At 68.9% G+C, this 115,343-nt stretch carries 93 protein-coding genes and 1 pseudogene (2 of these 94 cut by a window edge); 56 read left to right on the forward strand and 38 right to left on the reverse strand.

The annotated features are described in order from the left end of the window. The 8 genes from BN977_RS30195 to BN977_RS33000 form a co-directional block, all read left to right on the forward strand. Positions 1-72, forward strand: partial view of a hypothetical protein gene (locus tag BN977_RS30195; RefSeq protein ID WP_036403756.1) — the final stretch only. It extends 135 nt beyond the left edge of the window; the window shows 72 of its 207 coding nt (coding positions 136-207); its start codon lies off the left edge, out of view; its stop codon occupies positions 70-72. 87 nt (positions 73-159) lie between these two features. Beyond that, positions 160-1,971 (forward strand): DUF2207 domain-containing protein, encoded by a 1,812-nt coding sequence (locus tag BN977_RS30200; protein WP_036403758.1) that lies wholly within the window; start codon positions 160-162, stop codon positions 1,969-1,971. Beyond that, positions 1,965-2,501, forward strand: coding sequence for a LemA family protein (locus BN977_RS30205; RefSeq protein ID WP_036403760.1), 537 nt, complete (start codon positions 1,965-1,967; stop codon positions 2,499-2,501). The genes BN977_RS30200 and BN977_RS30205 overlap by 7 nt, the downstream gene beginning before the upstream one ends. A 19-nt stretch (positions 2,502-2,520) precedes the next feature. Next, on the forward strand, positions 2,521-3,447 hold the full coding sequence (gene fmt, locus BN977_RS30210; RefSeq protein WP_036403762.1) for a methionyl-tRNA formyltransferase: 927 nt from the start codon (positions 2,521-2,523) through the stop codon (positions 3,445-3,447). Then, positions 3,444-4,823: an RsmB/NOP family class I SAM-dependent RNA methyltransferase gene (locus tag BN977_RS30215; protein WP_036403764.1), complete on the forward strand. Its 1,380-nt coding sequence runs from the start codon at positions 3,444-3,446 to the stop codon at positions 4,821-4,823. Before fmt ends, BN977_RS30215 begins: the two co-directional genes overlap by 4 nt. A gap of 6 nt (positions 4,824-4,829) precedes the next feature. Next, a complete protein-coding gene (gene rpe, locus BN977_RS30220; protein WP_051562058.1) occupies positions 4,830-5,537 on the forward strand; it encodes a ribulose-phosphate 3-epimerase in 708 nt (235 codons plus the stop codon). After that, on the forward strand, positions 5,534-6,541 hold the full coding sequence (ribD, locus tag BN977_RS30225; RefSeq protein ID WP_036403766.1) for a bifunctional diaminohydroxyphosphoribosylaminopyrimidine deaminase/5-amino-6-(5-phosphoribosylamino)uracil reductase RibD: 1,008 nt from the start codon (positions 5,534-5,536) through the stop codon (positions 6,539-6,541). Before rpe ends, ribD begins: the two co-directional genes overlap by 4 nt. 128 nt (positions 6,542-6,669) lie before the next feature. Beyond that, complete coding sequence (locus tag BN977_RS33000; RefSeq protein WP_165576385.1) at positions 6,670-6,819, forward strand: hypothetical protein; 150 nt, start codon at positions 6,670-6,672, stop codon at positions 6,817-6,819. On the opposite strand, the gene BN977_RS30230 is transcribed toward BN977_RS33000, so the two are convergent. After that, on the reverse strand, positions 6,820-8,403 hold the full coding sequence (locus BN977_RS30230; RefSeq protein ID WP_036403768.1) for an MFS transporter: 1,584 nt from the start codon (positions 8,401-8,403) through the stop codon (positions 6,820-6,822). Next, on the reverse strand, positions 8,403-9,134 hold the full coding sequence (locus BN977_RS30235) for an LppX_LprAFG lipoprotein (RefSeq protein ID WP_036404938.1): 732 nt from the start codon (positions 9,132-9,134) through the stop codon (positions 8,403-8,405). The genes BN977_RS30230 and BN977_RS30235 overlap by 1 nt, the downstream gene beginning before the upstream one ends. A gap of 73 nt (positions 9,135-9,207) precedes the next feature. Between BN977_RS30235 and BN977_RS30240 the strand changes: the two genes are divergently transcribed. Further along, a complete protein-coding gene (locus BN977_RS30240; protein WP_036403770.1) occupies positions 9,208-9,864 on the forward strand; it encodes a riboflavin synthase in 657 nt (218 codons plus the stop codon). Between the two features lie 228 nt (positions 9,865-10,092). Here BN977_RS30240 and BN977_RS33005 read toward each other — a convergent pair whose 3' ends face one another. Further along, complete coding sequence (locus BN977_RS33005; protein ID WP_165576386.1) at positions 10,093-10,767, reverse strand: hypothetical protein; 675 nt, start codon at positions 10,765-10,767, stop codon at positions 10,093-10,095. Between BN977_RS33005 and BN977_RS30250 the strand changes: the two genes are divergently transcribed. The 4 genes from BN977_RS30250 to BN977_RS30265 all read left to right on the forward strand — a co-directional run bounded on the left by BN977_RS30250 (position 10,715) and on the right by BN977_RS30265 (position 17,228). Continuing rightward, positions 10,715-14,893: a beta strand repeat-containing protein gene (locus tag BN977_RS30250; RefSeq protein ID WP_084172725.1), complete on the forward strand. Its 4,179-nt coding sequence runs from the start codon at positions 10,715-10,717 to the stop codon at positions 14,891-14,893. The genes BN977_RS33005 and BN977_RS30250 overlap by 53 nt on opposite strands. 117 nt (positions 14,894-15,010) lie before the next feature. After that, a complete protein-coding gene (locus tag BN977_RS30255) occupies positions 15,011-16,285 on the forward strand; it encodes a bifunctional 3,4-dihydroxy-2-butanone-4-phosphate synthase/GTP cyclohydrolase II (protein ID WP_024452809.1) in 1,275 nt (424 codons plus the stop codon). Beyond that, positions 16,282-16,755, forward strand: a complete 474-nt coding sequence (ribH, locus tag BN977_RS30260) for a 6,7-dimethyl-8-ribityllumazine synthase (protein WP_036403774.1) — start codon at positions 16,282-16,284, stop codon at positions 16,753-16,755. The genes BN977_RS30255 and ribH overlap by 4 nt, the downstream gene beginning before the upstream one ends. Beyond that, the gene (locus BN977_RS30265) at positions 16,752-17,228 is read left to right on the forward strand and encodes a PH domain-containing protein (protein WP_024452807.1); all 477 of its coding nucleotides are present in this window, start codon (positions 16,752-16,754) and stop codon (positions 17,226-17,228) included. The genes ribH and BN977_RS30265 overlap by 4 nt, the downstream gene beginning before the upstream one ends. On the opposite strand, the gene BN977_RS30270 is transcribed toward BN977_RS30265, so the two are convergent. Beyond that, on the reverse strand, positions 17,203-17,694 hold the full coding sequence (locus BN977_RS30270) for a GNAT family N-acetyltransferase (protein WP_227456262.1): 492 nt from the start codon (positions 17,692-17,694) through the stop codon (positions 17,203-17,205). The two genes, BN977_RS30265 and BN977_RS30270, sit on opposite strands and share 26 nt — an antisense overlap. Positions 17,695-17,740: 46 nt before the next feature. Here BN977_RS30270 and BN977_RS30275 point away from each other — a divergent pair, with 46 nt between their 5' ends. From BN977_RS30275 to whiA, 7 genes are read left to right on the forward strand one after another with little or no spacing between them, the layout of a single operon-like run. Continuing rightward, on the forward strand, positions 17,741-18,475 hold the full coding sequence (locus BN977_RS30275) for a hypothetical protein (RefSeq protein WP_131590239.1): 735 nt from the start codon (positions 17,741-17,743) through the stop codon (positions 18,473-18,475). Further along, positions 18,472-19,791, forward strand: a complete 1,320-nt coding sequence (locus BN977_RS30280) for a MurL-like N-terminal domain-containing (protein WP_036403778.1) — start codon at positions 18,472-18,474, stop codon at positions 19,789-19,791. Before BN977_RS30275 ends, BN977_RS30280 begins: the two co-directional genes overlap by 4 nt. Beyond that, positions 19,784-21,085 (forward strand): Mur ligase family protein, encoded by a 1,302-nt coding sequence (locus BN977_RS30285; protein ID WP_036403780.1) that lies wholly within the window; start codon positions 19,784-19,786, stop codon positions 21,083-21,085. Before BN977_RS30280 ends, BN977_RS30285 begins: the two co-directional genes overlap by 8 nt. Before the next feature lie 9 nt (positions 21,086-21,094). Then, positions 21,095-23,149, forward strand: coding sequence for an excinuclease ABC subunit UvrC (gene uvrC / locus BN977_RS30290; RefSeq protein ID WP_051562060.1), 2,055 nt, complete (start codon positions 21,095-21,097; stop codon positions 23,147-23,149). Positions 23,150-23,160: 11 nt separating this feature from the next. Further along, positions 23,161-24,036: an RNase adapter RapZ gene (gene rapZ / locus BN977_RS30295; protein ID WP_024452801.1), complete on the forward strand. Its 876-nt coding sequence runs from the start codon at positions 23,161-23,163 to the stop codon at positions 24,034-24,036. Beyond that, complete coding sequence (yvcK, locus tag BN977_RS30300; protein WP_024452800.1) at positions 24,033-25,139, forward strand: uridine diphosphate-N-acetylglucosamine-binding protein YvcK; 1,107 nt, start codon at positions 24,033-24,035, stop codon at positions 25,137-25,139. The genes rapZ and yvcK overlap by 4 nt, the downstream gene beginning before the upstream one ends. Next, complete coding sequence (gene whiA, locus BN977_RS30305) at positions 25,136-26,113, forward strand: DNA-binding protein WhiA (protein WP_109762056.1); 978 nt, start codon at positions 25,136-25,138, stop codon at positions 26,111-26,113. The genes yvcK and whiA overlap by 4 nt, the downstream gene beginning before the upstream one ends. 9 nt (positions 26,114-26,122) lie before the next feature. Here whiA and BN977_RS31630 read toward each other — a convergent pair whose 3' ends face one another. Further along, a complete protein-coding gene (locus tag BN977_RS31630) occupies positions 26,123-27,631 on the reverse strand; it encodes a cellulase family glycosylhydrolase (protein WP_051562061.1) in 1,509 nt (502 codons plus the stop codon). Between the two features lie 649 nt (positions 27,632-28,280). Here BN977_RS31630 and BN977_RS30315 point away from each other — a divergent pair. From BN977_RS30315 to BN977_RS30345, 7 genes are all read left to right on the forward strand, one after another. Beyond that, positions 28,281-30,056, forward strand: coding sequence for an ABC transporter ATP-binding protein (locus tag BN977_RS30315; RefSeq protein WP_036403784.1), 1,776 nt, complete (start codon positions 28,281-28,283; stop codon positions 30,054-30,056). Further along, on the forward strand, positions 30,053-31,051 hold the full coding sequence (locus tag BN977_RS30320; RefSeq protein WP_036403786.1) for a phospholipase D-like domain-containing protein: 999 nt from the start codon (positions 30,053-30,055) through the stop codon (positions 31,049-31,051). The genes BN977_RS30315 and BN977_RS30320 overlap by 4 nt, the downstream gene beginning before the upstream one ends. Positions 31,052-31,130: 79 nt before the next feature. Next, positions 31,131-32,150 carry a type I glyceraldehyde-3-phosphate dehydrogenase gene (gap, locus tag BN977_RS30325; protein WP_024452795.1) on the forward strand — a complete coding sequence of 340 codons (1,020 nt, stop codon included), beginning with the start codon at positions 31,131-31,133 and terminating at the stop codon, positions 32,148-32,150. Between the two features lie 9 nt (positions 32,151-32,159). Beyond that, on the forward strand, positions 32,160-33,383 hold the full coding sequence (locus BN977_RS30330) for a phosphoglycerate kinase (RefSeq protein ID WP_036403788.1): 1,224 nt from the start codon (positions 32,160-32,162) through the stop codon (positions 33,381-33,383). An 8-nt stretch (positions 33,384-33,391) separates the two neighbouring features. Beyond that, complete coding sequence (gene tpiA, locus BN977_RS30335; RefSeq protein ID WP_024452793.1) at positions 33,392-34,177, forward strand: triose-phosphate isomerase; 786 nt, start codon at positions 33,392-33,394, stop codon at positions 34,175-34,177. Positions 34,178-34,302: 125 nt separating this feature from the next. Further along, the gene (locus tag BN977_RS30340) at positions 34,303-34,698 is read left to right on the forward strand and encodes a hypothetical protein (RefSeq protein ID WP_227456261.1); all 396 of its coding nucleotides are present in this window, start codon (positions 34,303-34,305) and stop codon (positions 34,696-34,698) included. Between the two features lie 185 nt (positions 34,699-34,883). Beyond that, positions 34,884-35,699, forward strand: coding sequence for a DDE-type integrase/transposase/recombinase (locus tag BN977_RS30345; protein WP_165576343.1), 816 nt, complete (start codon positions 34,884-34,886; stop codon positions 35,697-35,699). A gap of 33 nt (positions 35,700-35,732) precedes the next feature. On the opposite strand, the gene BN977_RS30350 is transcribed toward BN977_RS30345, so the two are convergent. Genes BN977_RS30350 through BN977_RS30360 form a run of 3 tightly spaced genes read right to left on the reverse strand, consistent with a single transcriptional unit; the run spans position 35,733 to position 39,372 of the window. Next, positions 35,733-36,932 carry an alpha/beta hydrolase gene (locus BN977_RS30350; RefSeq protein ID WP_036404954.1) on the reverse strand — a complete coding sequence of 400 codons (1,200 nt, stop codon included), beginning with the start codon at positions 36,930-36,932 and terminating at the stop codon, positions 35,733-35,735. Further along, positions 36,925-38,550, reverse strand: coding sequence for an acyl-CoA ligase FadD12 (gene fadD12, locus BN977_RS30355; RefSeq protein ID WP_036403790.1), 1,626 nt, complete (start codon positions 38,548-38,550; stop codon positions 36,925-36,927). The genes BN977_RS30350 and fadD12 overlap by 8 nt, the downstream gene beginning before the upstream one ends. Positions 38,551-38,562: 12 nt before the next feature. Next, the gene (locus BN977_RS30360; RefSeq protein ID WP_036403792.1) at positions 38,563-39,372 is read right to left on the reverse strand and encodes a 1-acyl-sn-glycerol-3-phosphate acyltransferase; all 810 of its coding nucleotides are present in this window, start codon (positions 39,370-39,372) and stop codon (positions 38,563-38,565) included. 132 nt (positions 39,373-39,504) lie between these two features. On the opposite strand from BN977_RS30360, the gene BN977_RS30365 reads away from it, so the two are divergent. Then, positions 39,505-40,326, forward strand: a complete 822-nt coding sequence (locus tag BN977_RS30365) for an arylamine N-acetyltransferase family protein (protein WP_036403794.1) — start codon at positions 39,505-39,507, stop codon at positions 40,324-40,326. A gap of 12 nt (positions 40,327-40,338) precedes the next feature. Here the strand turns inward: BN977_RS30365 and BN977_RS30370 are convergent, their stop codons facing one another. Together BN977_RS30370 and BN977_RS30375 are read right to left on the reverse strand one after the other, a co-directional pair. Continuing rightward, a complete protein-coding gene (locus BN977_RS30370) occupies positions 40,339-41,325 on the reverse strand; it encodes an acyl-CoA dehydrogenase family protein (RefSeq protein WP_036403796.1) in 987 nt (328 codons plus the stop codon). Beyond that, entirely contained in the window at positions 41,326-42,468 is a 1,143-nt protein-coding gene (locus BN977_RS30375; RefSeq protein WP_024450321.1) for an acyl-CoA dehydrogenase family protein, read from the reverse strand. It abuts the gene before it with no gap. A 79-nt stretch (positions 42,469-42,547) separates the two neighbouring features. On the opposite strand from BN977_RS30375, the gene BN977_RS30380 reads away from it, so the two are divergent. Then, positions 42,548-43,447, forward strand: a complete 900-nt coding sequence (locus tag BN977_RS30380; RefSeq protein WP_036403798.1) for a helix-turn-helix domain-containing protein — start codon at positions 42,548-42,550, stop codon at positions 43,445-43,447. Positions 43,448-43,452: 5 nt separating this feature from the next. After that, positions 43,453-43,977, forward strand: a complete 525-nt coding sequence (locus BN977_RS30385) for a dihydrofolate reductase family protein (protein ID WP_036403800.1) — start codon at positions 43,453-43,455, stop codon at positions 43,975-43,977. Here BN977_RS30385 and BN977_RS30390 read toward each other — a convergent pair. Both BN977_RS30390 and BN977_RS33545 read right to left on the reverse strand, forming a co-directional pair. Beyond that, positions 43,974-44,543: a TetR/AcrR family transcriptional regulator gene (locus tag BN977_RS30390; RefSeq protein ID WP_036403802.1), complete on the reverse strand. Its 570-nt coding sequence runs from the start codon at positions 44,541-44,543 to the stop codon at positions 43,974-43,976. The two genes, BN977_RS30385 and BN977_RS30390, sit on opposite strands and share 4 nt — an antisense overlap. A 29-nt stretch (positions 44,544-44,572) precedes the next feature. Beyond that, entirely contained in the window at positions 44,573-44,707 is a 135-nt protein-coding gene (locus tag BN977_RS33545) for a hypothetical protein (protein WP_268817629.1), read from the reverse strand. A gap of 212 nt (positions 44,708-44,919) precedes the next feature. Here BN977_RS33545 and BN977_RS30395 point away from each other — a divergent pair, with 212 nt between their 5' ends. The 5 genes from BN977_RS30395 (at position 44,920) to BN977_RS30415 (ending at position 50,016) form a co-directional block, all read left to right on the forward strand. Further along, positions 44,920-46,752 carry an acyl-CoA dehydrogenase gene (locus BN977_RS30395; protein WP_036403804.1) on the forward strand — a complete coding sequence of 611 codons (1,833 nt, stop codon included), beginning with the start codon at positions 44,920-44,922 and terminating at the stop codon, positions 46,750-46,752. A gap of 171 nt (positions 46,753-46,923) precedes the next feature. Continuing rightward, the gene (locus tag BN977_RS30400) at positions 46,924-47,187 is read left to right on the forward strand and encodes a hypothetical protein (protein ID WP_165576387.1); all 264 of its coding nucleotides are present in this window, start codon (positions 46,924-46,926) and stop codon (positions 47,185-47,187) included. A gap of 9 nt (positions 47,188-47,196) precedes the next feature. After that, positions 47,197-48,879: a TNT domain-containing protein gene (locus BN977_RS30405; RefSeq protein ID WP_051562062.1), complete on the forward strand. Its 1,683-nt coding sequence runs from the start codon at positions 47,197-47,199 to the stop codon at positions 48,877-48,879. Further along, positions 48,879-49,352 carry an Imm61 family immunity protein gene (locus BN977_RS33415; RefSeq protein ID WP_234709693.1) on the forward strand — a complete coding sequence of 158 codons (474 nt, stop codon included), beginning with the start codon at positions 48,879-48,881 and terminating at the stop codon, positions 49,350-49,352. Before BN977_RS30405 ends, BN977_RS33415 begins: the two co-directional genes overlap by 1 nt. Positions 49,353-49,410: 58 nt before the next feature. Next, positions 49,411-50,016 carry a hypothetical protein gene (locus tag BN977_RS30415; RefSeq protein WP_036403808.1) on the forward strand — a complete coding sequence of 202 codons (606 nt, stop codon included), beginning with the start codon at positions 49,411-49,413 and terminating at the stop codon, positions 50,014-50,016. A 14-nt stretch (positions 50,017-50,030) separates the two neighbouring features. Here BN977_RS30415 and BN977_RS30420 read toward each other — a convergent pair whose 3' ends face one another. Both BN977_RS30420 and BN977_RS30425 read right to left on the reverse strand, forming a co-directional pair. Then, positions 50,031-51,524, reverse strand: coding sequence for an aldehyde dehydrogenase (locus tag BN977_RS30420; RefSeq protein WP_024450315.1), 1,494 nt, complete (start codon positions 51,522-51,524; stop codon positions 50,031-50,033). A 55-nt stretch (positions 51,525-51,579) separates the two neighbouring features. Beyond that, a complete protein-coding gene (locus BN977_RS30425; protein WP_024450314.1) occupies positions 51,580-52,344 on the reverse strand; it encodes a class I SAM-dependent methyltransferase in 765 nt (254 codons plus the stop codon). A 33-nt stretch (positions 52,345-52,377) separates the two neighbouring features. On the opposite strand from BN977_RS30425, the gene BN977_RS30430 reads away from it, so the two are divergent. After that, positions 52,378-53,541, forward strand: coding sequence for a glycosyltransferase family 4 protein (locus tag BN977_RS30430; RefSeq protein ID WP_024450313.1), 1,164 nt, complete (start codon positions 52,378-52,380; stop codon positions 53,539-53,541). A 5-nt stretch (positions 53,542-53,546) separates the two neighbouring features. Here BN977_RS30430 and BN977_RS30435 read toward each other — a convergent pair whose 3' ends face one another. From BN977_RS30435 to BN977_RS30445, 3 genes are read right to left on the reverse strand one after another with little or no spacing between them, the layout of a single operon-like run. Continuing rightward, entirely contained in the window at positions 53,547-53,831 is a 285-nt protein-coding gene (locus BN977_RS30435) for a hypothetical protein (protein ID WP_036403810.1), read from the reverse strand. A gap of 40 nt (positions 53,832-53,871) precedes the next feature. After that, a complete protein-coding gene (locus BN977_RS30440; protein WP_191262648.1) occupies positions 53,872-55,476 on the reverse strand; it encodes an MmpA family trehalose lipid delivery protein in 1,605 nt (534 codons plus the stop codon). Positions 55,477-55,493: 17 nt separating this feature from the next. Next, on the reverse strand, positions 55,494-56,705 hold the full coding sequence (locus BN977_RS30445) for a cell envelope lipid trafficking protein PgfA (protein ID WP_036403812.1): 1,212 nt from the start codon (positions 56,703-56,705) through the stop codon (positions 55,494-55,496). 126 nt (positions 56,706-56,831) lie between these two features. On the opposite strand from BN977_RS30445, the gene BN977_RS30450 reads away from it, so the two are divergent. From BN977_RS30450 to BN977_RS30460, 3 genes are read left to right on the forward strand one after another with little or no spacing between them, the layout of a single operon-like run. Then, complete coding sequence (locus BN977_RS30450; protein ID WP_036403814.1) at positions 56,832-58,001, forward strand: acyltransferase family protein; 1,170 nt, start codon at positions 56,832-56,834, stop codon at positions 57,999-58,001. Between the two features lie 46 nt (positions 58,002-58,047). Then, positions 58,048-58,944, forward strand: coding sequence for a metal-dependent hydrolase (locus BN977_RS30455; protein ID WP_024450308.1), 897 nt, complete (start codon positions 58,048-58,050; stop codon positions 58,942-58,944). Further along, entirely contained in the window at positions 58,941-60,008 is a 1,068-nt protein-coding gene (locus tag BN977_RS30460) for a PDR/VanB family oxidoreductase (RefSeq protein ID WP_051562063.1), read from the forward strand. Before BN977_RS30455 ends, BN977_RS30460 begins: the two co-directional genes overlap by 4 nt. On the opposite strand, the gene BN977_RS30465 is transcribed toward BN977_RS30460, so the two are convergent. Together BN977_RS30465 and BN977_RS32140 are read right to left on the reverse strand one after the other, a co-directional pair. Further along, the gene (locus tag BN977_RS30465) at positions 59,945-64,144 is read right to left on the reverse strand and encodes an alpha-(1->3)-arabinofuranosyltransferase (RefSeq protein WP_191262652.1); all 4,200 of its coding nucleotides are present in this window, start codon (positions 64,142-64,144) and stop codon (positions 59,945-59,947) included. The genes BN977_RS30460 and BN977_RS30465 overlap by 64 nt on opposite strands. A 76-nt stretch (positions 64,145-64,220) precedes the next feature. Further along, positions 64,221-64,394 carry a DUF2613 domain-containing protein gene (locus BN977_RS32140; RefSeq protein ID WP_064961435.1) on the reverse strand — a complete coding sequence of 58 codons (174 nt, stop codon included), beginning with the start codon at positions 64,392-64,394 and terminating at the stop codon, positions 64,221-64,223. Between the two features lie 30 nt (positions 64,395-64,424). On the opposite strand from BN977_RS32140, the gene BN977_RS30470 reads away from it, so the two are divergent. The 3 genes from BN977_RS30470 to BN977_RS30480 are packed head-to-tail and all read left to right on the forward strand — an operon-like array spanning position 64,425 to position 66,926. Beyond that, positions 64,425-64,715, forward strand: a complete 291-nt coding sequence (locus tag BN977_RS30470) for a hypothetical protein (protein WP_036403816.1) — start codon at positions 64,425-64,427, stop codon at positions 64,713-64,715. Between the two features lie 44 nt (positions 64,716-64,759). Continuing rightward, positions 64,760-65,902 (forward strand): glycoside hydrolase family 3 N-terminal domain-containing protein, encoded by a 1,143-nt coding sequence (locus BN977_RS30475; RefSeq protein ID WP_036403818.1) that lies wholly within the window; start codon positions 64,760-64,762, stop codon positions 65,900-65,902. A 10-nt stretch (positions 65,903-65,912) separates the two neighbouring features. Continuing rightward, on the forward strand, positions 65,913-66,926 hold the full coding sequence (locus BN977_RS30480) for an alcohol dehydrogenase catalytic domain-containing protein (RefSeq protein ID WP_036403820.1): 1,014 nt from the start codon (positions 65,913-65,915) through the stop codon (positions 66,924-66,926). Between the two features lie 6 nt (positions 66,927-66,932). Here the strand turns inward: BN977_RS30480 and BN977_RS30485 are convergent, their stop codons facing one another. Genes BN977_RS30485 through BN977_RS30505 form a run of 5 tightly spaced genes read right to left on the reverse strand, consistent with a single transcriptional unit; the run spans position 66,933 to position 73,641 of the window. Further along, positions 66,933-68,384 carry an aminotransferase class I/II-fold pyridoxal phosphate-dependent enzyme gene (locus BN977_RS30485; RefSeq protein WP_036403822.1) on the reverse strand — a complete coding sequence of 484 codons (1,452 nt, stop codon included), beginning with the start codon at positions 68,382-68,384 and terminating at the stop codon, positions 66,933-66,935. Further along, positions 68,381-69,547 (reverse strand): amidohydrolase family protein, encoded by a 1,167-nt coding sequence (locus tag BN977_RS30490; RefSeq protein ID WP_036403824.1) that lies wholly within the window; start codon positions 69,545-69,547, stop codon positions 68,381-68,383. Before BN977_RS30490 ends, BN977_RS30485 begins: the two co-directional genes overlap by 4 nt. Next, positions 69,534-70,823 carry an aspartate aminotransferase family protein gene (locus BN977_RS30495; RefSeq protein WP_036403826.1) on the reverse strand — a complete coding sequence of 430 codons (1,290 nt, stop codon included), beginning with the start codon at positions 70,821-70,823 and terminating at the stop codon, positions 69,534-69,536. Before BN977_RS30495 ends, BN977_RS30490 begins: the two co-directional genes overlap by 14 nt. Then, a complete protein-coding gene (locus BN977_RS30500) occupies positions 70,820-72,301 on the reverse strand; it encodes an APC family permease (protein WP_036403828.1) in 1,482 nt (493 codons plus the stop codon). Before BN977_RS30500 ends, BN977_RS30495 begins: the two co-directional genes overlap by 4 nt. A 23-nt stretch (positions 72,302-72,324) precedes the next feature. Next, positions 72,325-73,641: a type I glutamate--ammonia ligase gene (locus BN977_RS30505; RefSeq protein WP_036403830.1), complete on the reverse strand. Its 1,317-nt coding sequence runs from the start codon at positions 73,639-73,641 to the stop codon at positions 72,325-72,327. A 124-nt stretch (positions 73,642-73,765) separates the two neighbouring features. Here BN977_RS30505 and BN977_RS30510 point away from each other — a divergent pair, with 124 nt between their 5' ends. Genes BN977_RS30510 through BN977_RS30520 form a run of 3 tightly spaced genes read left to right on the forward strand, consistent with a single transcriptional unit; the run spans position 73,766 to position 76,069 of the window. Next, positions 73,766-74,557, forward strand: coding sequence for a class II glutamine amidotransferase (locus BN977_RS30510; RefSeq protein ID WP_036403832.1), 792 nt, complete (start codon positions 73,766-73,768; stop codon positions 74,555-74,557). A 5-nt stretch (positions 74,558-74,562) separates the two neighbouring features. After that, complete coding sequence (locus BN977_RS30515; RefSeq protein WP_234709694.1) at positions 74,563-75,429, forward strand: MurR/RpiR family transcriptional regulator; 867 nt, start codon at positions 74,563-74,565, stop codon at positions 75,427-75,429. 37 nt (positions 75,430-75,466) lie between these two features. Then, the gene (locus tag BN977_RS30520; RefSeq protein ID WP_036403834.1) at positions 75,467-76,069 is read left to right on the forward strand and encodes a TetR/AcrR family transcriptional regulator; all 603 of its coding nucleotides are present in this window, start codon (positions 75,467-75,469) and stop codon (positions 76,067-76,069) included. A gap of 20 nt (positions 76,070-76,089) precedes the next feature. Here BN977_RS30520 and BN977_RS30525 read toward each other — a convergent pair whose 3' ends face one another. Next, positions 76,090-76,935 carry a MaoC/PaaZ C-terminal domain-containing protein gene (locus BN977_RS30525; RefSeq protein WP_024450294.1) on the reverse strand — a complete coding sequence of 282 codons (846 nt, stop codon included), beginning with the start codon at positions 76,933-76,935 and terminating at the stop codon, positions 76,090-76,092. Between the two features lie 4 nt (positions 76,936-76,939). Beyond that, positions 76,940-78,292, reverse strand: coding sequence for a 3-oxoacyl-ACP reductase (locus BN977_RS30530; protein WP_024450293.1), 1,353 nt, complete (start codon positions 78,290-78,292; stop codon positions 76,940-76,942). A gap of 46 nt (positions 78,293-78,338) precedes the next feature. On the opposite strand from BN977_RS30530, the gene BN977_RS30535 reads away from it, so the two are divergent. Then, positions 78,339-79,637: an acetyl-CoA C-acetyltransferase gene (locus tag BN977_RS30535; RefSeq protein ID WP_024450292.1), complete on the forward strand. Its 1,299-nt coding sequence runs from the start codon at positions 78,339-78,341 to the stop codon at positions 79,635-79,637. Here the strand turns inward: BN977_RS30535 and BN977_RS30540 are convergent. Then, positions 79,634-80,302 (reverse strand): RsiV family protein, encoded by a 669-nt coding sequence (locus tag BN977_RS30540; protein WP_036403836.1) that lies wholly within the window; start codon positions 80,300-80,302, stop codon positions 79,634-79,636. The two genes, BN977_RS30535 and BN977_RS30540, sit on opposite strands and share 4 nt — an antisense overlap. Positions 80,303-80,498: 196 nt before the next feature. Then, complete coding sequence (locus BN977_RS30545) at positions 80,499-81,620, reverse strand: TDT family transporter (RefSeq protein ID WP_036403838.1); 1,122 nt, start codon at positions 81,618-81,620, stop codon at positions 80,499-80,501. A 26-nt stretch (positions 81,621-81,646) separates the two neighbouring features. On the opposite strand from BN977_RS30545, the gene BN977_RS30550 reads away from it, so the two are divergent. Both BN977_RS30550 and BN977_RS30555 read left to right on the forward strand, forming a co-directional pair. Further along, entirely contained in the window at positions 81,647-82,555 is a 909-nt protein-coding gene (locus BN977_RS30550; protein WP_036403839.1) for a TIGR03564 family F420-dependent LLM class oxidoreductase, read from the forward strand. A gap of 220 nt (positions 82,556-82,775) precedes the next feature. Beyond that, complete coding sequence (locus BN977_RS30555; protein WP_036404976.1) at positions 82,776-83,111, forward strand: helix-turn-helix domain-containing protein; 336 nt, start codon at positions 82,776-82,778, stop codon at positions 83,109-83,111. Here the strand turns inward: BN977_RS30555 and BN977_RS30560 are convergent. Continuing rightward, entirely contained in the window at positions 83,108-83,701 is a 594-nt protein-coding gene (locus BN977_RS30560; protein ID WP_024450287.1) for a ClpP family protease, read from the reverse strand. The two genes, BN977_RS30555 and BN977_RS30560, sit on opposite strands and share 4 nt — an antisense overlap. Positions 83,702-83,729: 28 nt before the next feature. Next, on the reverse strand, positions 83,730-84,329 hold the full coding sequence (locus BN977_RS30565) for a ClpP family protease (RefSeq protein ID WP_024450286.1): 600 nt from the start codon (positions 84,327-84,329) through the stop codon (positions 83,730-83,732). 212 nt (positions 84,330-84,541) lie between these two features. Here BN977_RS30565 and BN977_RS30570 point away from each other — a divergent pair, with 212 nt between their 5' ends. Next, the gene (locus tag BN977_RS30570) at positions 84,542-85,396 is read left to right on the forward strand and encodes an endonuclease domain-containing protein (RefSeq protein WP_036403841.1); all 855 of its coding nucleotides are present in this window, start codon (positions 84,542-84,544) and stop codon (positions 85,394-85,396) included. A gap of 98 nt (positions 85,397-85,494) precedes the next feature. Here BN977_RS30570 and BN977_RS30575 read toward each other — a convergent pair whose 3' ends face one another. After that, a complete protein-coding gene (locus tag BN977_RS30575) occupies positions 85,495-87,330 on the reverse strand; it encodes an acyl-CoA dehydrogenase (protein WP_024450284.1) in 1,836 nt (611 codons plus the stop codon). A 258-nt stretch (positions 87,331-87,588) separates the two neighbouring features. On the opposite strand from BN977_RS30575, the gene BN977_RS30580 reads away from it, so the two are divergent. Then, entirely contained in the window at positions 87,589-88,668 is a 1,080-nt protein-coding gene (locus tag BN977_RS30580) for an NAD(P)H-dependent amine dehydrogenase family protein (protein WP_036403843.1), read from the forward strand. 1 nt (position 88,669) lies between these two features. Here BN977_RS30580 and BN977_RS30585 read toward each other — a convergent pair. Continuing rightward, positions 88,670-99,546: pseudogene (locus BN977_RS30585) on the reverse strand (type I polyketide synthase). A gap of 364 nt (positions 99,547-99,910) precedes the next feature. Here BN977_RS30585 and BN977_RS30590 point away from each other — a divergent pair. The 3 genes from BN977_RS30590 (at position 99,911) to pe (ending at position 105,532) form a co-directional block, all read left to right on the forward strand. Then, positions 99,911-101,332, forward strand: coding sequence for a condensation domain-containing protein (locus BN977_RS30590; RefSeq protein WP_036403845.1), 1,422 nt, complete (start codon positions 99,911-99,913; stop codon positions 101,330-101,332). Positions 101,333-101,426: 94 nt separating this feature from the next. Beyond that, positions 101,427-104,405 (forward strand): MMPL/RND family transporter, encoded by a 2,979-nt coding sequence (locus BN977_RS30595; protein WP_036403847.1) that lies wholly within the window; start codon positions 101,427-101,429, stop codon positions 104,403-104,405. Then, positions 104,402-105,532 (forward strand): acyltransferase PE, encoded by a 1,131-nt coding sequence (gene pe, locus BN977_RS30600; RefSeq protein ID WP_036403849.1) that lies wholly within the window; start codon positions 104,402-104,404, stop codon positions 105,530-105,532. Before BN977_RS30595 ends, pe begins: the two co-directional genes overlap by 4 nt. Here pe and BN977_RS30605 read toward each other — a convergent pair. The 3 genes from BN977_RS30605 to BN977_RS30615 are packed head-to-tail and all read right to left on the reverse strand — an operon-like array spanning position 105,529 to position 108,463. Then, a complete protein-coding gene (locus BN977_RS30605; protein WP_036403851.1) occupies positions 105,529-107,250 on the reverse strand; it encodes an AMP-binding protein in 1,722 nt (573 codons plus the stop codon). The two genes, pe and BN977_RS30605, sit on opposite strands and share 4 nt — an antisense overlap. A 51-nt stretch (positions 107,251-107,301) precedes the next feature. Next, entirely contained in the window at positions 107,302-107,934 is a 633-nt protein-coding gene (locus tag BN977_RS30610; RefSeq protein WP_036403853.1) for a GAP family protein, read from the reverse strand. Between the two features lie 7 nt (positions 107,935-107,941). Further along, positions 107,942-108,463 carry an arsenate reductase/protein-tyrosine-phosphatase family protein gene (locus BN977_RS30615; RefSeq protein ID WP_036404979.1) on the reverse strand — a complete coding sequence of 174 codons (522 nt, stop codon included), beginning with the start codon at positions 108,461-108,463 and terminating at the stop codon, positions 107,942-107,944. Between the two features lie 363 nt (positions 108,464-108,826). On the opposite strand from BN977_RS30615, the gene BN977_RS30620 reads away from it, so the two are divergent. The 3 genes from BN977_RS30620 (at position 108,827) to BN977_RS30630 (ending at position 113,199) form a co-directional block, all read left to right on the forward strand. After that, entirely contained in the window at positions 108,827-110,269 is a 1,443-nt protein-coding gene (locus BN977_RS30620; protein ID WP_036403855.1) for a tyrosine-protein kinase domain-containing protein, read from the forward strand. 139 nt (positions 110,270-110,408) lie between these two features. Next, a complete protein-coding gene (locus BN977_RS30625; protein WP_036403858.1) occupies positions 110,409-112,097 on the forward strand; it encodes a heparinase II/III family protein in 1,689 nt (562 codons plus the stop codon). Between the two features lie 55 nt (positions 112,098-112,152). Then, entirely contained in the window at positions 112,153-113,199 is a 1,047-nt protein-coding gene (locus BN977_RS30630) for a heparin lyase I family protein (RefSeq protein ID WP_036403860.1), read from the forward strand. 20 nt (positions 113,200-113,219) lie between these two features. Here BN977_RS30630 and BN977_RS30635 read toward each other — a convergent pair whose 3' ends face one another. The 3 genes in view from BN977_RS30635 to BN977_RS33010 are tightly spaced (at most 52 nt apart) and all read right to left on the reverse strand, a layout consistent with a single transcriptional unit that may run on beyond the window. Beyond that, positions 113,220-113,960: an SGNH/GDSL hydrolase family protein gene (locus BN977_RS30635; RefSeq protein WP_084172727.1), complete on the reverse strand. Its 741-nt coding sequence runs from the start codon at positions 113,958-113,960 to the stop codon at positions 113,220-113,222. 52 nt (positions 113,961-114,012) lie between these two features. Further along, positions 114,013-115,119, reverse strand: coding sequence for an acyltransferase family protein (locus BN977_RS30640; RefSeq protein ID WP_024450271.1), 1,107 nt, complete (start codon positions 115,117-115,119; stop codon positions 114,013-114,015). Continuing rightward, positions 115,116-115,343, reverse strand: partial view of a hypothetical protein gene (locus tag BN977_RS33010; protein WP_165576388.1) — the end only. 1,056 nt of this gene lie beyond the right edge of the window; the window shows 228 of its 1,284 coding nt (coding positions 1,057-1,284); the start codon falls outside the window, past its right edge; it ends in the stop codon at positions 115,116-115,118. The genes BN977_RS30640 and BN977_RS33010 overlap by 4 nt, the downstream gene beginning before the upstream one ends.

A 115,343-nucleotide genomic window follows, 5' to 3' on the forward strand; every position in this document is an offset into this window, starting at 1 on the left:
GTGCCGACCTATCACGTCGACAACCAGGACGAGGTCGACACCTCCGGTGGATTCGTCGACCGGGCGTTCTGACCGGGCCAGGCCGGGTGCCAGGCCGTGTATGGGCAAAACGGCGCGTTGCACATAAGGTAGTGCACAGCCGGCGCACAGGAGGTGAGGATGGGACGACTGATCCGGTGGTCGATCCTGTTGGTACTCATCGCTTTTGGTTTCCTGTGGCCCGTGGTTTTCAGCGGCGGCTCCGGATCGGGCGACCCGGTCGACGACCCGGTACGGATCACCGATTACACCGCCTCCTACACCGTCGACGCCGGTGGGCGCCTGGACGCGGTGGAAACCATCACCGGTGAGTTCCCCGAGGACCGGCACGGCATCTTCCGGTACTGGGACGTGGCCAACCCGAACAGCCCGCACGTGCGCCAGACGCCGAGGATCGACGCCATCGCGATGGACGGCCGACCGGCGCCCTACCAGATGCTGTGGGAGCGCGGTGAACGGTTCCGGGTCGCCAAGATCGGCTCCGCGGACGTCACCCTGGACGAGGGCACCCACGTCTTCGAGATCCGCTATCACATCGACGGCGTCCTGGACTCGGGAAAGGTGGGCGCGGACAAGCGGTTCGCGTCGAGCACCGGCGGTCGCCACGCCCCCACGGCCTTCTACTGGAACGTCATCGCGCCGTCCTGGAACAACGTCATCGACCGGGTGAACATCACCGTGACGCTGCCCGCGAAGGTGGTCGGTGCGCAGTGCTCGGTCGGTTTCGGCGCAGGCCGGGGCTGCACCGATCTGGCGGTGCGCGGTGACACGGTGACGTTCCTGGCGAGCGGTCTGCAGCCGCGCACCCCGGTCACCCTGCGTGCCGGCATCGACATGCCCACCCCGGCCCGCACCGAAGTGCCGTGGCCGTTCCCGTTCGACCGGATCCTGGGGCAGTCGGTGACCCAGGTGGTGGTGCTGCTCGGGTTGTCGGTGCTGGCCGGTCTGGGTGCGGTGCTGGCCTACCGCACCACCGTGGAACCGTCGCCGGGTTTCCCGCTGCAGTACGCGCCGCCGCCCGGGTTGGGGCCCGTCCAGTGCGAGTACATCCGCACCGAGTCGATGCCCAAGGACGGGCTGACCGCGACGCTGTTCCACCTCGCCGAGCGCAAACTCGTCGAGCTGCGGCAGGTGAACGACAAGCAGTGGAACATCCGCGGTATCGCCGCCCCCGGCGCCTGGGCCGACGTCGACTATCCGAGCGCTGCGGTCGGCGGGGCGCTGAAGGTGATCGGCCAGGGCACCGAGTTCGAGGCCAAGAAGACCGTGACGGCCGGTAAGAAACTCAACAAGGCCAAGACCGATCTGACCGCGGCCGTCCAGGACTGGGCGGTCAAGGACGGGCTGCTGGTCAAACGGCGCAAAGAGCTGTGGGTACGCACGGCCAACGCGGCGGCCGCCGTGCTGATGGTGTGCGGCTTCTTCCGGTGGGGATTCCCGATCACGCTGTGGGCGTTGCCCTTTGCGGCGTTCTTCCTGTTGTCGCTGGGTTCCTGGGCCGACGGGGTCGGCACCCGGCGCACCGAGGCCGGGCGGCAATTGTGGTCGCAGGCGGGCGGCTTCCACCGGATGCTGACCACCGATTCGGCCGAGAGCCGCTTCGACTTCGCCGCCCGCAAAGATCTCTACACCGCCTACGTACCCTATGCCGTGGCCGCCGGCGCCGCGGCACTGTGGGCGCAGAAGTACCAGGCGTCCACGGGAACGGTTGCCCCGCAACCGGAGTGGTACCACTCGGCATCCGACGACTCGTCCGGCTTCACCGGTGGGTCGGGCGGGCCGAGTTTCGACAGCTTCGAATCGGCGCTGTCGTCGTCGATCGGGGCCTACACCGCATCGCAGTCGTCGTCGTCCTCGGGCAGCAGCAGTAGCAGCAGCTCCGGGGGCGGCGGGGGCGGCGGTGGCGGCGGCGGAGGAGGTGGATCATGGTGAGGTTCGTGCTGATTCTGGTGCTGCTCATCGCGGTGGCGGTGCTGATCGGATTCGTGGCCGGCTACAACAAGCTGCGCGGCGCGCAGGTGCGGGTGTCGGAGGCGCTGTCCGGGATCGACGTCGAGTTGACCCGGCGCGCCGCGCTGATCCCCGGCCTGGTGCACACCGTCGGGTCGTTCGCCGCCCACGAGAAGGCCATCCTGGATCGCGTCACCGATGCGCGGGCCCAATTGACCGCCGCGACCGGCGGGGCGTCGGTGACCCAGCGCAGCGCGGCCGAACGTGTTCTCGACGACGCCGTCGGCCGGGTGCTGGCCCTCGGCCAGAGTTATCCGCAGTTGAACTCGTCGAACAACTTCTTGGACCTGCAGCGCAACCTCGCCGACACCGAGAACAAGCTGGCCTTCGCCAGGCAGTACTACAACGACGCGGTGGCCACCCTGAACCGGCTGGTGGCCACCATGCCGTGGATGTTTGTCGCACCGCTGGCCGGGGTGACCGAGCAGGAGTTCTACCAGGCGCCGCGCTAGCGGGCCCTAGACTGTCTCGGTGCGTCTCGTCTTTGCCGGTACCCCCGAACCCGCGCTGCCCTCGTTGCGCAAGCTCATCGAGTCACCCCGTCACGAGGTGGTCGCGGTGCTGACCCGTCCCGACGCGGCGGTCGGCCGGCGCGGCACCCCGGTGCCGTCACCGGTGGCCCAATTGGCCGCCGAGCACGGCATCCCGGTGCTGCGGCCGGCCAAACCCAACAGTGCCGAATTCGTCTCGGAGCTCACCGGATTCGCGCCGGAGGCGTGCGCCGTGGTGGCCTACGGCGCACTGCTGCGCGACGAGTTGCTCGCGGTACCCACGCACGGCTGGATCAACCTGCACTTCTCCCTGCTGCCGGCCTGGCGCGGTGCGGCACCGGTGCAGGCCGCGATCGCCGCGGGCGACACCGTGACCGGCGCCACCACGTTCCAGATCGAACCGGCCCTGGATTCGGGACCGGTGTACGGGGTGGTGACCGAGACCATCCGCCCCACCGACACGGCGGGGGATCTGCTTGACCGCCTTGCCGTCTCGGGTGCGGGGCTGCTGGCGGCCACCATGGACGGTATCGCCGACGGGACACTGGTGCCGGTGCCGCAGCCCGCCGACGGGGTCACCATCGCACCCAAGATCACCGTCGAGGACGCCCGGGTGCGCTGGGAGTCGCCGGCCCAGGCGGTCGAGCGCCGGATCCGGGCCGTCACCCCGAACCCGGGGGCCTGGACCACCGTCGGCGACACCCGGCTCAAGGTCGGCCCGGTGACCGTGGACGAGGACAAACGGCTGGAGCCCGGTTGCATCGAGGTGGGGCGCCGCGACGTGTGGATCGGCAGCGCCTCACATGCCTTGCGGCTGGGCTGGATTCAGCCGCCGGGCAAGAAACCGATGGCCGCGTCCGACTGGGCGCGGGGCGCGCGGCTGGACGAGGAGGTGCGGGCACAGTGAGCCGCCACCACAATCCCCGCCAGCAGAAGGCGCCCCGGCGCAAGCCGCTGGACCCGGCCCGGCGGGCCGCCTTCGATGTGCTGCGCGCGGTCAGTGAGCGCGACGCGTACGCCAACCTGGCTCTGCCCGCCCTGCTACGCGAACGCGGCATCACCGGACGCGATGCGGCCTTCGCCACCGAGCTCGCCTACGGCACCTGCCGGACCCGCGGGCTGCTGGATGCCGTGATTGTCGCCGCGGCCGGCCGGCCGCTGGACCGGATCGACCCGGTGCTGCTGGACCTGCTGCGGCTGGGCACCTACCAACTGCTGCGCACCAGGGTGGATCCGCATGCGGCCCTGGACACCACCGTCGACCAGGCCGGCATCGAATTCGACACGGCCCGAGCGGGTTTCGTCAACGGGGTGCTGCGCACCATCTCCGAACGCGACGAAGCGTCCTGGGTGGCCGAGCTGGCCCCCGACGACCCGGTCGGCAGGGCCGCGTTCGTGCACGCCCACCCGCGGTGGGTGGCCCAGGCGTTCGTCGACGCCCTGGGCGCCGATGCCGGGGAACTGGACGAGCTGCTGGCCAGCGACGATGCCCGCCCCGTCGTGCACCTGGCGGCCCGGCCCGGCGTGCTGACCGCCGCGGAATTGGCGGAGCAGGTGGACGGCACCGTCGGCCGGTATTCGCCCTACGCGGTGTACCTGACCGGCGGCGACCCCGGCGAGCTGGCCGCGCTGCGCGAGGGCGCGGCCCAGGTCCAGGACGAGGGATCGCAGTTGGTGGCCCGGGCGCTCACGCTGGCCCCGGTCGACGGTGCCGACGGCGGCAACTGGCTGGACCTGTGTTCGGGCCCGGGTGGCAAGACCGCGCTGATCGCCGCGCTGGCGGGCGGCACGGGCGCCCGGGTCACCGCGGTCGAGCCCGCGCCACACCGTGCCGAGCTGGTGGAGCAGAACACCGCCGGGTTGGGGGTGCCGGTGTTGCGGGTGGACGGCCGCGAACCCGGCCTGGAGCCGGGCAGTTTCGACCGGGTGCTGGTCGACGCGCCGTGCACCGGCCTCGGCGCGCTGCGGCGCCGTCCCGAAGCCCGGTGGCGGCGCCAGCCCGGGGACGTGCCGGCGCTGGGCAAGCTGCAGCGCGAACTGCTGGCGTCGGCGATCAGGCTGACCCGGCCGGGGGGAGTGGTGCTGTACGCGACGTGCTCGCCGCACCTGGCCGAGACGGTGGGCGTGGTGGCCGACGCGCTGCGCCGGCAGCCCGTGCAGGCGCTGGACACGCGGCCGCTGTTCGAGGGCGTCGACCGATTGGGCGACGGGCCGTACGTGCAGTTGTGGCCGCACCGGCACGGCACCGATGCGATGTTCGCCGCCGCACTGCAAGTACGCTGACGACCCATGGCAGGTCAGTCTCCCGTCGATTCGCTCGTCCCGGCCCCGCTCATCGCCCCGTCCATTCTCTCCGCCGATTTCGCCAGGCTCGCCGACGAGGTCGCCGCGGTGCAGGGCGCGGACTGGTTGCATGTCGACGTGATGGACAACCATTTCGTGCCGAACCTGACGCTGGGCCTGCCGGTGGTGGAAAGCCTGCTCAAGGTCACCGACATCCCGATGGACTGCCATCTGATGATCGAGGACCCGGCGCGCTGGGCCCCGCCGTACGCCGAGGCGGGGGCCTACAACGTCACCTTCCACGCCGAGGCCACCGAGGACCCGATCGCGGTGGCCCGTGATATCCGGGCCGCGGGCGCCAAGGCCGGGCTGAGCGTGAAGCCGGGCACCCCGATCGACCCGTACCTGGAGATCCTGCGGGAGTTCGACACCCTGCTGGTGATGTCGGTGGAGCCGGGGTTTGGTGGGCAGAGCTTCATCCCGGAGGTGCTGGCCAAGGTCGGCATCGTCCGCCGGCTGGTGGACGCCGGAGAACTGCGGGTCGTGGTGGAGATCGACGGCGGCATCAATGCCGACACCATCGAGGCCGCGGCGGAAGCCGGCGTCGACTGTTTCGTGGCCGGTTCGGCCGTCTACAACGCCGACGATCCCGCGGAGGCGGTGCGGCGGTTGCGTGCCCAGGCGGCAGCGGCATCGGCCCATCTGACCCGATGACGTTCACGGCCGCCATGCGGCAGGCCATCGACGCGTCCGAGCGGGTGAAGGGCACGACGTACCCGAATCCGCCTGTGGGCGCGGTCATCCTGGACGCCTTCGGCCAGGTCGTCGGGGTGGGCGGCACCGAGCCGCCGGGCGGTGCGCATGCCGAGGTGGTGGCGCTGCGCCAGGCGGGGCAGCGGGCCCGCGGCGGCACCGCGGTGGTCACCCTGGAACCGTGCAACCACCACGGCCGCACCCCGCCCTGCGTGGACGGGCTGCTGGCCGCCGGTGTCACCCGGGTGGTGTACGCGGTCGGCGATCCCAATCCGGCGGCCGCCGGCGGCGCGCGGCGACTCGCCGATGCCGGCGTCGAGGTGGTGGCCGGCATCGCTGCGACGGAGGTCACATCCGGCCCGTTACGTGAGTGGTTGTACAAACAGCGCACCGGGTTGCCGTATGTCACATGGAAGTTCGCCACGAGCGTGGACGGCCGCAGTGCGGCGGCCGACGGCAGCAGCCAGTGGATCACCAGCGAGGCGGCCCGCCGTGACGTGCACCGGTTCCGTGCGGCCGTCGATGCCATCGTGGTGGGAACCGGCACGGTGTACATCGACGATCCCACGCTCACCGCGCGGCTGCCCGACGGCACGCTGGCCGCCAACCAGCCGCTGCGCGTGGTGGTCGGCGAACGGGAGATCCCGTCGGAAGCCAATGTGCTCAACGATGATTCGAACACCATGGTGATCCGCACCCGTGATCCGCGCGAGGTGATGCGGGCGCTTTCGGACCGGACGGCGGTGCTGGTGGAGGGCGGCCCGACGCTGGCCGGGGCGTTCCTGCGGGCCGGGGTGATCAACCGGATCCTGGCCTACGTGGCGCCGATTCTGCTGGGTGGCCCCATCACGGCCGTCGACGATGTCGGCGTGCTCAGCATCGCGGGCGCGCAACGCTGGCGGTTCGACGGTATCGACACCATCGGCCCGGATGTGCGGCTGAGCCTGGTGCCCAACGGTTCCTGACACCCGGCGTGCGACGCCGCGGCACCTGGAGCTCCCCACCATTTTCCTGCACGCCGGTACAATTCAAGCAAAGCGCTTTCGCAGACGAGTTGCGCAGTCAACGACGGTACCGACGAACGGATAAGCGCATGACTCTGTTACACGACTGGCTCGGGATCTCCCCGCTGACCTCGCAGACCGTCAAGTCCCTGGTGTGGGGTGTGTTGCGGGGTGGTGAACCGGCGGAGCCGCCGCGCCGCAAGCCCAAGGCCATGCGGCGCGGCGTCGAACGCTGCTAGCTACTTCGCGTGCCGCGGCGCATTCGCCACGGGTTCGGTTGCGGTCACGTCGATTTCATCGGCGTGCTCGTTGCGCCCGCTGACGAACAAGGCGCACAGGGCGCCCACCACGCACACGATCGCGGTGATCAGGAAGATGCTGGCGTACTGCATGGTGTAGGCCTGCCTGGTGGCCTCGGCCAGCCGGGCGCCCTGGGCGATCAGGATCCCGCCGGGGGTATCGGCTTTCGGTGCAGGCAGCGCTGCCAGCCGCTCCTGCAGGAACTGGTTGAACTTGTACAGGCCCCACGCGCTGAGCGCGGCGATACCGATCAGCATCCCGATCATCCGGGCGACCACCACCGCGGCCGAGGCGATGCCGTGTTCGGCCGCCGGGACCACGCGCAAGGTGGCCGAGGTCAGCGGGCCGATCACCAGGCCCAGCCCGATACCGGCCAGGGCTAGGTCGGTGCCGAAGGTCGGCAGCGCGACCACACCCAGATCGTGGTGAGCCGAAAGCACATTGGTGTCCCAGTGCGACACCAGCCAATAGGCGAACGCCGCGATCAGCAGACCCACCAGACCCACGATCCGGTCCCCGATGCGGGTGGCCACCCAGCCACCGACGAGCGCACCGATGGGCAGGGCGCCCAGGAACCACAGCAGCAGGAACACCGCTTCGTTCTGGCTCTTGCCCAGCACGCCCTGGCCGAACAGTTCGACGTTGACCAGCGTGACCATCAGGGCGGCACCGGCGCACAACGAGGCACCCAGCGCGGCCAGGAACGGTCGGAAGTGCACCCCGGCGGGCTCGATCAACCGGGTCTTGGCGAACTTCTCCCACACGAAGAAGCCGACGGCCACCACCAATGCCGCGATCAGCACCGGCGGGCCGTAGCTGGGCAACACCTGCTTGCCGTCCGGTGACTGGTTGTACATGCCCACCACGGCGAGCCCGAGTGCGACGGCCAGCAGCACCCCGCCGACCACGTCGACCTTCTCGGGCTCCTTGCTGCGATCGCGCGCCGGCAGGCTGACCTGAATCAGCACCATCGCCACGAGCACCAGCGGCACGTTGATCCAGAACACGTCGCGCCAGGTGCTGAGCGCCCACACCACGGCCAGGCCGTAGAGCGGACCCAGCACGCTGCCCAGCTCCTGGGCGGCGCCGATGCCGCCCAGCACGGTGGCGCGGTTGCGCGTCGACCAGAGATCGGCGGCCAGCGCGAGGGTGACGGGCAGCAGCGCGCCACTGGCGGTGCCCTGGATGATACGGCCGACGACCAGCATGGTCAGGTCGGTGGACAGGGCGGTGACCACCGAACCCACCGCGAAGCCCAGCAGGCTGGCCTGCAGCAGCAGCTTGCGGCCGAAGCGGTCCGAGGCCCGGCCCAGCAGCGGCATGGCCGCGATATAGCCCAGCAGGTACCCGGTGATGATCGGGGTGACCTGCTGGATCTGGTTGAGCGGGATCCCGATACCGGCCGGCGGGGCCGCCATGATGTCGCGGATCACCGCGATGACGACGTAGGTGTCCAGCGCGCCGAGCAGCACGGCAAGGCCACCCGCGCCGATGGCGAGACCGCGGTTGGTGCGGGCCGGCATCAGGCGGCGGGTTTGTCGACGGTGACGGTCTTACCCCAGTCCGACAGCGTCATCTGAATGTTCTTGCCCTGCTCGACGTCGAATTTCACCTGCTGCAGCTGGTGGTCGCCGTCCTCGCGGATCCAGGCGGTGCCGGGAATCGGACCGGTGACCTTGAGCGCCGGGGCGATCTTGTTCATGGCGTCCGCCGGCACGGTCCCGGTGATCTTGACGGCGTCGACGCCGTTGATCGACTCGCGGCCCTCGGCCTTGGGATCGGTGAAGCTGGTGAGGATGTTGGCCAGCCCGTTCTCCGGGCTCAGGATGGTGGAGATGTCGTAGATGTCGGCCGCGGGCCCGAAGTTCTCCATCGCGCCACCGGCGGTGATGGCCCCGTAGAGGTTGCCGTCGGAGACCACGAATTTCACGTCGGAGAGCTTCTGGCCGAGGAACATGATGTCGGCCTTGCCCTGCGCGGCGACCGCGGGCGTCAGCGTCATGTCGCCGGTGAGGACGGTGATCGGGAGGGCCTTGATGTCGCCGGTGGTCGTGAGGACCACGTGCGCGCTGGTCTGCTTGCGAGTGGTGTCCGCGGACTGCTTGAGCAGCGTGGCGGCGTCGGGGAGTGGCGCGTCATTGGTCTTCGGCGACGACGAGCACCCGACAAGTCCCAGCGCGGCCAGGAATACGGCCAAGAAGGGGATCAGGAAACGGAAAGAGCTTCGGACTGCACGGCGTTGGCGCGTCTGCATACCCAGCATCGTAATGGGTGAGCCTGGGCGGCCCGGTTCTACGCCGATCAGGGTCCTCACTAGCCTGATACCCATGTTCACCGGAATCGTTGAGGAACTGGGCGAGATCGTCGGAATTGACAAGCTCGATGATTCGGCCCGGCTGGTCATCAAAGGCCCGGTCGTGACGTCCGACGCGGGCCACGGTGACTCCATCGCGGTCAACGGCGTGTGCCTGACGGTGGTCGACGTGCTCGCCGACGGCGCCTTCACCGCGGATGTGATGGCCGAGACACTGAACCGGTCGAGCCTGAGCGCCATCGGGGTGGGCAGCCCCGTCAATCTCGAGCGTGCGGCGGCGGTGAACAGCAGGCTCGGCGGCCATATCGTGCAAGGCCATGTCGACGGCACCGGCCGGGTGATCTCGCGCACGCCGTCGGAGCACTGGGAGGTGGTGCGCATCGCGCTGCCCGCCGAGTTGTCCCGGTACGTGGTGGAAAAAGGCTCGATCACCGTGGACGGGATCTCGCTGACGGTGTCGGGGCTCGGGACCGGGGCGAGCGAAGCGACGGGGAATGACGCCGGGGCGAGCGAAGCGACGGGGGGTGAGACCGGTGACTGGTTCGAGGTGTCGCTCATCCCGACCACCCTCGCGCTGACCACCCTCGGCCGGGCCGCCGTCGGGACCCCGGTCAATCTCGAGGTCGATGTCATCGCCAAGTACGTGGAGCGGCTGATGTCGGCCCGTTAGGGCCATTTCATTGCTAGTTGTCCGGGTGGTGTCACTTCAGCAACAGGAACCTGTTCTAGAACCAGCCGTCTGGCCTCCGGAAAGACTCGACTCAGTTTTTTCTCAGGAAAAGCTGGCCCTCTATTGACGCACGTGTTAACTTTCGCGACAGTCAATTAAGAACCCGCTGGACATGCCGCTGCCCTGCGGCCACCCGGCTGGGGAGTCGGGAAGGAAAACCGTGGCGGCTCATCGCAAGAGTTCAGCGAAAACCCGGAAACGTGCTAGCGAGTTCGCAGTCGCTGCATTCCTGGGGTTGTCGGTCGCGGCCGCGCCCGCCATCGCGGCGGCGGACACCGGCGACAACACGCCGAACGGCGATGCCTCACCGGGGTCATCCGGCAGCACCGGCGGGACCACGGGCACCGGTAGCGGCACCGGCACTGCGGGAGCGGGGACAAGTACCACCGGCACTGCCGGCTCCACCACCGGCACCAGCACCGAGACCTCGGGTTCGACCGGTGGTGGCACCACCGGGACCGGATCGGGCCAGACCGGTTCCACCACGCACGAGACGAGCACGTCCGGTTCCACCGGGACGACCACCACCACGAGTGTGAACGGCGGCCCCACCACGACGGTGAGCAGCTCGGGTGGCGCGCACACCGGGACGGCGGGCACGTCCGGCACCGGCACGAGCACGGGCACCGGCACGAGCACCGAAACGCCGGTTGTCGAGGAACCCGGTGCCGGGTCGACCCCGACCACCGGCTCGACCCCGAGCACCGAACCCACGCCGACCCCCACGGCCGAGCCCACGCCGACCCCGACCACCGAACCGACCCCGAGCGCCGGCGCCGAGCAGCCGGCGGTGACCGGCACCTCGTCCTCCAGCACGCCCACCGCGTCCGGGGCCAAGACCACGACGGCTGCGACGGCACCGGCACTGTTCAGCGCGTCGGCCACCACCCCGACGCCCAATGCCCTGGCCGCGGTCACCGACCTGGTGCCCAAGCCGCCGACCATCCCGGCGTTCAACCCCTTCATGGGCATCATCAACGCGATTGCCACCGGCCTGGAGAAACTGCTGCCGGCCTACGACGCCGACCCGATCCTGGCGCCCTCCCAGGTCGCCGCCGGCTGGGTGGTCGCGATCAACCAGATCCTGGCGGGCACCTACTGGAACGGCGCCCCCACGCCGTTCACGGTGCCGGTCTACATCCTGATGGTCGCGGCCTACCAGCGCTACGAGAACCTGGCCACCAACCACCTGCCGGGCGCCCCGTCCGTCGTCGCCACCGGGCCGCTGCCGGGCACCTACAAGCTCACCAGCAACGATCCCGACGGCGACCCGCTGACCTACTGGGTGGACAGCCAGCCCAGCCAGGGTGCGATCGTGATGATTCCCGACGGCTCGTTCAGCTATGTGCCCACCCTGGCCGGGCTGCGCGACGGCGCCGATGTCACCTTCACCGTGCGCATCAACGACAGCCTCGGCTTCCTCGCGCACCCGCTCACCCCGGACGGCAACGACGCGTACTACACGGTGAGCTTCCACTACGCCGGCAGCGGGCTGAACAACCTGCCCGAGTTCGACTCCGACGGCGCCCCGACCGTCGTCGCGGTCAACCAGGTCACCGGCATCGTCACCGGCACCTCACATGCCACCGATCCGGACGGCGACACCCTGACCTACTCCGGAATCGCCTTGTACGGCAACGTCGTCGTCAACTCCGACGGCTCGTTCACCTACACGCCGACCGACCTGGCCCGGCACACCGCCGCCGGAGACCTGGCCGCCTCGCTCGGGTTGAACAAGGACCTGGTGACCATCACCGTCAACGACGGCCGTGGCGGTATCGCGTTCAAATCCGTTGCGGTGGACGTGGTTCCGTCCAACGCGGGGCCGACCGTCGACAAGGTCACCGTGGGGGACCCGAATGCCCTGCTGGGCACCGTGATCGGCAAGATCACCGCGCACGACGACGACGGCGACATCATTTCCTACGGACCGGTGCTGCTCACCACGAGCAAGGGCGGCGTGGTCGCGGTCAGCCTGCTCACCGGCGACTTCACCTACACCCCGTCGCTGGCGGCGCGGCACGCCGCGGCCGCCGACGACGCCACCGACGACGACAAGTCGGACACCTTCACCGTCACCCTCACCGACGGGCACGGCGGCAGCACCCAGGTCGAGATCACCGTGGGTGTCGCCCCCGGCCTCGATCTCAACTCGGCCCCGGTCTTCACCTCCAACCCGACGGTGACCAACACCAACCCGAGCACCGGCGTGGTGACGGGAACCTTCACCGTCAAGGACGACGACGGCGACACCCTGCACTATCTCGTGACGAACCTGCTGGGCCCGCTCACCGGTTCGGTGACGCTCAACGGTGGCACCTTCACCTACACGCCCACCGCCTCGGCCCGTCACCTGGCGGCCAGCATCCCGCTCACCGACACGGTGACCATCACCGTCACCGACGGGCACGGCGGGATCACCATCAAGTCGGTGGCCGTCTCCATCCTGTCCGACAACTCGGCGCCCCAGGTCACCAATGTGCAAGTGGGCAGCCCGAATTCGCTCGGCATCGTGACCGGCAAGGTCACCGCGGGCGACCCCGACGACGGCGACATCATCAGCTACGGGCCGATCACCTTCACCACCGGCAAGGGCGGCCTGGTCACCGTCGGCGCCCTCACCGGCACCTTCAGCTACGCCCCCTCGCTGACGGCCCGGCACCTGGCCGCCTCCACCACGGCGACCGCGGACGACAAGTTGGACACCTTCACCATCACGGTGAGCGACGGCCACGGCGGCACCATCGACGTGCCCATCTCGGTGGACATCCTGGGCGCCAACACCGATCCGGCCGGCCTGCCCAGCATCAGCCTGCCCGACTCCAACGGCGTGGTGCGCGGCAGCATCATCGGCACCGACCTGGACGGCGACTCGCTGACCTACAGCCTGGTCAACGGATCCAACCCGACGGGCGCCACCACCGGCTCGTCGTACTCGGTGGGCGGCGGCATCGTACAGCTGGCGGCCGACGGCACCTACACGTTCATCCCGAAGCCGTCCACGGCGGTCATCCCGGGCCTGGACACCGACTCGTTCTACGTCACCATCACCGACGGCCACGGCGGGACCTCGACGGTGAAGGTGACCCCGCTGGCCAACCTCACCATCGGCACCTCCACCACCTCGACCGCGCCCAACGTGGAGAGCGGCAAGCTCAACGTCTCCAACGGCAACACCGGGCTGCTCACCTACAGCCTGGGTACCAACGCGGCCAAGGGCACCGTGGTGGTCAACGCCGACGGCACCTACACCTACACCCGGAACCCGGCGCTGGGTCACAACATCACGGCCGCCGACACGTTCACGGTGCTCGGCACCGATGCGAACGGCCGCACCATCACGGTGGCGACCGTCAGCGTGTCCCCGCCGCTGGTCAACACCGCGCCGTCGGCCGGAGGTGCCGGCACCACCATCTCGGACAGCAGCCTGATCGACCGCGGCATGATCGGCGGTGTCGCCGTCACCCCGGCCACCCAGACCACCACCGGCACGTTCACCACGACCGACCCCGACGGCGATCCGGTGACGTTCGCCGGCGGGATCTACACCACCACCAAGGGCGGGACCGTCACGGTCACCTCCGGCGGCGGCTTCCTGTACAGCTGGATCACCTACTCCGACGCGCACCACAAGGCCGCGGCCGACAACGCCCCGGTGTCCGACAAGTTCGACACCGTCACCATCAACGTGTCCGACGGTCAGGGCGGCACGACGGCCGTCACCTTCTCGGTGCCGATCATCGCCAGCAACGCCGGGCCGTCCTCGAACGTGTCGGTCGGGTCGGCCGACACCCTGGGTGTGGTGCGCGGGTCGGTCTCGGGGTCGGACAGCGACGGGGACTCCGTCACCTACAGCCTGGTCAACGCGGGCAATCCGGGCGGGGCCACCACCAACTCCACCTACACCACCAACGGCGGTGTGGTGCAACTGAAGCCGGACGGCACCTTCGTCTACATCCCGACCACCTCGGCGGCCGGCACCGACTCGTTCAAGGTCACCGTCTACGACGGGCACGGCGGCAGCAGCACCGCCACGGTCAGCGTCCCGATCGTGGCGCCCAGCACCACGACGCTGGGCACGGGCACCAACGTGCAGAGCGGCAAGCTGAGCATCCCGACCGCCGACGTGGGTCTGCTGACCTACGGCAAGGGCTCCGACGGCGCCAAGGGCACCGTGGTGGTCAACGCCGACGGCAGCTACACCTACACCCGCAACGCCGCGCTGGGCCACTCCACCACGCCCAACGACACCTTCACCATCACCGGCACCGACGCCAACGGCAAGACGGTGACATTCACGGTGAGCGTGGCGCCGCCGGTGGCCAACGCGGCGCCCACGGGTGGCAGCGTCACGATCACCAGTTCGTCGCTGAGCAACTACGCGCTGATCTACAACCGCCAGTCGACATCGGGCTCGATCGGTGCATCCGATGCCGACGGCGACTCGGTGACGTTCACGGCGGTATCCGATCTCGACACCACGAACGGCGGCAAGGTCACCGTCTACGCGAACGGGACGTTCTCGTACACGATCGACAAGCTGCTGGCCAGCTCCTACTACCACGACGCCGCCAAGATCGGGGCCACCGGCAACACCGTCGCCGACTCCTTCACCGTGACGATCAAGGACGCGTTCGGCGGTAGCACCGACTATGTGGTGAAGGTGCCGATCTACGCCGTGAACAGTGCGCCCAGCCAACCCAGCTCCGGCGTGTTCTGGGGACTGGGCGCCAACGACTGGACCTCGGTGTCCTCCTCGGACGGTGACAATGACTCGCTCACCTACACGATCACCAAGGCGCCCCAGCACGGCTCGGCGTCGTATGACAAGACCCTGGCAATCCTCAACACCAGCAACACCCAGTCCGGTGACACCATCACCCTCACCGTGACCGACGGCTACTACGTCGTGAACAACGGTGTGGTCACCTCGACGCCCGCCAGTGCGTCCAGGACCTACACCGTCTGATCGATCTCGGCCGCACGTAGATGCCCGCCGTCCCTGCCCGGGGACGGCGGGCATTAAACGTCGCGGTGCGGTGGTTCATACTGAGGTGGAAATGCGAACGCTAAAAGGTGGCATAAGATGACGAGGCTCGATTCCATCGAGCGGGCCGTGGCCGACATCGCGGCGGGCAAGGCCGTCGTGGTCATCGACGACGAAGACCGCGAAAACGAGGGCGATCTGATTTTCGCCGCCGAGAAGGCCACCCCCGAGCTGGTGGCCTTCATGGTGCGCTACACCTCGGGTTATCTCTGTGTGCCGCTGGACGGCGCCATCTGTGACCGCCTGGGCCTGCTGCCCATGTATGCGGTGAACCAGGACAAGCACGGCACCGCCTACACCGTCACCGTGGACGCCAAGCAGGGCGTCGGCACCGGCATTTCCGCATCGGACCGGGCCACCACCATGCGCGCGCTGGCTGACCCCGGTGCCGTCGCCGAGGACTTCACCAAGCCCGGCCACGTGGTGCCGCTGCGGGCCAAGGACGGCGGCGTGCTGCGCAGGCCCGGCCACACCGAGGCCGCGGTCGACCTGGCCCGCCTGGCCGGCCTGCAGCCGGCAGGCGCGATCTGCGAGATCGTCAGCCAGAAGGACGAGGGCGCCATGGCCCAGACCGACGAGCTGCGCATCTTCGCCGACGAACACGACCTGGCGCTCATCTCGATCGCTGACCTCATCGAGTGGCGCCGCAAGCACGAGAAGCACATCGAGCGCGTCGCCGAGGCCCGCATCCCGACCCGGCACGGCGAGTTCCGCGCCGTCGGCTACACCAGCATCTACGAGGACGTCGAGCATGTCGCCCTGGTGCGCGGCGATATCGCCGGCCCGGAATCCGACGGCCACGACGTGCTGGTCCGGGTGCACTCGGAATGCCTGACCGGGGACGTGTTCGGCTCCCGCCGGTGCGACTGCGGGCCACAGCTGGACGCGGCCATGGCCATGGTGGCGCGCGAAGGCCGCGGCATCGTGCTCTACATGCGCGGGCACGAGGGCCGCGGGATCGGCCTGCTGCACAAGCTGCAGGCCTACCAGTTGCAGGACGCCGGCGCCGACACCGTCGACGCCAACCTGGAACTGGGCCTGCCCGCCGACTCCCGCGACTACGGCATCGGCGCCCAGATCCTGGTGGACCTGGGCGTGCGGTCCATGCGGCTGCTCACCAACAACCCGGCCAAGCGGGTGGGCCTGGACGGTTACGGGCTGCACATCATCGAGCGGGTGCCGCTGCCGGTGCGCGCCAACGCGGAGAACATCCGCTACCTGATGACCAAACGCGACCGGATGGGCCACGACCTGGTGGGCCTGGAGGACTACGACGAGGTTTCCCCGCCGGGGGAGTTCGGTGGCGCCCTGTGAGCGGTCACGGCGTACCCGACCTGCCCGACATCGATGCCTCGGACGTGTCGCTGGCCATCGTGGCCAGCACCTGGCACACCACCATCTGCGATGCCCTGCTCGACGGTGCGGTACGGGCCGCCAAGCAGCTCGGGGTGACTGATCCGGCCATCGTCCGGGTGCTCGGTGCGATCGAAATCCCGGTGGTGGCACAGGCATTGGCCGCCAAATACGACGCGGTGGTCGCGCTCGGCGTGGTGATCCGTGGTGAGACACCGCATTTCGACTACGTGTGTGACGCCGTCACCCAGGGCCTGACCCGGGTGTCGCTGGACGAGTCCACCCCGGTGGCCAACGGCGTGCTGACCACCAACACCGAAGCGCAGGCGCTGGACCGGGCCGGGCTGCCGAATTCCGGTGAGGACAAGGGTGCTCAGGCGGTGGCCGCCGCCCTGTCGACGGCGGTGGTGCTCCGCGACATCCGGTCATGACGACCGGCGAGGCGTCCTGGGACCTGGACATCAAGCCGCACCTGACTCCCTACTTCGTCTACCTGGCGGCGTTCCTGATCGCCGCCGCGCACATCACCGTCGGATTCCTGCTCAAGGTCGGATCCAGCGGTGTGGTGTTCCGCACCTCCGACCAGATCGCCATGGGGGTGCTCGGCGTGGTGCTCGGCGGCCTGGTGCTGCTGTTCGCCCGGCCCCGGTTGAAGGCCGGGCCGGCCGGAATCGCCGTCCGAAACCTGCTCGGCTACAAGCTGATTCCCTGGTCGGACGTGGTGGACGTGTCGTTTCCGGGCGGTGCCCGGTGGGCCAGGGTGGACCTGGCCGACGACGAGTACACCCCGGCCATGGCGATCCAGGCGGTGGACAAGGAGCGGGCCGTCGACGCGATGGACCGGCTGCGAGCGCTGCTGGGCCGCTACCGGCCCGACCTCAACTCACGGTCAGCGACATCGTGACCTCGTCCGCGCCGCCGCCCTCGGCCGCGCAGACGACGAACCCCAAACTGTCGTAGACGGCGCGCGCACGGGCGTTGTCGACGTTGACCCGCAGCGTGACCCGCCGCACCCGCTGGGTGCGCGCCCAGCGCACCGCTTCGGCCACCAGCGTCCGGCCCAGGCCCAGCCCACGAACGGACGGGTCGAGCCACAGCGAGTACAGGTAGACGGTCTCCGAACCCTGGCGCTGCGCGGCGATCAACCCGATCGGCCGGTTGTCCACCACGATGGCGAACTGCGCATGCGCGCGCAGCCTGCGGCGCCACTGGGCGGCGGTGAAGGTGGACTCCCGCTGGAACTGGGGATCGTCGGTGCCCAGCGAGTCGGTGAGCGCACGCAGCCGAACCCCGGCGAAGGCACGCCAATCGGTCTCGGTCAACCGGGCCACCCGCGCGTCGCCCATCTCCGTGCCCGTGCCGTGCGCCATGGTGTCCAGTATCGCCGCTGCTGGCTGCGGTAGGATCGGCATGTCGATGACTACTCCCGCGTTCGTATCCACCTCGGCTGACGGCCTCTCCGGAAGCGACACACCGCTCGTCTCGGCCACCGCACTCATCGGGGGTCTCGGTACCCAGCCCACCGTCACGCTCCCGGTCGTGACCCGCCGCGAACCCGATCACGACGCCATCTGGCACTGGCTGGCCGAGCCCGCGGAGTTCTTCGGCGTCGCCATGCCCGCCGTCGACGGGTTGCGCCGAGCGATCACCGACGTCATCGACGAACTGCGGCGCACGCACGGCACCGCCACCGCGGCGCTCACCGTCCTGGTCGCGGACGTGGCCGGGGCGCCCCACTTCGTGGTCACCGGGACGCCGATCGAACCGGTCCGCGCGCGGGCGGTCGGCCTGGCCACCCGGCCCGGCGCCGCGGCGCCGCCGTACTGGCAGCGGATGGCCGCCCGCACCACCAGCCGGGCCGATGCACTGCTGACCGAACGCGAGCTGGCCGGCGCCGGCCTCGCCGACGCGGTACCGGCCGACGGGCAGCGGATCGGGGTGCCGCTGTTGGGGGCGCTGTTGTGCGAGACCGGTGCTGGTCGGATCGGGCTGGGCACCGACCGGCTGCGCTGGCTGCGCGCGGCCGGGCTGCTGGACACCGACACCGTCACCGACGACCCGGTCGACCTGGACGCCGTGCGGCGGGCGTGGTGGGTGTCGCCGGTGTTCGAGACCCATCCGGTGAGCGCGATCGGGGACCGCCGGTTATGAGCGCCTTCCGTCCCGAGACCTTCGACGCGCTGGTGATCGACGGGTACCAGTCCAGCGATGGCACGCTGAAACTGCAGTACACCCTGCGCGGCCCCGATCCGGTCAGCTTCACCGAGGTGATCGATTTCGGCGCGAGTCTGGCCGGCGCCCAGCCGCATCCGCTGTTGGCCCGGTTGCTGGCGCTCACCTGCTCGCTGAGCTACTACAAGGCCGCCGCCCCGCCGCGAATCGAAATCGCCTTTCCCACCTACGAATTCGAGAAGGTGTACCTGCGCCGGCTGGTCGAGGGTGGGTTGGGGGAGTTCGCGTACCGCAACGACCTGCCCGCCGCGCTGAGCCCGGAGGTCACCGGCCCGCAGGACGAGGTGACCGAGATCGCCACCGACACCTGGGATCCGGGCGCCACTCCGCTGGTGCCCGTCGGCGGTGGCAAGGACTCGGTGGTGAGCATCGAGGCGTTCCGCCGGCACGGGGTCAAGCCGGTGCTGTTCAGCGTCAACCGGTATGACCCGATCGACCGCTGTATCGAGGTCAGCGGACTGGACAGCGTGCACGTGCGGCGCAGCATCGACCGTCGGTTGATCGAGGCCAACGCCAACGGCGCCCACAACGGCCATGTCCCGGTGACCGCGATCAACAGTGTGATCGGCCTGATCGTGGCCGACGCCAACGGTTTCGGGCCGGTGGTGCTGTCCAACGAACGCTCGTCCAATGTGGGCAACGTCGAGTGGCTGGGCCGGGACATCAACCACCAGTGGTCCAAGAGCATCACCTACGAGACCTTGCTGCGGGACACACTGGCGCAATACGGGCTGAGCCCCGACCGGTACTTCTCGCTGCTGCGCGGGCTGTCCGAATCGCAGATCGCCGACCGGTTCGCCACCTGCACCGACTATTTCGGCGTCTTCACCAGTTGTAACCGGCTGTTCGCGCTGGATCCCGCCCGCCGTGCCACGTCGTGGTGCGGGCACTGCCCGAAATGCCAGTTCGTGTTCGTATTGCTGGCTCCCCGGCTCGGCCGCGCCCGTCTCGAAGAGATCTTCGGCACCAACCTGTTCGGTGACCCCGGCCAGCGGGACGGTATCGCCGACATCCTCGGCCTCGGTGTGCACAAACCGTTCGAGTGTGTGGGGGAGTACTACGAGGCGGCCGAGGCGATGCTGACCGTGCTGGACGACGACAGCTGGCACGGTCTGCCCCTGATCGACGAATTCGGCTCCCATCGCAGCGAATTGGAGGCTGTCGCGGCCGGGCAGGACAGCACGCCGGCCGAGCATCACATCCCGCCGCGCTACGCGAAACTGCTCGATGACTGACCTGGCGGGTCGGGTCGTCGGCATCTGGGGGCTGGGCAAGGAGGGGCTGTCGATGGCCCGCACCGCGGCCGCGCACGGCGCCCAGCGCATCGTCGCGGTCGACGACCGGGCCACCGAGTTGCCGGCCACCGACATACCGGGGATGACAGCACATTTCGGTCCCGACGCGGTGCACCTGTTGCGCGACGTCGACATCGTCTTCGTCAGCCCCGGGGTGCCGTGGCGGCATCCGGTGTTCGAGGAGTTGCGCCGCGGCGGGCCGCAGGTGTCCAGCGCCGCCGACTGGTTCCTGAGTGCGCACGGGGGGCGCACCATCGGCGTCACCGGCACCAAGGGCAAGAGCACCACCGCGGCGTTTCTGGCCCACCTGCTGACCAGCCTGGGCGCCTCCGCCGTGGTGGCGGGCAACATCGGCACGCCGCTGTCGGATTTGTCGGGGTCGGACCTGGACGCTGAGCCCGGCCGCTGGGTGGTCGCCGAACTGTCCAGCCAGCAGTGCGCGCTGCTGAGCACCTCACCGGCGGTGGCCGTGATCACCAACCTCTACCAGGACCACCTGGATTTCCACGGCGACGTCCCGAACTACTACGCGGCCAAGGCGCACATCTTCGACCACGGGGCGCGGGCGCTGATCACCACGCCGGAGGTGGTCGCGGCGCTGGACGGCATCGGGATCACCGCGCTGCCACCGGTGCTGCGGCTGGTCGACCCGGCGACCGCGCGGGCACCGGGTTCTGGCGGCGTGATGTGCTACCCGCACAACGTGGCCAACGCCGCGCTGGCCGCCCACGCCGCCGCCGAGGTGCTCGGCAGGCCGGTCACCGACGCGGAACTGGACGCGGCCGCCGCCACTTTCGCCGGACTGCCGCACCGGCTGCAGACGGTACGCACCACCGGGCCGACCCGCTGGATCGACGACACGCTGGCCACCACGGGCGAGAGCGTGGTCGCCGCGCTGCGCGCCCTGCCGGCCGGCGAGCACGTGGCGCTCATCGTCGGCGGCATGGACCGCCGGCTCGACTACCGCCCGCTCGACGACTACCTGTGCAGCGGGCAGCGCCGGGTGACGCTGATCCAGGGACCGTCCAACGGCGCGCTGATCGGGGCCCGGTTCGCCCGGTCGCATCCCGACCGCACCCACCCGGTGCAGACCCTGGAGCAGGCCGTGCGGCTGGCCGCGGGCCTGCCCGGCGTCGATGTGGTGCTGTTGTCGCCCGGCGCGGCCAGCTACGACATCTACCGCAATTACGAAGCCAAGGCCGCGGCGTTCTGCGGTTACATCGACACGCTCTAACCTGGACCCGTGCCCGATCCAGCGACGTACCGGCCTGCGCCGGGTTCCATCCCGGTGGAACCCGGTGTCTACCGTTTCCGGGATCCGCACGGCCGGGTGATCTACGTCGGCAAGGCCAAGAGCCTGCGCAGCCGGCTGAACTCCTATTTCGCCGATATCGCGGGGCTGGCGCCGCGGACCAGGCAGATGGTGATGACGGCGGGCAGCGTCGAGTGGACCGTGGTGTCCACCGAGGTCGAAGCGCTGCAGTTGGAATACAACTGGATCAAGGAGTTCGACCCGCGGTTCAACATCCGCTACCGCGACGACAAGTCGTACCCGGTGCTGGCGGTGACCCTCAACGAGGAATACCCGCGGTTGTTCGTCTACCGCGGCCCCCGCCGCAAGGGTGTGCGCTACTTCGGCCCCTACTCGCACGCCTGGGCCATCCGCGAGACCGTCGACCTGCTCACCCGGGTGTTCCCCGCGCGCACCTGCTCGGCGGGAGTGTTCAAGCGGCACAGGCAGATCGACCGGCCCTGTCTGCTGGGCTACATCGACAAGTGCTCGGCGCCGTGCATCGGCCGGGTCAGCGCCGAACAACACCGCCAGATCGTGCTGGACTTCTGCGACTTCCTGGCGGGCAAGACCGACCGGCTGGTCCGCGACATGGAGCGGCAGATGAACGCCGCGGCCGAGGAACTCGACTTCGAGCGGGCCGCGCGGCTGCGCGACGACATCGGGGCGCTCAAACGCGCGTTGGAGAAGCAGACCGTGGTTTTCGGCGACGGCACCGACGCCGACGTGGTGGCCTTCGCCGCCGACGAGCTGGAAGCAGCGGTGCAGGTGTTCCACGTCCGAGGTGGCCGGGTGCGCGGTCAGCGGGGCTGGGTGGTGGAGAAGACGGCCGAACCCGAGGCGGCCGAAAATGGCTCGGACGCCGGGCAATCGGCCGAGGCGCAGCTGGTCGAACAATTCCTCACCCAGTTCTACGGTGACCAGGCCGAACTCGGCGACGGCGCCGCCGACCAGGACGAGGCCACCAATCCGGTGCCCAAACAGGTACTGGTGCCGGTGCTTCCGGACAATGCCGACGAACTCGCCGACTGGCTGTCCGGATTGCGCGGGTCGCGGGTGTCGCTGCGGGTTCCGGTCCGCGGCGACAAGAAGGCGCTGGCCGAGACGGTGGCCCGCAATGCGAAAGAGGCACTGGCGCAGCACAAACTCAAGCGTGCCGGTGACTTCAACGCGAGATCCGAAGCGCTACAGAGCATCCAGGATGCGCTGGCGCTCAACGACGCTCCGCTGCGCATCGAATGCGTGGACATCAGCCACGTGCAGGGCACCGATGTGGTCGCCTCGATGGTGGTGTTCGAGGACGGGCTGCCGCGCAAGTCCGATTACCGGCATTACGCCATCCGGGAGGCCGCCGGCGGCGGCCGCTCCGACGACGTGGCCTCCATCGCCGAGGTGACCAGGCGCCGGTTCGCCCGGCACATCGCCGACGCCGAGCGGCCGATGGTGGCCGAGGGCCGGTCACGGCGCTTCGCCTACCCGCCGAACCTGTACGTCGTCGACGGCGGCGCACCGCAGGTGAACGCCGCCGCCACCGTGCTCGACGAACTGGGCATCACCGACGTCGCGGTGATCGGTCTGGCCAAACGGCTGGAAGAGGTGTGGGTGCCTTATGAAGCGGATCCGGTGATCTTCCCGCGCAACAGCGAGGGCCTGTACCTGCTGCAGCGCGTCCGTGACGAAGCCCACCGATTCGCCATCACCTATCACCGCAGCAAGCGTTCCAAGCGGATGACGGCCTCGGCGCTGGATTCGGTCCCCGGACTGGGGGAGCACCGGCGCAAGGCCCTGGTCACCCATTTCGGATCGGTGTCCCGGCTGTCGGCGGCCAGCATCGAGGAGATCACCGCCGTGCGCGGCATCGGAGTGGCGACCGCGCGGGCGGTGCTGGAGGCACTGGGCGCCACCGGAGGCGACGCGGGCGCTGCCGATTCGGGCGCGGCAGCCGCCGTTATCGACAATGATCGACACCACCAAGATCAACCCAGTAACCAACAGGCATCGGGGTGACAGACCAACATATGAGTGACGAATCTGGTATCGAGGTTGTCCTCGTGACGGGACTCTCCGGCGCGGGACGCGGTACCACCGCCAAGGTGCTCGAAGACCTGGGTTGGTATGTGGCCGACAACCTGCCGCCGGAACTGATCGCCAGAATGGTCGACCTCGGGTTGGACGCCGGATCTCGGATCACCCGGCTGGCCGTCGTGATGGACGTGCGGTCCAAGGGATTCACCGGCGATCTGGACTCGGTGCGCACCGAACTCGGAACCAGGGGCATCCGACCGCGGGTGCTGTTCATGGAGGCCTCCGACGAGACGCTGGTCCGCCGCTACGAACAGAACCGGCGCAGTCATCCCCTGCAGGGCAATCAGACGTTGGCCGAAGGCATCACCGCCGAACGGGCCATGCTCGCGCCGGTGCGCGCGGCCGCCGACCTGGTGATCGACACCTCCACCCTGGCGGTGCCGGCGTTGCGGGAGAGCATAGAACGCGCCTTCGGCGGCGAGACCGTCGCGCACACCAACATCACCGTCGAATCGTTCGGCTACAAGTACGGTCTGCCGATGGACGCCGACACCGTGATGGACGTGCGGTTCATCCCCAACCCGCACTGGGTCGACGAGCTGCGTCCGCACACCGGCCAGCATCCGGCGGTGCGGGACTACGTGCTGGGCCAGAAGGGCGCCGCGGAGTTCCTCGACACCTACCATCGGCTGCTTGAGGTGGTGATCGACGGTTATCGCCGGGAGGGGAAGCGGTATATGACGGTGGCCATCGGCTGCACGGGTGGCAAGCACCGCAGCGTGGCGATCGCCGAGGCGCTGGCCGGCCGGCTGCAGGGCGGCGACCAGTTGACGGTGCGGGTGCTGCACCGCGATCTGGGGCGCGAATGACGGACCCGCACGCGACCAGCGACGTCCCGCACGGGAGGCGGCCGGCCGACCCCCGGGTGGTTGCCCTCGGCGGCGGGCACGGCCTGTACGCCACCCTGTCGGCGGCCCGCCGGCTCACCCCGCACGTGACCGCCGTGGTCACCGTCGCCGACGACGGCGGCTCCTCGGGGCGGCTGCGCAGCGAGCTGGACGTCGTGCCACCCGGAGATCTGCGAATGGCGTTGGCCGCGTTGGCCTCTGACACTCCGCACGGCAGACTGTGGGCCACGATCATCCAGCACCGGTTCGGGGGCAGCGGGGCGCTGGCCGGGCATCCGATCGGCAATCTGATCCTGGCCGGGCTCAACGAGGTGCTGACCGACCCGGTGGCGGCGCTCGACGAACTCGGCAAGATCCTGGGCCTCAAGGGCCGGGTACTACCGATGTGCCCGATCGCGCTGCAGATCGAGGCCGACGTGGCCGGTCTGGAGACCGACCCGCGGATGTTCCGGGTGATCCGCGGCCAGGTGGCGGTGGCCACCACCGTCGGTAAGGTGCGCCGGGTCCGGCTGCTGCCGGGTGATCCGCCGGCCACCCGACAGGCGGTGGACGCAATCATGGCCGCCGACCTCGTGGTGCTCGGTCCCGGCTCCTGGTTCACCAGCGTGATCCCGCATGTGTTGGTGCCGCAGCTGGCGGCCGCCCTGCAGGCCACCACCGCCCGGCGGGCCCTGGTGCTCAACTTGGCCGCGGAGCCGGGCGAGACGGCCGGGTTCTCGGCCGAGCGGCACATCCACGTGCTGGCTCAGCACGCTCCCGGCTTCACCGTCGACGACATCATCGTGGACTCGGCGCGGGTGCCCAGCGACCGGGAGCGCGAGCAGCTGATGCGCACGGCGACGATCATCGGCGCGAAGGTGGAGTTTGCTGACGTGTCCCGGCCTGGTACACAGTTACATGATCCATCGATGCTGGCCGCCGCACTGGAGCGGGTCCGGCTGAGGGGCAGGGCATCACGTCCGGATGACAGCGATTCCACCGCTCCCACCCCGGCCCGGCCGGTCGAGGGAGTACACGGGCAATCGACGGTGAACGTATCGAGGGGTGACGAGTCGTGGCGATGACCGCTGAGGTGAAGGACGAACTGAGCCGGCTGGTCGTGAACTCGGTCAGTGCCCGCCGGGCCGAGGTGTCCTCGCTGCTGCGCTTCGCCGGTGGGCTGCACATCGTCGGCGGCCGGGTGGTGGTGGAGGCCGAGGTGGACCTGGGCATCATCGCGCGGCGGTTACGCAAGGACATCTTCGACCTGTACGGGTACAACGCGGTGGTGCATGTGTTGTCCGCCAGCGGCATCCGCAAGAGCACCCGCTACGTGGTGCGGGTGGCCAAGGACGGTGAGGCGCTGGCCCGGCAGACCGGCCTGCTCGACCTACGGGGCCGTCCCGTGCGCGGGCTGCCCGCCCAGGTGGTCGGCGGCAGCATCAACGACGCCGAAGCAGCTTGGCGGGGTGCGTTTCTGGCGCACGGTTCGCTGACCGAGCCGGGCCGCTCGTCGGCCCTCGAGGTGAGCTGCCCCGGCCCGGAGGCCGCCCTGGCCCTCGTCGGCGCGGCGCGCCGGCTCGGGGTCAGTGCCAAAGCCCGTGAGGTCCGCGGCAGCGACCGGGTGGTGGTCCGCGACGGTGAGGCGATCGGTGCCCTGCTCACCCGGATGGGTGCCCAGGACACCCGGCTGACGTGGGAGGAACGCCGGATGCGGCGCGAGGTGCGCGCGACGGCGAACCGGCTGGCCAATTTCGACGATGCCAACCTGCGCCGCTCGGCGCGGGCGGCGGTGGCGGCGGCCGCGCGGGTGGAGCGGGCCCTGGACATCCTCGGTGAGTCGGTGCCCGACCATCTGGCCCAGGCGGGCCGGTTGCGGGTGGAGCACCGGCAGGCCTCGCTGGAAGAACTGGGCCGGCTGGCCGAGCCGCCGATGACAAAGGACGCGGTGGCCGGCCGGATCCGCCGGTTGCTCTCGATGGCCGATCGCAAGGCCAAGCAGGAGGGCATCCCCGATACCGAGTCGGCCGTCACCCCGGACCTGCTCGACGACGCCTGAGCCCGCGCGTCAGGCGGCCTGGCGGTGCCGGTGCGCGGCGTGCCGCGACGCTGATCGTCCTGTCGAGGTGTCCTGTCGCACAACATGTTTCGCGGTGATGGCGGCGACGGTGGCCCCTGCGGGAACGGCATGTGTGGTCTTGACAGCGGCCACCTCGGCGGTCGGGCCGGCCTCGGCCGAAGCCGCGGTGACTTTGCGTGCGGTGGGCAGGGAGGTGAGCGCGTTGCGCACCGCGGTCACCATGCCGGTGGCGAGCCGGCGCACCGCCGTGATGGCGCCGCGGACCAGTGTGGTGATCCCGACGACGACGGAGTGCACCGCCTGGGCCACCGCGGCCGCCAGCCGGCCAAGGACCTGAGCCGGCGTGGACACCCCGGTGGTGACCGGATGCGCGGCGATCCAGGCCTTGATGACCGCCACTGCCTGTTTGGCGGCCCAGGTGTCGGTGAAGACGCCCAGGTTGTCCTCGGCCGTGCTCGACCCGGTTGCGGTGTCGATCAAGGAGTAGATGAACGACGGTCCGGCCCCCGACAGGGTCGCCCATGTCGTCAGGAAGTCCTGGATGTAGGCGGCCTGGTTCGCCTCGCCCGCCTGCGTGGACGGTTCACCGTACTCGGTGGCCCAGATCAGTTTGGCCGCATCCCCATTCGCTTCCATCACCGCGCGCATCTGCTCGAGTTGCTGCAGGGCGGAGTTGACGAAGGTCGCGCCCGCGGAGAACAGGCTGGTGTAGTTGTACGGGTGGAACGCCAGAGCGTCGAAGTAGCCGGCCGCGCCGTCGGCGTACATCTCGGTGAGGAAGGTGACCGGGTCGACGGTCGCGGTGCCGATGCTGATGCCCGCCCCGAGCACACCGCCGACCACCGTCGCCTTCGGGTCGACCGCCTTGATCGCGGTATACGCCGCCTTGAGCAGCGCGGTGTAGGCGGCCGCGTCCGGGGTCGGGTACCACCCGGTGAAGCCGTTGGGCTCGTTCCATATCTCGTACGCCGCGATCTTCGCCTCACCATTGTTGGCGGCCGTCCCGTAGCGCGATGCGACCGCCGCGACGAAGGAGGCGTAATCCGATGCCGCGCGGGGTGCGCCGTCGGCCACCAGGCCACCGTAGGGCGACGCCCACGTCGGGGTGCTGGTGATGGCCGCATCGACGGCGATGCCGTAGGAGGCCGCCGTGTTCAGCAGCTGGTCGGCCTGAGCCCAGTTGTAGGTGCCGTCGGCGGGTTCCATTGCACGCCAGGGCAGGAACACCCGGATCTGGGTCACACCCATCGACTGCAGTTGCTGCATCGCGGTGTCGAGGTCGGCCTGGCTCATGAAGTAGAGGCTGGAGTCGGCCATGCCCACCGTCGTCGAGGAGGTGTCGATCGACGCGGTCAGCTCGACCGGCTCGGCGACCGCCGTCGGGTGGACAGGCCCGGGGACGGCGAATCCCGCCGAGGTGGCCAGCACGGCCGTCGCCAGCAGCGGAACGGTCATGGTGTGCAGCACGGACGTGATGTGGTGGCGGTTCAGCGGCATGTCCCACTCCCGGCGCTCAAGTGCCTCCCAGCTGGAGTCAGAGGACTTTAACGCACCGATTCGGCGATCAACCGACGACGATTTTCAGGTAGCCCCGGTGAATTGACAGCAACGGCAATTTCGGACCGGCGTAGTGCGCCATTCGTGCAATGGTCGCAAATTGCCGCTGGGTGACACCGCGGAGTCTGCGCAATTCTTCATGACATCGGAATACTCTCTCGCACAGAGTGTTTCGTTCCAGCCCGGAATGGTCGACGGACCGCCGGAATGCAATGACAGCCAACAGATGAGGCGGGTAATCCGGCACGCCCGCAACTGCATTGCCTTGACCGCCAGCGATTTCGCTGCGCGGACGACAAACGTGCCGGCACGGTGAATTCGTGCACCGGTTCGCCGCCGGCCGGGAACTGCGTTTTCCGACCGGGACGACCGGTGTCGGCAATGCCCTCGGCCGGCGCGCACCGGCTGTCCGCGCGACCAGCGAATCGTGGGAAAAGGCACAGGTGTTGCGCAGCACGCCGCGGCGTTCCCGCCATGATCGGACGCTCGCTCGCATGTCACTCCCGCGTCAACCTGACGTTGTACTGTGTGGCGACAAACTTCGACGTCAACCCAACCAGGGTCATCCCACACAGAGGCGGCGGTCGCGATGAGGCTGATCCTTGAGTTGATCCGCCCCTACCGGTGGTTGGTCGCCGGCATCTTCGGGGTGCTGCTGATCCAGATCGCGATGGGCCTGGCCGCGCCGTGGCCGTTGAAGGTGGTGCTCGACAGCGTCGTCGGCGACCACCCGCTGCCGGGCTGGTTGCACGGGCTGTTGCAGCCGATGCTCGGCGGCGAGGGCCGGATGCACATCGCCGGGCTGGCGGCGATCATGGTCATCGTCATCGCGGTGATCGCCGCCCTGGCCACCTACGCCGCGAACTACCTGACCGAGACGGTTGGCCAGCGCATCGGCAACGACCTGCGGACCCGGGCATATCACCATCTGCAGCAGCTCTCGCTGAACTACTTCGACACCCATCGCGTCGGGCCGATCCTGAGCACCCTCACCGACGACGTCGACACCATCCAGGATTTCGCGTCGGCCTCCACACTCGGTATCGCGACCGATCTGCTGACCATCTTCGGCATGTTGGTCGTGATGCTGTGGCTGCAGTGGGATTTCACCCTCGTCGCGCTCGCGGTGGCGCCGCTGCTGCTGCTGTTCGTCTCCCGCATTCGCAAGGCCGTCAAGGCGGCCACCCACGAGGTGCGCCGCCGGGAATCCGACATCGTCGCGGTCGCCGAGGAAGGGCTGCAGTCCATCCGGGTGGTCAAGGCGTTCGACCGGGAGGACCTCCAGGAACGCCAACTCGCCCTGGCCGGCCAGCAGGCGGTGGACGCGGCACTGAACGCACGGCGGGTGAAATCGGTGGTGTCGCCGATCGTCGCCGTCGTGGTCGCCGCCTGCACCGCGCTGGTCTTGTGGCGCGGCTCGGCGCTCATCCTCGCCGGGGCGATGACGGCGGGCACCCTGACCGTCTTCATCTCCTATCTGGTGTCGTTCTTCAAACCGGTTCAAGACCTGGCCAAGCTCACCAACACCATCGCCATGGCCTCGGTCGGGGTGGACCGGGTCAACGAACTGCTGACCGCCCAGACCTCGGTCGAGGAGAAGCCGGACGCCGTCGAACCGGCCCGGATCAAGGGCGCCATCGCCTTCGAGCGGGTGGCGTTCAGCTACAACGCGGAAACACCGGTGCTGCGTGATGTCACCTTCGAGGTGGCGCCGGGCCAGCTGGTGGGCGTCGTCGGGCATACCGGCAGCGGAAAATCCAGCCTGGTCAGCCTGATTCCCCGGTTCTACGACCCGAGCGTGGGCACCGTCCGGATCGACGGTGTCGACCTGCGCGACTACAAACTGCACGAGTTGCGCCGCCAGATCGCCTACGTGCTGCAGGACACCGTGCTCTTCCGCGGCACCATCCGCGACAACATCGCCTTCGGCAGGCCCGACGCCGACCACGACGAGATCGTCGAGGTGGCCAAACTGGCCAACGCCCACGAGTTCATCTCCGAGATGCCGCAGGGCTACGACAGTGCGGTCGGCGATCGCGGGCTCACCCTGTCCGGCGGGCAGCGCCAGCGCATCGGCATCGCCCGCGCCCTGATCCGGGACAGCCCCATCCTGATCCTCGACGAACCCACCGCCGCGCTGGACGCGGAATCCGAGCGCCTGGTGATGTCGGCCCTGCAACGGCTGATGGCCGACCGCACCGTCATCACGATCGCCCACCGGCTGTCCACCATCCGCGACGCGGACAAGATCGTCGTGCTCGAGGAGGGCCGCGTCGTCGAGGAGGGCACCCACAACGAGCTGCTGACCGCGGGCGGCAGATACGCCGACCTGCACCGCATCCAATACGAGGACCAGACACCGTGACGCGTTCGTTGATCATCCTGCCCGACGACTCCGCGCAGCCGGTGCTCGACGCCATCCATGCGTCCACCCGTTCGGTGCGCATCAAGATGTTCGCCTTCAGTCATCGGCCGCTGCTGGACGCGGTGGTGGCGGCCCACCGGCGCGGCGTCGACGTCAAGGTCATGCTCAACCCGGAACGGCGCGACGGCGAGACCGACAACGACGTCGCCCGGGAGATGTTGCAGCGGTTCGGCATCGAGGTGCGGGAGAGCAATCCCGCCTTCGACCTGACGCACGAGAAGTCGATGGTGGTCGACGACGAGCACGCCTTCGTCGAATCGCTGAACTGGACCGAGGAGAACTTCACCCTCACCCGCGACTACGCCGTCGTCACGCCCAGCGCCTACGAGGTCGCCGAGATCATCGACTGCTTCGAGGCCGACTGGGCACGGCAAGACTTCGATCCCGGCACCGGCGCCCACCTGATCTGGTGCCCGTCCAACGGACGGCACCGGATCGCCGACTTCATCGACAGTGCCAAGCACACCTTGTTCCTGCAGAACGAGCGCTACCAGGACCCGGTGATCATCGAACGGCTGGTGCGGGCGGCCCGTCGCGGCGTCAAGGTGCACGTGATGGCCCGCGCCGCGCACCACCTCAAGGACGGGAAGCTGGTCGAAGGCGTCAGCGGCATGCGCATCCTCGACGACGTCGGCATCAAGATCCACCGGCTCAAGCACATGAAACTGCACGCCAAGATGATCCTGGCCGATCACGAACGGGCCGTCGTCGGCTCGATCAACTTCTCCCCGGGCAGTTTCGACCACCGCCGGGAACTGGCCATCGAGGTCACCGATCACGAGATCACCAAGCGGCTCAACGAGGTGGCTCACCATGATTGGAAGCACTCCGCGCCGATGGACCTGTCCGATGCCGGTTTGATCGCCGACCTGACCGGCCGGGGGCGTGACGCACACGACATCGACCAGCTCGCCCTGCACGACCCGGACGCCTGACCAGCCCGCACGCGACGAAAGCCACACCACTAGGCTGACGTGCGAGCAGTGCACCGCCGACTAGTCAAGGAGACAACACGTGACCATCCGGGTAGGCGTCAACGGATTCGGCCGCATCGGGCGCAACTTCTTCCGCGCGCTGGACGCGCAGAAGGCCGCCGGTAAGAACACCGACATCGAGATCGTGGCCGTCAACGACCTGACCTCGACCGCCACGCTGGCGCACCTGCTGAAGTTCGACTCGATCCTGGGCCGGCTGCCCTATGAGGTGAGCGTCGACGGCGACAGCATCGTGGTCGGCGACCAGAAGATCAAGGCGCTGGCGGTCAAGGAAGGACCCGCCGCCCTGCCGTGGGGGGATCTCGGCGTCGACGTCGTGGTCGAGTCCACCGGCATCTTCACCAAGCGCGACAAGGCCCAGGGCCACCTGGACGCGGGTGCGAAGAAGGTCATCATCTCGGCACCGGCCACCGATGAGGACATCACCATCGTGCTGGGCGTCAACGACGACAAGTACGACGGCAGCCAGAACATCATCTCCAATGCCTCGTGCACCACGAACTGCCTGGGCCCGCTGGCCAAGGTGCTCAACGACGAGTTCGGCATCGTCAAGGGCCTGATGACCACCATCCACGCCTACACCCAGGACCAGAACCTGCAGGACGGCCCGCACAGCGACCTGCGCCGCGCCCGGGCCGCCGCGATCAACATCGTGCCGACCTCGACCGGTGCGGCCAAGGCCATCGGCCTGGTGCTCCCGGAGCTCAAGGGCAAGCTGGACGGCTACGCGCTGCGGGTGCCGATCCCCACCGGCTCGGTGACCGACCTGACCGCCGAGGTGTCCAAGACCGGAACCGTCGAGGAGATCAACGCCGCGTTCAAGGCCGCCGCCGAGGGGCCGCTGGCGGGCATCCTGAAGTACTACGACGCCCCGATCGTCTCCAGCGATATCGTCACCGACCCGCACAGCTCGCTGTTCGACTCGGGCCTGACCAAGGTGATCGACAACCAGGTCAAGGTCGTGTCCTGGTACGACAACGAGTGGGGCTACTCCAACCGCCTCGCCGATCTGGTCGCGCTGGTCGGCAAGTCGCTGTAGTTCGCGATCATGGCGATCAAATCACTGTCTGACCTGCTCGCCGAAGGTGTTGAAGGTCGGGGCGTGCTGGTGCGCTCCGACCTGAACGTCCCCCTCGACGACAGCGGGAACATCACCGACCCGGGCCGCATCATCGCCTCGGTCCCGACGCTGAAGGCGCTGGCCGAGGCCGGGGCCAAGGTCGTGGTGACCGCGCACCTGGGCCGCCCCAAGGGCGAGCCCGACCCGAAGTTCTCGCTGGCCCCGGTCGCCGCGGCGCTGGGGGAGCGGCTGGGCAGGCACGTCCAGCTGGCCGGCGACGTGGTCGGCACCGACGCGTTGGCGCGCGCCGAGGGCCTGACCGACGGGGACGTGCTGCTGCTGGAGAACATCCGCTTCGACCCGCGCGAGACCAGCAAGGACGACGCCGAGCGGCTCGGGTTGGCCAAGGCGCTGGCCGGGCTGGTCGAGGGCGCCGACGGGTCGCCTGGTGCGTTCGTCTCCGACGGGTTCGGGGTGGTGCACCGCAAGCAGGCCTCGGTGTACGACGTGGCCACCCTGCTGCCGCATTACGCGGGCACGCTGGTGGCCGCGGAGGTCAAGGTGCTGGAGCAGCTGACCACCGCCGGCGAGCGGCCGTACGCGGTGGTGCTCGGCGGGTCGAAGGTGTCCGACAAGCTGGCCGTCATCGAGAATCTCGCCACCAAGGCCGACAGCCTGATCATCGGCGGCGGCATGTGCTTCACCTTCCTTGCCGCGCAAGGGGTTTCGGTGGGCACCTCGCTGCTGCAGGAGGAGATGATCGACACCTGTAAGAAGCTGCTGGAAACCTACGGTGACGTGATCCACCTGCCGGTGGACATCGTGGTGGCCGACAAGTTCGCCGCCGACGCGGCGGCCGAGACGGTGGCCGCCGACCAGATCCCCGCCGGCAAGATGGGCCTGGACATCGGGCCGGGGTCGGTGAAGCGGTTCACCGCGCTGCTGTCCAACGCCAAGACGGTGTTCTGGAACGGCCCGATGGGCGTGTTCGAGTTCCCGGCCTTCGCCGCGGGCACCAAGGGCGTGGCCGAGGCGATCATCGGGGCCACCGAAAAGGGCGCGTTCAGCGTCGTCGGCGGCGGCGACTCGGCGGCCGCGGTCCGGTTGCTCGGGTTGCCCGAGGACGGCTTCTCGCACATCTCCACCGGCGGCGGCGCGTCGCTGGAATACCTCGAGGGCAAAACCCTGCCCGGCATCGACGTTCTGGACTAAGGACATACATGGCCCGTAAGCCGCTCATCGCCGGCAACTGGAAGATGAACCTCAACCATTTCGAGGCCATCGCGCTGGTGCAGAAGATCGCATTTGCCTTGCCGGACAAGTACTTCGACAAGGTCGATGTCACCGTCATCCCGCCCTTCACCGATCTGCGCAGCGTGCAGACCCTGGTGGACGGGGACAAGCTGCGCCTGACCTACGGCGCCCAGGACGTGTCCCAGCACGATTCCGGCGCGTACACCGGTGAGATCAGCGGTGCCTTCCTGGCCAAACTGGGCTGCACCTTCGCCGTCGTCGGCCATTCGGAGCGCCGCACCTACCACGCCGAGAGCGACGAACTGGTGGCCGCCAAGGCCAAGGCCGCGCTCAAGCACGGGCTCACCCCGATCGTGTGCATCGGCGAGGGACTGGACATCCGCGAGACCGGTGAGCACGTCGCCTACAACGTGAACCAGCTCAAGGGTTCGCTGGCCGGGCTGTCCGCCGAGCAGATCGGCCAGGTGGTGATCGCCTACGAGCCGGTGTGGGCGATCGGCACCGGCCGGGTGGCCAGTGCGGCCGACGCCCAGGAGGTCTGCAAGGCCATCCGCGACGAGCTGGTGACGCTGGCGTCGCCGGACGTCGCCGCCTCGGTGCGGGTGCTCTACGGCGGTTCGGTGAACGCCAAGAACGTCGGCGAGATCGTGGCCCAGCCCGACGTGGACGGTGCCCTGGTCGGCGGCGCCTCGCTGGACGGGGAGCAGTTCGCCACCCTGTCCGCGATCGCGGCCGGCGGCCCCCTGCCCTGACCCTGGAGTGATTTCGGCGCGGTTATCCGTGCTGGCCCTCTTTGCCAGGCTGGTTGTGAGTCAGTTTCGCAACCAGCCTGGAGGGGTGTGTGTCGATTAGTCCGGGGTTCACGACTGAGGAGATCGTGGAGTTTGTCGCCGAGTATCACCGGCAGCCGTGGGGGCAGAAGGGCTCTTGGCTTGCCGAGAAGGGCTTTTCCAGTGACCGGATGAGGCGGTGGCAGTCGGCTCTTTTTGATGGTGATCTCGACCGGGGCTTGATTCCGCGAGAGGGTGGTCCCAGGACTGCTCAAGGGAAACGGATCTCGATGGCCAAACAGCGTGACGCGCGGATCGCCCGCGACGAAGCCGAGATCGCACGCCTGCACGCTCGGGTGCGCGAACTCGAAGCGAGCAACGACGCGTTGGGAAAAGCTATCGGGCTCTTGCACGAGATGAACGTGCCCGAGCCCGACGCTACCCCGACGATCACCGATCTCGACGATTCCTCGACCTGGAGAACCGACTCGTCGTCGAGCTGACCGCGGCGTTGGGGTCCCAGCGTCAGGCGTTGACGATGATCGAGTTGTCCCGGTCTAGCTGGTACTACCGATCGCACCCGCGCAGCAGGGTCTGCGATCCGGTGCCGCAGAAGGATCGGGGGTACCCCTCACGCATCGGTTCCGCTGAGCGCGCGAGGATCGAAAGCGAGATCCTGGCTGGCTGGATGGCTGGGGTCTCGGTCGATCACGCCTTCGCCACGGCGTGGGATGCCGGGGTGCTACTGGCCTCGCGGCGATCGTGGTGGCGCATTGCGGCGGCGATCAACGATCAAAGTGCACGTCCGCTCGCGCCGACCCGCAGGAAGAACACCACACCCCGTCCGGTGCCGGTGCTCAAAGCAACTGGTCCCCAACAGGTTTGGAGTTGGGACATCACCGACCTGCGTACCCCGTGGCGAGGTGTGGCGTTCAAGGCGTACTCGATCATCGACATCTACTCCCGCAAGATCGTGGGCTGGCGGGTCGAGGAACGTGAATGCGATGACCTGGCCGTGGACATGTTCGAGGCGGCGTTCGCCGATCACGGACTGCCCGCTGTGGTGCACGCCGATTCCGGGCCGGCGATGCGTTCGAGCGCACTCAAGGACCTGCTGGCCGACCTCGGCGTCGGACAGACCCACAACCGGCCCCACGTGAGTAACGACAACCCGTTCTCCGAATCGGAGTTCCGGACCATGAAGTACCGGCCCAACTACCCCGGTGTCTTCGATCATCTCGATGCCGCCCGAGCCTGGGTGAGCGCCTATATCGGCTGGTACAACACCCACCACCGCCACAGTGGCATCGCGCTATTCACTCCCGACCAGGTGCACAGCGGAGCGTGGACCCGGCAATGGGAACGCCGCGATCACGCTCTCCAGACCTACTACAACACCCATCCCGAACGGTTCCGAAACCGCCCGCACACCAAGACGCCCAACCTCGTCGTTGGGATCAACCTGCCCGCCGAAAACGAGCACAACCGACTCCACGCAGCTTGACAACGCCCGTGGGCGCGGCCAACCGCGCCGAAATCACTCGGGCCGGGTGGCCCGCGCCCAGTCCAGGAACCGCTCCACGGCCGATGCGGTGTAGTGCCCGCGCGCCGATCCGAAGATGTCGAACGCGTGCTGTGCGTAGGGAATCTCGGCGTAGATCACCGGCGCCCGCGACACCGCACGCAACTTCTCGACGAACTCGCGCGCCTCCTCCACCGGGATCAGTGTGTCGTGGGTGCCGTGCAGGACGAAGAACGGCGGGGCGTCCGGGCCGACATGTGTGATCGGAGAGGCGTCGAGATAGAGCTGTCGGTTGTCGGTGAACGGCAGCTTGACGATCAGCCGTTCCAGCACCGACCCGAATTGCCGGCGCTCCGGGAAGCCGTCGGTGATCCAGTCGTAGCGCCCGTAGATGGGCACGGCACCGGCCACCGAGGTGTCGGCATCCTCGAAGCCCGGCTGGTACGCGGGCACATTGGGGGTCAGCGCGGCCAGTGAGCTCAGGTGCCCGCCCGCCGAACCGCCGGTGATGTACACGGCGTCCGGATCACCGCCGTAGGCGCCGATATTGGCCTTCACCCACGCCAGTGCGCGTTTGACGTCGACGATGTGCGCCGGCCACGCGTGTTTTGGGCTGATCCGATAGCCGATGGACACGCAGATCCAGCCGTGGTCGGCCAGCTGGGACATCAGCGGATAGGCCTGCGGCCGGTTCATCCCGATCATCCAGGCCCCGCCGGGGACCTGCAGCAGCACCGGCGCTTTGGCGTCCTTGGGAAGGTCCGGACGCACCCAGATGTCGGCGACGTTGGAGCGGTAGGGGCCGTAGCGCACCGTCTTCTCCACGAACCTGCGCCGGGTCCGCCCGGTGGCCCACACCCCACCCGGTCGCGGCGGCACCGGAGGGAACTCCGGGCCGAGCACCTCGCTGAGAGGCTCTTCGAAATACGGCCGCGATGTCACCCCGCGGCGATGCACAACCAGCAGCAGTACCCAGGAAACGGCCTTGAGCAGCAACGAGATCCGGCCCGAGGGCGATCGGTACTCGCCGCGCAGCGCGCGCCGCAGCGCCCCGAGCGCCGACCCGGCGATCACCAGGGGAGCGTTCTCCGAGGTCGGCCACCCGAATGCGAACACCCCGATCGCCGGGTAACCACGGCGGGTCAGCGGGGTGAAGGCGTTGGTGGCGTTGATCAATTCGGCGACGGCGCCGAGCAGGGGGCGGCGGTTACCCACCGGCACGCTCCTGGAGTTCACGGCGCACGATCTTGCCGGTGCTGTTGCGCGGCAATTCGTCGAGCAGCGTGATCTCCCGCGGCACCTTGTAGTTGGCCAGGTTGTCGCGCACGTATTGCTTCAGATCGTCGGCCGTGACGCGGTTGTCCCCGGACGGCACCACGAAGGCGGCCAGCCGCTGGCCGAACTGTTCGTCGTCCACCCCGATCACGGCCGCCTCGGCGACGTCGGGATGCGCAACCAGCATCTTCTCCACCTCGATCGGATACACGTTCTCCCCGCCGGACACGATCATCTCGTCATCGCGGCCCACCACGAACAACCGGCCCGCGCCGTCCAGATACCCGATGTCGCCGGAGTTCATGTATCCGTCGTGAAAAGCCTTGGTGCTCCCGGAGGTGTAGCCGTCGAACTGGGTCGAATTGCGCACGTAGATGGTGCCCACCTCGCCGGTCGGCAGCTCGTGCAGATCGGCGTCCAGGATGCGGATCTCGGTGCCCTCGGCCGGTTTACCCGCGGTGTCCGGGGCGGCGCGCAGGTCGGCCGGCGTGGCGGTGGCGATCATGCCGGCCTCGGTGGCGTTGTAGTTGTTGTAGATCACGTCGCCGAACTGATCCATGAACTTGATGACGACGTCGGGGCGCATCCGGGAACCCGACGCCGCGGCGAACCGCAGGGTGCGCCCGCTGTAGCGGTTGCGGATCTCGTCGGGCAGTTCGACGATGCGGTCGAACATCACCGGCACCACGCACAATCCGGTGGCCCGGTGGGTGTCGACCAGGGCGAGGGTGGCCTCCGGGTCGAACTTGCGCCGGGTGACGATGGTGCAGGCCATCGACGCCGCGAACGCCAGTTGGGAGAAGCCCCAGGCGTGGAACATCGGCGCGACGATGACGACGGTCTCCTCGGTGCGCCACGGCGTGCGATCCAGGATGGCCTTGAGCACCTCCGGTCCGCCGCCGGAATGCTTGGCGCCCTTCGGACTTCCGGTGGTGCCCGAGGTCAGCAGGATGACCTTGCTCTTCGCCTTGGCGCGCACCGGGGTCTTGCCCGCGTGGTCGCGGATCAGCTTCTCGACGGTGAGATCGGGTTCGGCGGTGTCGGTCCAGGCGATCACCCGGGTGACCTCCGGGGCGTGGGCCAGAGCCCGGTCCACGGTCGCGCTGAACTCCTCGTCGTAGATGACGGCGGCATCCCTGTTTGCCGTCTCACGGCCGAGAACGTCGGCCATGGCCGGACCGGCGAACGAGGTGTTCAGCAACAACACGTCGGCGCCGATCCGGGTGGCGGCGATCAGCGACTCGACGAAGCCACGATGGTTGCGGGCCATGATGCCGACCACCTCGGGGGCGCCGATGGCTTGCAGGCCGGCGGCCAAAGCGTCTGCACGCCGGTCGATTTCACGCCAGGTGAGCGACCCCAGTTCGTCGATCAAGCCGAGCCGGTCCGGGCAGCGCTGCGCGGCCGCGGCGAATCCCGAGGTGATGCTCATGTTCTCGCGGGCCATGGCCGCGGCTATGCGCAGATACTTGTCCGGACGCAGCGGGGCGATCACACCGGCCCGTGTCATCGTGCTCAGCAGCCCGACGGTGCCGGCGACCGGATCGAGGAGGCCCATACCGGTTGCCCTCTAACCGATCACCGGCAGGCGGCGCTCGGCGGCCAGCCCGTCCAGCGCGCGTTGCATCACGTGGCGGACGTGGGCGTCCACCTCGTCGATGTCCGGGTTCTCGCCGAACTCCTTGTCGATGTGCACCGGTGGCAGCACCTGCATGACGATCTTGGAAGGCAGCGGCACGTTCAGCGGCAGCACCGCCGACAGACCGAACGGGAAGCCGAAAGACAGCGGGACCACCTTGGCGCGGGCCAGTCGGGCGATGGGGCCCAGCGCCTTGGCTATCCCGGCGCCGCGGGTCAGGTACAGCTGCGTCTCCTGGCCGCCGATGCCGACCATCGGCACGATCGGGACGCCGGCGTTGATGGCGGCCCGCACGTAGCCCTGCCTGCCGTCGAAGTCGATCTTGTTCGCCGCGGCGGTCGGGCGGTAGACGTCGTAGTCCCCGCCGGGAAACACCACCACGACACCGCCGGAGCGCAGCGCCTCATCGGCGTTCTCGTGGCTGGCCAGGATGAAGCCGGTCTTCTTGAAGAAGTCGGCGGTGGGCCCGATCATCAGCATCGCGTGGCTCAGCGTGTACACCGGCCGGCCGTAGCCGAACCGCTCGTAGAAGTCCGCCGCGAAGACGGGCACATCCATGGGGAACAGGCCGCCCGAGTGGTTGGACACCACCAGCGCGCCACCCTCGGGGAAGTTCTCCAGGCCGCGCACCTCGGAGCGGTGGTAAGCCTTCAGGAACGGCCGCAGCCAGCCCATCACCTTCTCGGTGAGGCCCGGATCGAACTTGGTGATCTCGGTGGGGTTGATATCCGTCGAGCTCATGGGGATCCTCCGCCGCTGCTGGCCGAAATTAGAACGTGTTCTAGTTTTGCACGAACGTGTGGGCAGGTCAAAAGCCCGCGGTGCGGGTCACCCGGTTCGGCTACCCGCGTCGCCACGTACCACCATAGAGAGGTGAGCGTGGACACCACCGGCTACTTCGCCCGAATCAACCTCGCCGAGCCTGCCGCTCCGACGCTGGATGCACTGCGCGACATCGTGGCCGCGCACAACCGGTCCATCCCGTTCGAGAACCTGGACCCGTTGATGGGCATACCGGTGCACGACCTCAGCGCCGGGGCGCTCACGGCCAAGCTGGTGCACCGCCGCCGTGGCGGCTACTGCTACGAGAACAACGGCCTGCTGGCCTACGTGCTGGAGGACCTCGGTTACGGGGTGGACCGGCTGGCCGGCCGGGTGGTGTGGATGCGCCCGCCGGATGCGCCGCTGACCGGGCTCACCCACAACGTACTCGCGGTGACGGTGCCGGGGGAGGGGGACCGCTTCCTGGTGGACGTCGGCTTCGGTGGGCAGACGCTGTCCTCGCCGATCCGGCTGGTCGCCGGCCCCGTGCAGCAGACCCGTCACGAGCCGTACCAGTTGGTGGAGCACCCCGAGGGATTGCAGTTGCAGACCCAGATCCGCGGCGAGTGGTCGCCGCTGTACCAATTCGGTCTGCGCCCGCAACCGCTGATCGACCTGACGATCGGCAGCTGGTACTCGTCGACCTATCCGAGCGCCGTGTTCGTCGTCGGGCTGTCCGCGGCGTTGGTCACCGACACCGCGCGGTGGAATCTGCGCGGCCGAAACCTGGCCATCCACCAAGGCGGTGACACCGAGAAGATCCGGCTGGGCTCCGCCGCCGCTGTGCTCGAGCAGCTCACCGGCCGGTTCGGGATCGACCTGTCCGGTCTCGGTGACGTCGAGGCGCGGGTCGCGCAGGTGCTGGACCAGTGACGGGCGCCGACCTCACGGGCAGCTGATCAGCGCGTCCCACGGATCGCCGGCGGCCAGCGTCAAGCGACCTAGCCGCCGGGCATGGGACGCGGTGCTGCCGAACTCGTCGCTCCAGCTGCGGGCCCGCATGGTGGCCGACCACAGCTGGTGTTCGATGGTGACGCCGATGGCTCCGTGCAACTGGTGGGCGATGGTGGTCACCGGGGTGACCGCACGCCCGACGGCGACCTTGGCGATGGTCACCGCGTAGTCGGCCTGCGGTGCGGCGAAACCGTACTCGGTGACCGCCGCGGTCGCCAGATCGGTTGCCGCCCTGGCTCGTTCGACTTCACCGGCCATCGCGGCCAGGGAATGCTGGACGGCCTGGAACTTGCTGAGCGCGCGGCCGAACTGCACCCGCTGTGACGTGTGCGCGACGGTAAGTTCCAGCGCCGCATCGAAGGTGCCGATGATCTGCACGCAGCGCGCCCAGGCCCCGCGACGCATCAGTTCCTCCCCGACCTCGGTGTCCAGCCGCACCAGGCCCGCGGTGTCGTAACGGACGGTGCCACGTGGCTCGCCGGCCAGGTTGTGCCCGACGTCGCCGATCTGCGGATCATCGAGCAGCCCAACCGAAATCCCGTCGCCGGACCGGTCGGCCGCCAGCACCGCAGCGTCCCGCGGCCACGGCACGTCGGTCGCGGTGCCGTCGGTACCGATCGCCACCGTCAGCGGCCCGGCCCCTGGCACCTCGACACCGGCGCGTCCCGCCAGCCAGGCGGCCAGCAGGTCGGTCTCGGCGATGGGCACCGCCGCGGCGTGGCGGGCCAGCCCGGCCAGCACCACGGCGGCCTCGGTGAAACCGGCGTCCTGCTGGGTGGTCAGCCGGCTGAGCCCGGTCTCCTCCAGGTTCTGCCACAGCTCGGCATCGAAAACCTGAGGGAGCCTGCGCTTCCCGAAATTCTCGTCATAGGACCGGCGGCCGATGTCGTCGACCAGCTGCCGCAATTCGTCAGCCACTTACCGCACCCCCAGGCCGCGGGCGATCACACCGCGCAGCACCTCGTTGGTTCCGCCGCGCAACGTGAACATCGGCGCATGTTGGCGCGCGGTGGCCAGCACCGCGCGCAATTCGCCCGGATCGTCGACCGTCTCCAACAGATCGGCGCACAGCTCCACCGACTCCTGTTCGAACCGCGTGCCCAGATCCTTCACCAGCGCGGCGCGGGTGGCCGCGTCCCGGCCGGCGGCCAGATCACGCGCCACCGCCACCGACAATTGCCGCAGCGACATCGCCCGGCCCATCAGATCGCCGACGGCGGCCGCGGTGCGGTCATCGACCTCGGGACCGAGTGCGCGGAGCACCCCGAAGATCAGGATCGCGGTCGACAGGATCCGTTCGGGCCCACTGCGTTCGAAGCCGAGCTCCGCGGTCACCTGATGCCAGCCGTCGCCCACCTCACCCAGCACATCCCCGTCGCCGACGGCCACGTCCTCGAACGTCACCTCGTTGAAGTGGTGATGCCCGTCCAGCGTGATGATTGGGCTGATGGTCACGCCGGGGGCGTCGAGCATGACGATGAACTGGCTGAATCCGGCGTGCCGGTGGTCGGGGTCCGGCGGGCTGGTGCGGGCCAGCACGATGGCGAAATGGGCTCGGTGCCCGCCGCTGGTCCACACCTTGGTGCCGTTGAGCCGCCACCCGTCCGCGGTGCGGGTGGCTTTCGTCGCGGTGGCCGCCAGGTCCGAGCCGGCACCGTGCTCGCTCATGCCGATCGCCGAATACAACCGGCCCGCCGCGATCCGCGGCAGCAGCCGGCGGCGTTGCTCCTCGGAACCGTAGGAGAGCAGGGCCGGCGCCACCTGCCGGTCGGCGAACCAGTGCGCGGCGACCGGGGCGCCCTGGCCGAGCAGTTCTTCGGTCACCACGTAGCGGTGCAGAAAGCCACGGCCGTGGCCGCCGTATTCGGGGGGAATGGTCAGGCCGACGAAACCGGCGTCGGCCAGCCGTTCGCTGAAGCCGGCGTCCCAACTGGTCAACCAGGAGTCGATCGCGGGCACCCAGCCGTGGGTGGCCCGGTCAGCGGTGATGAACTGCCGGACCGAAGCCCGGAGCTCGGCCAGCTCACCGTCGTTGGCGCACAGCGCATCGAATTCGCTCACTGGCACCGGAGTGTAGCCAACGCGGTTGCGCAGGAAACGTCATGTCGCCCGGCGAGTGGGACGGCCATACTCGGAAACCGTGAACGCACCTGGACGCGACCGGCTCCGCGAACTGCTCGACGCGGTGGTGGACGAGACGAACGACGGGGTCGCGGGCATGGCCAGGGCCAGCTTCGCCTCGGAGTTCCACTTCTCCCGCGAGATCAGCCGGCTCACCGGGGAACCACCGGCCACCATGCGGCGGCGCATCATGCTGGAGCGGGCGGCCTGGCGGTTGCAACGTGGTCAGGGCGTGGCCGCGGTGGCGCTGGACGAGGGCTGGTCGTCGCCCGAGGTGTTCTCCCGGGCCTTCCGGCGCGCGTTCGGCGTTCCCCCGTCGCAGGCCGACGAGGTCGGTTTCCGGCTGCCCGCGCCGAACGGGATGCACTTCCATCCGCCGGCGTCGTTGTGGGTGGACGCCCCGGCCGACGCGGAGCCGCCCGCGGTGTCGGCCTTGATGGTGGCGCACGACGTCGACGATACCGGTTATCTGATCGCGCAGGCCGCCCGGTTGACCGAAGATCAGTGGGCACAAGAACTTTCGCCGGGGCAGGTGATCCTGCCCTGGGACGGGGAGGAAGCCAGCGTGGGGGCGGTGCTCGGTGCACTGGTGTGGACCAAGGAGGTGTGGCTGGCCAGCATCGAGGGTGCCGACCTGCCGGATCGGCCCGCGCTACGTCCGGCCGAGGTGCTCGCGGCCGATCACGACGACATCGCCACCCGGTGGACGGAGATGGTGCGGGACCACACCGCGCAGGGCCGGCTTGCCGATACCGTGATCGACGCGCTGTGCGACCCGCCGGAGTCGTTTCAGCTGTACGGGATCATCGCGCACGTGCTCACCTACGCGGCGCATCGTCGGGAATTGGTGCGCGCCATGCTGGCTCGGCTCGGTGTGAGCGTGCGCAGCGGCGACCCACTGGATTGGATGAGGAGATAACCGAGGTGACGACCATCTATTACACGGCGTCCAGTCTGGACGGATTCGTCGTCGACGACCGGGACAGCCTGGACTGGCTGATCAGCCGCTCCATCGACCCCAACGGGCCGTTCGGTTACGAAGCGTTCGCGAAATCCGTTGGGGCACTGGTGATGGGTTCGACGACCTTCGAGTGGATCGTGCGCAACCAGCCGGGGGAGTGGATGTACGAACAACCCTCGTGGGTGCTGACCAGCCGGCCCGACCGGGTCGTCCAGGGCCATCCGGTGCAGGTGTTCGACGGCGATGTCGCCGAGCTGCACCCCCAACTGGTGGCTGCCGCCGGTGATCTCGATGTGTGGGTGGTCGGCGGCGGGGTGGTGGCCGCGCAGTTCGTCGACGCCGGGCTGGTGGACGAGATGATCGTGAGCTATGCGCCGTGCACGCTCGGACGCGGTGCCCCCGTCTTGCCGCTGCGATCGGAGTGGCGGCTGGTGGAGTCGGGTGTCAACGGCGAATTCGTCTGCGCGCGACTGGAGAAGGCCGGCTAGCGGGCTGGTACCCCGTACAGCCGGATGAATTCCCGTGACTTGACCAGGAATTCGAGTTGCTGGGCAACCTGGTGCAGCGGTTCGGCATTGCCCGCCGACCGGCACAGCGCCACCGCTCCCTCCAGCGCGGCGATGCACATCACGGCGAGCGACTCGGCATCGGCGGACTCGAATCCGTCGTTGCGGAAGGTCTGTGCCAGCGCGTCACGCCAACGGGCGAAGATCTCTCCGGCTGCCGACGCCAGGACGGCCTGGTCCTCGGTGGTGCTGATCGCCGCCGCCATGACCGGGCACCCCGCGGTAAAGGCGCTGCCGGCCAGCGCGCGTTCCCAGAAAGCGACGAACTGGCGCACCAGGGCTATGCCGCCACGGTCGGCGGCGGCGTCGATGACCTCGGTGATGGAGTCGCCGGCGTAGTTCAGTGCCTCGGTGAGCAGCTGGTTGCGGCCCTGCGGGAAGTGGTAGTAGACCGACCCGCGGGGGGCACGGCTGCGGGCCAGGACTTCGTCGATCGTCAACCCGGCGGCTCCGCGCTCGCGCAGCACGTCAACCGCGGCGACCAGCATGGCGCGCCGGGTCGAACCACGTTTGCGGGTCAGGCCGCCCGTTGTGGACGCCACTGCATGGTGCGCGGGTGCAGCCGCGCCCGCACTCGGTTGAAGGTGTGGCGGGGCCCGCCCACCTGGTGCGTGCACCGGTGGCCGGCGACGTTGAGCTCGATGAGCAACATCGGTTGCCTCCAATCTATGGTTATGAGCATAGAACAGCGACCCCGCGATGCCAATCATCGGCGACGGAGAAACGCCTGGTACTGGGTTAACAGTGCGTGAACACCTGTCAAGTTGCTTGGTGAATGAGATGCAGAAATATGGTCTGATGCATAATCGGTGGGCGGCTCGCGATTTGCCGGGCGCCGACCGGGCGGGCCGATAGGCTCGCGGCATGGGGCACTATCGCAGCAACGTGCGGGATGTCGAGTTCAACCTGTTCGAGGTCTACGAACTCGAAAAGGTGTTGGCCACTGGTGAGTTCGGCGACCTCGACGGCGCGTCGGTGCGAGAGATGCTCGACGAGGCGGCCCGGCTCGCGGAAGGACCGCTGGCCGAGGCATTCGCCGAGACGGACCGCCATCCACCCACCTTCGATCCGGAATCGCACGTGGTGAGCATTCCCGAGCCGTTCAAGAAATCGCTGCGGGCCTGGCGGGACGCTGAGTGGTTCCGGATTGGCCTGGACGAGGGCGTCGGCGGTGTCCCGGCTCCCGCGATGCTCTCGTGGGCCGTCGGGGAATTCGCCCTCGGCGCGCAGCCGGCGGCGTTCATGTATCTCGCCGGGCCGGTGCTGGCGAACATCCTGTTCGGTCTGGGCAATGAGCAGCAGCGCCGCTGGGCCGTGCAGGCCATGGAGCGCAACTGGGGTGCCACCATGGTGCTCACCGAGCCCGATGCCGGGTCCGACGTCGGTGCCGGCCGAACCAAGGCCGTCGCGCAGCCGGACGGCACCTGGCACCTGGATGGGGTGAAGCGGTTCATCACCAACGGTGATGCCGACGACCTCTTCGAGAACATGCTGCACATGGTGCTGGCCCGGCCCGAGGGCGCCGGGCCGGGAACCAAGGGACTCTCGTTGTTCGTCGTCCCCAAGTTCATCCCGGACCCGCAGACCGGCGCGCCGGGCGAACGCAACGGCGTCTTCGTCACCGGTCTCGAGCACAAGATGGGACTCAAGGCGTCGGCGACGTGCGAGCTGACCTTCGGGCAGCACGGTGTGCCCGCGGTCGGCTGGCTGGTGGGCGACACCCACAGTGGTATCGCGCAGATGTTCAAGATCATCGAGTACGCCCGAATGATGGTCGGTACCAAGGCGATATCCACGCTGTCCACCGGCTATCTGAACGCGCTGGAATACGCGAAGACCCGCATCCAGGGCGCCGATATGACGGAGATGACGAACAAGACGGCGCCGCGCGTGACCATCTTGCACCATCCCGACGTGCGCCGGGCGCTGCTGACGCAGAAGGCCTATGCCGAGGGGCTGCGCGCGCTGTATCTGTTCACCGCGGCGCATCAGGATGCCGTCGCGGCGGCGATCGTGTCCGGTGCCGATCCGTCGATGGCCGACCGGGTCAACGACCTGCTCCTGCCCATCGTCAAGGGGGTCGGGTCCGAGCGGGCTTACCAGTGCCTCACCGAATCGCTGCAAACCTTCGGTGGTTCGGGCTTTCTGCAGGATTACCCGATAGAGCAGTACATCCGGGATGCCAAGATCGACTCGCTGTACGAGGGCACCACGGCCATCCAGGCCCAGGACTTCTTCTTCCGCAAGATCGCCCGCGATCAGGGCGGTGCGCTGGCCCACGTGGTCGGCCGCATCCAGGCGTTCCTGGATCGGGACACCGCGCGTCCCGAGCTCGTGGACGGCCGGGCCCGGCTGCGGTCGGCATTGGAGAACGCGTCGGCGATGGTGACCGCGATGACCGGCTATCTCATGTCTTCCCAACAGAATTCGCGTGAACTCTACCGGGTCGGGCTGTCCTCGGTGCCGTTCCTACTGGCGGTCGGTGACCTTTTCATCGGGTGGCTGCTGTTGGAGCAGGCCGAGATCGCGCTGAACGCGTTGGACACCGCCGCAGCCCGGGACCGCGACTTCTACCTCGGCAAGGTCGGTGCGGCCGACTTCTTCGCCCGCCATGTGCTGCCGCGGCTGGCAGCGGACCGGACGGTCATCGAGACGATGGAACTGGCCCCGATGGAGCTGCCGGAGGGGGCGTTCTGAGGGTGTGTGATCTCTCGACACAGGCGCGGGGTGTTCGACCGGCGTTGGTCGCCAGCGGGAAACTTGCGGCCGATCAGCGCGGATGGACCACGTAAAATAGCGGAGACGATTGAGCGGCGGGGGTGATTCGGTTTGGGGGAGCCGTTACGGGTTGATCCCGAAGAATTGGGTTTGACTGCTGGCCAGTTGGAAGGCCACGCGGCTGCTTTCGCGGCCGATCACGAGGCAGCGCACACCAAGGCGGCCGGCGTGACGTTGGGCTCGGCCTCTGGCGCAGCGCTGGCCGGCATGCTTTCGGCGTGGGAGGGCGAGCGGGCACAGTTCGGAGCGGTGTTCACTGGGCATGCTGATGCTCATCGGGAGGCCGCCCGACGGTACCTCCAGGGTGATGACCGAGGAGCTGAGGCCATCGGCGATGCCGCGTCGTCGATGTAGGCGCATCTCGTGGGCCTGAGTCTGCAGGAGCTATTGGACTGGCCGGCTGAGATCGGAAACCTCGCGTCGGCGACCCAGGCGGCCGCCGCAACGCATACTCGTTCAGCCGAGTTCTACCGATCGTTGGCCAGTGCTTCGACATGGGAAGGTGTGGCTGGGGCGACCGCCCAGCAGGCAATGGTGGCCAGTGCTGGCGATCACGAGGATGCGGCGGATCGCCTCGGTAAAGCCGCCACGGTGATGGACAACGCGGAGAAAGACTCCGAATCGCTCGCCGACGATGTAAAAGCGATACTCAACGACGCCGCGGCGGCACCGGCCGTGCAGGTGAACACCACCACCAACCAGGTGATTCCACCGGACACGTCGTATCTGACTGACGAGGCTGCCGCAGCAGTTGCGGCGAAGGTTGCAGACCTGCAGACGCGTATTGCGGCGGCACTCGCTCGCGGTGTCACCATCGACGGTCAACTGGCGCAAGCAATTTCATCCGCCACCGGGGTGCCAGCGGCGAAGGCTCCGCAGCCTGTCGCGTCCCTGTCGCCCGCGCCGCCGGCACGGGCACCGGCACAACCGAAAACCCTGGACGAGGCTTTAGGTCAGTTGGCGGGTGGATCCGGTCCGCTCCCTCCGGCGAAGCCCAGGCCGCCAATGGATCCCGCTGAAGCCGAACGTGCCAAGGCGCTACTGCGACAGGTGATGGCCAATGATGGTGTTCCACCCGATCAGATCGAGGCCCGTGTTGATGAGTTGATGGCCAAGGCGAGTCAACCGCTGCCGCCCTCGGTCAAGCCGTCCGATGCCAAAGGGCCTGAGCCTGGCTTCGGCGACGGTTTCGCCGATACCTGGTTCGGCACCGAACAGCAGATAAGGAACCTCCTCGGCCAGGGAGGGCCGGGCGAGCCGGGCGTGATGGAGTCATGGGGTGACCTACTCAAAGGGACCGCGGAGCAGTTCAGCGGTCCATTCGGGCCACTGAACCCCGCCATAAACGAAGTCAAGAATGCGCTGAACTCACCGAACGCCGCGTACTACCTCGGGCAAAAATCTGCTGAGGGTGCGATGACCGCGCCGACCGTGATGTTCGGTGGTGAAGGTGCGCTGGCGCGCGCAGGGCTCGACTTCTCTGAGCGGGTGCCAAGCGACTTGGTCGATCCGCCGCACGTCGCCGATCCGACTCTCCCGCATGCTCAAGCCGGCACTCCGCTCCACCTGCCGCCAGATGTCCCTCCGCAGCCACTGCCCCCGCATTCCCCATTGTTCGACGGATACCAACCAGTCGAGCCGGGCCCCGACTTTACTCACCCCGACGGCAGTCTCATCTACCCTGACGATAGTTTGCCCAGTAAACCTTATGCGATCGAAGGCACGGTGATTTCCCATGCCGAATTGCCTCAGGGAACAGCGCTCGACCGATTCGGTTACCCCGGCGGCGAATGGCTCTCTCCGGAAGGAACTCCGTTTGCGGAAAGGGCCCTCCCGCCGGGCAGCGCGACCAAGCCGTACTTCGAGTATGTGGTTGCAGATCCTGGGAAACTGCCTCCCGGTTGGCGTATCGAGCAATCGAGCGTCGCTCCTTGGTTCAACCAACCTGGCGGAGGCGTGCAGTATCGAATTATTGCTCCGGAGGGCATCGATGCGTCGGTCACGGAACTTCTCGAGTCGGGCTATCTGAAAGTAAAGGGCAGCTGATGGTTGACTTTGCATTTTTGAGTCAGAATTGGATGAAATGGTCTGTACGAGCGGGAATGAAAGAAGCGGCGGCATCACTCGACTGCGACGACTGTGACGCCTCCTTTGTCGCTACCGATGAGGCTTACCATGTTCGGCAGGAAGCGGGGTGGTGGATCGTCGATCGGGTGAATGACCGTGGGAAGCGTTACAACAACACGGCGCAGTTGTCTTCTTTCGAGTTACTGGAAAAATACTTGATCTGGACGTGGGCTTCGTCGGCTCGTCAGGACTTGGCTTCGGGGAGGCTTGGCGCGGACCTCTATGCGCTTGGTTATTCACCTGACGTTACGGTGCATGAAGCGCGCGAAGGCTTTTCGAAGATCGACTCGGATGCGGGTTCTGCCGTGCTCTCGGTGGTCAAGGCAACGATCTTCAGTCATTTGATGCTGAAATCTGTTGGCGAACTCGAGCGATTGGTCGACAGTGCGTAATCCCGCTCTGTTAAGAGCTCATCTTGATGGGCTACGCATTGACCAATGCAGAGGACGAATGCCAGTCAACATGGTGGACCTGACCGCCCCGAAGTTGAGCAAGAGCCGAAGGATAGTGATCCCCAAGACGGCGATCGTCGTGCTGGCGAGCACACTGCTTGCCTCCGCGTGCGCGCGCGAGAACACCGCGGCGCCAACGACATCGACGACAACTACCACCGCGACAACGACGACGACGACCAAGTCCGTCCTGCCCGGCGTGCCCGCCTTCCTGCCGCAGCCGCCGGCCAACCGCGGCCGGCTCGACCTGATCGGCTACCTCACCGCGCCCGGGCCCGACGGCGCCACCATCGCCACGGTGTACTTCCGCGCACCGGCGGTGGCGTCGCAGCCGCTGCCGGGTACCAGCGGTCCGCCGCCCTGCGATATCGCCCCGCACGTCACCGGCGCCGGCACCGATCACGTCACCGTCGATATCGACCTGACGTTTTCGGCGAATTCGACTGCGGCTAACGCGATCATGGCCGACTGCTGGACCGGAGACGCGCACCGGCCCGTCGTGCGGTCGTACGTGGTGGGCCCGGTGCCGGCCACGGCGAAACTGTTCACCGGGACCCCGGCACCGGATACCCTCCTGCCGAAACTGACCGAACCGCCGCGCTGACCGGTCCGCGCGGATTACTCGGGGGTGTACCCGAACGGCAGCAGCACGCTCTTGGCCTGGGTGTAGGCCTCGATCCCTTCCGGGCCGTTCTCGCGGCCGATACCGGAGTTCTTGTACCCGCCGAACGGGGCGCCCGGATCGAACGCGTACATGTTCACCGCGTACGTCCCGGTGCGGATCTTCGACGCGATCTCGACCGCCTTGGCGAAATCCTGGGTGTAGACGCTGCCCGCCAACCCGTAAGGCGAATCGTTGGCGATGCGGATCGCGTCCTCTTCGGTGTCGTAGGCGATCACGGCCAGCACCGGCCCGAAAATCTCCTCCTGCGCGATGGTCATCGAGTTGTCGACATCGGCGAACACCGTCGGCTGCACGAACCAACCGGAATCCAGGCCCTCGGGGCGGCCGCCGCCGGCGACGATCCGGGCGCCCTCCTCGACGCCCTTCTTGATGTAGCCCTCGACCCGCTCCCGCTGCTTTTCGCTGATCAGGGGGCCGATCATGGACGCCGGATCGTCGGGCATACCGACCTGCATGGCGCCGACCGCGGCGGCAAGCTTTTCCACCACCTCGTCGTAGCGCGAGCGCGGCGCCAGGATGCGGGTCTGCCCCACACAGGCCTGCCCGCAGTTCATCAGCCCGGAGAACACCAGCATCGGCAGGGTCGAGTCCAGGTCGGCGTCCTCGAGGATGATCGCGGCGGACTTGCCGCCGAGTTCCAGCGTGCACGGCTTGAGTTTCTCGGCGGCGATCTTGCCGATCTCCTTGCCGACGGCGCTGGACCCGGTGAAGGTGAACTTGTCCAGTTCGGGGTTGTTGGTCAGCGCGCGTCCGGTATCCGGGCCGCCGGGGACCACCGACAGCACGCCCTCGGGCAGGCCGGCCTCGGCGAACACCTCGGCGAACAGGTTGGTGGTCAACGGGGTTTCGGCGGCGGGCTTGAGCACGACGGTGCACCCGGCCAGCAGGGCGGGGCCCAGCTTGTTGCAGGCCAAAAAGAACGGCACGTTCCAGGCGATGACGGCGCCGACCACCCCGACCGGTTCCTTGACCACCAGGGTCTGGCCGTAGACGCCGTCGCGGATGTCCTTCCAGGCGAACTTGTCGGCCGCGCCGGCGAAGTACTGCAGCCCCGTCACGCCGGCCCCGAACTGCATCATGTCGACGATGGTCGGCGGCTGGCCCGTCTCCAGCTTGAGCAGTTCCTTGAACTCTTCGGCCCGCTCGTTGACCAGTTCCACCACCTTGGCCAGCACCGCCTGCCGCTCCTGGGGAGCCAGCCGCGGCCACGGGCCCTCGTCGAAGGCCTTGCGCGCCGCGGCGCAGGCGGCGTTGACGTCGGCTTCGGCGGCCAGCGGAACCTGGCCGACCTTCTGGCCGGTGGCAGGGGAGAACACCTCGATGATCTCGGAGGTCGACGGCTCGACCCACTGGCCGCCGATGAACAGCTTGTCCCAGTCGGTCCGGGCCAAGGTTGCGGTGCCCGCGCTAGTAGTGCTCTGTGTCATGGCCGTCACATTACCCAGTTCCGGCCGAAACGAGAACACGTTGCAATTGACGTTCTCAGGACGCGCGCAACACCAGCACCAGATTGCTCACGGTGAATTCCCGCCAGCCCGGGATGGCGGTCATCCACCAGGCCCATCGTGGGTGGTAGCGGGGAAATGCGGCGATCAGCGCACCCGTCGAACGGGCCCACGCCAACCCGTCCGCGGCGGACACCGCGAACAACGACGATCCGTAGTCGTTTTTGGGCCGATGCCCGTGTTTCCGGGTGTACCTTTCGGCCGCGCGGCGGCCACCCAGGTAATGCGTCAGCCCCATCTCGTGCCCCCCGAACGGGCCCAACCACACCGTGTAGGACAACACCACCAAGCCGCCGGGGCGGGTCACCCGCAGCATCTCGTTGCCCAGCCGCCAGGGGTGGGGCACGTGCTCGGCGACATTGGACGACAGGCAGACGTCGACGCTGTCGTCGGCGAACGGCAGCGCCAGGCCCGACGCCCGGACGAACAGGCCGGTCCCCGGCCGGCCCGCGGGACCCGCGTGCATCTCCCGCGGGTCCGGTTCGACGCCGATGTACGTCATCCCGGCAGCGTCGAACGCGGCCGAGAAATACCCGGGACCGCCACCGACGTCGCACACCGTGCGCCCGGCCGCCGGCGAATCGGTGCTGCCCGTCCACAGCTCCGCCACCATGGCGGCGGTATCGGCGGCCAGCGCGCCGTAGAACCGGGCCGGATCGCTCTGCTCGAACCGGAACGCGCCCAACAACCGAACAGAACGCCGCAGTGTCGCCCGCTCAGCGAGCAAATCGGTAGGACGCACCCGCTCAAACTACTCACCGGTACTCTCGACACGATGTCCTCGCGCCCGCCCGTCCGGTCAGTACTGCTGTTGTGCTGGCGCGACACCGGCCATCCGCAGGGCGGGGGCAGCGAGGCCTACCTGCAGCGGATCGGCACCCAACTGGCCGCCGACGGTGTCGCGGTCACCATGCGCACCGCGCGCTACCCCGGCGCCAGGCGCCGCGAGGTGCTGGACGGGATCACCGTCAGCCGCGGCGGCGGCCCCTACTCCGTCTACATCTGGGCCGGTCTTGCCATGGTGTTGGCGCGGATCGGCCTCGGCCCGCTGCGCCACGCCCGGCCCGATGTCGTCGTCGACACCCAGAACGGCATCCCGTTCCTGGCCCGGCTCGCCTACGGCCGGCGCTCGGTGGTGCTGGTTCATCACTGTCACCGCGAGCAGTGGCCGGTGGCCGGGCGCCGCACCGGCAGGTTCGGCTGGTTCGTCGAGTCGCGGCTCTCGCCCCGGCTGCACCGGCGCAACCAGTACGTCACCGTGTCCCTGCCGTCGGCCCGCGAACTCGTCGAGCTGGGCGTCGGGAAGCACCGCATCGCGGTGGTACGCAACGGGCTGGACGCCGCCCCACAGGGCAGCCTGGAACAGCCGCGGTCTGCGACGCCACGGGTGGCGGTGCTGTCGCGGCTGGTGCCGCACAAGCAGATCGAAGACGCTCTCGACGCGGTGGCCGCCCTGCGGGCACGGATACCGGATCTGCACCTGGACATCGTCGGCGGCGGCTGGTGGCAGGACCGCCTGGTGCGCCACGCCGCCCGGCTCGGCATCGCCGACGCCGTGACGTTTCACGGGCACATTGCCGACGACGCCAAACATCAAGTGGTCCAACAATGTTGGGTACACCTGATGCCGTCGCGCAAGGAAGGCTGGGGGCTGGCCGTGATCGAGGCCGCCCAGCACGGCGTCCCGACCATCGGGTACCGGTCCTCCGGCGGGCTGACCGACTCGATCGTCGACGGCGTCACCGGCCTACTGGTGGACGGCCCCGGCGAACTCACCGACGCGCTGGCCCGGCTGCTCACCGATCCGGTGCTGCGGATCGAGCTCGGCGCCAAGGCGCAGGTGCGCAGCACCGAGTTCTCCTGGAAGCAGAGCGCGGAAGCGATGCGCGCGGTGCTGGAGTCGGTGCATGCCGGCACCTACGTCAGTGGCGTGGTGTAAGCGCCTTACTTCGGCGCGTTGCCGGGCAGGTTGCCGGGAGCCGCCGTCTGCGGGCCGGGCGCCTTCACCGTCGGCGTGAACAGGTTGCCGCCCGTCGGGTTGATGCTCTTCTCGGTGGGCTCCACCGGCGGGGCGCTGGTCGGCGCGGGAGCGGTGGTCGTGGTGGTCGTCGTGGTGGTGGTGCTGGTGCTCGGCGCTTCCTTCTCGCCGTTCGAGCACGCCACGCCAACCGTGGCCAGCGACGCCAGCAGCAGGCCGGCAGCGGTGCGGCGGATGATCGTCGCGTTCATGTGGAGCTCCTGTCGTCGTGCAGTGGATCGCGCTTGAACCTTAATCTGTGGAAACGCTGCGTGCGGACCGAAACCATCCCCGGCCGCCGCGAGGGGACCCTGCGACCACCCCGGCGCCCACCAGCAGCGCCAACCAGACCAGATGCGCGCCGATCAGCAGCCCCCGCCCGGACGCGGCGGGCGCGCTGCCGCCCACCCGGTACAGCGTGAGATCGCCGTCGCGGTAGGCGACGGGCAGCTTCAACGCCGGTGATCCGGATTCGACCACCACCCAGCCGACACCGGCCGCGGCCAGCCGCTCCTGGGACGCCCCGCCGGCCAGCAGCGCGGTCACCTCCCGGCCCTTGGTGCCTTCGCCGGGCACGGTTCGCCCCCCGATCAGTAGGTCACCGCTGGCCAGCACGTCGGCCGAGACCCAGCGCGGCAGGGGATCGAGCACCGGTGCGGAACCGGCCCACCCGAACCGCCGCATACTGTCGGCCGGCAGCACCGCGACGGGACGGGGATCGGCGTTGACCAGCCGGGCCACCGCGGGCCAGCTCGGCGGATAGTGCACCGCCCGCAGCTGACCTGCCACGCCCCACGCCAGGTCGGGCAGCACGGCGATCAGCGCGGCGGCACACACCACCGCCACCGCGCGGCCGTACCTGGCCACCCCCGCCCCCGCCAGCACGTAGCCGGGCAACGCCAGTGCCACCCACTTCTGGCCGTCGCGCAACACCCCCAACCCGGGCACCGCCCGGATCACCGTCTCGAGCAACGCCAGACCGGGCCCGGTCGCCGCCAGCGCCGGCAGCACCACCGCGACCACGGCCAGCACCAGCAGTGGTCGGGCCGCCCGGACCCGCAGCACCACCGGAAGCCCGACCACGACCACCGCAACCAATACGACCGTCGCCACCACGGCGAAAACCGTTGTCCGCGAAGCGGGCACGGCCTGCCCGTTCCAGATTCCGCCGAGACCGGCCAAGCTGCCCAGCGTCCCCAACCCGGGCTCGGCACGCGCGGCGAACGCCCGAACCCCGCCACTGGCCGAGCCGGACAGCGACCCGGCCACTACCGACGCCGTCAGCCACGGCAGCGCGGCACCCGCCGACGAGGCCAGCGTCACCCCTACCGAGCGCCATCCCCGCGCGCACACCAGCGCGATCACCGCGGCCAGCATCAGCCCCGTCGGGGTCAGGCCGGCCAGGGCCAGCCAGAACACCAGCGCGGGCCAACTCTTCCGCAGCGCCGCCGACGCCACCCAGGGCAGGCAGCCGTACCCGACCAACAGGCTCCAGTGCCCCTGCAACAAGCGTTCGGCGACATAGGGATTCCAGATCGCCAGCGTCACCGCCACGCCCTGACCGGCCACCCCGGTCGCCGGCAGCAGCACCGCCACCAGGCGGCCCGCACCCCAGCCGGCCAGCCACAGCCCGGCCACCAGCAGGACCTTGACCAGCACCCCGCCGTCGATCACGGTCGACACGACGGCGACCAGGAAGTCCTGCGGCAGCGCGCGCGGGGCGGCCTCGGACAAGCCGAGTGCGGCATCGGACAGATACGACCGCGGGGTGGACACCGCGTCGCGCAGCAGCAGATAACCCGGTCCCAGCAGCGGACCGGTGACGAGCAGGGCCAGCGCCAGCGCGTACGCCGGCACTACCGCATGCCGGGCTTTCAGACCGGTCGGTCCGGCGGCAGGTCGGTCGGTCGCCGGGTGGGGATCTTCTCGGTTTGCGCCTCGGCGGCCGGCATCGGACCGGATTCGTCGTCACGGCGGCTGAAGAACCCGCGATCCGATCCGTCCAGGCCGGGATCGATGAGGGCGGACTCGGCCCGCAGCCCGAACGACCCGAGCAGCACGCCACCCACCAACATCACCAGGCCCAGGCCGGCGAACGTGATCGGCAGGATCCGGCTCCACAACGCCAGGTTGTCGGCCTCGTCGCGCGCGGCGGAGACCTGGTTCTCCACCGTCGCCTCGGTGGAGGTCACGGTGTAGTCGGCGAACGTCACCTCCGGTTTGAGGGCGTCGCGTGAGTAGTAGTGAAAGGCGTGCTCTTTGGACTTGACGATGGTGCCGGTCACCGGGTCGACCCAGAACGTCCGCTGGGCGGCGTAGTAGCGGGTCATGGTGATGGGCGCGTAGGGATCTTCGGACGGCACGCCCCACTGCTGCGCGAGAGCGGTCACAGTGCTGTCGATGTCGTTGTCGTACAGCGACGCATACTTGATCGGCTCGGCGAGCTTGCCGTCGGCGTCATAGCCCACGTTCTGGGTGAACCGGTAGGCGGTCAGCCCGTTGATGTCCTCTTCGCCGTCGTAGTTGGCGTCGAAGGCCTTCTGCGCGATCGGGTCGAAGTACGGGTAGGTCTTCTTCTCGGTGTCGAACGGGAAGCGGTAGGCCAGCCCCTCGTGCGGCAGCGCGATGTTGGTCGGCGGGTTCTGCTCCTCGATGGTGCGCGGCTTCTGCACGGCGCCGCCGGGGTTGGTGTCGCTGGAGACCGCCTCGGCCGTGGTCCGGTTGAGTGTCACGGTGTCCACCATGGCCAGCAGCAGACCCTTGTCCTGCTGCTTGTCGGTGCGTCGCAGCGAGGTGCCGACCTGCAGGGTGACCACATCGGCGTTCGCCGGGGCCTCCACGCTGAGCTGCTGCTGCAACGCCACCGGAACGTTCTTGTTGATGACGAAATGTTCCGGCTGGGCCAGCGATGCCGGGTCCAGCGCGGTCCCGGTGCCCTCGCTCATCAGGTCGGCTTCGAGATCCAGCGGAATCTTGGCGATCTTGCCCTTGGTGTACGTCGACAACAGCAACGCGGCGATGAGCAGGGCAGCGCCGAGCCCCATCAGTCCGCACGCTGCGATTCGCAGGGCCACTGCGCGGTTCAACCCGTGCTCCCTTCGGTCGGACTTGACCCTAACAGCACACCGTAAGGGGGATGTTCAGGACAACTCCACCTCTGCTGACTACCCGGTCGGTGCGCGGTATCCCGCTCGACCGGCAGACTGTTGGCCATGGGCACTTCCGAGATCGGCGGGACGCGTAGTTTCCTGCCCGCGGTCGAGGGGATGCGGGCCTGCGCCGCCATCGGCGTGGTGCTCACCCACGTGGCCTTCCAGACCGGGCACACCGGCGGTGTCGGCGGCCGGCTGCTGGGGCGGTTCGATCTGGCGGTGGCGGTGTTCTTCGCGCTGTCGGGCTTCCTGCTGTGGCGCGGCCACGCGGCCGCCGCGCGTGGCCTGCGCAAACGCCCACCGACCGGGCACTATCTGCGGTCGCGGCTGGTGCGCATCATGCCCGGCTATCTGGTGGCCGTCGTGGTGGTGCTCACCCTGCTGCCGGATGCCGATGCCGATTTCACCGTATGGCTGGCCAACCTGACGCTCACCCAGATCTACGTTCCGCTGACGCTGACCGCCGGGCTCACCCAGATGTGGAGTCTGTCGGTGGAGGTCAGTTTCTACCTGGCGCTGCCGCTGCTGGCGTTGCTGGCCCGCCGGCTGCCGGTGCGGGCACGGATCCCGGCCATCGCCGCGGTGGCCCTCGCCAGTCTGGCGTGGGGGCTGCTGCCGCTGCACCCGCCGGCCGGCGTGAACCCGCTGAACTGGCCGCCGGCCTTCTTCTCCTGGTTCGCTGCCGGCATGCTGCTGGCCGAGTTGACCGTCAGCCCGGTGGGACTGCCGCACCGGCTGGCCCGCAGCCGCGTGGTGATGGCCGCGGTGGCGGGCATCGCGTTCGTCGTCGCCGCGTCGCCGCTGGCCGGTCCGGAAGGCCTGACGCCGGGCACCGTGGGCCAGTTCGTGGTGAAGGTGACGATGGGCGCGGTGGTCGCCGGCGCCCTGGTGGCGCCGCTGGTGCTGGACCGGCCCGAGACACCGCACCGGCTACTGGGCAGCCGGCCCATGGTGACGCTGGGCCGCTGGTCCTACGGGCTGTTCGTCTGGCACCTGGCGGCCCTGGCCATGGTCTTCCCGATCATCGGGCAGTTCCCGTTCAACGGGCACATGCCCACGGTGCTGGTGCTCACGCTGATCTTCGGCTTCGCGATCGCGGCGGTCAGCTACGCCCTGGTCGAATCGCCGTGCCGCAACGCGCTGCGCCGCTGGGAGTACCGCAGGGGGCCGGCGCCGCCCCCGCTGGACAGTTCGGTCACCGAAGACCCCGAGCCCGCCATCGCGCGGTGACGGGCCGGGATCGACTTTATCCGGTACCGCGGGTACCGTTACGCCGATGGAGCTGTTGGATACCGACACCCCGGACGGCACCGCCATCGCCTTGCATGCCCGTCCCGTGCAGTTCGACCTGACCGACGTCCCGGCGCATTACGTCTACGGATATCCCGTCGCCACGCACCTCTACAACGGCCTGAGCCTGCTGCTGCCGGCCGGCGAGGAGTGGTTCATCACCGTCCTGAAAGAGGCGCTGCCGCACATCCAGGACGAGAAGCTGCGTGAGGACGTCATCGGCTTCATGGGCCAGGAGTCCATGCACGCCAACGCCCACGTCGGGCTCAACGAGTACCTGACCCGGCACGGTATCGACCCCGCACCGATGCTCGACCGCGCCAACTGGGTGTTCGGCCACCTGCTCGGTCCGCGCCAGACGACGGGGGAGGAAGCGCACAACTACCTGGTCGAGCGGCTGGCGGTGATCGCCGCGCTGGAGCACATCTTCGCCTTCCTCGGCGACTGGGTGCTCAACGCGGATCGGCTCAACGACACCACCGTCCACCCGGTGGTGCTCGACCTGCTGCGCTGGCACGGGGCCGAGGAGGTCGAGCACCGCATGGTCTCGCATGACGTGCTGCACTACTTCGACGGCAGCTACGTCCGCCGGGCGCGCGCCCAGGTGGTCGTCGCCCCGGTCCTGCTGTACCTGATCTGGCAGGGCATCCGCTATCTGATGCGCGTCGACCCGAATGTCACGATGTCACGTCGGCAGCGGAAGGTGGTGTGGCGCAACCTGTTCCGGTCCGCCCGTCGCGGCGTGACGCCGCCCATCCGGCACCTGGTGCTGCGCGCCCTGCAGTACTTCTCGCCCTGGTATCACCCCGGCGACGTCGGCGACACCGCGCAGGCGGTGGCCTATCTGGCGTCCTCGCCGGCCACCCGGCCCGCCGCGCAGTGAAACACGTCCCGCCGGTCGGCGCGCCCATCGACGACCGGGCCATCAATGTGGTGGCCACGGTGCTGGACAAGTTCTGGCTGCGTCCGGTGACCCGCAAGGGTTACACCGATCACCGCGCGGTGCGCAGCCCCGACGACCCGATGACGTTGGTGCTCACCGACCGTGTCGTGGTCGCCAGCGACAACGACGTGGTGGCACTGACTTTCGCCGATCCCGGTGGCGGGCCGTTGCCGGCCTGGCAGCCGGGTTCGCACCTCGATCTGCACCTGCCGTCCGGCCGGCGACGGCAGTACTCACTGTGCGGTGACCCGCAGGACCGGTCCCGTTACCGCATCGCGGTACGCAAGATCCCCACCGGCGGTGGGGGTTCGCTGGAGATGCACGCGCTGGCCGAAGGGGACACCGTCACGGTGCGCGGGCCGCGCAACGGCTTTCCGTTCATCCCGCATCCGCGCGTGCTCTACCTGGCCGGTGGCATCGGCATCACGCCGATCCTGCCGATGGTGCGGGCCGCCCAGCGGTTGGGTCTGGACTGGCATTTCGTGTACTGCGGCCGCAGCGCCGACACCATCCCGTTCCTCGACGAGATGTGGCAGTGGGATCCGGCCCGGGTCACCATCCGCCTCGACGACGAGCACGGCATCCCCACGGCCGACGACCTGCTGCGCCACGCGCCCCGGGCCGGTGCGGTGTACGTGTGCGGGCCCCCGCCGATGATCGAGACCGTGCGCCACGGGTTCGGCCGAACCGATTCCAGCGCACTGTATTTCGAGCGTTTCAGCGCACCTCCGGTTGTCGACGGCAGCCCGTTCGAGGTCGAGTTGGCCGGCACCGGTGAGGTGGTCTCCGTCGCGGCCGACGAGACGCTGCTGCAGGCGCTGACCCGGGTCCGACCCGACATCGCGTACTCGTGCCGACAGGGTTTCTGCGGTACCTGCAAGATCGGGGTGCTAGCCGGCGCGCCCGACCACCGGGACAACCGGCTGACCGACGACGAACGTCAGTCCTCGATGCTCACCTGCGTATCACGTTCGCTCTCACCGCGTCTGGTGCTCGACGCATAGACCACCGTCGACGCGGCGAGCATGGCCACCGCGGTCAGTGCCGGCAGTTGCACCCACGGGGAATGGCCGACATAACCGTCCACCGACCGCCACGGATACCGCGACAGCGCCGCCCCGGCCAGGATCAGGCCCGCGGCGCAGGTGCCGACGGTGACCGTCTCCAGCGGTCGGGGCCGGTGCCGCAGCAGATGCCGCGCGCCGAGCGCCGCCGCGACCACCACCGCGCCGGCCACCCCGCTGATCACCGCGCCGGCCGCCAAGGCCAGGACCCCCAGCAGGACCGGCCGCGGCTGCCAGGTGCGCACGGGCTCACCGGCGCGTGGACGCCGGATCGGCAGCAGCGCAAGCAGCGCCAGGATCGGCAGCAGGGCCAACCCACCGAACAGCCCGACGCGGTAGGCCGCGTTCGAGGGGAAGGTCAGGGTGATCGGACCCGACGTGTCCGCCGGGACCACCCACCCCTGCTGCCAGCCGTTGACGGTGACCGGCCGCAGTGCGGCACCGCCGGCGGTATGGGCCACCCAGCCCGGGTTGCGGCTCTCGGGCACCACCAGGATCCGATCCTGGCCGGACGCCGTGACGTCGACCTCCCGACGGTCCGGTCCCCACTGCCCGCGGTGAACCGGATCCATTGGAGCGGAATGCAATTCGCGTGATGCCGGTGCCGCCAGCGCGATCCCGTCGACGAAGAACGACGGCCCCGGACTGATCAGCAGTTCCTGCTGCCCGGCGGGCAGCGCGATCGGCCGGTTCTGGCAGGGGCTGGCGGCGATCGGCGCACCGTCGAGCAGTGCGCCGACGGTGGTGGTGATCGAGGTCTGCACGAACTGGCCGGCCACCCCGATGATCGGCCCCTGCCCGCAGGGCAACGTGATGGCGCGCGTGCGGTTGGCCGCGCCGTCGGCGGCGGCGACGGGCCGGTGGGCCCGGTCCAGCGCCGTCACCTCCGCCAGCCCTGGCGGCTTGAGCTGGTCGAAACCCAGTGCGTTGCGGTCGATCACGTCACGCCAGTCCAGGATGGACACGGTGATGGTGTCGGTCACCCGCGGTTTGAGGTCGACGGTCTGGGTCTTGGTGCCGGTCAGCGGGCGTACCTGCGGGCCGTCGCCGAGATCGATGGCCACCATGGTCGGATGCGCGGGCAGCTCCGAGCTGCTCGGCGCCAGCATCAGCGCCGCCACCTCCGCGGGTCTGGGCAGTTTGACCGTGAGGCTGGGCGCGGTCTTGAACTGCACCACGTTCTGCGGTGCGGTCCACGCCGTGTGCGGATCACCGTCGGCGGCGGCGTACGCCGAACCGAGCACGTCGATCGGGTCGGCGTCACCGGTGGCACGCGCGGTGGCGGGCATCGCGATCAGGTCCGCCAGGCGCGGGCCCTGACGGGCCCGGACCCAGACGGTCGGGGTGACCGACGTGGCCGCGGGCACGGTCAGGGTGCGGCTCAGGTTCACCGGCTCCTCGGGGGCCAGCGCCATCGCCGCGGCGCACCGCACCCCGTCCGGCGCCGTCGCGCATCCGGGCTGTCCCTGCAATTCCGTGCCGAGATCCCATTGCGCCACTTCCGATCCCGCGGGCGGGCCGGGTACCTCGACGGTGTGGCGCAGATTGACCGGATGGGCGAAACCGGAGGCGTCGTACTGGGTGACCGTGAAGTCGGTGATGCCGAACTGGACGCCGGGGGAGCCGTCGTTGGTGCCGACCGCGGTGATGCGCATCCACGGCGTCTCGCCGTAGGGCAGGGCCACCGACAGCGGCTTGCCCGGCTGGTCGAACCGCAAGGTGGTGGTGCCGTTGGCGGTCGACACCTCGATCCTGCGCACCTGGGCCCCGACGGCCGTGGCGCTCGGGGTGATGGTGAGTGAGGCGTTGGTGATCGGGTGGTCGAAGTCGACCTGCAGCCACTGCCCCACCGCGGTCTGCAACGCGTTGGAGACCCAGCTGGTCGACGAGTCCCCGTCGATCGCGGCGGCCGGGCCGGTCGACGGCGAGACATTGGGCAGTGCGGTGGAATCCGCTGCCGAACTGGACGCGGTGATCCGGCCGCCGGACCATCGGCCGTAGACCGGATCGGTGCCGGCGGGATAGTCCATCACCCGGTTGAAGGTGTGCCGCGGATCATCGGGGGTACGCACGGCCGACGAGTGGTTGTCCACCCGGCCGTAGTCGGTCTCGCGAGCCAACGGGGTGTCGGTGACGGTGACCAGCGGAGCAGGCAGTCCGGCACGTTCGGCGTCGGCCGTCAGCAGCATCGGGCCCAGCGGCTCTCTGCCCAGCAGTCGGCGCCGTTCGTTGAGGCGCAACAACGCTTCCGGGCCGCCGTCCACGCGGGCCAACGCGTCGGTGTCCACCAGATACGGTCCGGTGACGGCGTTGCGCACGCGGTAGATCTCCACCGCTGGATACCGGGGTCGCAACCCGCTGTCGGCGACGAATCCCTCCAGCAGGCCGGCCCCGACAGGCTCCCCGAAGGAGGCCACCTTCGTCAGGCCGGGGGAGTGGTCCACGGCGCGGTGCACCAGCAGTGGCCGCGCCGACCGGGACGTCTCGGGATCCAGGTCGTTGCGCACCACCAGATAGGAAATGCCTTGCTGGGCAAGGGTGTCGGCGAGCCCGGCGGACGGCCGGCCGGCCGCGAACAGGCGCTGCACCGAATCCAGCGCGCGGATGGTCTCCGGCGGGGTGAGCGGAATGGAATCCCGTACCCCCCATGGGCTGTCGCCGAGGACCTGCAGCGGTTCGTCGTGGGTGTTGCCCCACGTCTGGGTGGCGAACGGGGCGCCGGGCGCCACCAGCACCCGGCCCCGGTCGGTGTTGTGCTCGTCGAGCCAGCGGGCCGTGTCGTGCCAGTACTGCGGAATCGCGCTGAAGCTGCCGGGCGGGGTGAGCCGGCCGGTCCACGCCAGCGACGACCCCGCGGCCAACGCGGCCAGCACGACGATGGCCACCGCCACCCGCCGGTCCTTCTCCGGGTGCGTCCACACCGGCAGCCACACCGCGCGGGGCGCGCTGCCCGGCAGCGGAACCCGGCCCAGCAGATGCGCCAGCCCCAGCGTCAGCGGCAGCCGGATCAAGGGTTCGAGCTTGTGCACGTTGCGCAGCGGGGTGCCGGCGGCATCCAGGAACAGCTGCACCTGGTGGGCGATCGGCGAACCCAGCCCGCCGGAGTAGCCCGCCGCCAGCGCGACGATCCCGATCAGCAGGATGGTGATGAGCCGGCCGCGGGCCGGCATGGTGCGCATCGCCAGCCCGGCCAGCCCGGCGGCCGCGACGAGGGTGGTGGCCAGCACGGCCACCGACCCGGTCACCAGGGAGGAGCCGGCGGTCGCCGTGGTGGCCACGAACGGTGTCCAGCTGTCGGTGCCCCGCAACACCTCGGTCAGCGACAGCCAGCTGGTGGTGACGCCCGAGGATTCGATGTAGTCCAGGAACGGCGGGCTGATCCGGCCCAGCAGCACCAGCGCCACCGCCCACCAGGTGACGGCCAGCACCGTACAGACCGCCCACCACGCGGTGAACCGCCACCACTGCCGGTTCGGCCGGTGTGCGGCCCACCAGATGACCGCCGCCAGGCAACCGGTCAGGGTGGCCACGGCGTTCACGGCGCCCATCAGGGCGACGGCCACCGCGGAACGGGCGGCCAGCGTCCGGACTCTGGGGTCGCCGCGCATCACCAGGATCACCGGCAGCAGCACCCACGGCGCCAGCATCATCGGCAGCGTTTCCGACGAGATGGCGCCCAGGGTGGTCAGCACCCGCGGGGACAGGGCGAACGCCGTCGCCGCGATGATCCGGGACGTCGGATTCCCGATCCCCAGCGCCTCGGCCACCCGCAGCAGGCCCCAGAAACCGGCCGTCAGCAGCAACGCCCACCACAGCCGCTGGGTCACCCAGCCGGGCAGCCCGATCAGGTCACCGAGCAGGAAGAAGGCCCCGTGCGGGAACAGATAGCCGTACGCCTGGTTCTGCGCCTGGCCGAACGGCAGGTCGCTGTTCCACAGGTTGGCCGCGCGGGCCAGAAACCGCAGCGGGTTGGCGGTGAGGTCCAGTTTGGTGTCGGGCGAGACGCGGCCCGGGGACTGCGCGAGGCACAGGATCAGCGAGACGAGGCCGACCAGCCACAACCAGCGGCGGGACAGCGGGGCAGCGACAGGGAAAGATCCCGGGGTGGGCGAAGCGACGAGGTCGGATTCCCGATCGGCGGTTGCCCCGGGATTAGGCCCGGTCGCCGTATTCAACGCGGTTGAGCACGGATGACGCCGGGTCACCCGACTGCACCGGCGGCTTGGTGTCCTGCTGGATCATCAGCGTCACACCGAAGATCGCGGCCGCGCCCAGCAAAAGGCCGACGACGATGCTGGCCGCGGCGGGCACGACGAACCGATCCATGCCGTCAACCTAGCACGGGACAATATGAGGATGACGAGTCCGGAACGGGTGTTCTGGCGCGGCGCCGCCTGCACCGTGTGGGTCGGCTACGACGCCGCCGGCGCGTTGGTGTTCAGCGGCTACGACCGCGCGCACCTGGACGGCTATGAATACTCCGTCGTCGTGGCGCCTGACCAGTTCCCGGCACTGCGCCGCGCCCTCGGCGTGACCGCGGCCGCCGACGTGGTGGACGCGGTCTGTGCGCACGTCGACGACATCATGCCCGGCGGCGAGCGAAGCTGGCTGGACGCCCACGGCATCGGCTGCGAGCTGCGGACCTGACGCCCGCCCCGGCCGACGCCGGGCGCCGACTAAGGTCACTTGGCATGCCGATGTCCCGCACTCTGGGTGCCCTGACAGCGCTGTCCGGACTGTTGCTGGGCTGCTCCCACGCCGAACCCGCCGCGTCGCCGGTGACCAGCAGCGTCACCCCGGCATCCACCAGCGCACCGCTGGCCCCGGCCCCGGCCGAGGCGCTGCCGCTGTGCGGCGACGTCACCGCCATCCCGCTGCGCGAGAAGCTGGCCCAGCTGCTGATGGTCGGTGTCACCGACGCCGCCGACGCCAGGGCCGTGGTGGCCAACTACCACGTCGGCGGCATCTTCATCGGCAGCTGGACCGACAAGTCGATCTTCGGTGACCTCAAGGGCATCACTGACGCCGCGTCCGCGCTGCCGTTGGGGGTCAGCGTCGACGAGGAGGGCGGCCGGGTGTCGCGGCTGTCCGACCTCATCGGAGCGCAGCCCTCGCCGCGGGTGCTGGCCCAGACCAAGACGCCCGACGAGGTGTACCAGATTGCGCTGCAACGCGGACAGGCGCTGCGCGGGCTCGGCATCACCGTCGACTTCGCCCCCGTCGTCGACGTCACCGAGGAATCCGATGACGAGGTGATCGGCGACCGGTCCTTCGGTTCGGACCCGGCCAAGGTGACCGAGTACGCCGGTGCCTACGCCCGCGGGCTGCGCGACGGCGGCGTCACGCCGGTGCTCAAGCACTTCCCCGGACACGGTCACGGCTCGGGTGACTCGCACACCGGCGGGGTGACCACCCCGCCGCTGGACGCGTTGAAGGCCGACGACCTGGTGCCGTACCGGACGCTCACCACCGAACCGGGTGTCGCGGTCATGGTCGGGCACCTGCAGGTCCCGGGACTGACCGGCACCGACCCGGCCAGCCTCAGCGGCGCCGCCTACGCTCTGCTGCGCTCCGGCGGCTACGGCGGACCGGGCTTCAACGGGGTGGTCTACACCGACGACCTGTCCAGCATGGCGGCCATCAACGCGCGCTACGGCGTGGCCGAGGCGGTGCTGCGGGCGCTGCAGGCCGGCGCCGACGTCGCGTTGTGGGTGACCACCGGTGAGGTGCCCGCGGTGCTGGACCACCTGGAGAAGTCGGTCAACGCGGGCCAGCTGGCGGTGCCTCGATTGGATGACTCGCTTCGCCGGTTGGCGGCGGCGAAATGCGGATAATCTGACGCGCATGACCACACATCGCGCCGTGCATGTCGCCTCCGCCCAGGCCCCGCTCGAACTCGTCGACGTGCAGACGTCGCCGCCGGCGGCCGGGCAGGTGCGCATCGACGTGGCGGCCTGCGGCGTGTGCGGCACCGACCGCGAATTCGTGGCCGGACACTTCCCCGGCATGACCTGGCCGTTGACCCCTGGACACGAGATCGCCGGCACCATCGCCGAAATCGGCTCCGGTGTCGAGGGTTTCGCGGTCGGTGATCGGGTGGCGGTCGGCTGGTTCGGCGGCAACTGCAACCACTGCGCTCAGTGCCGCAAGGGTCAGTTCATCCACTGCGAGAACGGTCAGGTGCCCAGCTGGCAGTACCCGGGCGGGTATGCCCAGTCGGTCACCGCACCGGCCACCGCGCTGGCCCGGATTCCCGACGGGTTGTCCTTCGTCGACGCCGCGCCGATGAGTTGCGCCGGTGTCACCGTCTACCACGCACTGCGTTCGACGCATGCCGTCGCCGGTGACCGCGTCGCGGTGCTCGGTGTCGGCGGGCTGGGGCATCTCGGCATCCAGTTCGCCCGGGCCATGGGGTTCGAGACCGTCGCCGTCGCGCGCGGCGCCGACAAGGCCGACGATGCCCGCCGGTTCGGTGCCCACCACTACGTCGACTCCACCGCGGGTGATGTCAGCGAGGCGCTGCGCGCGCTCGGCGGTGTCGCGGTGGTGCTGGCCACCGCCGCCAACTCGACCGCGATCGGGCAGACGGTCGGCGGGCTGAACCCGCGCGGTGAACTGGTCGTCATCGGGGTGTCGGCAGATCCGCTGCCCATCAGCCCACTGGATCTGATCACCCCGGCGCTCACGGTGGCGGGTCATCCGTCGGGAACCGCTGCCGACGTCGAGGACACCATGAATTTCGCTGTCCTGCACGATGTCCGGGCGCAGATCCAGGAGTATCCGCTGGAGCAGGCCGCCGAGGCGTACGCCGCCATGGAACACGGCCGCGCCCGGTACCGCGGGGTCATCACGATCTGAGCCGGTTCAGCGCACCACCAGGACGTGCTGCAGCGACGGATCCGATGCGCTGATGGGCGTGCCCGCCGCGGCCAACGCCCGCAGCAGGGCAACCGCCTCGGCGGTCAGGCGCTCGCCCGGCATCACCAACGGTATCCCCGGCGGATACGGCGTGATGGCCTCGGCGGACACCCGGCCGGTGGCCGCGGCCAGCGCCACCGCCTCGTCGGCTGCGAAGAACGCCTCACGCGGGGTCAGCACCGGCTCGGGCCGCAGGCCCAGCAGGTCGGCGACCAGACCGGCGTCGCCGCCCGCATCGACACGCGTGCCGAAATGCGCCGAAGCCTCGGCGAATCCGTCGACCAGGCGGTCCATATCGTGATCGGTGTTGCCGATCGTCGTGATGCACAGCAGGTGGCCCGGCCCGCTGAGTTCGGGTTGCACCCCGTGCACGCGATTCAGCCGGACCAGCACGTCCCTGGCGTCGGCGGCCAGGCCCCCGGTGCCGACCAGCAGCTTGGTCTCGTCCAGATGGCAGAAACCGGATTCCGGGCCGGTGGCGTCGGACGGGCGCAACACGCGCAGCCCCGGGATCGCCTCGATCCGCGCGGCCGCCGCCCGTGCCCGCCGCAGGGTTGCGCTGAGCAGTTCGGTTCCCGCACAGGCCATCTCGCGGCGCGCCGTGTCGATCGACGCCATGATGGCGAAATGCGGGCTGGTGGTCTGTACCAGTTGCAACGCCCGCCGCACCGCCGCCGGATCCAGCTGCGCCGGGTCGATGTGCAGCACCGCGGCCTGGCTCAGGCCGGAGAGGATCTTGTGCACCGACTGCACCGTCGCCGCCGCCCCGGTTCGCTCGGCGGCCGGGGGTAGCTCGTCGTGGAAGCCGAAGTGTGGTGAGTGCGCGCCGTCCACCAACAGCCTGGCCCCGTGGCTGCGGCACAGGGCGGACAGCGCCGCGATATCGGCGGTGGTGCCGTAATAGGTGGGGTGCAACAACCAGAGTGCCGTGGCGCCGGTGTCCCGCAACGCCTGCTCGACGACGGTGACGCTCAGTCCGTGCGCGACGCCGAAGCGGGCGTCCCACTGCGGTTCCAGCCACACCGGCCTGGCCCCGGACTGCACCAGCCCGGCCAGCACCGACTTGTGCGCATTGCGTTGCACCAGAACGGTTTCGCCGGGACGCAGCGCGCTCAACGCCACCGCGATGTTTCCGCCGGTGGAGCCCTGCACCATGATGAAACTCTGGCCGGTGCCCCACGCCTGGGCTATCAGCCGCTCGGCGTCGGCGATCGGGCCCTCGGGGCAGTGCAGGGTGTCCAGGTCGGGCAGGTTGTTCAGATCCACCTCGGCGATGTGCGTCCGCAGCCAGGGGTCCAGCGACCGGCCGCCCTTGTGCCCCGGACTGTAGAACGGCGCCTGCCCACGTTCGACGAAGGCGCGCAACGCCTCCAGCAGCGGCGCCTCAGACTGGTTCAAAGCCCGTACACCCGGGTGGCGTTGTGCACGCCGATCAGGTCGACGATCCGGATGGCGTCGGCTACCGTGCAGTCGCCGTGCCGGATCCAGCCGCCGAGCTCGATCCCCATGGCGCGGCGCCACAGCACCGAGCCCAGCACATGCAGTTCGGGCGGGCCGAACGCGTCCGAGGAGAACAGCTGTTTGGCGAACGGCGCCGTCTCCATCGCCTCGGCCACCAACCCGGTGGACCGCACGCCCAGATAGTTGATCCCCAGCCCGACATCGAAATTCACGTGGTCGAAGGCCTGCGCCAGATATCCGGCCTGCCGGTGGAACGGGTAGCAGTGCAGCAGCAGCACCGGCACCGGTGCCATGGTGCGCAGCAGCGGCAACAACAGCAGCGGATCGGTGCGGTGCAGGTCCAGATCACGGTCACCGAAGCCCACGTGCACCTGGATCGGCAGCCCGCGCTCGGCGGCCTCGTGCACGCCGAAGGCGATCAGCACGGGGCTGTCCAGGCGCAGCGACCCGCGTGCGGCCAGCTCACGGGCATGCTGCACGACCAGTTCGTCCGGGGGCCGCGACCAGTCGATGTCGAAACCGGTGCGGTACGCGGCGATGGTCTTGGTGCCCACGGTGTCCGGGTCGTCGACCGCGGCGGCCAGGCGCGCACGGAACGCCGCGGGGAAATCCTGTGCGGCCGTGCCGTCCTCGAGCAGTTCCTCGGCGAGCCGTTCCAGCCGCAGGATCGACGACGACGGTCGGCCGCTCAGCTCGGTGAGCCGCTGCGGGGTGGTGATCAGGTCACCCTTGAATCCGGTGTCCACCACCCAGCGCTCGATGCCCGCGGCCGGCAGCAGCAGTTCGGCCAGCTCGGCCGGGCTGAGCTCGGCCCGGCGCTTCCAGTACGTGTCGGCGTCGGCGAAGGCCTCCAGTCCCAGCAGCGGGGCGCACCAGCGGCGGATGGAAAGGCCCAGCGGAGAATCGAATTGGGTCATGAAGTCGGGAATGGGGTCGTTGGACCCCTCGTTGATGGACTGCTCGAAACCGGCGCGGTCGACCGGTTGGTCGAACACCCCGTGCACGTGATGGTCGATCAACGCGACGGTACGCAGATGATCGGCCAGCCCGTCCGGCACGTCCACCCGATCGAAGACATCGAGCACCTCACCACCCGGCATAGCGGGCCACCTCCTCGGCGTCGACGCTACCCGCCGCGGCATCGGCGATGGCGGCTCCGACGATCTCCGCGGCCCGCAGCGCCTCGGCCTCGGTGAGCACCAGCGGCGGCGTGATCTCCAGGACGTTGCCGCCGACGTAGAACACCACCACGCCGAGCTGCCAGGCGCGGTACACCACCTGCGCCGCCAGCCGCGGATCACGGTCACCGGTGGCCGGGTCCACGAGCTCCAGCCCGATGGCCAGACCGCGACCGCGCACGTCCCCGATGCGGTCGGAATCCAATTCCTGCAACGCCTTCCGTAGGACGGCGCCGACTTTCGCCGCCCGTTCGGGCAACTGCTCGCCGACGATGGTCGCCAGCACGGCCCGGCCGGCCGCCGTGCACACCGGGTTGCCCGCCGTCGTCAGCAGCGCCGCCGCCGGTGGGGCGTCCAGCACCGCGGCCGGACCCACCGCGGCCGAGAGCGGCAGGCCGCCGCCGAGCACCTTGCCGAAGGTGACGATGTCGGGCACCACGCCGTCGTGCTCGAAGGCGTGCAGGGTGCCCGGGCGGCCCAGGCCCATCTTGACCTCGTCACAGATCATCGGCACCGCGAAGCGCCGGCACACCTCGTGCAGCCGGGCCAGGAATCCGTCGGGCGGCACCACCAGCCCGCCGTCGGACAGGATGGGCTCCACGATCAGGCAGGCGACGTCACCGGCCGCCAGGTGCTCCTCGGCCAGGGCCAGGCAGTGTCCGGCGTCGTCAAGTCCGGACGGCCGAAAGGGGTTGGGGTAGGGCAGGAATGCCACGTCGGCGTCGGGTGCCACGCCGGCGTCGACGTGCACACCGGACACCCCCATCGCGACGCCGACACCGCCGTGGTAGCTGTGCTCGAAGGCCACCACCCGGCGCCGGCCGGTGGCGTGCCGGCAGGCCCGCAACGCCACGTCGTTGGCATCGGATCCGGCGTGGCCCAGGTAGACCCGGCGCTCACCGTCGCCGGGCACCAGGGCGAGCAGGTCCTCGGCCAGTCCCACCGAATCCGGGTGCACGGCGGACAATCCGCCCGAGCCCGGGGCGGTGCGCACCGCCCTACTGACCGCCTCCACGACCGCCGGGTGCCCGTGCCCGAGCCCCGAGGCCGTCCACGTCGCCGACAGGTCCAGCAACTCGCGGCCGTCCGGTGTCACCAGTGTGCTGCCGTGCCCGGCCACCACTTCCAGCGGATAGAACCGCAGTTTCTCGATTCCCGCGATCACGGCCTCGTCACGGGCGTAGAGGGTGGCCGTCACGGCGCGCCCGGCAGTTGCAGTTCGGCGGTCAGTGACTGGCCGACCCGTTTGGCGATGCCCGAGGCGGCCAGCGCGATCACCAACCCGACCAGGCACCAGTACACGCCCAGAAGCGGGGCGGCGGTCCAGGTTTGGGCGTCCTTGACGTTGAACCACAGCACCACCGCGATCACCACGGCACCCAGCAGGGGCAGCACCAGCCCGGCCACCTTCCCGTGGCCGCCGTGTACGGCAACGAATTTCGGGGCGCCGACGAACCACGCGGCGGCGATCTCGACGAGCAGATAGCACACCATCAGGCACACCGACCCGGCGACGGCGAACAGGAAGTAGGTGTCGATAGCCGGGTTTCCGGTGCCCATGTCCGGCCAACCGGCCAGCCCGCAGACCAGGTCCACCACCAGCGCCAGCCCGACCACCAGCCAGGTCGCCCGGCGCGGTCCGCCGGTGGACGGGTGGATGTGCGCCAGCGACCGCGGGCCGAATCCGTCGCGGCCGAAGGCGTACAGCATCCGGCCCGAGGTGGCGGCGGTGGCCATGTGGCACCCGAAGGCGGCCACCGTCGCGGTGAAGATGATCAGCAGGCTGAACCACTGGCCGATATAGGTGCTGCCCAGGTCGCCGAGGGTGTTCCCGGAACCCTGAAACGCCGCCAATCCGGCCTCGTCCGTACCGAATCCGATGACCTGGGCGAACATCACGACGACGAACAGCACACCGGTGAGGATCAGGGTGCCGCCGAGCGCCCGCGGGATGTTGCGGCCCGGGTTGTCGGTTTCCTCGCCCATCGACGCGCAGGCCTCGAACCCGGCCCAGGACAGGAACGCCGCCACCACGCCGGACAGCACCGCCGACGGGGACACCCCGCCGGAGAAGGAGAACACGCTGAAATCGACACCGGTCGACGGCGCCCCGCCACGGGCGAAGATCACGATCACCAGGATGACCATGGCGAGGATGCCGATGCCCTCGATCGCCAGCAGGATCTTGGCCAGCAACCGCACGTCGCGGCCGGCCAACAGGAACGAGACGGCGGCACCGATCACCACGGGTACCAGCCACGGCAGTTGGTAGGGATGGTCGGAGCCGGCCTGCAGTTGGGCGATGAATGCGTTGGTGAAGGCGGCCGTCAGCGCCAGGGTGCCGATGGAGAATCCGACGTAGGCGCCCAGCATCGCGAAGCCGGAGAAGAAGCCGGTGCGGGGCCCGACGGTGCCGCCCACCAGGGCGTAGGCCGACCCGGCGTGGTTGAGGTGGCGGGTCAGCCGGACAAAGCTGTAGCCCACCAGCGCCACGCCCACCAGGCCGATGACGAACACCAGGGGCAGGGCCTTGCCCACGGTGGCGATCAGCCCCTGCCCGTTGCCGGACATGGCCAGGGTCGGGCCGACGGTGGCGACCGACAGGGCGAGCGCCACCCAGAAGGGCAGCCGGCGCCGGGTCAGTTGGTCGTGTTCGGGTGTGGTTTCCGTGCTCATCGAGGTGCCCTTTCGGTTGGGGGTCAACAGCTCCAGGCCAGCCGCAGCGCCGCGATGGTGTCGGCCGGTGGACGGGTGCCGTAGGTGGTCAGTTCGTAACGGCGCACCGCGAGCACACCTTCGACGACGGCCGAGGTGAGCAGTTCTGCAGCGGCGGAGGAGGATTCGAAGGTGTCCAGCACGTATGCCTGGTCGGCGGGCAGCGGCTCGGCGACGCCCGCCGGGTTGTCGGTGACCTCTGCCGGTAACGGCAGGCCGCGCTCGATACCGCGCAGCGCACTGCCCAGGAAGCCCAGCGTCGCCAGGTAGGGGTTGGCGCTGGGGTCGATGATCTTCAGTTCGACGTTGGCGCCGTGCGGGTTTCCGGCGGTGGCGGCGACGAAGCGCACCGCGGCCTCGCGGTTCTCCAGCCCCCAGCAGCGCGCTGCGCCGGCCCAGTTGCCCGGCTTGAGCCGGGTCGCCGACAGCACCGAACCGGCGTACACCGCAAGCAGATCAGGCAAGGTGTCCAACACGCCGGCGATCGCGGCGGCGCCGTCGGTGCGCATGCCGTGCGGTCCGTCGCCGCCGGAGAACAAGGGCCCCTGCGCGTCGGCCAGGGACAGGTGCAGGTGTGCGCCGTTGCCCGCTTCACCGAAGAACGGCACGGGGGAGAACGAGATCTTCAGCCCGTGCCGGGCGGCGGTGCGCCCGATGACGATCCGGGCCAGGATGACGGCGTCGGCGGCCGCCACCGGGGTGGCCGGTGCCAGCGACACCTCGAGCTGGTCGTGGCCGTATTCGGTGTGCAGTTGTTCGATGCTCAGGCCGGACCGTTCCGCGGCGACGGCCAGGTCGGCCAGGAACGCCGAGCGGTCCAGTGAGGTCCGGATGCCGTACGGCGACCACGGCTCGGCCGTGGCGTGACCGCCATCCGGAGCCAGCATGGTGCATTCCAGTTCGGCGCCCACCAGGGCGGTCAGCCCGCGTCGGGCCAGCGCCTGTTCGGCGCCGCGCAGCAAGGACCGCGCGCACAGCGGTGCCGCGGCGCCGTCCTGGTCGCCGAGACTGGCCGGGGCCCAGGCGATGCCGTCACCGATGGCATGCAGGTCGGCCGGGTCGATGCGCAGTCGCTGGTCGCCGACCACCCCGATGGTCGGGGTGAAGGCGATCCCGCTGTCCACACAGAAGACGCTCCACGACGGCGACACCCCCATCCCGGACGTCACGAAGGAGTCGAGGCGGCGCAGCGGCACGTACTTGGCGCGGGTGACCCCGGCCAGGTCGGTCAGTGAGCCGGCCACCAGTTCGACGCCCTCGGCACGCAGTTCCGTGCGCAGTTGCTCGCTGATGTCGGGCATGACGACCTCCTCCGGGGTGATTCCAGGGGAACGCTATGTCATAAATGTTTCAGAGTCTTTAAGATGCGTCCATCCGAGAAATATTCGTAAAATTTTCGGTGCGAGCCGAGGAGAGGGGGCCGCGGTGTGCCGACTGCTCGGTGTGGTGTCGACCGAACCGATCACGGTGGAGGGCGCGGTGGGCGCTCACGTCCTGAAGGACTTCGTGGCGCTCACCAAGGTGCACGGCGACGGGTGGGGTGTCGCGGCCGGCGACGGTGACCATCCGCGCGTCCACGTCAGCGCCGACAGCGCGATCGACGATCCCGATTTCGCGGCCATCATGCGCGACTGGCGATCCAACGGCACGCTGGTCCATCTACGGTGGGCCACAAGCGGTCTCGCGGTGCAACCGGAGAACTCGCACCCCTTCCTGGCCGATGGGCTGGCCATGGCGCACAACGGCTCCATCAAACCGACCGACGCACTCGACGCCCTGCTGGAACCCGACCTGGCCGGGACGCTCGGTGGCACCACCGACAGCGAACGCTACTTCGCCGTCATCCGGGCGTATCGACGGCGCGCGCCCGATCTCGCCTCCGCCGTGCGTGCCGCGGTGGCCCGGCTGCGCACGCCCTACCCCGACGCCAGCCTCAACGCCCTCATCCTCGGCGAGGGGCAACTCATCGCGGTGCATGCCAATGCGCACAGCAGGCTGTCGGTCGAGGACGTCGCCGAGATCACCGCCGCAGATCTGCCCACCGAACACCTGGAGGACTATTTCGGGCTGCGCTGGGCCCGCACCGGCAGCGGTGCCCTGGTCATCGGGTCCACCGGGTTCGGTGACCTGGATTGGCAGCCGTTGCCGCCGGAGAGCGTCACCGCGATCTCGTTGCGGGACCTGACGATGACGACGTTGCCGGTCATGGCAGATTGACATCCGTGGCCGACGTGCAGCACCCGGAATCCGTTGCGGAGCGGACCAATGCCGCGCTGTCCACTTTGAGCAAGGCCGAACGGCGCGTCGGGCGCGCGCTGCTGGCCGACTACCCGAGTGCCGGGCTGGCCAGTGCGGCCCGGCTGGCGCAGCGCGCCGAGGTGAGCCCGCCGACCGTGTTGCGGTTCGCGCAGTCCCTCGGTTACGACGGTTTCGCCGACCTGCAGGTGGCGCTGCGGGCCGAGCTGTCGGCCCGCTCCAACGGCCCGATCACCAGGCTGCCCGACGCGCCGCCGGCCGGCAGCGCGCTGGACCGGCTGCTGCAGCAGGGCCGAGCCCAGAACGACCGGGCCGCCGAGACACTGGCCCAACTGCCCGCCGCCGCGCTGGAGGCGGCCGTGGCGCTGCTCGCGGATACCAACCGGACCATCTATCTACACGGCGGACGGTTCTCGCACCTGCTGGCGGTGCATCTGGCCGCGCATCTGGAACAGCTGCGGCCCGGGCTGCGGGTGCTGGCCGACCCCACCGGTGCCGACCTCGGGGCGCTGCTGGAACTGAACCGCTCCGATGTGCTGGTGCTGTTCGATTACCACCGCTACCAGCGCAGCGCCGCCGAGTTGGCCGGCCGGGTGCACCGGGCCGGTGCCACGGTGCTGTTGATCACCGACGACCTGGCGTGTCCGGTCGCCCCGGATGCCGAGGTGGTGCTGGCGGCGTCCAGCACGGTGGGGACGACCTACCAGAGCATGGCGGCCGGTTTCCTGCTGACCGAACTGCTGGTGCCGTTGGTGATGGACGCGATCGGCGAGCCGGCCAGGACCAGGATGGCGCTGTGGGAGGAGCAGCGCCGCGGCGAGTTGCTGTCCTGAGTGGGGAACCGGACAGGGCATTGCATACCCTGGACGAATGGCAGGTGGAACGAAGCGGTTGCCGCGCGCGGTGCGTGAGCAGCAGATGCTCGACGCCGCCGTGCAGATGTTCTCCGTCAACGGCTATCACGAGACGTCGATGGATGCCATTGCCGGGCAGGCCCAGATCTCCAAGCCGATGCTGTATCTGTACTACGGCTCCAAGGAGGAGCTGTTCGGCGCCTGCCTGGACCGGGAACTGAATCGGTTCGTCGAGGTGGTGCGCAGCGAGATCGACTTCACGCTGAGTCCGAAAGACATGCTGCGCAACGCCGTCGGGGCGTTCCTCGGCTATATCGACAAGAACCGGTCCTCCTGGATCGTGCTCTACAGCCAGGCCACCAGTTCACAGGCCTTCGCCCACACCGTGCGTGAGGGCCGCGAGCGCATCATCGAACTGGTCGGCCGGTTGTTGCAGTCCGGCACCCGCAACCCGGAGCCCGACGCCGATTTCAACATGATGGCGGTGGCCCTGGTGGGTGCGGGCGAGGCCATCGCCGACAGGGTCAGCACCGGTGACGCCGACGTGCACGACGCCACCGAGCTGATGATCAACCTGTTCTGGCGCGGCCTGAAGGGTCGCCCATCCGAGAAGGCCTGAGCGAAGGCCTTACTTCCCGGTCAGAGTCCCCGAACCGTCGCGGTCAGGTGCGGATAACCCTTCTTCAGGTGACGCAGCGCCAGCTCCCAGCCGTCGGCATCCCGGTCCACCCACAGCCCCGCCTTGGCCGGCAGCAGCACCGGCTTGCCGAACTTCACGTGATAGGCCACCGCGTCGGGCAGCTGACCCTCGATGTTGCCCAGCACCGCGGCGGCGCTGTACATGCCGTGCGCGATCACCGTGGGGAAGCCGAACAGCTTGGCGCCCAACGAGTTCGTGTGGATCGGGTTGTGGTCGCCGCCGATGGTGGCGTACGAGCGGATCTGCCCGGGGCTGATCGAGAGCACCGCATTCGGCGGTGGCAGCTTGGGCGCCTTGGCCGGTTCGGGTCGCGGTTCGCCGGACAGGCTGGTGCGCTGCTGGTGCAGGAACGTGGTGATCTGGTGCCAGGCCACGTCGTTGCCGATCTTCACCTCGGTGACGATGTCGACGAGCAGACCCTTGCGGTGCTCGCGGAGATTCTCCGCGTGCACCGCCACGTCGAGGGTGTCACTGACCGCGATCGGGCGGTATTGGGTGATCTGGTTCTCGATGTGCACCGAACCCATTGCGGCGAAAGGGAAGTCGAACCCGGTGACCAGTGACATCACCGTCGGGAAGGTCAGCGCGAACGGATACGTCAGCGGCACGGTGTCGCCGAACCGCAGACCCGTCACGTGGGCGTAGGCCGCGACGTTGGCCGCGTCGATGTGCAGATCGGCGACGTGCACCGTTCGGTCCGGCAGGCCGTCACCGCGCGGCACGAACGGCAGCGCACCGGCCACCGCCCGCGCCATGTTCAGCAGGCCGTTGGGCTGATCACCCATTCCGTCACGCCCCCAGCAGGGCCTGGCCGCAGACCCGGATCGTGTTGCCGGTCACCGCATTCGATGCCGGGCTGGCGAAGTAGGCGATGAGTTCGGCCACGTCGACCGGCTGGCCGCCCTGGAACAACGAGTTCAACCGGCGGCCCACCTCGCGGGTGGCCAGCGGGATGGCCTCGGTCATCTTGGTCTCGATGAACCCGGGTGCCACCGCGTTGATGGTGATGCCCTTCTCGGCCAGCGTCGGGGCCAGCGTCTCGGCGATGCCGATCATGCCCGCCTTGGTGGTGGCGTAGTTGGTCTGACCGCGGTTACCGGCGATACCGGCCATCGACGACAGCCCGACCACCCGGCCGCCCTCGCCGAGCGCGCCGGCGGCCACCAGGCCTTCGGTCAGATTCAGCGGGGCCAGCAGATTCACCGCAATTACGGCGTCCCAACGGGATTCGTCCATATTGGCCAGCAGCTTGTCGCGGGTGATGCCGGCGTTGTTCACCAGCACGTCCAGCTTGCCGCCATGGTGTTCCTTGAGGTGGGCGACGATGGCGTCGACCGCGCCGTCGGAGGTGACGTCCAGCGTGAGCGCGGTGCCACCGACCTTGTCGGCGGTCTGGCGCAGCGCCTCTTCGGCCTGTGGCACGTCGACGGCCACCACCGCGGCGCCGTCACGGGCGAACACCTCGGCGATGGTGGCACCGATCCCGCGGGCCGCCCCGGTCACCACGGCGACCTTGCCGGCCAGCGGCTTGTCCCAGTCGGCGGGCGGTACCGAATCGGCCGCGCCGACCCGGTACACCTGGCCGTCCACATAGGCGGACTTGCCGGACAGGATGAAGCGCAGCGTGGACTCCAGCCCCGTCGCGCCCGCCTTGGCGTCGGCGGCCAGGTACACCAGCGAGACCGTCGCGCCGCGGCGCAGCTCCTTGCCCAGTGAGCGGGTGAAGCCCTCCAGCGCCCGCTGCACGATGTGCTCGTGCGCGGTGGCCGCCTCGGAGGGGGTGGTGCCGATGACGACGACGCGGCCGGAGGGGCCGAGGTTGCGCAGCACCGGGGTGAAGAACTCGTAGAGCGCCTTGAGGCCCGCCGGCTCGGTGATGCCGGTGGCGTCGAACACCAGCCCGCCGAACGAGTCGGCCCACCGCCCGCCGATGTTGTTGGACACGACGTCGTAGTCGTCGGCCAGGGCGGCGCGCAGCGGTTCCACCACGCGACCCTCCCCGCCGATCAACAGCGAACCGGCCAGCGGCGGCTGACCCGGCTGGTAACGACGCAGGGTTTCGGGCTGGGGTACGCCCAGTTGCTTGGCCAGGAACGATCCGGGCCCGGAGTTGACCACTTGGGTGAACAAATCGGAAGCCATGAGATCTAACTTACTCCAGAGTAAGAACGCCGGGTAACATTGGGATATGGCTAACACGAATTCTCGCCGCGTCGCGATCCTCGGTGGTAACCGGATCCCCTTCGCCCGCTCGGACGGCGCCTACGCCAACGCCTCGAACCAGGATATGTTCACCGCCGCCCTGGACGGTCTGGTCGATCGTTTCCACCTCTCCGGGGAGCGCATCGGCATGGTCGTCGGTGGTGCGGTGCTCAAGCACAGCCGCGACTTCAACCTGGTGCGCGAATGCGTGCTGGGCAGCGCGTTGTCGCCCTACACGCCCGCCTATGACCTGCAGCAGGCCTGCGGCACCGGACTGCAGTCGGCCATCGCGGTCGCCAACGGCATCGCGTTGGGTCAGTTCGACTCCGGTATCGCCGGCGGGGTGGACACCACCTCCGACGCCCCCATCGCGTTCGGTGACAACCTGCGTCAGGTGCTGCTGAGCCTGCGCCGCAGCAAGTCCAACCTGGACCGGCTCAAGCTGGTCGGCAAGCTGCCCGCGGCCATCGGCGTGGAGATCCCCACCAACGGGGAACCGCGCACCGGGCTGTCGATGGGCGAACACGCCGCGATCACCGCCAAGGAATTCGGCGTCAAACGCGTCGACCAGGACGAGCTCGCCGCCGCCAGCCACCGCAACATGGCCGCCGCCTATGACCGCGGCTTCTTCGACGACCTGGTCACCGGCTTCCTCGGCCTGTACCGCGACAACAACCTGCGCCCCGAGTCCAGCCCCGAGAAACTGGCCAAGCTGAAGCCGGTCTTCGGCGTGCGCAACGGCGACGCCACCATGACCGCGGGCAACTCCACCCCGCTCACCGACGGCGCGTCGGTGGCCCTGCTGGCCACCGAGGAGTGGGCGGCCGAACGCAACCTGCCGGTGCTGGCCTACTTCGTCGACGCCGAGACCGCCGCCGTGGACTACGTCAACGGCCCCGACGGGCTGCTGATGGCGCCCACCTACGCGGTGCCGCGGCTGCTCGCCCGCAACGGCCTGACCCTGCAGGACTTCGACTTCTACGAGATCCACGAGGCCTTCGCCTCGGTGGTGCTGGCCACGCTGGCGGCCTGGGAGTCCGACGAATACTGCAAGGAACGCCTCGGGCTGGACCAGGCGCTGGGCAGCATCGACCGCAGCAAGCTCAACGTCAACGGTTCGTCGCTGGCCGCCGGGCACCCGTTCGCCGCGACCGGTGGGCGCATCGTCGCCCAGCTGGCCAAGCAGCTCGCCGAGAAGAAGAAGCAAACCGGTCAGCCGGTGCGCGGCCTCATCTCGATCTGCGCCGCGGGTGGCCAGGGCGTCACCGCCATCCTGGAGGCCTAGGCGAGAACGCCGGCGAGCTGGCCGCGCGGCACGGACAGCCGATGCGGTCCGGCGTGATCGGCGATCACCTCGTCCTGCCCGAAGAAGAAGATGACGGCGTCGTCGGTGATCGCGAAATTGCGGTACGTGCCGGCGGTCAGCTCGCGCACCGGCGTTCCGGGGCGGTTCCCGAACTCGCGCTCGACCAGCGGGTTCAGCACCGCCTCGGCGCCGGGCGTGAAGTACGTCTCGAACGTGATCGGGGTGTGCGCCTCCAGGTCGTAGTTGAAGGCCGTGTACGTCGTGTCGGGATGGCCCTGGTTGGCCAGGCCGGCGTCGTTGTCGGCCCGCAGCACCAGCGATGCGGTGCGGCTGGAGCGCAGCGACTGCGCGCTGATATCGAGCTGGTAGGGCCGGCCGCGCCCGTCGGCACCGTAGGTCGCGTACCAGTCGGCCATGCCGTCGCGTTCCCGGGTGAGCGCGTCGAAGACGGCGCGCTGATCCGGGTAATCCGTCGGCACCCTGATGTCCACGGTGTAGCCGGACGTGCTGATGTGCACCTCGCATGTTCCCGCGTCGACCGTGCCGCCCAGGTCGGCGCACGGCGACTCCGCATCCGCCGCGGGTGCCGCGAACACCGCCACGACCAATGTCAGTGCGGCGGCGATGCAGGCTCGTGCGCTCATGCCGGAAAGCCTGCGACCAGCGGCTTGGCGCTTTCTTGGGGCGTCCGGTGATCCGGCGGAAATTTTTTTCCGAAGGTGTGTAACACCCGCCGGAGCCGCGTCGATACACCGGATAGCTCCGTGTTGCCGTCTGACCCCCCGACCCGACGGCAACACGGGGCTCTTTTGGTTTTCCCGTCGCTTCGCTCGCCCAGGATTAGTTCTCGGTTCTCCTGACTTCCTTCGACGCCCTGATCGGCCCCGCCGCGGCCGGTGCGAACAGGCTGCCGGCCACGCTTGCCCGCGCGGTCCGCACCGCCACCAGCCCCCACGTGCACAGCAGCCCGACGTAGGCCACCACCGCCGCGACCCGGAACGCCGGCAGCCCGGTGTGAGCGGCCAGTTGGGTGGTGCCCGTGACGAAGGTGCCGACCGGGAACGTCAGGCTCCACCAGGTCAGCGCGAACGGCATCCCGCGGCGCAACGTCCGGACCGTCAGCGCGGTGGCCAGCGCGATCCACAACACGGCGAAACCCCACACCGGGACGCCGAACAGGACCGCGAACACCCGCATCCCGGCCGCCACGTCGGGGGGAGCGGCCAGCGCGGCGTTGGCGCCGAGCAGCCCGGCCGCGGTGATGCCCTGCCCCAGCGGCCCCAGCACGATCCACAGCGTCGGCACCCGCGCCGTCCCGGACGTCCCGTAATGGGCCAGCCGGCTCCAGATCATGCTGATGATGATCAGCGCGGCGATCAGCGACAGACCGAACATCGCGTAACAGCCGTAGAGCATGGTGGTGCGCCCGGTGCCCGGCGCCATGTGCGGGATCAACAGGGCGCCGCCGGCGGCCGACACCATCGGCGGCACCACCGGCATGAGCCAGCCGCCGAACGCCGCGTCGGGCCCGACGTCGATCCGGGTGAACATGACGAACGGAATCGTCATCGCGGTGAACAACCCGCCGATCGTGCCCGCGGTCCACAGCAGCCAGTCGATGTCCACGGCCAGCCGCTCGCCGATCAAGTCCCGGCCGACCAGGGTCGCGCCGGCCCCGACGGTCAGCAGGGCCATCGGCGCGGCACCGTAGAAGTGCGTCATCTGCGGGTTGCGCACGTGACTGCGCGCCACGGTCGGATGGCGCACCCACTGCGCTGTCACCGCCACCGCCAGCACGACCAGCAGCACCGCGGCCGCCACCCACACCGCTTCGGAGAACCCACGCAAGCCGGGCACGTGAATCGGTAATGTCGCGCCCGCGGTAGCAACGATGCCCGTCCCCATCACCGATGCGAACCAGTTCGGCCCGAAGTTCCCCAGCCGCGACTGCTCAGAGGTCATGGTGCGACATTCAACAGGAGCGTGTCATGCAGATCAGCCTCATCGGATCGTTGAGCGGTGGCGGTTCGCCGGTCGACGCCACCGTGGACTTCCTGGCCCAGGCCCGCGACGAGGGTTTCCGGCGCGTCTGGATGACCCAGATGCCTTATGAGCCAGACCTTCTCACCGTGCTGGCGGTCGCACTGCGGGAGGTGGACGGCATCGAGGTGGGTACCGGTGTGGTTCCCATCCAGAACCTGCATCCGATGCTGATGGCCCAACGTGCGCTGACCGTGAACCTGATCGCCGGTGGACGGTTCATCCTCGGGCTGGGCATGACGCACGCCGCCGTCACCGAGGGCATGTGGGGCATCCCGTGGGACAAGCCGGTGCGCCGTCTCAACGAGTACCTCGACGGGTTGCTGCCGCTGCTGGCCGGTGAGCCGGCGGACGCGACGGGCGAGACCGTCACCACCCGCGGCGCGGTGCAGATCCCGGGCGCGCCACGCCCCGACGTCTATATCGCCGCGCTGGGACCGCAGTTGCTCAAGATCGCCGGCCGGCGCACCGCCGGCACCGTGACGTGGATGACCGGACCGAAGACCCTCGGCGGTCACGTCGGGCCCGCGTTGCGGGCCGCGGCGGGCGACCGGCCGGTGCGGGTGGTCGCCGCGCTGCCGGTGGCCGTCACCGACGACGTCGACGGAGCCCGGGCGCAGGCCGCCGAGCAGTTCGCGATGTACGGCCACCTGCCGTCGTACCGGGCGATGCTGGAACGCGAGGGGTACGCCGGTCCGGCCGACGCCGCCCTGATCGGCGACGAGGCGACGGTCACCGCCCGCGTCGAGGAGCTGCGCGCCGCCGGCGTCGACGAGTACGTCGGCGTGCCCTTCGATGCATCGCCCGAGGTCAGGGCCCGTACCAGGGCCCTGCTGCGGACGCTGGATTCGGACTGAAAAAGCTCTGGTGTGATCTTGATCACAGGTGTACTGTCGACCGCACGACGGGTTCGGGAAGTGACAGATCCAAAGAGCCGGAACAGAGGAGAAGATCCGGCCGCGTGCCATACCGCAAGGTAAAGAAGACGCCCCTCAAGTGTCCTTCCCGAACCCGCCCATTTTTGTGCTCATGGTGAACACGCCCGCACGCCGCCGCGATAACGGCGAGGATGCTGACATGGGCGAGGTCATTCGTATCCATCCCGGTATCCACCCTCACCGGCGCGCACCGGAGCCGCTGGAACCACTGTGGCGCGAGGCGCTGGGCCGTCGTCTGCGGGCCACCCGCCAGCGCCAAGAGCAGCGCCTGGTCGACGTGGCCGAGCGGGCCGGCGTGTCACCTCAGTACCTCTCCGAGATCGAGCGGGGCCGCAAGGAGCCGTCCAGCGAGATGATCGCCGCGGTGTGCGGGGCGCTGGGCACCGATCTGGTGCGCCTGCTCGGCGGCATCTCGGCCGACCTCAGCCGTCCCGCAGGGCGTCCGGCGTCCGGCCCGATGTTGTTGGCGGCCTAGCCGTTCCGCTGGTCGAGCACCCGGTCGGCCAGACCGTAGGCCACCGCCGCCTCGGCGTCGAAGACGCGATCCCGGTCGGTGTCGTGCCGCAGTTGCTCGGTGCTGCGCCCGGTGTGCCGGGCCAGGATGTTCTCCAGTTGATTGCGCACCCGCGCCACCTCGTCGGCCTGCAGGATCAGGTCGGGGATGGTGCCGCGGCCCTGTGCGGCGGGCTGGTGCAGCACCACCCTGGTGTGCGGCAGCACCGATCGCCTGCCCGGTGCGCCGGCGGCCAGCAGCACCGCGCCCGCCGCGACGGCCTGACCGATGCACGTCGTCGCGACCGGTGCCTTGATGAAGCGCATGGTGTCGTACACCGCCAGCATGGCCGACAGGTCCCCACCCTCGGAGTTGATGTACAGCGCGATCTCCTGCTCGGGGTTGTCGGCCTCCAGATGCAGCAGCTGCGCGATGAGCGCGTTGGCGACACCCGGATCGATCGCGGTGCCCAGGTAGACGATGCGCTCGCTGAGCAGGTGCGAGTACACGTCCATGATGCGCTCGCCACCGGTGGTGCGGGTGATGACGTTGGGGATGGTGTAGGTGCTCATATCTGTCGATTCCCTCGGCAAGCCTCGCTCATGCGTGAATTCCCAACTGTTGCTTGCGATTCGGCGTGATCTGCGCGAAGTCCTCGACGACGTGGTCGATGAATCCGTACTCACGCGCCTGCTCGGCGGTGAACCAGCGGTCGTGCAGCGAGTCGGTGAAGATGCGCTCGAGGTCTTGGCCGGTGTCGGCGGCGATCAGGCCGAGCACGGTGTCGCGGGTGTGCCGCAGATCGTCGGCCTGCACCTCCACCTCGACGGCCGAGCCGGCGATGCCCGCCGAGCCCTGGTGCATCAGGATGCGGGCGTGCGGCAGTGCGAAGCGCTTCCCGGGCGTGCCCGACGACAGTAGGAATTGCCCTGCGCTGCAGGCCAACCCGAGGGCCAGCGTGCCGACCTCGGCGGGCACCAGCCGGATCACGTCCCTGATGGCCAGCATGGCGGGCACCGAACCGCCGGGGGAGTGGATCCACAACCAGATGTCGTCGCTGGAATCGGCGGCCAGGGTGAGGAACTGGGTGACCAGGACGGTGCCGTTGTCGTCGTCGAGTGCCCCGTCGAGCACCACGACGCGCTTGCGGAACAGGTCTTCGCGTAATTGCCGGCTGAACAAGGGTGGTTTCTCGGACATGCCTCGACCTTGCCGCCTGACGCGCCTGTCGCCCAGCCCACGCTGCTCTGAGCAGAACCCGTTGACTTGTCGCTGAGGGCGTTGGCTTCTCGCACTTTTCCGCCACCAGCGCCAAGTGAACTCATCCCCAGTGCCGGATTCATCCAACACCGGACGGCCGGGGGCGCTGCCCGGTGCACCCGACCGTCACAGCAGCGCGCCAAGGTACGGCCATGGATACCGAAACCGGGCCCTTCATCGGTAGTGAAGCCTTGGCCTCCGGTGCACTCACCCGATACGAACTGCGCAGGCATTACCGGGCGATCCTGCCGAACGTCTACGTCGGCAAGGGCATCCAATTGTCGTTACGACAGCGCACCGCCGCGGCCTGGCTGTGGTCGGGACGCCAGGCGGTGGTCGCGGGGCTTGCGGCGTCGGCGTTGCACCACGCGAGATGGGTGGACGACGGCGTTCCGGTTGAGCTCGTCCACGTCAACGCCAAAGCACCGAAAGGCGTCGTCACCCGAAACGAACTGGTCTATCCCGACGAGGTGACGACGATCGACGGATTGCCGGTCACCACGGCGGCACGCACGGCCTTCGATCTCGGGCGGCGTGGCGGCGTCGACGAAGCGGTTGCCCGACTGGACGCCCTGGCGCGTGCGACGCATGTCGGCGCAGACGACGTCGCAGCGGTCGCGGCGCAACACCGACACGCCCGTGGCCTTCGCCAGCTGGATGACGCACTCGCACTGTTCGACCGGGGTGCGGAGTCGCCGAAAGAAACCTGGTTGCGACTGATGCTCATCCGGGACGGTTTCCCGCGGCCGCAGACGCAGATTGCGGTGCCGGGTATCGACGGATTTCCGCTGTACTACCTCGACATGGGGTGGGAGCACCTCAAACTGGCCGTCGAGTACGACGGCGCGCAGCATGCCGGCACGTTGGGCTACGACATCCAGCGGCACGACTACATCGCGAGCGTGGGGTGGACGGTGGTCCGGGTCGCCGCCGGGCACCGCCGACCGGGCGTCGTGGCTCGGGTGAATCGGGAATGGCGCCGCCTGTCTGCGTTGACTTGTCGCTGAGGGCGCACCCTTCTCGCACTTTTGCGCCCTCAGCGGCAACTCAACACGAACGACAAGAGCCCCAGGCCGAAGACCTGGGGCTCTTGTCGCAGAAGGGGTCAGAAGGAGGCTTCGTCCAGCTCCATGACCTCGTTGTCGATACCGTCGATGACGACGCGGGTGCTGGTCAGCAGCGGCAGGAAGTTCTTCGCGAAGAACGACGCGGCCGCAACCTTGCCGTCGAGGAACTTCTTGTCCTCACCGGACGCACCGGCATCCAGCTGCTCGATCGCGACGGCGGCCTCACGCTGCAGCAGCCAGCCGACCATCAGGTCGCCGACGGCGAGCAGGAACCGCACCGAGCCCAGGCCCACCTTGTAGATGCTGGCGGTGTCCTCCTGCGCGGCCATCAGGTAGCCGGTCAGGGTGGCGGCCATGCCCTGCACGTCCTCCAGGGCGGTGGCCAGCAGCGCACGCTCGGTCTTCAGGCGGCCGTTGCCCGACTCGTTCTTGATGAACGTGTCGATCTCGCCGGCCACGTAGGACAGCGCCTGGCCCTTGTCGCGGATGATCTTGCGGAAGAAGAAGTCCTGCGCCTGGATGGCGGTGGTGCCTTCGTACAGCGAGTCGATCTTGGCGTCGCGGATGTACTGCTCGATCGGGTAGTCCTGCAGGAAGCCGGACCCACCGAAGGTCTGCAGCGACTCGGTGAGCTTGGCGTAGGCCTGCTCGGAGCCGTAGCCCTTCACGATCGGCAGTAGCAGGTCGTTGACCCGCAGCGCCAGGTTCTCGTCCACCCCGTGCAGGGCCTGCGCCACCTCGGCGTCCTGGAACGTCGCGGTGTACATGTACAGCGCGCGCATGCCCTCCGCGTAGGCCTTCTGGGTCATCAGCGAACGACGCACGTCCGGGTGGTGCGTGATGGTCACGCGCGGAGCGGTCTTGTCGGTCATCTGGGTCAGGTCGGCACCCTGCACGCGCTCCTTGGCGTACTCCAGGGCGTTCAGGTAACCGGTGGACAGGGTGGCGATGGCCTTGGTGCCGACCATCATGCGGGCCTGCTCGATGACGTCGAACATCTGCGCGATGCCGTTGTGCACCTCGCCGACCAGCCAGCCGACGGCGGGCTTGTCGTGCTGGCCGAAGGTCAGCTCACAGGTGGCCGAGACCTTCAGGCCCATCTTGTGCTCGACGTTGGTGACGTAGACGCCGTTGCGCTCGCCCAGCTCACCGGTCTCGAAGTCGAAGAGGAACTTGGGCACGAAGAACAGCGACAGACCCTTGGTGCCCGGGCCGGCGCCCTCGGGGCGGGCCAGCACCAGGTGGAAGATGTTCTCGAACATGTCATCGGCCTCGGCGGAGGTGATGAAGCGCTTCACGCCGTCGATGTGCCAGGAGCCGTCCTCCTGCTTGATCGCCTTGGTGCGGCCGGCGCCGACGTCGGAGCCCGCGTCGGGCTCGGTCAGCACCATGGTGGCGCCCCACTCGCGCTCGGCGGCGATGACGGCCCACTTCTTCTGCTCGTCGGTGGCGTTGTGCGCGAAGATCTGCGCGAACGCCGCACCGCCGGCGTACATCCAGACGGCGGGGTTGGCGCCGAGGATGTGCTCGTTGAGCGTCCACAGCAGCGCCTTGGGGGCGGGCACGCCGCCGAGTTCCTCGTCGAGGCTGACCTTGTTCCAGCCGCCCTCGATGGTGACCTTGACCGACTTCTTGAACGACTCGGGCAGCTTGACGGTGTGCGTCTTGGGATCGAACACCGGCGGGTTGCGGTCGCCGTCGGCGAACGAATCGGCGACCGGGCCCTCGGCCAGCCGCGCCATCTCGGAGATCATCTCCTTGGCGGTATCGGCATCCAGGTCGCTGAACGAGCCGGCGCCGAGCGCCTTGTCGAGACCAAGTACGTCGAACAGGGTAAAGACCTGGTCACGGACGTTGCTCTTGTAGTGCCCCACGGTTTCTCCTCAATGAGATGGAACTGTCGGTTGGGTACTTGGACTCACGCCACGCTAAGTTACCCACCAGTAACTGATATGAACTATACCGTCCGGTAACCCCAACTCAAAGGGGTGTTGAGCAAATTTGCGCCAGCGAACCAACCCGCTGGTTGATCGGGCCGCTTGCGACGCCTGTTTTTGCCGTCTGACGTGCCAAAACAGGCGATCTGTGATGCTCGCCACGGAAACGCCCATCAAACCTCTAATGTGAGGCGAATGAGACGCGTGGTGGTATGGGGAACCGGAAACATGGGCTCGACGACGATCCGTTCGGCACTCGCCTTTCCCGGGCTGCAGCTGGCCGGGGTGATCACCTCCTCCGCCGAGAAGGCGGGCCGGGACGCGGCGGTGTTCGCCGGGCTGCCGGGCCTGACCGGCATCGCCGCCACCACCGATGTCGACGCGGCGCTGGGCGCGGCCGACGCGGTGGCCTATATGGCCTCCGGTGACATCCGGCCCGAGGAGGCCATCGCGGATATCGAGCGCGCGCTGAAGTCCGGCGCACATGTGGTGACGCCGTCGCTGTATTCGCTCTACGACCCGCGCTCGGCGCCGCCGGAGTGGGTCGAGCGGCTCACCGCCGCCGCCCAAGCCGGGCAGGCGTCGTTGTTGGTCAGCGGTGTCGACCCGGGCTGGGGTAACGACGCGCTCGCCGTGACGGCCGCCAGCCTGTGCACCCGCATCAAGACCATCACCTGTCAGGAGATCTTCGACTACTCCACCTACAACCAGCCGTTCGCCGTCAAGGTGTCCTGTGGTTTCGGCGGCGCCATGGACGAGACCCCGATGATGCTGCTCCCGACGATCCCCACGATGGTGTGGGGCGGCAACGTCCGGATGATCGGCCGCGGGCTGGGCATCGAGATCGACGAGATCACCGAAGAGGTCGAGCGGCTGCCCCTGGACGAGACCGTCGACACCGTGCTCGGCCCGTTCGAGAAGGGCACCCAGGGCGCGTTCTACCTCAAGGTGATCGGCTGGTCGGCCGGCGAGCGGCGGGTGGTCATCGAGCACATCACCCGCATCCACCCGTCGTGTGCCCCGCACTGGCCGCAACCCGACCAAGGGGTGGGCGATCACCGCGTCATCGTCGACGGCGACCCGCAGCTGACCATCACCACCCGCGCCGACGTCCCGGGCGGCACCCGCGCCGACGGCGGCAACACCACCGCCGCCAACCGGCTGCTGGGTGCCGTCGAATGGCTGGCCACCCAGCCCGCCGGTATCTACGACGGGCTGGATGTGCCGCTGCGCTCGGCGCTGCCTGCCGACGTGGAGGCGACGCGCTGGGCCTGACTCACTCCGCCGGCGCGGCCACCGGTTCGGCGGTCACCGGCGCCTCGGCGTCGGGCAGCTGCGACACCAGATGCTCGGCGAGTTCGCCGATGGTCGGGTAGTCGAACACCGCCGTCGGGCTGATGTCGAACTTCCCGCCGAACTGACCGAACAACCGGTTGCGCAGCTCGACGGCCATCAGCGAGTCCGTGCCCAGGTCCAGGAACCTGCTCGACGCGGCCGGTGGCTGCGCGAGCCGCAGGAAACCCTGGACTTCCTTCTGCAGGAACTCGGTGATGAACCCGGCCCGCGCGGCCACCGGCAGCTCCTGCAGTTGGCGCAGCAGCTCACTGTCGCCGGTGGCCGCCCCGTCACCGCTGGGCAGCACCTGATCCAGCAGCGGCGGCCGGATGCCGCCGAGCATCTTCGCGGTGCGCTGCCAGTTCGCCTTCAGCACGGTCGCCTGCGCCGTGCCGTGCCGGATGGCCTCGCCGAGGGCGGCCAGCGCCGCCGACGGCTCCAGCGGCATCATGCCCTGCGCGCTCAGATTGGCCACTGCCGCTTGCGAACTGGCCATCCCGCCGCTGCCCCACGGACCGAAGTTCACCGCGGTCCCCGGCAGCCCCTGCGCCCGGCGCTCGGCGACCAGCCCGTCGAGCAGGGCATTGGCGGTGGCGTAGTTGGCCTGCGACGGTGAACCCAGCACCGCCGACGCCGACGAGTACAGGATGAAGAAGTCCAGCTCGTCGTCCTCGGTCAACCGGTGCAGATGGTGGGCGCCATAGGCCTTGGGGGCCAGCGTCGTCCGGAACCGGTCCAGGTCCTGCTGCGGCAGCAGCGCGTCGTCGAGCACACCGGCCAGATGTGCCACCCCGGCCAGCGGCGGCAGCTCCGCACGAATCCGCGCCAGCAATGCGGCCACCTCGGACTCCGCACCCACGTCGGCGGTGAAGACGTGCACCCGGCAGTGGTAGCGCTCGGTGATGGCGTCGATGCTCTGCTGCTGCTCGACCTCGGGCGCACGGCGGCTGGTCAACACGATGTCACCGGCTCCGAGCTGGGCCAGATACGCCGCGGTGTGCAGCCCCAGCGCGCCGAGCCCGCCGGTCACCAGGTAGGTCCGGTCACCTTGCGGCTGCAGCGGTTTGGGCATCTGCACGACGATCTTGCCGATGTGCCGGGCCTGCTGCATGCGCCGGAACGCCGTCCTGGCCTCGGTCAGCGGGTACACCTCGGCAGGCACCGGCGTCCACGCGCCGGTGGCCAAGCCGTCGGCCACCTCGTTCATCAGCCGCTGGATGTGGTCGGGATCGGTCATCATCGTCACGTCCAGCGCCACGATCTCGTAATCGATATCGGGTCGCACCGCGGCCATCTGCTCGGCCGTCCAGATATCGCGCTTGGCGATCTCGGCGAACCGGCCGCCTTGCGCGGTGGCCCGCACCGTCGCCTCGATGAAGCCCTCGTTGGTCAGGCTGTTGAGCACCACGTCCACGCCCGCACCGTCGGTGTCCGCCAGGATCTGATCGGCGAAATCCGTTGTGCGGGAATCGTAGACGTACTCCACCCCCATCGCGCGCAGCGTGGCTTGTTTGTACTTGCTCGCGGTGGCGAACACCGTCGCGCCGAACTGCTTGGCCATCTGCACCGCGGCCAACCCGACACCACCGCTGGCGGCGTGGATGAGCACCTTGTCGCCGGGCCGCAACGTCGCCCAGTCGAAAGCCAGCCGCACCGTCAGCGCCGCCGCCGGGATGGTCGCCGCGTCCACCGCGCCGATCCCGTCCGGCACGACGGCCAGCAGCGGTGCCGGGACGTTCAGCCGGCTCGCGAACGCCCCCTGCATCGAACCGAACACCCGCTGGCCGACCTCGAATCCGCTGACCTCGGAGCCCACTTCGGTGACCACACCGCACAGGTCGCCACCGATCGGGCCGGGATCGCCGGGGTAGAGGCCGAGCACGTTGAGCACATCGCGGAAGTTCAGGCCGGCCGCCTCGATCCGGACCTGGACCTCGCCCGGCTCGGGCGGGGTGACCTCCTTCTCGGTCAGGCGCAGGTTGTCGATCGCGCCGCGCTCGGTCGGTGCCAGCTGGTAGTCGTCGCTGCGGGGCATCGGCAGCTGGCCGCTGCGCGCCCAATGCAGGAGTCGCGACACCAGGAAACGTCCTTGCCGCACCGCCATTTCGGGTTCGGTGACCGGCGTGCCCAGCGCGCCGGCCAGCCAGCTCAGCGATTCCGCGGAGGAATCCCCGTCCACCAGCCGGACTCGCAGGGTCGGCTGCTCGGCGATCAGGGTGCGCCCGAATCCCCACAGCGCGGACTGCACGGCATCCACCGGTTCGCCGGGTTCGGTGGCCACCGCGCGATCGGTGACGATCCACAACCCGCCGGGCAGGCCCTTGTTCTCGGCAGCGGTCTGCGCGGCTGCGAGCAACCCGGCCACCTGCGCCTCCAGCCGGGACGCCAGGTCGTCATCCGGTTGTCCCGAAGCGCGCCAGACGATTCCGGCCACCGGCGTGCCCTGTTCGGCGGCACCGGTGAAGGCCCGCTGCCAGGACTGCGGATCGGTGACGTCGTCGACGGTCACGGCACCGGGCACCTCGCCGGCCAGCGCGTCGAACCCGGCGATCAACCAGGTGCCGGTCGCCTTCTCGGTATCCTCGGCCGCCGGCGCGGCGGCTTCCTGCCAGCCCACCGTGTACAGCAGCCGGGTGGAATCCCCGCCGAGCCCGCGCAGCAAGGCCTCCCGGGGGGCGCGCTTCACGGTGAACTCACGAATCCCGCCGAGAACCCGTCCGTCGCGGTCCACGAAATCGAGGTCGAACACCTGGGTTTCGCCGTTCAGGGGGCTCTCGTGCCAGCGCGCGCGGCAGTAGAAGCGCCGCGGCATCTTCTCCTGCACCTGAACCTGCCCGTAGCGCAGCGGCAGGAACAGATCCGACATGCCCTGCTCGGCGGCCAGGATGGCGGGGAAGGCCGGGAACGCCACACCGGTGCACAGGTCCAGCAGCACCGGGTGGATCGGCTCGCCGCTCAGATGCTCGGCGAGTTCCTCACCGATGGCGATATCGCCGATGGCCTCACCTTCACCGACCCACAACGACTTCAGCGACGTCGACCAGGTCGGCCCCCAGGCCAGCTCCATGTCGGCGAAGATGTCGAACAGTTCCTGCGGGCGGGTGCGATTCATCTGCTCGATCGCCTCGTCCGGGTTGACCGAGATCGGTTCCTCGTCGGCCTCGACGCCGGCCAGCAGGCTGCCGTCGGAGTTCAGCGACCACTCGGCGTCCCGCACCCCGTGCGGGCGGCTGTGCACCTGGAACTTCCAGCCGTCGTCGACGGGGTGCAGCGTCAACTGCACCTCGCGAGCGGCCTTGTCCGGCAGGATGATCGGCTCGTAGAAGAACACTTCCTTGACCCGGGCCGGCGCACCCGCCGCGGCGAGTGCCATCGCGGCGTACGTCGCACCGGGCACGACGACGGTCCCGTAGATGACGTGATGTGCCAGCCAGGGCTGGGTCTTGACCGAGAACACGTTGCTGTACACGGTGTCGCCGGACGCCAGATCCTTGGCACTGCCCAGGATCCCGGCGACCCGGATACCGTCGCCACCTCCGGCGAACCCCGAGGCCTTGGGCCAGTACCGGCGGCGCTGGAAGGGATAGGTCGGCAGCTCCAGTCGCCGGGCCGTCGCACGCTGCTTGGCGGCGAAATCGGGCCGGTGCCCGCAGATGTAGGCGGTGGCGAGCGCTTCGGTGATCTGTCGCTGGGCGTTGGCGCCCTTGCGCAGCGACACGATGGTGCGCGGCGCATCCGAGGACTCCGGCCAGCACTGCAACGCGGCGGCGGTCAGGATCGGCTGCGGGCCGATCTCCATGAGCACCGAGCAGCCCAGGGCCGCCACCGTGCGCACGCTCTCGGTGAACTGCACCGGCTGGCGGGAGTGCCGGCGCCAGTACAGCGCGTCGATCGGGGTGTCGGCGGTGAGCACCGCGCCGGTCCGGTTGCACACCAGCGGCCGGGTCGGCACCGCGAAGTCGAACTGCCCGGCGAACGCCTCGAATTCGTCGAGCACCGGGTCCAGCAGTTCCGAGTGGAAGGCGTGGCTGGTCTCCAGCCAGGTGCAGCGGGCGCCGTCCTGACTGCAGTTGGCGACGATCTGCTCCAGATCCTCACCGGGACCGGACAACACGGTGTTGCGGCCGTTGTACGCCCCCACCGACACCCGCGGGAACGCCTCGGCGGCGTCCTCCACGTACTGCGGGTCGGCGAACACCGCCACCATCCGGCCGCCGGCGGGCAGGCTGCCGAACAGCCTGCCGCGTTCGGCGATCAGCCGGGCACCGTCCTCCAGGCTGAACACCCCGGCCACACACGCCGCCGCGTACTGGCCCACGCTGTGGCCGAGCACCACGTCGGGTTCGATACCCCAGGACTGCCACAGCCGGGCCAGCCCCATCTCGATCGCGAAGATCGCGGGTTGCGCAAACGACGTGTGCCGCAACGTCTCGGCGGCCTCCCTGCCGCTGCTGAACAGGACGTCCAGCAGGGGGCGGGGCAGCATGCCGTCGACGGCCTGCGCGCACCGCCGGACGGTGTCGGCGAACACCGGCTCGGACTCGAACAGCTCACGTGCCATGCCCGGGTACTGGCTACCCTGGCCGGGGAAGAACCACGCCGTGGTGGGCGGGTCGGTGCATTCCCCGCGGACCACGCCCGGCCGTAGCCGGTTGGCCACCAACTCGTCGAGCAGCAGCCGCGCCTCCTGGGCCGAACCGGCGACCACCGCGGCCCGGTGTTCGAAGTGCGTCCGGCCGGCTCCCGCGGTGAAGCCGACGTCGCCGATCGGGGTGTCCGGGTGCGCGTCCAGCCAGGCGGCGTACCGCTGGGCCAACGCCGTCAACCCGGCGGCCGATCGTGCCGACAGCGGCAGCAGTGTCAGAGGTTCCCGCGGCGCCTCGGGTGCATCGTCGGCGACGGTGTCCTCGGCGGGTTGCGGGGCCTCCTCCAGCAGCACATGGGCGTTGGTGCCGGTGAAGCCGAACGAGCTGACGCCGGCGCGGCGCGGACGGCCGTTGGTGAGCCACGGCGTCGCCTCGTCGACCACCCGCACCGGCAGGCTGTCCCACGGGATGTGCGGCGACGGGTTGGTGAAATGCAGGGTCCGCGGCAGCATTTCGTTCTGCAGTGACAGCACCACCTTGATCAGGCCGGCCACCCCGGCCGCCGACTCCAGGTGGCCGATGTTGGTTTTGGCGGTCCCCATCAGCAGCGGCCGGCCCGAATCGCGGCCGGCGCCGTAGGCCGCCGCGGCGGCCTGGACCTCGATCGGATCGCCCAGCGGGGTGCCGGTGCCGTGTGCCTCCAGGTAGTCGACGTCCCCGCCCGTCAGCCCGGCACGGGACAGCGCCGAGGTGATGAGGCGTTGTTGCGCACCGCCGTTGGGCACCGTCAGGCCGCTGGACCGCCGTCCTGGTTGACCGCGCTGCTGCGGATCACCGCGGCGATGCGGTCACCGTCGCGCTGCGCGTCGGACAGCCGCTTGAGCACCAGCACACCGCAGCCCTCGCTGCGCACGTAACCGTCGGCGGCGGCGTCGAAGGTCTTGCAGCGGCCGTCGGGTGACAGCATCCGGGCCTGGGACGCCGCCACGATGGACGCCGGGCTCAGCAGCACGTTCACCCCGCCGGCCAGGGCCAGATCGCAGTCGCCGGAGTGCAGGGCCTGACTGGCCTGATGGACGGCCACCAACGACGAACTGCACGCGGTGTCCACCGCCATCGCCGGCCCCTCCAGGCCGAGGGTGAAGGCCACCCGACCGGCGATCGCGTTGAGCGCGTTACCGGTGATGAAGTGGGCTTCCAGATTCTCCACCGAGTCCCCGGAAAGCAGATGCGAGTACTCGTTGGCGCCCACCCCGACGAACACACCCGTCCGGCTGCCGCGCAGCGACGACGGCGCATACCCCGCCCGTTCCAGGCCCTCCCAGGCGATTTCGAGCATCAACCGCTGCTGCGGGTCGATCCAGATGGCCTCGCGCGGGGAGATGCCGAAGAACTCGGGATCAAATCCGTCGACGCTGTCCAGGTATCCGCCGTTGCGGGTGTAGATCTTGCCGGGGGTCTGCTGATCGGGATCGTAGAAGTCGTCGACGTCGAAGCGGTCCTCGGGAATCTCCCGGATCGCATCCACGCCGCCGGCCAGCAGCTGCCAGTAGGCGTCCGGATCGGGCGAGCCGGGAAACCGGCACGCGACGGCGATGATGGCGATCGGCTCGTCGGTCGCCGCGGTGGCCAGCGAGACGTGCCGGGCCGCGGTCGCGGCGCCTGCCTTCTCGTTCAGGTGCAGCACGTCACCGAGCAGATAGTCGGCGACATCGGTGAGCCGTGGGTAGTCCATCGCCAGGGTGGCCGGAAGTTCCTTGCCGACAGCCTGTTCCAGCCGGCGGCGCAGTTCCACGGCCATCAGCGAATCCATGCCGAGGTCGAAGAAGCCGCCCTCCTCGCGGATCTCGGAGGCGTCCACCTGGGTCACCTCGGCGACGGCGTCGCGCAGGTACTCCAGCACCAGCTTCTTGCGCTGCTGCACCGGTGCGGCGGTGAGCTGCTCGACCAGCCGGGTGGAGCCGGCCGGGCCGGCCGTGCTGGTCACCGGTTCGGGCACCTCCCCGGCGACCTCGGCGAGCAACGAGCGCGGCCCGGTCTGCAGGTAGATCGGCAGGAACCGGGACCAGTCGATGCGTGCCACCACCCCGTGGCTGCCGGTGCCGACCATCAGGTCGGCCATGCCGGCCAGGGCATCGGCCGGCGACAGCGTGCGGACACCCCGCCGGTCCAGTTGCGCGCGCGCCTCCGGGTCGGCCATGCCGGCAGCCCAGGGCCCGAAGTTGACGCTGATCCCGGGGATGCCGAGTTCGCGCTGGCGCCAGGTCAATCCGTCCAGGAAGGCATTGGCCGCGCTGTACGCCGTCTGGCCGTAGCTGCCCCACACCGCCGAGATCGACGACGTGGACACGAAGAAGTCGAGCGCCAGATCGGCGGCGGCTTCGCTCAAATACCAGGCGCCCCAGACCTTACCGGCGAACACCCGGTCGAGCTCGGCGGGCTCCAGCGTGCTCAGCGCCGTGGTGCTGTTCTCGCCGGCGGCATGCACGATGCCCGCCAGCGGCGGCAATTCGGCCTGCACCGTCGCGATGAGGTGGGTGACATCGTGCGGATTGGCCACATCGGCGGCGACCACCCGCACCGCGCAGCCGTGCTGCTCGGCCAGTGCGTCGATCCGTCGCTGGGTGGCCGCGCTCGGGGCGCGTCTGCCGGTCAGCACCAGCTGCCGCGCGCCGTGGCCGGCGAGGTGACCGGCGATCTCCAGGCCGAGCGATCCCAGCCCTCCGGTGATCAGATACGTTGCCTCCGGGCGCAATTCCAGTGCGGTCGGATTCGGCTGCCCGGTGCGGCGCACCAGCCGGGGCACGTGCACCGCGTGCTCGCGTAGGGCGAACTGATCTTCCCCGCGCGGGGAGGCCATCACCTGATTGATCAACAGTGGCCACTCGTCGGTGCCGCCCACCGCCACATCCGCCAGTCCGCCCCACACCTGCGGGAATTCGAGTGCGGCCGCGCGGCAGAAACCCCACAGCGCGGTCTGCTCCGGCGACACGGTGTCGGAATCGGTCACATGCTGCGCCCCGCGGGTCACCACCCAGATGGGCGTACGCAGGTCGGCGGCGGCGCGGAACAGGCGCTGTGTGCCGGCGAGCACCCGGTGCTGCATGCGCAGCAGTGACTTCATCGTCGGCGCGGTGTCGGCGTCCAGCGCCGCGACGTGCAGGATGCGAAGCGCCGGTTCGTCTTCCACCGCGGCACGCAGTTCGGTGCGCAGTCGTTCCTCGTCGGCATCGGAGACCGGAAGGCCGAGGGTGCGGTGCCGGTGTCCGTGGGTGCTCAGTGCATCCAGCAGCGGCGCCATGGTGGCGGTGTCGTCGCCGATGACCAGCCAGGCCGACCCCTCACCCGCGACGGCCGGGGTGGCAGCGGCCTGCTGCCAGCGGATCTCGTAGCGGGCGTCGGCGATGGACTGCGCATCGCGCTGCCGATTATGTTGTGCGGCAAGCCTGCTCAGTACGTCGGTGGCGCCGTCCGCCCCGCCGAGCAGCGCGGCGAGTTCCTCGATGCGGCCCTCTTCGAGCAGCCGGACCGCCTCGGTACGCGCGCTGTCGGTCTTGGCCGGCTGGGTCTGCTTGTCCCGGAACCAGTAGTGACGGTGCTGGAACGGATAGGTCGGCAGGTCCAGTTTGCGCCCGGGCTCCCGCACGAACGCGCCGAAGTCGGGCACATGCCCGGCGACGTAGGTATGGGCCAGGGCCTCGGTGATCTGCCGGTGGTCGGCGCCGTTCTGGCGCATCGACGCGATCGCCCGCGGGGGACTGGCCGGCTCCGGCCACGCGCGCATGGCGGCGGCGGTGAGCACCGGTTGCGGACCCACCTCCAGCAGCACGGCGCAACCGAGTACGGCCAGGGTGGCGACGCCCTTGGCGAACTCGACCGGCTGGCGCGCATGTCGGCGCCAGTAGGCCCCGTCCAGCTTCGCGGTGCGGCCCAATGCCGAACCCGTCCGGTTGCACACCAGGATTCGTTGTGGCGGCTGGAATTCGAAGGTGTTGGCGTACGCCTCGAATGCGTCCAGCGCCGGATCGAGCAGCGCCGAGTGGAAGGCGTGGCTGGTGTCCAGCCACTCGCAGCGCACCCCGTCGGCCGTCAGCCGCGACACCGCCTGCTCGAGGTCGGTCCCCGGACCGGACAGCACGGTGTTGGCGCCGTTGTAGGCCGCCACCGACAGGCTGGGGAACTCGTCGGTGAGGCGTTCCACCCGTTCGGCGTCGGCGAAGATCGCGGCCATCCGCCCACCGGTGGGCAGCGCGCCGAACAGCCGGCCCCGCTCGGCGAGCAGCCGCACACCGTCCTCGAGGCTGAACACCCCGGCCACGCACGCGGCTGCGTACTGGCCGACGCTGTGCCCGAGCACCACATCCGGTTCGAATCCCCACGACTGCCACAGCCGCGCCAGCCCCATCTCCACGGCGAAGATCGCCGGCTGGGCGTGCTGGGTCTGCCTCAGCGTCAGGTCACCGTCGGGTGCGTCGAAGATGACGTCCAACAGCGGGGTTTCGAGGGCGTCGGCGCAGCGCTGCAACGTCTCGGCGAACACGGGCTCGGTCTCGAACAGCTCGCGCGCCATCCCGGCGTACTGACTGCCTTGCCCCGGGAACAGCCACGCGGTCTTCGGGGCGTCCGCGCATTCACCGCGGACCAGACCGGGTGCCGGCCGGTCGTCGGCCAGCGCGCCCAGCAGCTCGCGCGCGGACTCGACCGAGTTCACCACCAGGGCGGCCCGGTGCTCCAGGTGAGCCCGCCCGGTTCCGGCGGTCAGGCACACGTCGGCCAAGGTGGCCTCCGGATGCGCGCTCAGCCAGCTGCGGTACAGCTGCGCGGTCTGCACCAGCGCGGCCGGGGTGCGGGCGGACAGCGGCAGCACCTGGAATCGCCGGTCGTCCGGCATGGTGGCCGGCACCGGCGCGGGGACCGGCGCCTCTTCGAGGACGACGTGCGCGTTGGTGCCGGAGAACCCGAACGAACTGACACCCGCGATCCGGGGCCGGCCGTTGCGCTCCCACGCGGTGGCCTCGTCCACCACCCGCACGGGGATGCGGTCCCACGGGATGTGCGGGGACGGGTTCTGGAAGTGCAGGTGCTTGGGCAGCTCCTGGTTCTCCAGCGCCAGCACCACCTTGAGCACGCCGGCGATACCCGCGGCCGCCTCCAGATGCCCGATGTTGGTCTTCGCCGAGCCGATCAGCAGGGGCCGGTCGGCGGTGCGGTCGCGGCCCAGCACCGCGGCCGCGGCCTGCACCTCGATCGGATCGCCCAGCGAGGTCCCGGTGCCGTGCGCCTCCAGATAGTCGACGTCGACGGGCTGCACGCCGGCCCGGTCCAGCGCCTCGGTGATGACGCGCTGCTGGGCCACGCCGTTGGGCACCGTCAACCCGCCGGAGGCGCCGTCCTGGTTGACCGCGCTGCCGCGGATGACGGCCCGGATCCGGTCGCCGTCACGCAGCGCATCCTCCAGCCGCTTGATGACGATGACACCGCAGCCCTCGCCGCGGACGTAGCCGTCGGCGGCGGCGTCGAAGGTCTTGCAGCGGCCGTCGGCCGACAGCATCCGGGACTGCGAGAAGGTGATCATGGTGGCGGGGCTGAGCAGGACGTTCGCGCCACCGGCGAGCGCCATGTCGCATTCGTCGAGCAGCAGGGCCTGGCACGCCTGGTGGATCGCCACCAGCGACGAGCTGCACGCGGTGTCGACGGTGACGGCCGGGCCGTGCAGCCCGAGCCGGTAGCTGATCCGGCCCGCGCCGGCCGCACCCGAGGTGCCGATGGCCAGATAGGCCTCCACCTCGGGGTAGGTCAGCTCCGAGGAGGCCATGCCCAGGTAGTCATGGGTGGACAAGCCGACGAACACCCCGGTGCGGGTGTTGGCCAATGCGGTCGGGGCGGTGCCCGAATGCTCGACGGCCTGCCAGGAGGTCTCCAGCAGCAGCCGGTGCTGGGGGTCCATCAGCCTGGCCTCGCGGGCCGAGATGCCGAAGAAGGGGGCGTCGAACCCGACGGCATCGTCGACGAACCCGGCCCGGCGGGTGACGACCTTGCCGGGGGTGGCGGCGTCGGCGTCGAAGAACTCGTCCACGTCCCAGCGGTCCCTGGGGATCTCCGATACCGCGTCGCGTCCGTGGTGCAGCAGATCCCAGTACTGGCCGGCATCGGCAGCACCGGGAAGGCGCGCGGCATAGCCGATGATCGCGAACCGGGACTGCTGACCCGTGGGTTGTTCGGTAGATGCCATGAAAGGTTGTGCTCCCCGCGTCGGGTGGGTGACGTATCGATGCATGCGGGAGACCGCGTCAGGGTCAGAGTTGTTTCCGAACGGCCACCGTGCGCCAACCCGTGCGTCGGCAACGGCCGGGCCATCTCCCGCCGGTCAGTATGGCATGCGGGTTGCTGAGGCAGGAGGTTTCCGGCCGGTTGGACAACCGCCGGCGCTGCGCGTGCCGGCGCGCCGCAACACCCGCTTAGCCGGTCTCGCGGAACGGTCTCAAAGCCGGCCCACAGGGGCGTATCGGCGACCTCGGCCGGCGGAGCCGCTATCGTGAAGTCGCCGCCGGTGTTGCTGGACCGCCGCCGTCGCCGCTTCAACCCGGGAGGGATTAGTGCAAATCGGGAAGATCACCATCGGCACAATCGATGATTGGGCGCCGAGTCCGGGCGTGGTGACGTCCTGGCACCCGACAAATGCGGCCATGGACAAGGCCCGGCAAGCGCCCGTCAGTGCGGTGCCGGTCAGTTATATGCAGGGCCAACACATTCGCGGCGTGTACCACCAGGAAGCCGCGGGCCTCGACTATTCCCGTCAGATCATCGCCACCTGCGAAGTGCCTGGTAAATGTGATATCGACGCGATGAACCACGCCATCAACGCTTATCTGCGGCGGCATGACACCTATCGCAGCTGGTTCGAATACTCGGGTTCCGGCGACATTGTCAGACGTACCATTACCGACCCCGACGACATCGAATTCGAACCCGTCAACCACGGCGAAATAACTGCCGAAGACGCGCGTAAACACATTGTCGACATACCGAGTCCACTGGAATGGGGTTGCTTTTCGTTCGGCATTGTCCAGAGCGACGATCATTTCGATTTCTACGCCAGCATCGACCATGTTCACGGCGATGCCGCGTTGATCGGCATCACGATGCTCGAGGCGCACGGCATGTACACGTCGCTGACCCAGAGCGGGCAGCCGATGCCGTTGCCCGAAGCGGGCCGCTTCGACGATTTCTGTGTCAAGGAACGCGAAGCGACGGCGAACCTGACCGTCGATTCGCCGGAGGTGCGGGCTTGGATCGAGTTTGCTGAGAACAACAACAACAGCCTGCCCGAGTTCCCGCTACCGCTGGGTAACCCATCGGAGCCCACGGTGGCCGACATGGTCGGGGAGATACTGCTGGATGCCGAGCAAACGGCCCGGTTCGACGCGGCCTGTACCGCGGCCGGCACCCGCTTCGTCGGCGGCCTGTTTGCCTGCACCGCCATGGTCGAGCACGAGCTGACCGGCGCGGCAACCTATTACGGACTGACCCCGAGGGACACCCGGCGCACGTCGGACAACTTCATGACCCAGGGCTGGTTCACCGGCCTGGTGCCGATCACCGTGCCGATCGCCGCCACGACTTTCGCCGAAGCGGCGTGGTCGGCGCAGACGTCTTTCGATTCGGGTCTCAACCTGGCGAGAGTGCCCTATTATCGCGTGCTGGAATTGGCGCCGTGGCTGGACAACCCGCGCCCGAACTTCCCGGTTTCGAACTTCTTGCACGGTGGTGCGGCTCCGCTGAACGCGGTTCTCGCCGCCGCCGAGATGGGATATTCGAACAATATCGGAATTTACTCCGACGGCAGATTCTCCTACCAGCTGACCATCTACGTATTCCGGTACGAGGCCGGAACGGCAATGTCGGTGATGTTCCCGGACAACCCGGTGGCCCAGAAGTCGGTGGCGCGCTACATAGCAACCATGAAGTCGGTGTGTGAACAGGTGGCCGACACCGGGGATTGGGGTCGTTTTGCCTGACGTGCGGCACGAGTTCGGCGAGGCCAGTGCGGCCTGATCCGGTGAGCAAGATCTTCGGGACCACCCGACTGCAGGGACCACAGCTGGGGGCGACGTGCGACGGCTAGCCGATTTCGTCGTGCGGTTCCCGTACGCGGTGGTCGGGATCTGGCTGGCGCTGGCGGTGGTGCTGCCGCTGTCGTTCCCCAGCCTCAACGAGATGGCCCAGAAGCATCCGCTGGCGATGCTGCCCGCCGACGCCCCGTCCAACGTGGCGGCCCGGCAGATGACCGAGGCGTTCCAGGAGCCGGGCGGCGACGATCTGCTGTTGGTGGTGCTCACCGACGAGAACGGACTCGGCCCCGCGCACGAGGCGACCTATCGCAAGCTGGTCGACGCGTTGCGCGACGATCAGCAAGACGTCGTCATGCTGCAGGATTTCGTCGGAACACCCGCGCTGCGTTCGTTTTTGACCAGCAAGGACAACAAATCCTGGGTGCTGCCCGTCGGCCTGGCCGGTGCCCTGGGCACGCCGCAGTCCTATGCCGCCTTCAACCGGGTGTCCGAGATCGTCAAACAGAACACCGCGGGCGGCCCGCTCGAGGTGCACCTGACCGGACCGGCCGCCACCGTCGCCGACCTGACCGTCGCCGGTCAGCGGGACCGCCTGCCGATCGAGATCGCGATCGGCGTGCTGGTGCTGGTGGTGCTGCTGGTGGTCTACCGCAACCCGATCACCATGTTGTTGCCGCTGACCGGGATCGGCGTCTCGCTGGTGATCGCGCAGTCCGTGGTGGCCGGGTTGTCGCAGCTGACCGGCCTCGGGGTGTCGAATCAGGCCATCATCCTGCTCAGCGCCATCATCGCCGGTGCGGGGACGGACTACGCCGTCTTCCTGATCAGCCGCTATCACGATTACGTGCGGCTCGGGGACAGCTCCGACGCCGCGGTGCGGCACGCGCTGGGTTCGGTGGGCAAGGTGATCACCGCGTCCGCCGCCACCATCGGCCTCACCTTCCTCGGCATCAGCTTCGCCCGGATGGGGGTGTTCTCGACGGTCGGAGTGTCCTCGGCGATCGGGATCGGCGTGGCGTTCCTCGCCGCCCTGACCCTGCTCCCGGCCATCCTGGCCATCGTCGGGCCGCGCGGCTGGGTCACCCCGCGGCGGGAACTGACCGCCCGGATGTGGCGGCGCTCGGGTGCGCGCATCGTGCGCCGGCCACGGCTGCACCTGGTGGCCAGCATGCTGGTGCTGCTGCTGCTCGCCGGCTGTGTCGGGCTGGCCAGATACAACTACGACGATCGCAAGGCCGTGCCGGCCACGGATCCCAGCTCGGTGGGGTATGCCGCGCTGGAACGGCACTTCGACCTCAATCAGTCCATCCCGTCCTACGTGCTGGTGCGCTCGCCGCACGACCTGCGCACCCCGCAAGCGCTGGCCGACCTGGAGCAGATGGCCGAACGCATCGGCCAGGTGCCCGATATCGGGATGGTCAGTGGCATCACCCGCCCGCTCGGCGTGGTGCCCCAGGAATTCCGGGCCACCTACCAGGCGGGCCTCGTCGGTGACCGGCTGGGCACCGGCTCGGCCATGATCGCCGACAACATGGACGACCTCAACCGGTTGTCGAAGGGCGCCGACACGCTGGCCACCGGGCTCGGCGACGTGCGCGGCCAGGTCAACGGCATCGCCGCCAGCATCCAGCAGATGGTCAACGCGTTCTCCACGATGCGTGGTCAGTACGGCGGCGACAAGCTGGTCCGCAATGTCGAGGTCGGCGCCAAGCTGGTGGACAGCATCAACAAACTCGGCAACTCGATGGGCATCAGCGTCACCGCGGCCAAGGACATGTTCGGCTGGGTGGGCCCGGTGCTGGCCGCGCTGCAGGGCAACGTCACCTGCGATCTGGATCCGTCGTGCAGCGAGACCCGAGTCCACTTCTCGCGGTTGGCGCAGGCACGCCAGGACGGCACCCTCGACGAGATCAACAACCTTGCCGGGCAACTGCAGTCGATGCAGGACAAGCAGTCGCTGAACGCCTCGCTGAATCAGCTCGGAAATGCCTTCACCACAATCACCAAGCTGATGAAGACGATGGGGCTGGATTCGCCCGCCGGTGCGCAGGCCACGCTGGGCAAGATCCGGCAGCAGGCCGACCGTTCGGCCACCGGTAGCCGCGAGGTCGCGACCGGCGTGAACCAGGTGGTCGATCAGATCCAGTTGATGCGGTCCGGGCTGGATCAGGCGTCGGCCTTCCTGCTGTCGATGAAGCAGAACGCGGCGGGCCCGGCGATGGCGGGCTTCAACATCCCGCCCGAGGTGCTGGAGCTGCCGGACTTCAAGGCGGCATCGAAGATGTTCATCTCGCCCGACGGTCACTCGGCGCGCTATCTGGTGCTCACCAAACTCGATCCGTTCAGCGTCGAGGCGATGGACCAGGTCAACGCGATCCGGGACGCCGCCAAGGGCGCCCAGCCGAACACCTCGCTGGCGGACGCGTCCATCTCGATGGGCGGCTATCCCGCCGCGCTGCGCGACACCCGCGACTACTACCAGGCCGATATCCGGTTCATCATCGCCGTCACCTTGATCGTGGTGCTGCTGACCTTGATGCTGCTGCTGCGCTCGCTGATCGCGCCGCTGTATCTCGTTGGCTCCGTGGTTGTTTCGTACTTCGCGGCGCTGGGAATCGGGGTCCTGGTGTTCCAGTACCTGTTCCACCAACCGCTGCACTGGACGGTGCCACCGCTGGCGTTCGTGGTGCTGGTCGCGGTGGGAGCGGACTACAACCTGCTGTTCGCGTCGCGGCTGCGCGACGAGTCGCCGCACGGCAGCCGCTACGGCATCATCCGCACGTTGTCGTCGACGGGCGGGGTGATCACCGCGGCCGGCCTGATCTTCGCCGCGTCGATGTGGGGTCTGTTGTTCTCCAGCATCGGTACGGTGGTCCAAGGCGGGTTCGTCATCGGTGCCGGGATCCTGTTGGACACCTTCGTCGTCCGCACGATCACGGTGCCCGCCATCGCTACGCTGGTCGGCAAGGCGAACTGGTGGCCATCACGAGTGACAGCGCAGGGGAGCAGCCAGGCATGAAGAAACTACTCGCCGCCGCAACCGTGGTGCTGACCGTGAGCGCCATGGGGCCGTCCGGTCTGGGCGTCGCCGGTGCCGACGAACCGGCCCCCGCGCCGGGTGCCGGGACCGACACCCCGACGCCGCGCGGCACACCGGGCAAGGCTTACGCCCTCGGCGGCGCGCACGTGCTGGGCATTCCCTACGAGGAGTACATCCGCCGCACCGGCGCGGACTGGTTCCCGGGCCTGGATCGCCAGATCGTCGACTACCCCGCCGGTCAGGTTCAGGGCCACACGCTTGAGCGGTTGTTCCCGGGCATCGGCAAGCTGGACGACGGTTTCCCCGGCCTCGGGTTGGACGGGCCGAGCATCGGCGAGTCGGTGGACGAGGGCGAGGGCAACGTCATCCGCGCCATCCAGGCCGGCGGTCAAGGCACGGCGATCGGGTTGTCCGAGGGCGCCATGGTGCTCAACGCGGTCAAGAACCGGCTGGCCAACGATCCGGCCGCGCCGCCGCCGGATCAGTTGTCCTTCGCGACCTTCGGCGATCCGCTGGCCACGCACCCCTTCGGCCAGAGCTTCCTGCGCCAGAACTTCCCGGTGGGCAGCGTGGTGCCGTCCCTGGACTTCCGGATGCCGCCCGAGGTCGACAGCCAGTACGACACCCACCAGTTCATCTCCGCCTACGACAGCATCGCCGACTGGCCGCAGCGGCAGGACAACTTCATCTCCGTCGCCAACGCGATCGTGGGCCTGGCCACGGGCCACACCGCCGTCGCCTTCACCAGCCCCAAGAACGTGCCGCCGCAGAACATCGTCACGACCGTCAACTCCCGGGGCGCCAAGACGACGACGTACCTGATTCCCGAGCAACACCTTCCGCTGGTGATCCCGTTCAAGTACATGGGCGTGGACGAGGACACCCTCAGCCGGCTCGACGGTGTTCTGAAACCCTATGTGGACGCCGGATATACACGTAACGACAACCCACTGACCGCGCCGGTCGAGGTGGACCCGGTGCACGGCTACGACCCCGCCGCCGTCACCGCGACGGCGAGTGAGGCCGCCTTCGGCAGCACCGGGACCGATCCGCTTTCACAGCTGATGGCCGGGCTGCAGTACGTGCTGGATCACAACGGGCGTTAGGCGTCCAGCCGGGCGAACTTCCCGTGGCGATGGTGCTCGACGCACGCCGCGCGGCGGATCTTGCCGCTGGTGGTGGTCGGGATCGAGCCGGGGGCCACCAGCACGATGTCGGCGACGTGCAAGCCGTGCGCACGCGAAATAGCGGCAACGACATCGCTTTTCACGACGGCCAGCGCACCGGTGTCGTCCGTCTGCTTGAGTTCGATGATGGTGACCAGTTTCTCGGTCTGCTCGTCGGACACGGCGATTGCCGCCACCCGGCCACGGGTGATCTGCTGCACGGTCGCCTCGATGTCCTCGGGATAGTAGTTGCGGCCCCGCACGATCAACATGTCCTTGATGCGGCCCACGATGAACAGCTCGCCCTCGGAGACGAATCCCTGATCGCCGGTGCGCAGCCAGCCCGCCTCGGGCAGTCCTGCGGGTGGATCCACCAGCGCCGCACCGAAAGCCGATCCGGTCTGCTCGGGCTTACGCCAATAGCCGGCGGCGACGTTCTCGCCGTGGGTCCAGATCTCGCCGACGGTGCCGTCCGGGCACGGCCGGCAGGTTTCGGCGTCGACGATCCGCACCAGGGGTGACGAAGGCAGCCCATACCGCATCAAGGGGGAGCCGCCGGGCTTGCGCACCGCGACGCCGTCGACCAGCCGTTCGGGATCGAACTCGACGGCTTCCGGGGCACGGTTGTTGTTGCCGCTGGCGACGAACACCGTCGCCTCGGCGAGGCCGTAGGACGGCAGCACCATTTCGGGGCGGAATCCGACACGGCCGAAGCGTTCGGTGAACTTGACCAGGGTCGGTGGGTGAATTCGCTCGGCACCGTTGATGATGCCGAGGACGCCGCTGAGGTCGAGATCGGCCATCTCGGCGTCGGTGGTGCGGCGCGCGGTGAGATCGAACGCGAAATTCGGTGCGGCCGACCAGGAATACCGATGCCGGGCCAAGGCTTGCACCCAGCGGGCCGGTCGGGCCAGAAATGCCAGCGGGCTCAACAGGTCACCGGGGTGACCGGTGAAGATCGGGGCCGCGATTCCCAGCATCAGCCCCATGTCGTGGTAGAACGGCAGCCACGAGACCAAGGCGGCCCCCTCGGGAAGCGTCCCGCCGCGGTGGGCGAAGTAGTCGGCCATCAACTGGTCGAAGTTCGCCTGCAGGTTGCGGTGGCTGATCATGACACCGGCCGGCAGCCGGGTCGACCCCGAGGTGTATTGCAGGTAGGCGATATCCGGGCCCGACGGATCCTCCGCAGGCCCGGCCGCGACCGGGACGGGCGCGTCGAGATCGAGCGCGTCGACGGCGACCACCGCGATCACCGCGGCGCCGTCGTCCACATATTGGGCGGCCACCTCGGCGACCGCGGCGGTGGTCAGCACCACCACCGGCGACGTGTCGTCGACCACCGCGCTGACCCGCTCGTCATGCGAGCCGGGCACCGGCACCGACAGCGGCACGGCGATGAACCCGGCTTGCATGGCGCCCAGGAACGCGACGATATAGGCCAACCCCTGCGGTGCCACGATCAGTGCCCGGTCACCGGGCGCCCCGTACTGCTCGAACTCCCGCGCCGCGTTCACGGTGCGCCGGTGCAGCTGCGACCAGGTCAACGTCTCCGGCACACCGTCGGGGTCGACGTCGTAGTCGGTGAAGGTGAAGGCCACGTCGTCGGGGGTCGCGCTGGCGCGTTCCTGCACGAAGGTCAGGAGGGACGCGTTGGACATGGTCGTCAGGCTACTCAACGGTCATCGACGCACGTCTGTGGTGGTGGGGCCTCACACCCCGATCAGGCCCGCGGTCAGCAGCACCGCACCGACGACCACCAGCAGGCCGGCGACCTCACGGCGGCGCCGCGACCGGATCCAGTTGTTGAGTGCGGTCATCACCGAACCGGTGCGAACCGGATCCACCAGATACGCCAGCAGCGGGATCTCCACCAGCGCGAAGGCCACCACATTGAAGGCGATCAGCGCGCTGACCTGGGTGGCCGCGCCGGCGCCGGACGCGATGATCACGGCCAGCACCGCCAGATAATCGACCGACGGCAGCGCGATACCGAGGCCCGCCACCGCGGCCACCCACAAGGACTTGCCGTCGAGCAACCGGGCCAGCCACGCCGGCGTGGTGCGGGCCCGGGCCGGGGTCACGGCCAGCGCCAGCGCCGCGGCCAGGGCCAGCGCGCCGATCGCGATCTGGACCCTGGGCAGCGTGAAATGGCCCTGCGGCAGCCGCGAACCGATCACGAACAACACCGTCAGTCCCACCGCCAGACCCATGGCGAAACCACCGCACAGGAACGCCGCGAGCTGCAAGTGCGGGCGCGGCCGGTTCAACATCAGCACCGACATCCCGATCCGGAACGGTTCCAGGCTGACGGCAACGGCCATCACCAGCAGGGTTATCCACATACGACCGCTAGGACGAGCGCAGGCACAGCGTCAGTATCGGCTGCATCAACTCGAAAATCCGTGCTCCCGTCGCAGCGAAGAACGCCGCATCGCGGCCGATCGGGTCCGGGACGTCCGCGGCCTGGTGGGCGGCGAGGCGCGGTCGCAGCGCCGCGAGTTCGGCGACCGAGGCGGGCTCGTACTCGGCTGTCAGCACCGCGGCCTCCGCCAGCGTGAAGGTCTTGCGCAGTTGCCGTGGCGCCAGTTCCAGCACCGCATCGCGGTGCGCGGCTGTCATGGTGAGCAGCAGATCGGCCTCGCCGGCGATGCGCGGGCTCAGCTGCCGCGCCGCGAAACCGGACGGGTCGCCGCCGAGGCTCTCCAGAACGCGGGCGGCCTCCGGGTGCATCGGGTGGTCGACGACGGCGCGGGTCCCGGCGCTGGCTGCCGTGAATTGTGGAATCTTCATTGCATCGGCAGCTGCCGCGGCCAACCGTTCGCCGGTGGGAGAACGGCAAATATTTCCGGTACAGACGAATAGGACGTGCAGGCCGAGCTCCAAATTCCTGTGATGTTCGAACAATTCTTTGCTGCGACCGAATATCCGAATCCGGCTGCGAGACAAAGTTAGCCCACCGGCTTTCCGTGTGCCACGATGACCGCGTGATAAGGAGTATCCGGACGAGGGGTTCATGGGCCGGCCCGCGGCCTGGGCGGCCGCGAGTTCGGGCGAAGATGGGCTCCCTTCACGAGAATTCGAAGGCTATTCGGCCGCAGTCAGCGATGATGTACGCGGAGAGCGGGATATCCCTGGCGACAGCGGCGAGATTCTCGGTGATTCCCGGATGACCTCGGCAGTGGATGCGTACTACCGGGTATTTGTGCGGACAGGACCAGAGGTGAAGGGGCTGCTTTGAATCTTCAGGATTACGCACGGTTGTTGCGCACTCGCTGGGTGACCATATGCCTCACCACAGTGGCGATCGTCGCGGCGGCCGTGGCCCTGACGCTGTTGACCACGCCGCTCTACCAGGCCTCGACAAGGCTTTTCGTCTCCACCACGACGGGCGGTGCAACGGCCACCGATCTGTATCAGGGCAACCGCCTCTCGCAGGACCGCGTGTTGTCCTACACCCAACTCTTGATGGGCGAAACGTTGGCGCAACGCACCATCGACAAACTGGATCTGGACATGACGGCCGGTCAGCTGCGCGAACACGTCAAGGCAACCGCGAAGGCCGACACCGTCCTGATCGACGTCGCGGTCGTGGACGAATCGCCGGTGCGGGCCAGGGATATCGCCAATGCGCTGTCGGATGAATTCGTGGTCATGGTCCGTGAATTGGAAACCCCGGAAGACGGTGCCAGGCCGTACGCCCGAGTGGTCGTCGAGCAGCGGGCTGCCATACCCAGCACACCGGTTTCACCCAAGGTCCTCCGCAACATCTTGGCCGGCCTCGGTCTGGGCTTGATCCTGGGTGTCGGTTTCGCACTGCTGCGGGATCTCCTCGACAACACGGTCAAAGACCGGCAGACGATCGAAGACATCACGGGCGTGGGCGTCGTGGGCATGATCCCGCTGGACAAGGAACGCAAGAAGGAACCGGCGATCTCTTTCGGCAATGACAGTTCGGCGATCGCGGAGGCCTTGCGAAAACTCCGGACGAACCTGCAGTTCCTGTCCGTCGACAATCCGCCGCGGGTGATCCTGGTGACCAGTTCGCTGCCGGGAGAAGGAAAGTCGACGACGGCGATCAATCTGGCGCTGGCGCTGGCCGAGGCCGATCACAACGTCGTCATCGTCGACGGAGACATGCGCCGCCCGATGATCGCGAAGTATCTGGGTCTGGTCGGTTCGGTGGGCTTCAGTACCGTGTTGAGCAATCAGGTGACCCTGTCAGAAGCCTTGCAAGAGAGCCGCTTTGCCGGCCTGACCGTCCTCACCTCCGGTGCGATCCCGCCGAATCCGAGCGAACTACTGGCCTCACAGGCGGCAAAGAAGGTGCTGACGGACCTGCGCAACCAGTTCGATTACGTCATCGTGGACTCGTCGCCGCTGTTGGCCGTCACGGACGCCGCCATCCTGGCGGCGAGCTCCGACGGGGTGCTCGTCATGGCGCGCGCGGGGCAGACCAAACGCGAGCAGCTCGCCCACGCAGTCGGCGCGCTCACCGACGTCGGCGCATCGATCCTGGGTGCGGTCCTCACCATGGTGCCCGCACGGGGGTCCGCGGCCTACGGCTACAAGTACACCTACAGCACGTACGGCAGCGCGCAACCGTCGCAGCCGTCCAGCCAGGATGCGTCGACGGCGCCGCGCCCGACCGGCGAGCTGAAGCCGGCGCACTCCGAGTGAGGTCTGCGCGGTGCTGCTGCGCGCCGCCGACGGTGATGGAGATGTTCGATTGTCTGTGACTGTGACAGCCCGCGCAGCATCGCGCCTGACCCCGCGAATCGTCGCGTACCAGGTCAAGCGACTCGCCAGGAACAGGGCCGTGCCGAAGATTGCTGAGAGTTACGACCACGCGGTGCGCCGGACCGCGGAGCGACTCCCGGAACCGGCGCACTGTGCCCAGCTGCCCGTCGAGCTGGCAAGTTTCATCGGTGCGTTCTACCGGCACACCGACGACGCGATGATGGATGCGCGCCGTGGCCGGTTCACCATTCTCGGTCGGACGGTCGACTTCGGTTCGATCGATGAAATCGATTGGTCGCACCGGCTTCCCGACGAGGAGGACCACCATCTCTGGCGGATGAAACTGGCCCATCTCGAAGTCGTGCATTCGCTCCTGGCCAGCGGCGAAGCACCGCACCACGATACGGCGGTCACCTTGCTGGACACCTTCGCCGCATCCCGCAACTTCCTGTCGTCGCAGGCTTTCGTCACCGGATGGGCACCCTACGGCGCCTCCCACCGGCTACTGGCGGTGTTGAGCGGGCTCGGCCTCGCCGCGCGCCACGGTGAGGTCACACCCGATGTCCGGGCACGCGTGCAGGCGTTCGCGCGGCTGGATGCCGGATTCCTGTGGCGCAACATCGAGCACGACCTGCGCAACAATCACACCGAGCGCAACTTGGCGGCGTTGTGTCTGTACCACCTTGCGGCCGCGTCGGTTTCGCCGGACCGGGCAGCGCGGCTCGACCGCGAGGTCGACAGGATCATCCGGTCGACGGTGCTGCCCGACGGTATGCAGATCGAGCGGTCTGCGATGTATCAGGGCCTCACGGTGATGTCGCTGCGCATCTTCGCCGCCTGCTCCTTCCTGTCGGCGTCCACGCGTGCGCTGGCTCGGGCGCGAGCCGACGCCGCTACGTCGGCATGGTTGTTCCTGACCCACGATGACGGCGAAATCGCATTGTTCAACGACGCGTGGCTCGACGAGGTGCCACCGCCGGGCTCGGTCGTGGACGAACGCACCGTCGAGGTGCCACCGGCGTTGCCGGACGCCGGTTACTTCCGTATCGCCGCAGGCGACGTCGCGGCGATCTTCGATGCGGGTGAGATCGGGCCGCGCTGGAATCCCGGCCATGGCCACGCCGATTTCCTCGCCATCGAGGCCGATGTATCCGGCCACCGTCTGCTCGTCGACCCAGGGACATCGCAGTATTCCACGGGGCCGCAACGGACCTATGAGCGATCGGCGGCGAGTCACAACGGGCCGCGCTACCTCGGCGTGGAGCCGGTCGAGTACTCCGGATGTTTCAAGGTGGGGCGGCTGACCGGGGCCGTTCCGCTGCCGCAGGACGCCTTGGACGCGTTGCCCACTCCCGCCGTCGGCGGACGGATCAGCACGCCCGCCGGCGACTGCACCCGCGTGGTGTGTGCACTGCCCGCCGGAGGCCTGCTCGTCGTCGATCGTTGGAGCGCCGCGGAATGCCCTGGGGTGACAAGCGTTCTCATCCCGGCTGCGTGGGAGGTGGACTGTGACGCCGAGCGCGGCAGCGTGTTCGCCCGCTTGCCCGGCGTCGACACGTCGCTCCAGGTTTTCGCGGGTGAACTCGGTCGCCGTGCGGCAGCGACCTGGAGTCGGCGTTATCTGCAGGCCGAGCAGGCGCATTCGATCGAACTCGTGCCGGCACCCGCCGTCGATGGTGGAAGCCAACTCGTGTGGGGAATCGGTGTCACAGATCCGGCCGACGCTCACCGAATCCGAGCCGAGGTCGACGCACTCCTGGCGTCGTGAGGTCGGCCCGATGTCAGTGAGCCGCAGACGCTTTCTCGGACAGGCAACGGCAGGCATGGCCGCGGTGAGCGCGGGTGCGGTGCTGCGGTCTGTGACGGGCGACGATTCGGTGGCCAATGCGACGCCGGCGTCGGGTCAGGCCCTGGTGGGTCGGCTGGACCAGGCGATCAATCTACGAGCCCGGCAGTGCGCGGCGGGATCGGTCTGCCCGAGCCCTCGGCTGTTGCGCAACGGCCGGTATGCACTCCCGTCGGGTGTGCTCGACGATCCGGCATACGCGTCCGTCACCGATCTGCTTTCCGGGTGGAGCATGGCCCACATCGGCGACGATGACTACGAAGCCGCGGCCGACGAGGTCGGCGATGCGTCGGACTTCATCCTGGCCGTCGACGGCAAGCTCATGCGTCAGGCCGGCCGGCCGTCGGCGTTGACCATGCCGGAACCGGGTCTATTCAGATTCGAGGTGCGTCGCGACGATTTCGCCGGCTCGTACGATGCCGACAGCGGGAGCCGGCGCAGCGAGGTCGTCGCGCGCCAGCAGGACGGTGTCGGGGAGGCGACGGTATGGTCGTCGTTCTGTCTCGTGCTGGGCAGCACTCCCGGACTGGCGCAGGCGGGCCGGGGCATCGTCCATCAGTGGCACAGTGTGGATGACGGGGGATCGGGCCGGACGCCGGTGCTTTTCGTGGATGTGGCGAATTCCCAACTGACGATCCGTACCTGTTCGTCGGCGCACCTGTACGGCGACGACGCGGTCGGTTCGCAGAACCCGCAGAGTGGGGTTCAGGTGCCGCACTTCGTCACTCGCGTCCCAGAAGCCGGCGAGCACACCTACCTCACGCTACGGGCCACCTTCGGCGCGCAGGGACACCTCGATGTGTGGCTCAACGGTGACCAGGTCGTCGATGCCGATACCCCGATCGGCTACTACGAGGACTTGGCCGACGGGTCCGGACGAACCGTGCTCGGGTATCCGCACTGGGGTCTGTACACCACCAATCGGCCCGACACGGAAGTCGTGTACATCGCCAATCCCGAATGGGGACACCAGAGTCTGGCAGAGCGGATCAGCGATCCGCTTCCGGTGCCCGCAGTGTCATGACCCCCGGTCGTGCCGGCGGATCAGTGCACGGCCGGCGGCGACATCAACAGTTGCGCGATGACGGGCGCGATCTTCTGTGCCATGTACTCGTGCCCGGCGTCGGTGGGATGCACGCCGTCCGCACCGATCAGGTCCGGCCGGTCGGCGAACCACCGATCCGCGATGGGGTCGACGAAAGTGGCACCCAGTTCTTCCGACCGCGTGCGCAGGATGTCGCGCGTGCGCAGGATATAGGCCGGAGGGGGACTGTTCCTCACCCAGGGCGGCCCGATCACCAGCAGATGGGCTGCCGGAGCGGCGACTTCGGCGTCGCGCAGGGTGTCGCACGTCGCGTGCGCCATCTGGCCGGGAGTGCCGTGCGAATCGTTGATGGAACCGAAAACCACCACCACATGGTCGCCCGGTGACAACGTGGTGGGAATCTTGTCGGCGAACACTTCACCGGTGCGTCGTCCATGGGCGACATAGCCGGAGCCGCCTTCGGCCCCCACCTTCATCACGACGTCAAGTCCCATGCCCTGGAGCTGTGCTCCCGCGACAGACGTCCATCGCTTGTCGCCGTTACCGCCTTGCGGGCTACCACCGGTGTACGAGTCGCCGATGACGGCAACCCTGTCTCGAGTGGCCGTGGGTGCGGCGGGCAGCCTGGGAGCGATGCACGTGTACGGGTCGGCGGCCGCGGCGGAGTCGACACCCTTCGGTGAACTGCACGCACACAAGGCCGCAAGCAGCGCTGCCGCCACCGCGATACGGCGGATCATGAAAGCCTCCCCTCACCAAGCACATTCGTCGACGTCGAGCCGTAGGCCACCGTCATACCGGGTGTCCACCGAACCGTCTGCGCAGACCGCTCAGCCGTTTCGTCGTCAAACGGTACGCCCCGTCGGATATCAGCACGGTGGCAACCAGGGCGATCGGGATCGCCAACGCCCGGTTCGGGAGCACGGCGACCAACACCGCCAGTATAGGGAGGTGCCACAGGTACATCTCATAGCTGATCTTGCCCAGGTGCGCTATGGGCTTACGCTCCAGCAGCCTTCGGAGCCAGCGGTAGTTGGGCGCGAATATCACGCCCACGAAGAAGATCCCGATTGCCAGGCTCTGGAAACTGTACTTCCAGGCGATCTCGTACGCCTGGGACCAGTGCACCATGGACGCGAGCATCAGAAGTCCACCGCCGAACACCAGCAGATGCCCGACGAAGCGCCTGCTCGGAATTCGCAACCAGCCGGCGTCCAGAAGCAGGGTGAGCAGCACTCCGAATCCGATGGAATCGAGCCGGGTGAACGTGAAGTGGTAGTTGAACTGGTCGGCCAAAGCCACCGGCGCCACTTCGTAGTACCACACCCGAATGATCAGCGGCACGACGACGGCGACCGACATCATGATCACCCGCGACCTCGGTGTGCGGAACAACAGCAGGGCCGCGGGCAGCAGCAGATAGAAATGCTCCTCGACCGCGAGGCTCCACAGCGGTTCGATCGCCGGATATCCTTCCCGCCATCCCCACGCCATCGCGCCGTACTTCGTGATGTTTCCCAGGTAGGTGAACGACATCGCGATCTGGGCGGGTGAGAAGTCCTCGGGATAGAAGTAATACAGCGCGGGCACGGCGATCACGCCCATCAGCAGCAACGGTGGAAGCAACCTGATGAACCGCCTGATGTAGAACGATTTGATGGCGATCGGGCGCTGGAACCGGTGCTCCTCGGCCAGCAGCAGGCGAGTGATCAGGAAGCCGCTGATGAAGAAGAAGATCGAGACACCGAAACCGCCGGGCAGGATCATGACGAGCTCGTAGTGGCGCACGATGACGATCAGGACGGCCAGCAGCCGTAAGCCGTCCAATCCGTGTACGTATCCGTACCGCGCCTCCGGCGTGTTGTCCAGTTGGGTGGGTTTGTCTTCGGTGACGGTCATCGGAGCCTCTCGGCAGGCACAGTCGGGGCAGGAGATGTCGCCACGTCGTCGACGTTCACGCCGCCCGACGTCCCGACGGACCGGAAATGCGGACTCATCATGATGCCGACCAGCACCCAGAACGGTGGCCATCCCGCCGGAAAGCTGTTCAGCCAGGTGACCGCGAGGATGACCACGGCGATCGTTCTGAAGGGAATCTGTGACCGCATCGCGAACAGGAAGAT

This window comes from Mycolicibacterium cosmeticum (assembly GCF_000613185.1).
Lineage (GTDB): Bacteria > Actinomycetota > Actinomycetes > Mycobacteriales > Mycobacteriaceae > Mycobacterium > Mycobacterium cosmeticum.

Coding starts and splice junctions, on each gene's coding strand:
- rapZ (WP_024452801.1), top strand. CDS start 23,161: ATGAGTGACGAATCTGGTATCGAGGTTGTCCTCGTGACGGGACTCTCC.
- ribD (WP_036403766.1), top strand. CDS start 5,534: ATGACGTTCACGGCCGCCATGCGGCAGGCCATCGACGCGTCCGAGCGG.
- fadD12 (WP_036403790.1), bottom strand. CDS start 38,550: ATGGGCCTCCTCGATCCGGTCGCCGGCACCGTCGGGCTGCTGAGCACG.
- BN977_RS30535 (WP_024450292.1), top strand. CDS start 78,339: ATGGCTAACACGAATTCTCGCCGCGTCGCGATCCTCGGTGGTAACCGG.
- BN977_RS30480 (WP_036403820.1), top strand. CDS start 65,913: ATGACCACACATCGCGCCGTGCATGTCGCCTCCGCCCAGGCCCCGCTC.
- BN977_RS30570 (WP_036403841.1), top strand. CDS start 84,542: ATGGATACCGAAACCGGGCCCTTCATCGGTAGTGAAGCCTTGGCCTCC.
- BN977_RS30500 (WP_036403828.1), bottom strand. CDS start 72,301: ATGAGCACGGAAACCACACCCGAACACGACCAACTGACCCGGCGCCGG.
- BN977_RS30630 (WP_036403860.1), top strand. CDS start 112,153: ATGGCCGCGGTGAGCGCGGGTGCGGTGCTGCGGTCTGTGACGGGCGAC.
- tpiA (WP_024452793.1), top strand. CDS start 33,392: ATGGCCCGTAAGCCGCTCATCGCCGGCAACTGGAAGATGAACCTCAAC.
- BN977_RS32140 (WP_064961435.1), bottom strand. CDS start 64,394: ATGGATCGGTTCGTCGTGCCCGCCGCGGCCAGCATCGTCGTCGGCCTT.
- BN977_RS30205 (WP_036403760.1), top strand. CDS start 1,965: ATGGTGAGGTTCGTGCTGATTCTGGTGCTGCTCATCGCGGTGGCGGTG.
- BN977_RS30415 (WP_036403808.1), top strand. CDS start 49,411: ATGCCAGTCAACATGGTGGACCTGACCGCCCCGAAGTTGAGCAAGAGC.
- BN977_RS30330 (WP_036403788.1), top strand. CDS start 32,160: ATGGCGATCAAATCACTGTCTGACCTGCTCGCCGAAGGTGTTGAAGGT.
- BN977_RS30545 (WP_036403838.1), bottom strand. CDS start 81,620: ATGACCTCTGAGCAGTCGCGGCTGGGGAACTTCGGGCCGAACTGGTTC.
- BN977_RS30200 (WP_036403758.1), top strand. CDS start 160: ATGGGACGACTGATCCGGTGGTCGATCCTGTTGGTACTCATCGCTTTT.
- BN977_RS30420 (WP_024450315.1), bottom strand. CDS start 51,524: ATGACACAGAGCACTACTAGCGCGGGCACCGCAACCTTGGCCCGGACC.
- BN977_RS30640 (WP_024450271.1), bottom strand. CDS start 115,119: ATGACCGTCACCGAAGACAAACCCACCCAACTGGACAACACGCCGGAG.
- BN977_RS30230 (WP_036403768.1), bottom strand. CDS start 8,403: ATGCCGGCCCGCACCAACCGCGGTCTCGCCATCGGCGCGGGTGGCCTT.
- whiA (WP_109762056.1), top strand. CDS start 25,136: ATGACCGCTGAGGTGAAGGACGAACTGAGCCGGCTGGTCGTGAACTCG.
- pe (WP_036403849.1), top strand. CDS start 104,402: ATGAAGAAACTACTCGCCGCCGCAACCGTGGTGCTGACCGTGAGCGCC.
- BN977_RS30360 (WP_036403792.1), bottom strand. CDS start 39,372: ATGAGCTCGACGGATATCAACCCCACCGAGATCACCAAGTTCGATCCG.
- BN977_RS30520 (WP_036403834.1), top strand. CDS start 75,467: ATGGCAGGTGGAACGAAGCGGTTGCCGCGCGCGGTGCGTGAGCAGCAG.
- BN977_RS30635 (WP_084172727.1), bottom strand. CDS start 113,960: ATGATCCGCCGTATCGCGGTGGCGGCAGCGCTGCTTGCGGCCTTGTGT.
- BN977_RS30610 (WP_036403853.1), bottom strand. CDS start 107,934: ATGTGGATAACCCTGCTGGTGATGGCCGTTGCCGTCAGCCTGGAACCG.
- BN977_RS30390 (WP_036403802.1), bottom strand. CDS start 44,543: ATGCTGGTCGCCGCGGTTGACGTGCTGCGCGAGCGCGGAGCCGCCGGG.
- BN977_RS30505 (WP_036403830.1), bottom strand. CDS start 73,641: ATGCCCGACATCAGCGAGCAACTGCGCACGGAACTGCGTGCCGAGGGC.
- BN977_RS30605 (WP_036403851.1), bottom strand. CDS start 107,250: ATGTCCAACGCGTCCCTCCTGACCTTCGTGCAGGAACGCGCCAGCGCG.
- BN977_RS30345 (WP_165576343.1), top strand. CDS start 34,884: ATGGCTGGGGTCTCGGTCGATCACGCCTTCGCCACGGCGTGGGATGCC.
- BN977_RS30240 (WP_036403770.1), top strand. CDS start 9,208: ATGTTCACCGGAATCGTTGAGGAACTGGGCGAGATCGTCGGAATTGAC.
- BN977_RS31630 (WP_051562061.1), bottom strand. CDS start 27,631: ATGCCGCTGAACCGCCACCACATCACGTCCGTGCTGCACACCATGACC.
- BN977_RS30560 (WP_024450287.1), bottom strand. CDS start 83,701: ATGAGCACCTACACCATCCCCAACGTCATCACCCGCACCACCGGTGGC.
- BN977_RS30450 (WP_036403814.1), top strand. CDS start 56,832: ATGGGCACTTCCGAGATCGGCGGGACGCGTAGTTTCCTGCCCGCGGTC.
- yvcK (WP_024452800.1), top strand. CDS start 24,033: ATGACGGACCCGCACGCGACCAGCGACGTCCCGCACGGGAGGCGGCCG.
- BN977_RS30455 (WP_024450308.1), top strand. CDS start 58,048: ATGGAGCTGTTGGATACCGACACCCCGGACGGCACCGCCATCGCCTTG.
- BN977_RS30530 (WP_024450293.1), bottom strand. CDS start 78,292: ATGGCTTCCGATTTGTTCACCCAAGTGGTCAACTCCGGGCCCGGATCG.
- BN977_RS33545 (WP_268817629.1), bottom strand. CDS start 44,707: ATGTTGCTCATCGAGCTCAACGTCGCCGGCCACCGGTGCACGCACCAG.
- BN977_RS33415 (WP_234709693.1), top strand. CDS start 48,879: ATGGTTGACTTTGCATTTTTGAGTCAGAATTGGATGAAATGGTCTGTA.
- BN977_RS30285 (WP_036403780.1), top strand. CDS start 19,784: ATGACTGACCTGGCGGGTCGGGTCGTCGGCATCTGGGGGCTGGGCAAG.
- BN977_RS30235 (WP_036404938.1), bottom strand. CDS start 9,134: ATGCAGACGCGCCAACGCCGTGCAGTCCGAAGCTCTTTCCGTTTCCTG.
- BN977_RS30525 (WP_024450294.1), bottom strand. CDS start 76,935: ATGGGTGATCAGCCCAACGGCCTGCTGAACATGGCGCGGGCGGTGGCC.
- BN977_RS30395 (WP_036403804.1), top strand. CDS start 44,920: ATGGGGCACTATCGCAGCAACGTGCGGGATGTCGAGTTCAACCTGTTC.
- BN977_RS30565 (WP_024450286.1), bottom strand. CDS start 84,329: ATGTCCGAGAAACCACCCTTGTTCAGCCGGCAATTACGCGAAGACCTG.
- BN977_RS30265 (WP_024452807.1), top strand. CDS start 16,752: ATGACGACCGGCGAGGCGTCCTGGGACCTGGACATCAAGCCGCACCTG.
- BN977_RS30280 (WP_036403778.1), top strand. CDS start 18,472: ATGAGCGCCTTCCGTCCCGAGACCTTCGACGCGCTGGTGATCGACGGG.
- BN977_RS30470 (WP_036403816.1), top strand. CDS start 64,425: ATGACGAGTCCGGAACGGGTGTTCTGGCGCGGCGCCGCCTGCACCGTG.
- BN977_RS30475 (WP_036403818.1), top strand. CDS start 64,760: ATGCCGATGTCCCGCACTCTGGGTGCCCTGACAGCGCTGTCCGGACTG.
- BN977_RS30540 (WP_036403836.1), bottom strand. CDS start 80,302: ATGAGCGCACGAGCCTGCATCGCCGCCGCACTGACATTGGTCGTGGCG.
- BN977_RS30435 (WP_036403810.1), bottom strand. CDS start 53,831: ATGAACGCGACGATCATCCGCCGCACCGCTGCCGGCCTGCTGCTGGCG.
- rpe (WP_051562058.1), top strand. CDS start 4,830: ATGGCAGGTCAGTCTCCCGTCGATTCGCTCGTCCCGGCCCCGCTCATC.
- BN977_RS33000 (WP_165576385.1), top strand. CDS start 6,670: ATGACTCTGTTACACGACTGGCTCGGGATCTCCCCGCTGACCTCGCAG.
- BN977_RS30490 (WP_036403824.1), bottom strand. CDS start 69,547: ATGCCGGGTGGTGAGGTGCTCGATGTCTTCGATCGGGTGGACGTGCCG.
- BN977_RS30270 (WP_227456262.1), bottom strand. CDS start 17,694: ATGGCGCACGGCACGGGCACGGAGATGGGCGACGCGCGGGTGGCCCGG.
- BN977_RS30555 (WP_036404976.1), top strand. CDS start 82,776: ATGGGCGAGGTCATTCGTATCCATCCCGGTATCCACCCTCACCGGCGC.
- BN977_RS30275 (WP_131590239.1), top strand. CDS start 17,741: ATGACTACTCCCGCGTTCGTATCCACCTCGGCTGACGGCCTCTCCGGA.
- BN977_RS30315 (WP_036403784.1), top strand. CDS start 28,281: ATGAGGCTGATCCTTGAGTTGATCCGCCCCTACCGGTGGTTGGTCGCC.
- BN977_RS30255 (WP_024452809.1), top strand. CDS start 15,011: ATGACGAGGCTCGATTCCATCGAGCGGGCCGTGGCCGACATCGCGGCG.
- BN977_RS30580 (WP_036403843.1), top strand. CDS start 87,589: ATGAGACGCGTGGTGGTATGGGGAACCGGAAACATGGGCTCGACGACG.
- BN977_RS30550 (WP_036403839.1), top strand. CDS start 81,647: ATGCAGATCAGCCTCATCGGATCGTTGAGCGGTGGCGGTTCGCCGGTC.
- BN977_RS30430 (WP_024450313.1), top strand. CDS start 52,378: ATGTCCTCGCGCCCGCCCGTCCGGTCAGTACTGCTGTTGTGCTGGCGC.